The organism is Janthinobacterium sp. EB271-G4-7A, assembly GCF_020858075.1.
Classification (GTDB): Bacteria; Pseudomonadota; Gammaproteobacteria; order Burkholderiales; family Burkholderiaceae_D; genus Janthinobacterium; species Janthinobacterium lividum.
In genome coordinates, this window is sequence record NZ_JACYMI010000008.1 from 1 (window position 1) to 115,343 (window position 115,343).

The window sequence follows — 115,343 nt, forward strand, 5'->3', positions numbered from 1 at the left end:
TGCGCCGATGATAGTGCTGCAACCAGTGTGAAAGTAGGTTATCGTCAGGCTTGTTATTCGCAGTAGAGAAAAACCCGATCAGAAATGGTCGGGTTTTTTTTCGTCTGGCGGTTTGTGATGGCGAACCCCAAACGAAGGCTGGGGTCAGACCCCCTCCTGCGTTGGCGCCGAATCTGGCGTTGGCGGTGTGGAGGGGCTGACCCCGGGTGTTCGGTTCAGCAGGCGAAAAAAAAGGCAGCGCTGCGCGCTGCCTTCTTCTTGGTTTTATTGGCCGGCCACTACCGGCGTGGCGCCGCTCCTGGCGACCCATTCAATCAGCGCATCGACCGCTGCGCGGCCATTACCATTGCCCACCAGGTCGCTATTGATCATGGCGACCACCACGCACAGTTGGTTGTTGGCGTCGGGCACATAGCCGGCGATGGCGACGACATTCTTCAACGTTCCCGTCTTGATGCGGGCCCGCGCGGCGGCCGGGCTGTTCAACAGGCGCTTGCGCATGGTGCCGTCCAGCGCGACGATGGGCAGGCTGGACTGGAACTCGGGCGCCCACGGACTTTGCTGCATCGCCTGCAAGACGCCGGCCATTTGCGCTGGCGCAATGCGTCCCGTGCGCGACAAGCCGGAACCATTGTCGACCAGCATGCCTTGGGTATCGATATTGTGCCGCTGGAACCATTCCTGGATGACTTGCCGTGCCCGGCTGGCCGTGTCTTCCGGCACCGCCATGGCGACGGGGCGGCTGCCTAACCAGCCATCGCTCTGCAAACTGCCCAGGCTCAGGAACAAAGTACGGGCCAGGGTGTTGTCGGAGGTCTTGTTGATATCGCGCAAGACCTCGGGCAAGGCGCGCGCCACGTGGTCGGCCAGTATGCGCGTGCCGACGGGTTCGGCCGTTGGCGGCAAGCCTGTTGCCGGCGCTTCGCGCACCGTGCCCGTGATCGTGCCGCCCAGGCGTTTCCAGGTGGCACGGAACAAACGGTCCGCATAATCGTTGCGGTCGAGCACGTTGATGCTGGTGGCCTTGCTGCAATTTTGCGGGAAGGTGCCGTGCAGAATCACCTGCAGCTTGCCGTTCGCATCGCGCCGGTATTCGGGCGGGCGCCAGCCGTCTTCCCATCTGGCGCAACTGCCCTTGACCAGTTTCATGTCGCTCGTGATGCTGACATTTTCGAGCGGCGGCTGCATCAGGATGCTCAATTGCCGCTCCGTCGAGTTCATGTTGATATCGAGCAGATTGGTGTTCAGCAATAATGCATCGGGAATGACGTTGTAGCGGAATTCGGCGGATTCGTCGAAAGGTGCTGCGCCGATATCGGGCCGGGCCGGCTGGAACAGCTGGCGGTCGAGGATCAAATCACCCTTGATTTTGACGATGCCCTGGTTACGCAGGGTTTGCAGCATGTGTGCGAGTACGTCCGCATTGAAATCCGTGTCGGCGCCGCCGCGCAGGATCAAGTCGCCCTTCAGCACGCCATTGATGACATCGGCGCTGGTGCGCAACTCCGTGCGGCCGCGAAAGATGGGGCCCAGCTGCTCCAGGCCCACGGCCGTCGTCACCAGCTTCATGGTGGACGCGGGCTGCATGCTGCGCTCGGCCCCATGTGACAGCACGGTGGCGTTGCCGCGCAAGACGATGGCGCCCATGGCGTCTTCCGGAATATTTGCGCTGCGCAGCAGCAGGCTGACGGATTCGGGCAATTGCGCGTGGGCGGTCGACAGGCCCAGACCCGCCAACAGCGCAGCCATCAGAACAGGACGTAACATGGTGCTCCTTAGTGGAAAAAGACGTAGGCAACGAAGACGGCGGTAATCACGCCAGCCAGATCCGCGATCAGGCCGGCCGTGATGGCATAGCGCGTCTTGCGGATGCCGACGGAACCGAAATACAGGGCCACGATATAGAAGGTGGTGTCGGCCGAGCCCTGGAAGACGCAGGCCAGGCGGCCGACGAACGAGTCGACGCCGTAGGTATTCATGGCATCGATCATCATGGCCTTCGAGCCGGAGCCGCTGAGCGGCTTCATCATGGCGGTCGGCAAGGCGGGCACGAAGTCCGTATTGATACCCAGGTTGGCGAAGAACCAGTTCATGCCGCTCATCAGGAAATTGAACACGCCCGCATTGCGGATCACGCTGATGGCCACCAGCATGCCGACCAGGTAGGGAATCACGGTGATCGAGGTCTGGATGCCGCCTTTTGCTCCTTCGATGAAGGCGTCGTACACGTTCACCTTCTTGCGCAGCGCACCAATAATAAATATGGCAATCACGCTGATCAATACCAGGTTGCTGACCACTTTGGACACCAGCTCGATTTCCTGTTTCGTCAGGTATTGCGTAAAGTACCAGATCATGGCGACGATGGCGCTCGTCATGCCGCCCATCCAGCCCAGCACGACCCGGTTGAGCAAGTTGATGCGTTGCTTGATGGAGACCGTGATGATGCCGACCATGGTGGCCACATAGGTGGCGATCATGCAGGGGATAAAGATGTCGGACGGGTCTGCCGCGCCGAGGATGGAGCGCTGCGCCATGATGGCCAGCGGAATCAGGGTCAGGCCCGAGGTGTGCAGTACCAAAAACATGATTTGCGCATTCGTCGCCTCTTCCTTGTTCGGGTTCAAGGTTTGCAGGCTTTCCATGGCTTTCAAGCCGAACGGCGTGGCTGCATTGTCCAGGCCCAGCAGGTTGGCCGAGAAATTCATCACCATGTGGCCTGTGGCCGGGTGGTCTTTCGGAATTTCCGGGAAGATGCGCGAAAAGAAGGGGGCAATCACTTTCGCCAGCCAGCCGACGATGCCCGCCTTTTCGCCGATGTTCATGATGCCGAGCCATAAGGTCATCACGCCGGCCAGCGGCAGAGCGATATCCATCACGCCCATGCGTGCTGTCTCGAAGGTGCCATCGATGATGCGCTTGAAGATATCGGTATCGCCGAGAAACAGCCACTGCAGCACTGCGGCCAGGAAGCCAACGAGGAAAAAGCCGGACCAGATGTAATTAAGTGCCATATGCGATCAGTTCTGTGTGTCGGGAGTGAAAAATGTCTGCAAACAAAGTATAGGGGTAGCCCGATACGAGTTGATGAAAGAATGCAGCAATCGCATGCCAAAAAGTTATAAGCTGGCAGCCTGTTTTCATTGGCGCCCCGTCGCTTGCCCGCGTAGTGTGGGGGATGCCTGTCGCTTAGCGCTGTTCCTTACCTTTGTCTGCACTGGATCACTGATGATGTTTTTACGCAAAACCGCCTGCGCCGCCGGCCTGGCCCTGTTGACGCTTTTGACTGTGCCGGCCCATGCCACCGCCGATGCCACCCGCGCCGGCAAGACCCTGCACTTGTTTTTGAGCACCAGCGAGACGGGCCTGGACCCGGCCGTGGCATCGGACCTGGCCAGCCTGAACTTGATGGAAAACATTTTCGACCCGCTCTTGCGCTACGATTACCTGGCGCGCCCGGTGCAGCTGCAGGGCAACACGGCGCGCGGCTTGCCGAGCGTGGAAGATGGCGGACGCACGTATATCTTTCACTTGCAGCCCGGCATTTTCTTTACACCCGATCCCGCTTTCAAGGGCCAGCCGCGCGAAGTGACGGCGCAGGATTATGTGTACAGCTTGACGCGGCTGTATGACCCCAGCCTGAAGTCGCCGTGGTTGTTCTTGCTGGAAGACAAGCTGGTGGGCGATGCGGCCCTGAAAACAAAATTCAGCTATGACACGCCGATCGCCGGCTTGCAGGCGCTGGACAAATACACCCTGCGCATCCGCCTGAACGGCGTCGATCCGAACTTCCTGTTTTACCTGGCGATGCCGGCGACAGCGGTGGTGGCGCGCGAAGTGGCTGAAGCGTACCCGGCGGCAGGGCAGATCGGTAATCACCCCGTCGGCACGGGGCCGTTCCTGGTGAAGGAATGGAAACGCAGCGACAAGATTGTGCTGCAAGCCAACCCGACTTTCCGTGCCACCGTGTTCCATACGGAGGCCAAGGCGCTGGCCGCCTTGCCGGTCGACACGCGCGCCATCGCCACCGCGCTGGAAGGCAAGCAATTACCGCTGGTCGAGCGCATCGAGGTGCGCATCGTCGAGGAATATCAATCGCGCATGCTGGGTTTCCTGAAAGGCGAATTCGATTACCTGGAACAAGTGCCGGAATCGATGACGGACATGGTGCTGGAAAATGGCGCGCTGAAACCGGCATTGCTTGCCAAGGGGCTGCAGCTGACGCGCTTTCCCGTGCTGCAAACGTATTACATGTGGATGAATATGGACGATCCCGTGCTGGGCGGCACGAGCAAGGACAAGCTGGCCCTGCGGCGCGCCATCGCCCTCAGCTACAACAGCCGCGAAGATATCGCCTTGCTCAAAAAAGGCCTGGCCTTGCCAGCCCAGTCGCCGCTGCCGCCCAATGTGCTCGGTTACGACAAGCACTACCGCAGCCCCGTCGGCTACGATCCCGTGCTGGCGCGCGCCCTGCTGGACCGCTTCGGCTACAAGGCAGGTCCCGATGGTTTCCGCACCCGGCCGGACGGCACACCCTTGCTGCTTACCATGCACACGGAACCGAGCACGGTGGGACGCTTGCGCGATGAATTGTGGCGCCGCAACCTGAACGCCATCGGCGTGCGCGTGGAGTTCAAGAGCGACAAGAAGACGGAAATCATCAAGGCGTCGCGCCTGGGCAAGGTGCAGATGTTCGAAACCAACTGGATCGCCGACTTCCCCGATGGCGATAACTTTATGCAATTGTTGTATGGCGGCAACGTTGGCCGCGCCAACTATGCCCGCTTCAATTTGCCCGATTACAATAAACGCTATGAGGAGGCGCGCCTGCTATCCGATACGCCGCGCCGACGCAGTCTGTACTTCGACCTGTTTCAGCTGATCCACGCCTACACGCCGTGGGTATTGCTGACGCATCCCATCTCTGCCGACCTGCAACAACCGTGGCTAAAAAACTACAGGCGCCACCCCGTGGAATTCACGTCCTGGCGCTATCTGGACGTGGATAAAAGCAGGGCTAGCCCCGCAGGCAAGTGACCATGTCACTGAAAAGGGCATTCATTCCAAAAAGTTATGGTTAGGAAAGCATTTTTCATTGGCTGGGCCCGGATGCATCGCGCTACTCTGAAAATGAAAACAAATAAAGTCATGCGCAAATGTCATAAAAAAATGTACTGCGAGACAGACGTTGCGACATATCTAACAGCCTGACTTGAGAACTCAAGTTTCGATTGCCCAAATAAAGGAGAGACCCGTGAAATTGAAGAAGCTAGCGCAATTGGTGGCATTGATGGGGGTGGTGGGGCCGGTGATGGCACAGGAAGCGGCGGCGCCAGCAATGCAACGGGTCGAAGTCACGGGCAGCAGCATCAAACGCGTCGCCAAGGAAGGCGCGTTGCCGGTGCAAGTCATTTCGTTTGAACAGATCGAAAAGCAGGGCATCACGACGACCGAGCAACTGGTGCGTACCCTGTCGGCGAATGGCACGGGCGCCGATAACATGACTTCGGGCAATAACGTGTTTGGCGCGGATGCCGACAGGGTCAGCGGCGGCGCCTCGTTCGCCTCGCTGCGCGGCCTCGGTCCATCGAGCACCCTGGTGCTGTTGAACGGCCGCCGCATCGCCACGCATGGCGCCAGCGGCAAGTCGGTCGACCTGAACTCGATACCGCTGGGCGCGATTTCGCGCGTGGAAATTCTCAAGGATGGCGCCTCGGCCATCTACGGCACGGACGCCATCGGCGGCGTGATCAATTTCATTCTGAAAACCAATTACAGCGGCGTGGAAGCGTCCGTCTCCACCAACGACACGCAGGCAGGCGGCGGCGCCACGCGCCGCGCCTCGCTGCTGGCCGGCACGGGCTCGCTGGAAAGCGATCGCTATAACATCATGGCAAGCCTGACCGTCGACAAGGCGCAGCGCCTGAATGGCAGCGACCGCTCCTTCGTCAACGGCTACCAGCCGGGCCGCGGCTTGTCGCCCGACACCACGGGCACGCCGTTCGCCAACCAGATGGCGGGTGCCGGCACGGCGCTGGGCGCCTCGTTCCAGCTGCCCGGCGATGCGAATAAATACCTGCAAGCCAATCCGCTGAGCTTCCAGGGCAAGTGCGACAGCATCGCCGGCATGTCGCAGTACCAGACGGAGCTGTGGAAAGACGTGACCTCGCCGCTGCGCACCAAATATTCCTGCGCCTACGACTATGGCGCCGACTATGTGCTGCAATTCCCCGTCGAACGGGCCAATCTGTTGTCGCGCGGTACGTTCCAGCTGGCGCCCGACCACCGCATGTTCGTCGAGGTGCTCGGTTCGCGCACCAAGGCCACGGCCATCTTGACGCCGATGCAGGTGCAGGCGACTGTCGCCAACAAGAATCTGTATCCGGTCGGTGGCGCGTACTACCAGGACCTGTCGGCCTACATCCCCTCGTTCGACAAGACCAAGCCGATTTCCTACAAATGGCGCGCCAATGACGTGGGCAACCGCACGCAGGAAAACACCACCGACAATGCCCGCGTGCTGGTGGGCTTTGAGGGGAACTTTGGCAAGTGGGATTACAAGGCCGGCATTTCGCGCGCCGAAAGCAGTACCAAGACCAAGCTGACGGATGGCTATTCCTATACGGACAAGCTGTACGCGGCATTGGCCAGCGGCATCATCAATCCATGGGTGGGCGCCGGCCAGAGCCAGACGGAAGCGGCCAAGCAATTGATCGAATCGACCAAGTTCCGTGGCGACTTCCAACATGGCAAGACGACCCTGACGCAGATCGACGGTTCCGTTTCGGGCGAACTGTTCCAGCTGCCGGCCGGTGCGCTGGCCATGGCAGCCGGTTTTGACTTGCGCCGCGAAGGTTACAGCTTCGGGCAAGATGTCGACGCCATCCAGATCCTGCTGGCGCCAGGCAATGCCGCATTGAAAGATGCCAGCCGTACCGTCAAGGCCGTGTATGCCGAATTGCTGGTGCCGGTCACGAAGGACCTGGAAATGCAGCTGGCCATCCGCCGCGATGATTACAGCCTGGTGGGCGCGACGACAAATCCGAAAGTGGCTTTCCGTTACCAGCCAACCGATTTCCTGCTGTTCCGTGGTTCGGCCAGCAAGGGTTTCCTCGCGCCAAGCTTCCAGCAGCTGTACTCCGGTTCGCTGAGCCAGGAATTGCCGAACGGCGTGATCGACCAGGAAGGCTGCGCCAAGCATCCGGGCGTGCCCGAGTACTGCGCCATCGACCGCCTCGACTACAAGACGGGTGGCAACACGAACCTGAAGCCGGAAACGTCGAAGCAGGGCAGCGTCGGTTTTGTCATCGAGCCCTTCAAGGGATATTCGGCCTCGTTCGACTACTGGGCCATCAATACCAAGGATCGCATCCTGAACCGCACGCCGCAAATCGTGCTGACCAACTACCAGGCTCTGAACCAGTACATCCACCGCAATCCGGACGGCACCATCGAGTACGTGCAGGCGGGCTGGATCAATGCGGCAGGCAGCCGCGTGCGTGGCCTCGACGTGGGCTTGCGCGGCGAGGGCAAGATCCAGGACGCGAAATGGACGGCGACCCTGGACGGCACGTATATGGACAGCTTCAAGTTCGCGGAATATCAAGGCCAGGAATACCAGGAACTGGTCGGCAAGTTTTATACGCGCGACCTGTACCTGCGCTGGAAACACAACGCCAGCTTCGGCGTGTCGCGCGGCGACTGGAGCGGCTTGCTGATCCAGAGCTTTTCGTCGGGCTACAAGGACCAGGTACCGAATGGCGGCAAGGGTACGCCGCCGCCAGGCTTCAAGCCGGATGTGTCCAGCTACACCACGTATAACTTGTCGGGCACGTACACGGGCTTCAAAAATACGACGATTACCGTGGGTATCCAGAACCTGTTCGACCGCGATCCGCCGTTCACCGCGCACAACGTGGATGAAGTGGTGGGCGCCGGCTGGGACCCGCGCGTGGCCGACCCGCGTGGCCGTTCGCTGTCGTTCCAGCTGAAGTACAAGTTCATGTAAGGCGGCCATGCCGGCGGTGATCCCGCTGGCATGCTAATCTCGTGCGGCGGCGCCTGGCGTCGCCGTTTTTTATTCCAGGAAAGGGCCGCATGTCCAGTCAGACCAATCTCAGCCGGCGCCGCTTCGGCGGCTTGCTGGCCGCCACCTTGGGGGCGGCAGGCACACCGGCGTGGGCGGCGGCCGCGCAAGGGAAGGGCAAACGCATGCAACAGCAACACGCATTGATCAAACCGGCGCGCCTGCGCGACGGCGACCTGGTCGCCATCATCGCACCGGGCGGTTTTACGGATGAGGAGTCCATCGCCAAGGCCGTACGCAATATCGAATCGCTGGGGCTGCGCGCCAGCTTGGGCGCGAATATTCGCGCCGTGCACGGCAACTATGCGGGCACGGTGCAGCAGCGCCTGGACGACCTGCACGCGGCGTTTCGCGATCCGGAAGTCAAGGCCGTCTGGGCCATCCGCGGCGGCTCCGGCTGCATTTCGCTGCTGGCGCTGCTCGACTATGCCTTGATCCGCGCGAATCCGAAAGTGCTGATCGGCTATTCCGACATCACGGCCCTGCACCTGGCCATCGGCCGCCAGACGGGCCTGGTGACGTTCCACGGGCCCGTGGCCTCGTCCACGTTTTCCGATTACACGGTGACGCAGCTGCAAAACGTGCTGATGACGCCGCAAGACAGCTATACGATCCCGATGGCGCTGGACAATCACCGCCGCGCGCAGACGCACGCCAACTTCGCCATCCGTACCGTGCACGGCGGCCAGGCGACGGGGCGCTTGACGGGTGGCAACCTGTGCATGGTCAGCGCGCTGGCGGGCACGCCGTATGCGGCCGATTTCCGCAAGCATATTTTGTTCCTCGAAGAAATCAACGAAGTGCCCTACCGCATCGACCGCATGCTGTGCCAGCTCGACCTTTCCGTGGGGTTCAACAAGGCTGCGGCCTTGATGCTGGGCATCTTCGAGCATTGCGAGGCGGCCGAGGGCGACACCGCGCTGACTCTCGATGCTACCCTGGACCAGCATTTGCAGCCTTTACGCGTGCCGGCTGTCAGCGGCTATTCGTTTGGCCACATCCGCCACCAGTTCACGATACCGATGGGCATATTGGCGACCCTGGATGCGGATCGGCAAACCCTGACCTTGTTGGAGCCGGCCGTCTGCTAGCGTACGGTGCAGCGGGGCGATTGTCAGTATGCTAGTGTGATTGCAGGCGCGGCACGAGGCCGCGCCGCCTTCTTCACCGCACCCGACATGATCAACCGCCACGCCAGTACCTACATCCTCAGCCACCCGCTGGCCTTCACGCTGCAGGTGCTGAAGGGTTTCCGCGCCAACCAGGGCCTGCTGCTGGCGGGCGCCGTCGCGTATTACTCGCTGCTCTCCATCGTGCCCCTGCTGATGCTGGTGGTGGTGGCCCTGTCGCACGTGATCGCGCAGGACGAATTGCTGCAAACCATAGGCCATTACCTGGAATGGCTGGTGCCGGGGCAATCGAAAGCCATCGTGGGCGAGATCGCGCATTTTCTCGACAACCGGGGCGTGATCGGCTGGCTCTTGCTGCTGACCATGTTGTTTTTCAGCTCGCTGGCGTTCACCGTGCTGGAAAACGCCATGAGCGTGATTTTCATTCACCGCGTGGCCATCCGCCGCCGCCATTTCCTCATTTCCGCCGTGCTGCCGTACTGCTACATCCTGTGCCTGGGTGTCGGCATCTTGCTGATCACCCTGGTGGCGGGCGGCTTGCAGGTGATGGGCGAGGAAAGCGTGCGCTTTTTACGCCATGACTGGGGCCTGGAAGGGGTGTCCGGCGTGCTGCTGTATCTGCTGGGGCTGGCGGGTGAAATCCTGGTGCTCAGCTCGATTTACCTGGTCATGCCGGTGGGGCGCCTGTCGATCACGCATGCGCTGATCGGCGGCGTGACGGCGGCCCTCTTGTGGGAAATCGCGCGCCACGTGCTGGTCTGGTATTTTTCCACCTTGTCGCAGGTCAACATCGTGTATGGCTCGATGACGACGGCCATCGTCGTCATGTTCAGCCTGGAAATCGGCGCCACTTTGCTGCTGTTGGGCGCGCAAGTGATTTCCGAATACGAGAGGGTGGCGCGTGGCGGGCAAGAGGACAAGCCGCTGGCGCTAAGGACTTGATTTAAAAAGGTTGTTGCATCGCACAAAAGGCTGTGCTATACTCCGTTCAGTGATTGAGATTTGGCAGCAAATCATCTCACCATCCAGTTTCAGCGCGGCGACCGACAGGTGTAATGTCGATGGCGTGACAGTGCGAAGAAATGGATTTTGTAATTCCGGATACGATGGTCGATTTTACACTTGGAGTCACCATGCAGATAGCATGGGAGTCCGAAAATCAGGAGGCACTTTGCAGATAGCACTGGCGTCCATGACACGATTAAAGCATTGGTAATACATTGGAACGAAGCCTACCCTGAGTAGGCTTTTTTTTCGTCTATTGAAAACCCAAGGGCGTCACCCCGGGGTCGTACCCTGCAGGGTACGACCCCAGCATCTGCCTCGGGTTTACAAAGCCCTGGCAATCAAAATCTTCTGGATATCGCTGGTCCCCTCATAAATCTGGCACACGCGCACGTCGCGGTAGATGCGTTCGACGGGGAAGTCGGACACATAGCCGTAGCCGCCGTGCACCTGGATGGCGTCCGAGCACACTTTTTCCGCCATTTCCGACGCAAACAGCTTGGCCATGGCCGCTTCCTTCAGGCACGGCAGGCCCGCATCCTTCATGGCCGCCGCGTGGCGGATGAGCTGGCGCGCCGCTTCAATCTGCGTGGCCATGTCGGCCAGGCGGAATTGCACGGCCTGGTGCTCATAGATGGGCTTGCCGAAACTCTCGCGCTCGCGCGCATAGCTCAGGGCCGCTTCATACGCGGCGCGCGCCATGCCCACGGCTTGCGAAGCGATGCCGATGCGTCCGCCTTCCAGGCCGGACAGGGCGATCTTGTAGCCTTGTCCCTCTTCGCCTATTAAATTTTCCGCCGGGATGCGGCAATTCTCGAACAGGATCTGCGCCGTGTCCGACGAATGCTGGCCCATCTTTTGCTCCAGTCCCGCCACGATGTAGCCGGGCGTGTTCGTCGGCACCCAGAAGGCGCTGATGCCGCGCTTGCCGGCCGCCTTGTCGGTGACGGCCATGACGATGGCCACGTCCGCATATTTTCCGCTGGTAATGAATTGCTTGGTGCCGTTGATGACGTATTCATTGCCGTCAAGCGTGGCCGTGGTGCGCAGGGCCGAGGCGTCGCTGCCCGTGTGCGGTTCCGTCAGGCAAAATGCCCCCAGCATGGCGCCTTGCGCCAGTGGACGCAGCCATTGTTCCTTTTGCGCATCGTTGGCGTACATCATGGCGATGCTGCACACGGGGCAATTATTTACTGAAATGATGGTCGACGTGCCGCCATCGCCGGCGGCGATTTCTTCCAGCACCAGGGCCAGCGACACGTAGTCGAGGCCGGCGCCACCGAGCGCTTCCGGCACGGCCACGCCAAAGGCGCCCAGCGCGGCCAGTTCCTGCAATTCTTCTTTCGGGAAATGATGTTCCTTGTCCCAGCGGGCCGCGTTGGGCGCCAGGCGCTCGCGCGAAAAACTGCGCAGCGCTTCCTGGATCATGGTCTGTTCTTCATTGAGTATCATGGGACGTCGTCTCGTATTTTTTTATAGTGGATGCGGGAATTACCAGCCGATGGGCTTGCCATCGTAGTTGCGGAACACGGCCTTGTCCGTGGCCGGCAGGCTGGCCAGGGTGGCGCGGATGCCGGCAGCGCTTTGCTCGGGTGAAATATCGGCGCCGGCGCCGCCCATGTCCGTGCGTACCCAGCCCGGGTGGAAAGCCACGCAGCTGACGCCTTGCGGGCCATGCACGAGGGCTGTGTCGATCAGCACGGAATTCAGGGCCGCCTTGCTGGCGCGGTACAGCGAACCGCTGGGATTGCCCCGCTCGCTCAGGGAACCCATGTGCGAGGACAGCACGGCCAGCTTGCCTTTCGCGTTGGCCACCAGCGGCGCGAGGATCGGCAGCAGCCGCATGGCCGCCAGCACGTTCGTGTGCATGACGAGGTCGAAATCGGCTTGCGCGGGGAAACCGTCGTGGCGGGGGCCGTACACGCCTGCGTTGAGGATGGCCACGTCGAGCTTTTCATCGTCGAGCTTCCAGCCCAGGCCGGCACAGCCTTCCACGTCCGTCACGTCGAGCTGGTGCGCTTCCGCGCCCAGTTGCGCGAGGGCGTCGCAGGCGTCCGGTGTGCGGGCCGTGGCGATGACACGCCAGCCATCGTGGCGGTATTGACGGACGAGCTCGTGGCCGATGCCGCGCGAGGCGCCGATGATCAATGCGGTAGGCATATGTTTTCTCCCTGAAAATAAAATGAAAGGGCGCGCACCGTGAACTGCGGTGCGCGCCCGTGCTCAGGAAGAGCTTATACCAGTTCGATCGCCATCGCCGTCGCTTCGCCGCCGCCGATGCACAGGGCTGCCACGCCGCGTTTGCCGCCGGTTTTTTTCAAGGCGCCCAGCAGGGTGACGATGATGCGCGCGCCCGAGGCGCCGATCGGGTGGCCCAGCGCGCACGCGCCGCCGTGGATGTTGATCTTGCTGTGCGGAATGTCGAGGTCGTGCATGGCGGCCATCGGTACGGCCGCGAACGCTTCATTGATCTCGAACAAGTCGACATTGCTGCTGCTCCAGCCCGTTTTGGCGTACAGCTTTTTCACCGCGCCGATGGGGGCCGTGGTGAATTCGTTCGGCGCCTGCGCATGCGTGGCGTGGCCGTGGATTTTGGCGATGACGGTGCAGCCGAGTTTTTTCGCCGTCGATTCGCGCATCAGCACCAGGGCGGCCGCGCCATCGTTGATCGACGAAGACGAGGCGGCCGTGATGGTGCCATCTTTCTTGAAGGCCGCCTTCAAGGTCGGGATTTTTTCCAGGCGGGCTTTTTGCGGGCCTTCATCGATGCTGACGATGGTGTCGCCGCCACGGCCGGACACGGTCACGGGCACGATTTCCCACTCGAAACTGCCATCCTTGGTGGCCGCTTGCGCGCGTTTGACGGATTCGATGGCAAACGCATCCTGCGCTTCGCGCGTGAACTGGTACTGGCTGGCGCACTCTTCTGCAAACGTGCCCATCGAGCGCGCATTGCCCTTTTCATCGCGGCTGTAGGCGTCTTCCAGGCCATCCATCATCATGTGGTCATAGATCATGCCGTGGCCGATGCGGTAGCCGCCGCGCGCCTTCGGCACCAGGTAGGGGGCGTTGGTCATCGATTCCATGCCGCCCGCCACCACCACGTCGGCGCTGCCGGCGAGCAAGGTGTCGTGCGCGAACATGGTCGTCTGCATGGCCGAGCCGCACATTTTCGACAGGGTCACGGCGCCCGTGGAATCGGGCAAGCCGGCCTTGCGCAAGGCCTGGCGAGCGGGCGCCTGGCCCTGGCCAGCCATCAGGCAATTGCCGAAATACACGTGTTCAACGGCATCGGGGGCCACGCCGGCCCGTTCGACGGCGGCGCGGATGGCCACGGCGCCCAAGTCGCTGGCCGTGACGTTGGCAAAGTCGCCCTGGAAGGCGCCCATGGGGGTGCGCGCGGCACCGACGATTACGACTGGATCATTCATGTTGGATCTCCGGTTAAGGGTGGGGAAGGTGACTGCATACAAAAACGCAGGTGCTGCGGATACGGGAAGACGTCCTCGATATGGCCGTCTTCGATGCGCTGCTTGCGCGCCTGCCAGTATTGCGCCGTCAGCAGGTCGGCATGGTGCTGCATGAAATAGCTGCGGATGCGGGGATTGCCCAGCAGGAAGGTGCCGAATTGTTCGGGAAACACATCGTGCTTGCCGATGGGATACCACGGTTCGGCCGACATTTCTTCCTCCTCCGTGCGCGCTTCGGGGATGACGCGGAACTTGCAATCGGTGATGTACTCGATTTCATCGTAATCGTAAAAAACGACACGCTGATGACGGGTCACGCCAAAGTTTTTATACAGCATGTCGCCAGGGAAAATATTCGCCGCCACCAATTCCTTGATGGCGTTGCCGTACTCGACGATGGCGTGTTCGACCAAGTCATCGCGGCCTTCCTTTTCGGCATTGCTCAGCCACATGTTCAGCGGCACCATGCGCCGTTCGATGTACAGGTGGCGGATGATGATCTGCTCGTGGTCTTCCTCGATCAGCGAGGGGGCGAATTGTTTCAGCTCGGCCAGCAATTCCGCGGCAAAACGGGCACGGGGAAAGGCCACGTTGGAATACTCGAGCGTGTCGGCCATGCGGCCCACCCTGTCGTGGTGTTTCACCAGCAAGTACTTTTGCTGGACTTGCGCGCGCGTGGTTTCCTTGGGCGGCGGGAAGAAATCCTTGATGACCTTGAAGACATACGGAAACGACGGCAGGGCAAACACCAGCATCACCAGGCCGCGGATGCCGGGCGCGCTTTCAAAGTGGTCCGACGAGTGTTTCAAATGCTGCAGGTAGTCGCGGTAAAACAGCGTCTTGCCCTGTTTTTGCAGGCCCAGTATCGTATAGATTTCGCTGCGCGGCTTGCGCGGCAGCAAGCTGCGCAGGAATTGCACATAGGCCGATGGCACTTCCATATCGACCAGGAAATAGGCACGCGTAAACGAAAACAGCACGGCGATCTGCTGGTGCTCGAACAGCACCGTGTCAAGCACCAGCTTGCCGTGACGGTTGTGCAGGATCGGCACGACAAACGGGTATTCGCGGTTGCCATTGATGCCCTTGCCGACCAGGTAGGCGCCCTTGTTGCGGTAGAACAAACTGGTCAAGACCTGGATCTGGTGGTTCGGCTCCAGCCGGTCGCCGCCAAACAATTGCTGCAACCGCGCTTCCACCTGGGCCACGTCACGCTCCAGGTTGGCAAATGCGCAGCCCAACTGGAAGTCCGTCACCATGCATTGCAGGGTACAGCGCAAGCCATCCTGGCCGGGGTAATACACGCGGTAGGTGGGGGCCGGGTCTTGCGTTTCGATGTATTCCGTGGACACGACGGGCCGCACGAAAATATAGTCGTTATTGAAATACGTGCGGTGCAGGATGTTGCAGCAGACGGAATTGAAGAAGGTTTCCGCCAGTTCCGGCTGCTTGTGTTCCGTCAACATGCCGATGTAGTGCAGCTTGAGTTCGCGCCACACTTCATCGCTCAACTCCGACTCTTCGTACTCGTCTTCGAGCATCTGCACGCATTCCTGCACGCGCTTGTCATAAAAGTCGATGCGTTCTCGGGCCGCCGTCTGCGCCGCGGCCCAGGCGCCCTGCTCGAAATACTGCTTGGCGTGCTGGCTGGTTTCGCGGAACAAACGGTAATGCTTGTCGAAGCCGTCGCGGATGGTGCGCGCGATATCGAATGCAATCTGGGAAGAGAGCAATTTGGGGAAGGCAATGTGCGTCATATCTGTGCTCGCATGAATAGCTCATCACCCAGTCGATAATCGCGCGCCCGTACTTACTTGGTTTCCGCAAACAGTTCGCGGCCTATCAGCATGCGGCGGATTTCGCTGGTCCCGGCGCCGATTTCATACAGCTTGGCATCGCGCCACAAGCGGCCGGCCGGATACTCATTGATGTAGCCGTTGCCGCCCAGGGCCTGGATCGCTTCGCCTGCCATCCACGTTGCCTTCTCCGCACTATACAGAATGGCGCCGGCCGCATCCTTGCGCAACTGGCGCACGGCTTCCGGCGTGGTGGCGCGGTCGCAAGCCTGGCCCACGGCATACACATAGGCCTTGCACGCCATCATGGTCGAATACATATCGGCCAGTTTGCCCTGCATCAATTGGAATTCGCCGATGGGCTGGCCGAATTGCTTGCGGTCATGCACGTAAGGCACGACCAGGTCCATGCAAGCCTGCATGATGCCCAGCGGACCGCCGGACAGCACGGTGCGCTCAAAGTCGAGGCCCGACATCAGCACGTTGACGCCCTTGCCCAGGCCGCCCAGCACGTTTTCGGCCGGTACTTCGCAATCCTGGAATACCAGTTCGCCCGTGTGCGAGCCGCGCATGCCCAGCTTGTCGAGTTTTTGCGCGATGGAAAAGCCCTTGAAATTCTTTTCGATCAGGAACGCCGTCATGCCGCGCGGACCCGCTTCCAGGTCGTTTTTCGCGTACACCACCAGCACGTCCGCGTCGGGGCCGTTGGTGATCCACATCTTGGTGCCGTTCAAGACCCAGCGGTCGCCCTTGAAGTCGGCGCGCAGCTTCATGCTGACGACGTCCGAGCCCGCATTCGGTTCCGACATGGCCAGGGCGCCGATGTGCTCGCCCGTGATCAGTTTCGGCAGGTATTTGGCTTTTTGCTCGGCCGTGCCGTTGCGCTTGATCTGGTTGACGCACAGGTTCGAGTGGGCGCCATAGGACAGGCCGACGGAGGCCGAGGCGCGCGAGATCTCTTCCATGGCGATGATGTGCGCCAGGTAGCCCATGCCGGCGCCGCCGTATTCTTCGCTGACGGTGATGCCGAGCAAGCCCATGTCGCCCATCTTGCGCCACAGGTCCATGGGGAACTGGTCCGTGCGGTCGATTTCGGCCGCGCGCGGCGCGATTTCGGCGGCGGCAAATTGTTGGATCGCTTCGCGCAGGGAGGCGATGTCGTCGCCGTGGTCAAAGGTCAAGCCTGGGAGATGGAGCATGTCGTCCTCGTCGTCGTTATAAGTGTGGCGGTCATGGATGCCGGGTCAGTGAAGCTATGATACTCAGTTGTGACGTTTACGTAAACGTAAAGCGATACGCGTAAAGCGCTGCGCGGCAAGCGCCGCCGTATGGATACCTAGTTTGTTTGCGCCTTATCAAGGCTCAAGTCCGCCAGCATGCGTGCGCAAGCGTCTTCATGCGCGCTGATTTCCGCCAGCGCCATTTCGATATCGATGCGCTGCTGCTCCAGCGTCTGCCGGTGCTGCGCCAGCACGCCCAGGAAGCGGTCCATCTGCGCGCGCGTATCCTTCGGCGACTCGTACATGTCGACCAGGCTCTTGATTTCCGACAACGCCAGGCCCAGGCGCTTGCCGCGCAGGGTCAGTTTCAAGCGGGTGCGGTCGCGCGGCGTATAGACGCGGCTGCGGCCGCCGGCGCCTTCGCGTTTCGGGCTGAGCAAGCCCTGGTCTTCATAGAAACGGATGGCGCGCGCCGTGATGTCGAATTCCCGCGCCAGTTCGGTAATGGTATAGGTCGTCATTGCTGCGGGCGGTGTCGGTTGCATGGGTGGTCGGTCGCTGGATGGGTGCTGCAGGGTAATGGGTGGCAAAGTGCCGTTTACGTCAACGTCAATACTATTGTAGCGTGCCCTGCCCGTGCTGCAACAAAGAAAGGCGTGATTGGGGGGATTTGGCGAATAAGGCAACAATTACCGAAAATAAATTGATTCTTCTTGCGCAAACGCGCTTAAGATCGAGAGTTGGTGGCCAAGATGACACCAAAAAGAGCTTTCCTGGCATAACAGCGACATTCTTTTCGCTGCGATGGCAGTAAAATTTTCAGGCACAGATTCTTTCCAGCCGGCACGATCAAAAAACAACGTTTCACTATGAGTACGTCGTTCATATCGTTTCCATGTTGGAAACAAAATGGCCCTTCTGAAAACTTTGTCTACAAGAAATTGTATGACATGGGCATTGCGTGTATCGGTAGAGAAGGGCATTATCCGATACCGTACGTTGTAATGCCAAACCGAGGCTTTGAATCGTGCTGCAGTGCGAAAATCAAGGCTAGCCGCGAATTTGACCCGAAGCCACGCAGAATCGCAAGAGAAAATTTGGCCCACTTTTTCACCTGAAAAGCCCGGCTGGAGTGTTAATTGTTAATTTATACTCTTTTCAAATGTAACAATCTGTATGGTCATTCAAGAAACTGACTTTCATGTTACAACATGAAATAGTACACCTATGAATTCTTCTAACGAACGCGAAAGCTTCAGCCAGCGACTTCAGTTGGCTCTCAAAAACGCCCATTATTCTCCAGACAGCCCGACCAGACTGGCCCGGGAATTCAATATCCGTTTCGACGGGCGCCCGATTACCGTGCATGCAGCTAGGAAATGGTTAGTAGGTGAAGCAATTCCGACGCAAGAGAAATTGCGCATGATTGCCCAATGGTTGGGCGTTCCAGCGGAATGGTTGCGTTTTGGTGGTCCGGAAAGCGCCACGCCGAATGGCGAAGCGGGCAGCGCTTTGTCGCGTTTTGAGTCCGCCGATGTGAAATTAATTGCCGATTTGCAAAGATTAGATGAACATCATCGTCAAATCGCGCGAGAATTTATTCGCATGCTGGTCAGAGTCAACTACCAAAAGTAAGCATTCAGGCCATCCCCGGCCGGCGCCGTCCGCCTTTCGCTGACGGTGCTCTTCCTGTCCTTTTATTTGCGCAACGTCATACTGGAGACATGATTTTGCCGCACAATAAGACCTCGCATGTTGCGCTGCAGCGGAATTATTTGACAATAATCCCGCACGTAGCGGCGCAGCGGCCAATACCAGCGCATAATCACATCAGAAGCAGCCAGTTCATCCACTACGGAGCCGAGCATTTGAGCCGTCTTATGAAAAGTAACTACAGCAATACCGCGCAGCTGAAGGACTTGATGACCGTGCCCCCCATGACTGCCGCGCAACATGCGGAAGTGATGCGCAAACGGATCGCCCACCGCAGGATGGTTGAAGAAGCCAGGGATTTGAAGCAGGCAAGTGCCCATCAGTTCGAAAAACGCTGAGTGGTGGATGCCTGACCAAAGCTACTGCGCGTCGCGCTTTGCGGCCGGCGATGCTCACCGGCTCGGCGCCCCCGTACTAAAGTACGGGGGCGCTTCTCGGCCACAAATCACTGCCGCTCGCTACGCTTTTGTCAGGCATCGTGACTTGGTAGGGGTTTCCCCGCTTATAAGTTGATTGCGTTGGTGATGTCAGGTTTCTGACGCTTTAAGACCATTCCATCGCGGTGCCAGGCTGTGCTCGATGCCCAGCAGGTCGATGACGCGCGCCACCGTATGGTCGACCATGTCCGCAATGCTCTGCGGGTGGTGATAAAAGCTCGGCAAGGGCGGGAAGATGATGCCGCCCATTTCGGTCACGGCTGTCATATTGCGCAGGTGCGCCAGGTTGAACGGCGTTTCGCGCACCATCAGGATCAGGCGGCGGCGCTCCTTGAGCACCACATCGGCTGCCCGCGTGATCAAGTTATCCGACAAGCCATGCGCCACGGCCGCCAGGGTCTTCATCGAGCACGGCGCGACGACCATGCCATCCGATTGAAACGAACCGCTGGCGATGCTCGCGCCGATGTCGCGCAGCTTGTGCACGACGTGCGCCTGCGCTTCGATGTCCTTGCGCCCCACGCCCGTTTCCTGGTGCAGGGTCAATACGGCCGCATCGGACAGGACCAGATGCGTCTCGACGCCGGGGATGGCGCCGAGCAATTGCAGCAGCCGCAAGCCATACACGGCGCCCGTGGCGCCCGTGATGGCCACGACGATACGGCGCGGCCGCTGCTGTTGACTATCAGGCATCAAGCAGGGACTTCAGCTCGCCCGATTCAAACATTTCATTCATGATATCGGAACCACCGATGAACTCGCCTTTGACATACAGCTGCGGAATGGTTGGCCAGTTCGAGTAATCCTTGATGCCTTGGCGCACTTCCGGGTCATCCAGCACGTTGACGGTGGCGATGTTTTCCACGCCGCATGCTTTCAGGATCTGGATGGCGCGGCCGGAAAAGCCGCACTGTGGGAACTGGGCGGTGCCCTTCATGAACAGCACGACTGGCGTGTTCGTCACGGTTTCTTTGATCCAGGTTTGTACGTCGCTCATAGCTGCCTCTGATGGGTAAATAAATAGATGCCGTCATTTTATAAGAAAACGCCGGCACGGGTATGCGCTCAAGTCATAAATCGGGCAAGTCAGCCACGTTGAGGCTTATAAGGTCTTGCCCAGGCACACCGATTGTGCCGCGCCCACGTATTTGCCCCAGGCAAGGACCGGCACATAGCCGTGCCGGGCATAAAACGCCGCGGCGCGGGTATTCGCCACGCGCGTGGACAGGTGCAGCCGCGCATAGCCGAAGCAGCGCGCCTGCGCTTCCACATGGGCCAGCAGGGCCGCGCCCACGCCCAGGCCACCTTGGCCGGGGCGCGCATACATGCGCTTGAGTTCTGCCGTGGCGCTGTCCGGCCCGCCCAGCGGGCGCAGGGCCGCGCAGCCCAGCAGTGTGCCGGCGGCATCGCGGGCAATATAAAAGCCGCCGCGCGGCGTGGCTGCTTCGGCATCGAAGGAAGAACGGCCGCTGTCGCCATTGATGCGAAGCAATGCGTCCGACAATTCATCGAGCAGCAGCTGCGCCTCCATGCTGGCGGCGTCCACCGCCAGGATGACGAGGTCATGCCCGGCGGCCATGGACTTAACCGCGCAGCTTGGCGAACGCGGCGGCCATGCTGCCGGCCGGCTCGGGCGCGTTGCGCGACTGCGACTGGTGCTGCGCCATGCTGCGGCGGTCGTTGCGGTCGCCCTTTTGCTCGGGCTTGCTGCCCGCTTGCGGCGCGCTATCCGTCAGGCGCATGGTCAGCGCGATGCGCTTGCGCTTTTCATCGACTTCCAGCACCTTGACGCGGACGACTTGTCCCGCCTTGACCACCGTGTGCGGGTCCTTGACGAAGGTGTTCGACAGGGCCGAGATGTGCACCAGGCCATCCTGGTGCACGCCGATATCGACAAAGGCGCCAAAGGCGGCCACGTTGGTGACCACGCCCTCGAGGATCATGTCCGGGCGCAAGTCGCGGATTTCTTCCACGCCTTCCTTGAAGGTGGCGGTGGTGAACTCCGGACGCGGGTCGCGGCCCGGCTTTTCCAGTTCCTTCAGGATGTCGGAAATGGTCGGCACGCCGAAGGTTTCATCCGCGTACTTTGCCGGGCTCAAGGTTTTCAGCAGCGCCGTTTCGCCGATGACAGCCTTGATATCCTTCTTGATATCGGCCAGGATCTTTTCCACCAGCGGGTACGATTCCGGGTGGACGGCGGAGGCGTCCAGCGGATTGTCGCCGCCCATCACGCGCAGGAAGCCGGCGGCCTGTTCGAACGTTTTATCGCCCAGGCGCGGCACGGCTTTCAAGGCTGCGCGCGAGGTGAACGCGCCCTTCATGTCGCGGTAGGTGACGATGCTTTGCGCCACGCTGGCCGACAGGCCGGAGACGCGCGCCAGCAGCGGCGCCGACGCCGTGTTCACGTCCACGCCCACGGCATTCACGCAATCTTCCACCACGGCATCGAGCGAGCGGGCCAGCTGGCTTTGACTCACGTCATGCTGGTACTGGCCCACGCCGATCGATTTCGGGTCAATCTTGACCAGTTCGGCCAGCGGGTCTTGCAGGCGGCGCGCAATCGACACGGCGCCGCGCAGGGACACATCCATGTCCGGCAACTCTTTCGAGGCGAATTCGGACGCCGAATACACCGAAGCGCCCGCTTCCGAGACGACGATCTTCGTCATCTTCGCTTCCGGATGCTGCTTGATCAAATCCTGCGCCAGCTTGTCGGTCTCGCGCGAGGCCGTGCCGTTGCCGATGGAAATCAGCGACACATTGTGCTTGGCGGCCAGGCGGCCCAGCGTATGCAGCGAGCCATCCCAGTCGTTCTTCGGCTGGTGCGGATAGATCACGGCCGTTTCGACCACTTTACCGGTGGCATCGACGACCGCCACTTTCACGCCCGTGCGCAAGCCAGGATCGAGGCCCATGGTGGCGCGCTGACCGGCGGGCGCGGCCAGCAGCAGCGCTTTCAGATTGGTGGCGAACACATTGATCGCATCGAGTTCCGAGCGTTCGCGCAGAGCGCCCATCAGTTCCGTTTCCAGGTGCATGAAGCTTTTCACGCGCCAGGTCCAGCGCGCCGTGTCGGCCAGCCATTTGTCGGCCGGACGGCCTTGTTGCTTGATGCCGAAGCGGGCGGCGATGCGGCCTTCGCACGGATTGTGCGGCGCATCCCATTTCGGTTTTTCCGCTTCCGTATCCAGGCGCAGGGTGACGTCGAGGATGCCTTCGCGGCGGCCGCGCAACAGGGCCAGGGCGCGGTGCGAGGGGACCGTGGAAATGGTTTCCGAGTAATCGAAATAATCGGCGAATTTTTCGCCTTCGTCCTGCTTGCCTTCCACCACTTTCGATTCGACGATGCCATGTTCCTGCACGTACTCGCGCAAGGTTTGCAGCAACGTTGCGTCTTCGGCGAAGCGTTCCATCAGAATCTGGCGCGCGCCGTCGAGGGCCGCCTTGGTGTCCGCCACGCCCGGGTTGTTGCCGTCGGCACTCGTAAACGCGTCGCGCAGGAACTTGCCCGCTTCCATTTCCGGCGTCAGTTCGGGATTGTCCAGCAAGCCGTCGGCCAGCGGCATCAGGCCCGCTTCGATGGCGATCTGCGCCTTCGTGCGGCGCTTTTGCTTGTAGGGCAGATACAAATCTTCCAGGCGCGTCTTGTCTTCCGCGTGCATGACGGCGTCGAGCAATTCGGGCGTCATCTTGTTTTGTTCCGTGATCGACGCCACGATGGCGGCGCGCCGCTCTTCCAGCTCGCGCAGGTAGCGCAAGCGCTCTTCGAGCAGGCGCAGCTGGATATCGTCGAGGCCGCCGGTCGCTTCCTTGCGGTAACGGGCGATGAAGGGCACGGTGGCGCCTTCGTCGAGCAGTTCGATGGCGGCGGCAACCTGCACCGGTTTGGCGGCAAGTTCAAGGGCAAGGCGTTGTTCGATAGTGGGCAGCATGGTTGTTTCCAGAGCGATCAAGCCTGGAATGATACGCAATCGGCGCGATTGCGCAATCTTGACAGCGCAAATGGACTGTGCGTTGACAACGGCGTCAACGTGGCGGCAGCAGCGGGCTGGCGGGCGGTGGGGGACTTGGGCGCTGCGGCGTGACGGACTTGCCAAAGGCATTGCCCATGCGGTGTTCGAGGGCGGCGCGGTTGTACAGGCCCAGCTGGTTCGACGGGCGCTGCACGATCGCTTCCGCGCCGGACAGGGCGGGCGGCTGCCGGTTCAGTGTATTGCTACTGGGTAATAATTTTTCATTCAAGCATGACATCGATTGCGCGCGCTGGCCATTGACTTCCACTTCCACGCAACCCTTCTCGGGCGCGGCGGCCTTGACGACGACGGTGTGTTCGTCCGCCTGTGCGGACAGGGCGGCGCAGGCCAGCAGTAACAGCAAGAACAGGCGTGCCATGGCGGCTCCCGGAGCGGTGGATCAGGCGTTCAGCATAGCAAGGTCATATGTCGCGGCGATGACACAGGCCGGGATGCGGGCCGACGCCATGTCATGCAGTTGTCATTTTATGAAGCTACCATCTTGCCATTCTGCAGACAACATTGCAGTCAAGACACTTCATGAGCAGGCTTTCTCGTTGATTTCCCTGGAAAATGACACAAACCTACCGCCGCGCCGCAAAGGGCAATGCCCTGTCCGCCTGCTTGCTGATGACATTGATGACATTCATGACATTCGTGCGACCGGCTGCGGGTGCGGACGGTGCTGATGCCGCCGCGCACGCTACCCTGCACTTCGACCTGCCCGCCCAGCCGCTCGATGCGGCGCTGGTGGCGTTCGGCGAAGTGACCGGGTATTCCGTGCTCGTCAGCAGCCAGCTGGCGGCGGGGCGCACGGCGGCGCCCGTGCGCGGCGACTACACGCCGGCCGAGGCGCTGCAGCGCCTGCTGGCCGGTACCCAGCTGGGCGCGCGCTTCAGCGGCAGCAATGCGTTTACCTTGCTGGCGCTGGCCGACGCTCCCGTGGCGCCGGCGCCCGCGCCGGCCGAAGCTGCCCCCGCCACCGCACCATTGCAAGGCTATGCGGTCATCCTGCAGCGCTCGCTCACGCGCGCCCTGTGCCGTTTGCATCCGGACGCGTTTGGCCGCTACCGCCTGGCGTTCCAGCTGTGGCTCGACGAGCGGGGCAAGGTGCGCGCCGTACATGTGCTGGAACCGAGCGGCGTGGAACAGCGCGACCGCGCCGTGCTGCAGCGCCTGCGCAGCCTGCTGATCGATGACGCGCCACCGGCGGGCTTGCCGCAGCCGCTGACGATTTTACTGACGCCGCGGCCCGACCCAGGCGCCGATTGCGCGCCCTACCTCCTGTCTGGGGTGTCCTGACCATGCCGGACTTGCTGAAAGCCACCTTGCGCAAGCTGTTCCTGGAACGCTACGGACAGTTTCGCCGCCACTTGCAGCGCCGCCTGGGCTCGGAAGACCTGGCCAATGACGCGCTGCATGAAACGTATCTGCGGGTGGAACGGATGAATGCGCCCGAGGCGATCAGCTACCCGTCCGCCTACCTGATGCGCATCGCCATCAACATTGCGGAAGATCAACGCCGCGACAATGCGCGCCTGCTCAGCCTGCCGGATATCGACGATCTGTACGAGATGGCCGATGAATTGGCCGACCCGGCCCGCACCTTCAGTGCGCGCGCCGAGCTGGAAGAACTGGAACGGGCCTTGCAGGAGTTGCCGAAACGCCGGCGCGCCATCGTCATCGCCGCCCGCGTCGACCAGTTGCCGCACCGTGACATCGCCGAGCGCTTCGGCATTTCCGCCCGCACGGTGGAGAAGGAATTGCGCGCCGGACTCGAACATTGCTGCGAACGCATGGGACGCGATTTCATCCAGCGCTTCGGTCCCGGGGCGGGAAAAACGTCTAAACATCATGACTGAACAAGCGGAAGACGACATGGGTGTCATCGAACAGGAAGCGCAGGCGTGGGTGGTGCGCCTGGCCTCGGGCCAGGTCAGCGAGCGCGACGCGCAAGTGTTTCGCCACTGGTGTGCGCGTAGCCGCAAGCATGCCAACGCGTTTGCCGAGGCGCGCGCCGTGTGGGGTGCCATGGCGCCGGCCGCGCGCGCCGTCAAGCGGGCGCAGGCGCCCGTGAACGTGGCGCGGCGCGCCTGGCTCGGTGGCGCCGTCGCTGCCTCACTGGGCTTGCTGGTGCTGCGCCCACCCACGGACCTGTGGCCGGCCGTGGCGGGCCTCGCTGCCGACTACGCCACCGGCACGGGCGAGCAGCGCGAAGTGGTGCTCGATGGCGGTATGCTGGTGCAGATGAATACGCAGACGCGCCTCGATGCGGCGCCGCTGCAGGATGGCGCCGCGTCGCTGGTACTGCTGGCGGGCGAGGCGGAATTCCAGGCCGGCTTGCGCGGCGCGGCGAGGGTGCGCGTGCAGGCGGGCGACGGCACGGTGTCGGCCGGCAGCGCGCGCTTCAATATCCGCCTGTTCGGCCAGGAAGTGTGCGTGACCTGCCTGGCGGGCCGCCTGCGCGTGGCACAGGCCGGCAACGATGCGGAACTGGCGGCTGGCCAGCAGCTGCGTTATCGGCCCGAGCATTTCGGCATTGCGCGCGCGGTGGCGAAGGGCGATGTCAGCGCGTGGCGCCAGCGCCTGCTGGTATTTAAACAAAGCACGCTGGCCGAGGTGGTGGACGAGGTGAACCGCTACCGTCCCGGCAAGCTGATCCTCAACGGCGAGGCCTTGAAACTCACGCGCGTGCAAGCGAGCTTTTCGCTCGACCGCCTCGACGATGTGATCGCCCTGATCCAGGACGCGTATGGCGCGCGGGTGACGCGGCTGCCGGGCGGCATCGTGCTGTTTGGCTAGCGATGCAGGCCGATGGCATCTCGCCAATTATGACATTTTCATGACCTTTTGCAGTCCCGGACCTTGTTCCCTGTCAATGCTGCTGGAAGCCGCGAATCAGTGCCTGCCGCCCGCCCCGTGCGTGCCGCGCGCCGCCTCGCGATATCGGTCAGCAACGGAACATGAAAAGGGAATGTCGCCATGCAGCGAAGCAAGTCGGTCACGAAACACGCATCCTCCTCCGCCATGGCGGGCAACCGGACCGGTCGCCCGGTGCGATTGAAACCGCTGGCGCTGGCCATCGCAGTGCTGCTGCAGGCGGGCGGCGCGCAGGCGCAGCAGCCATTCAGCGGTGCCTGGTTTGCCGGCAAGGGTGCGCAGCAGGGCACGGCCGCCGCCACGGGACGCTTGCCGAATGGCCAGGCCATCATCGGGACGGACAATAAGCAGGCGCAGCAGCAAAAAGCCAATGCACAGCTGCAAAGTTCGCTGAACAATCTGCAACTGGCCGCACGCGCCATCGCCGTGCAGCAGGCGGCCCAGCAGGCGGCGCGCCAGGCGGCCATTGCCGCCGGCTCGAAGGTGCCGGAAGGCTTGGCCGAAGGCGGCTTGAAGGTCGACAGCAACAGCCTGACGGCGGGCTGGTTCAACGCGAATGGCCCCGTGCAGGCGCAGGCCGACGGCAAGACCGTGGTGACCGTCAAGCAGACGGCCGACAAGGCGATTCTGAACTGGGAAACGTTCAATATCGGCCAGAATACCACCCTGCAATTTGACCAGTTGGCGAACTGGTCCGTACTCAACCGCGTCAACGATCCGCTGGCCCGTCCCAGCCAGATCCGCGGCCAGATCAAGGCTGACGGCACGGTGATGCTGGTCAACCGCAATGGCATCGTGTTTACGGGCAGCAGCCAGGTCGACACGCGCAGCCTGGTGGCCGCCGCCGTGGGCATGAGCGACAGCCAATTCCGCAAGGGCATCTACAGCGAAACGCTGGGCTCGGGCTTCAAGCCCACGTTGGCCAACGACCTGGTGCTCAACGGCAGCGTGGCCACGCACGCCAACGCCACGGCCGACGTGGTGGTGCAGGCCGGCGCGCAGATCAGCACGCGCAAGCCGCAGACGGTGACGGAAGGCGGCGGCTATGTGCTGCTGGCCGGGCGCGAAGTGCATAACGGCGGCAGCCTGTCCGCGCCGAACGGCCAGGTCACGCTGGCCGCCGGCGACAGCTTCGTCATCCGCAAGGGGCTGGGGACGGATGCCAACCAGACTTCGAGCACGCGTGGCAACGAGGTCGACGTCAAGTTCAATGCGCAAAGCGGCGCCGGCAAGGTGACGAATAGCGGCCTGGTGCAGGCGCTTACCGGCGACGTCACCCTGACGGGCCGCGACGTGAAGCAGGCCGGCGTGCTGCTCAGCAGCACCAGCGTGACGACACGCGGCACCGTGCACCTGAAGGCCGACGGCAGCGAAGGTCTGGTCACCCTGGCGCCGGACAGCCTTACCACGGTGCTGCTCGACGACAGCGGCGCCACCGCGCTGGACGTGCAGCGCGACGCGCTCATCAAGGATTCGGCGCTGCCCAGCGACGGCGCCTACAACCGCCGCGACCTGTCGCTGATCCAGATTGCCTCCGGCGGCGATATCGCCTTCGATACCGGTTCGCTGACGCTGGCCACCGGCGGCCAGGTCAATGCGCTGGCCACGCGCCGCACGCAAGTGGCGCGCGGCGCCAGCATCGACGTCTCCGGTGCCGTGGGCGTCAACGTGGCGATGGCTTCGAACAACGTGCTGATCAATGCACAGGGCAACGAGCAGCGCGACGCGCCCGGCAACCGCGACAGCAAGGCCCTCAACAGCACCGACCTGTGGGTCGACCGGCGCGACCTGGTGCGGGTGGCGGCAGGCACGAATGGCTATCCGACCGACCGCTGGTACACGGGCGGCGGCTTGCTCGAAGTGAGCGGTTATCTGAACACCAGCGGCCATGGCATCGGCGAGTGGGCGGCACAGGGCGGCACGGTGGCTTTCCAGGGCGGTGAACTGGTGACCCAGGCCGGCTCTCTGCTCAACGTGTCCGGCGGCACTTTTGACGTCCAGACGGGCATGATTCGCCAGAGCTGGCTCAGCGGCAAGGATGGCCAGCTGTACAGGCTGTCGACCGCGCCCGGCGACGTGCTGTATACGGGCGTGTACCAAGGCTACGCCGCGCACCACCAGCGCTGGGGCGCGGAAACGACGGAAAATTTCGCCAATCCCCTGATCGGCGCCCAGCAACGGCTGGAAAACGGCTATACCGTGGGCCGTGACGCGGGCCGCGTGGTGGTGGGAACCACATCGGCCGTGCTGGAAGGCGCGATCGAATCGGGCGTATTCCAGGGCGAGCGCCAGCAGGACGCGCGCGATGCCAGCCTCGACAGTTATCGTCAGTCGCAACTGGCCGCCGCCCGTAACGGCCAGCTGGTGCTGGGCCAGCTGGCGCCGGTATATGACGCCGCCAGCGCGCAGCTGCGCGACAATCCCGCGGCGCTGCTGCAGGCCATCCATATCGGCACCGGCGGCGCCAGCGCCGGCAATCTCCTGCGCGAAGACGCGCTGCCCGAAAACCTGGTCGGCAAGACCTACCTGGACGCCGGCTGGCTCAACGCGCAACACCTGGGCGGCATCAAGGCCTACGCCGGCAGCGCCATTGAGGTTGACGCTGCGGTGCAAGTCACGCCTGGCGGCGACATCGCGCTGCATGCGCCCCAGGTCAAGGTCAATGCCGGCCTGACGGCGCGCGGCGGCAGCATTGCGCTGGGCGACATCGTCAGCAAGCTGTCCAATGGCACCAGCAACTGGGTCGATACAACGGTCGCCACGCCCGCGGCCGGAGCAAAGGTGGGCATCGATGTGACGGCCGGCGTGACGCTTGACACGCGCGGCCTGTGGAGCCAGCTCAAGCTGGATCCGGGCAACACGTCCGGCTTACCCTATGTCAACGGCGGGTCGGTGGCGCTGGTCAGCAGCGGTACCGTCAACCTGGCAGCCGGCAGCGCGATCGACACGTCCTCGGGCGCGGCCGTGCTGGCCGACGGCAAGCTGAAGGGCGGGCGCGGCGGCGACATCAGCTTGCGCGCGAATCAGAATGATCTCAACGGCGTCAAGTCAGAAGCGCTGGTGCTCGATGGCGAACTGCGCGGCTACGGCGTCAACGGCGGCGGCACGCTGACCATCGACAGCGGCACCGGCGTGGTGCTGGGCGGCGGCGCGCTGGCCGGCAATGGTGTGTTGCCTGCAGGCCAGTCCGTCCCCGTGCACCTGACCTTGGCAAAAGCCTTCACCATCAAGGCCGGTACCGTGCTCGATACCGACTTCAGCTATATCAGCACGCAGGTCCAGCCCGGCCAGCCGCTGCTGGACTTGCCGGACTTCAGCGCGGCGCGCCCGTACACCCTGCCGGCCGCCTGGGTGGTGCCGCCGGCCTCGATCAGCTATGAATACATCACCGTCACCGGCAGCAACGGCATCGGCTACACCAGCGGCATGACCGTGCCGGCCGGCGTCACGCTCACGGGCGTGCGCGGCAAGCTCGGTTCGGGCTACCTGGTGCCGGCCGACGCCTTCCCGAACGGCATGCCGGTGGCCGCTTTCAACGCCAGGGTGGCGGCCGGTACGGCGTTCACGTTTGATGTGACCTTGCAGGCGGGCGATCGCTTGCTGGCTGGTAACCGTGCGCCGACGGACCTGGCGGTCAAGCCGCTGCTGGTGCTGGACAATGACCTGTTCCAGCGCGGCTTTGCGCACTACAACATCAACGGCCAGCAGGGCCTGCAGGTGGCGCAGAACGCCGCCATCGACGTCAGCATGCCCGTGCTGCGCGCCGACCTGGCGCTGGCGGACCAGCTGCCTACCGGCGCCGATCCGGCCGCCGTCCTGCAACCGTGGCTGGCGCCGCTGTGGCAGGAAAATGCCGTGAAAGGCGTGCTCAAGCAACGGGCCGGCGCCGATATCGCGCTGTCGGCCGGCACCCGCAACGCCAAGGCGCCGCTGGTGGTGGGCGAGGGCGCCACGCTGCGCGTGGATGACGGCAAGAGCATCAGCCTGACCGGCAACGGCCAGATCACCGTGGAAGGCACGCTGAGCGCGGCAGGCGGCCGTATTTCCGTGTTGCCGGGCACGCTCGTCACCGGTAGCGAGATCAACCGTCCAGACGGCAGCGCCAATGCCCAGTCGATCTGGATCGGCGAGCGCGCGGTACTCGACGTGGCCGGACGCGCGGCCACCGCCACCGACGCCCAGGGCGGCGTGTATGGCCATGTGGGCGCCGGCGGCACCATCGAGATCGGTGCAAAGCACAATCTCGACGCCACCCAGGTCGAGGCGGCCGACGCCTTTGTCATCGTGCGCCCCGGCGCGCGCCTGGAAGCGTCCGGCGCTGCCGCACGGCTCGACCTGCCCGGCCAGGGCAGCGTGCAGGTGGCCGGTGACGGCGGCAGCATCGCGCTCAGTTCCTACCGCGGCTTGTTGCTCGACGGCAGCCTGCATGCGGCAGCCGGTGGTGCCGGCGCGGCCGGCGGCACGCTGGCGCTCAACCTGGAAGCCCCGAACTACGGCATCGTCGGCAAGCTCGACTTGAAGGGCCTGGGCGTGGAAGACGCGGTGCGCGTGCCGCGCGAGCTGGTGCTGTCGCGCCTGCAGGGCGACAGTGGCCTGGCTGCCGACCTGCAGGTGGGCGACAGCGATCCGGCGCTGCGCTACGGCGTGGCCCGGCTGGGTGCGGACCGCGTGGCCGCCGGCGGCTTCGACCATCTGGCCCTGCTGTCGAATGGCTTGATCAGTTTTGACGGCAACCTCGACCTGTCGCTGGGCCAGAGCCTGCGCCTGACCGCCAGCGCATTGGCCCTGGCCGAGCATGCCGACGCCGCCACCACCGCGCAAGTCAAGCTGGCGGCACCCTACATCCGTCTGGCCGGCACCAGCCGCAGCCAGAGCGACGACCACCTGATGCCGAACCCGGTGCGCGGCTCCGGCAACGGCGGCATCGGCAGCGGCAAACTGGGCGTGCCCAACGTGGACGACCACGCCAGCCTGACGCTGCATGCCGCGCTGATCGACCTCGCCAATGCCGTCAATATCGGCAGCAACGGTGTGATCGTGCAAAACGCCGCTGCCGACCTGGAAGTCAAGCGCGATGCCTTCGGCGAGCTGGCGCTGCGCTCAAGCGGCGATATCCGCATGCGCACGGCGGCCGCGCTGTACACGCCCGGCAATCTGACCCTGGCGGGCGCGCAAATCTATCCGGTGAGCGGCGCTACCGGCAAGGTGGAGGTGGGCAAACGCAACGTGATCAACGAGTTCGGGCAATTGGCGACCGAGTTCGATCCGGCGCGCAAGCTGACCATCGAGCGCAGCGGCGACCCTGGCGCGCCGTTGCCGGCCCTGCCCTACTCGGTGTTTGGCTCGCTGGAGCTGAGTGCCGGCACGGTGAACCAGGGGGGCGTGGTGCGCGCGCCGCTGGGCAAAATCACGCTGGGCCAGAATACGAATGGCGCAGTGACGGGCCACACCAATCTGCTGCCTGGCAGCGTGACGTCGGTCAGCGCCAACGGCCTGGTGATGCCGTACGGCGGCTCGCTCGATGGCCTGAGCTACATGATGGACGGCGTCGACGTCGCATACAAGGGCGTGGGCAATGACCCGGCCGTCGTGCTCACCGGCGAACACGTCGATGTGCGCGCGGGCGCCGTGCTCGACCTGTCAGGCGGTGGCACCCTGACTGGCGCGGCCTTCCTGGCCGGACGCGGCGGCTCGACCGACGCCCGCCTCAACCCGCTGGTGCAGACGTCCGGCAAAGGCGGTTTCGTGCTGCCGGGCCTGGCCACCAATCCAGTCTACGCCATCGTTCCGGGCGCGCAGGCGGGCTATGCGCCCATCGTGGCCGAGAATGGCGCCGGCGATCCGGCGCTGGGGCGCCAGATCACCATCGGCGCCGGCGTGCCCGGCCTGGCCGCCGGCACCTATACCTTGCTGCCGTCGAGCTTTGCGCTGCTGCCCGGCGCGTTCCGGGTGGAGCTGAACGGCCTGGCCGCCGGCGGCTTGCCCGTCGGGTCGGCCACGGCCATGCGCAACGGCTCGTTTGCTACCGCCGTGCAGCTGGGCACCAGCAATACCGACCGGCGCACGGTGCTGCCATCGCAGGCGGTGCTGACGCCGGCCGACGTGCTGCGCAGCTATTCGCAATACAATGAAACGAGCTACGGCGCATTCGCGCTGGCGCAGGCGGTGCGCGACGGCGTGCCGCGGCCGCTGCTCGAACGCGACGCCAAGGCGCTGCACATCGAACTGGTGCAGTCCAAGGCCAGCACCGACGATGCGCTGCGCTTTGCCGGCACGACCAACTACACGCCAGGCAAGGACGGTTTCGGCGGCAGCGCGCTGCTGCTGGGCGGCTCCGGCAAGAACTACGAAATCATCGGCGGCGCCGGCGCGCCCACCGTCGACTTCAAGGGCATGGCGGTGCGGGTCGACGCCCTGAACGCCATCGGCGCCCCGCGCCTGGGCATCGGCGGTTTGCCTACCGTCAACTACAGCAACACCAACGGCAACCAGCAAGCGAATATCGCCCAGTTCCAGGGCGGCGTCGATAACATCGTGGTGCGCGACGGCGCCGTGCTCAAGGCTGGCGAAGTGTTCCTGGTGACCAATAGCAAGGCAGGCGGCATCGTCATCGAGCAGGGTGGCGGCATCAATACCCTGGGCCGTGGCGCCGCCGCCTGGGATTCGGGCAATGGCTACGTGTATGCGCCGGGCACGTCCAGCGTGCTGGCCGTGTCGAATGGCCGGCTGGACATGCTGGCGCCCGGCGTGAGCACCGATCCGCGATCCGGACCGGGCCGCATCGACATCGGCGCCTGCGCGGCGGGCGCAGTGTGCAGCGGCAGCACGCCGCTGTATTCGGAAGGCAGCATTGTCGCCGCCACCGACCAGAGCTTCAACCTGCGCGACGCCACCACCTACGGCACGCGCAACCTGGTGCTGGCCGTGGGCGGCATCAATGTGGGCAGCGCAGCGTCGCTGGCCGCCATGGCCGCGCGCGACGCGCTGCCGGCCGGACTGACCCTGAACCAGGACATCCTCGACCGCCTGCTGCGCGGCGACGCCAGCGCGGGTGCGCCGGCGCTGGAAAACCTGGCGCTGACGGCGCGCGACGCCATCAATTTCTATGACAACGTCGAATTGTCGACCATCAACGCGAGTACGGGAAAATCGTCGCTGGAGCGGCTGGTGATCGGCACTCCGGCGATCTACGGCGCCGGCGGCAGCGATGCCGTGGCGCGCATCAAGACCGACGTACTGGTGTGGAACGGCGCCACGACCGCGCCGGGCCTGGTCGCCACTGGCGGCGCCGGCAGCGGCAGCGGGCGCCTGCAGGTCGACGCCCGCCAGGTCGAGTTTGGCTATGGCCCGAACAGCCGACCCGACACGATCCACAGCATGGATCGCTTGATCCTCGGCTTTGGCGACGTCGTGTTCAACGCCAGCGAGCGCATCACCGCCAACCATACGGGATCGTTATCGGTGTACCAGTCGCAAAGCGGCTGGGATACGGCCAGCAAGGGCTATCTGCGCAGCGGCGGCAACCTGGCGCTGAACACGGCGCTGCTCACCGGCGCGGCCGGCTCCGTCAACAAGATCAAGGCGGGCGGCGACATCCATGTCGCCAAGCCATCGGGAGCGGCCGCAACGGCCCCGGGCGCGGCCGCCCTGGCCGGCGCACTGGGCGCCGAAGTGGCACTGGACGGGCGCAGCGTGACGCTCGACACGGCCGTGCTGCTGCCAAGTGGCAAGCTCAGCGTGTCCGCCGAGCAAGACGTCGTGCTGGGCGATGGCGCCAGGCTCGACCTGGCGGGCCGCAAGATCGATTTCAACGGCGTGGCCAAGTACAGCTGGGGCGGCGAGGTGGTGCTCGACAGCCGCCACGGCGACGTGCGCCAGGCGGCCGCTTCCAGCATCGATTTCTCGGCCGTCTCCAACCGCGCAGGCAAGCTGACGGCCACCGCGCTCGATGCGCAGGCGGGCAGCGTGGCGCTGCTGGGCAGCATCGCCGGCGGCAGCAGCGGCCACTACGACGCGGGCGGTACCGACGTGCCGTTCGCGGCGGGCGGCCTCGACGTGCGCGGCCAGCATATCGCCGATTTCAAGGGCTTGAACCAGCGCCTGACCAAGGGCGGCGTGTTCGGCAGCCGCAGCTTCCAGCTCAAGCAGGGCGACCTGGTGCTGGACAGTGAATTGAAGGCGCGTGAAATCACGGTCTCCGTGGATGGCGGCCGTCTGGCCGTCAACGGCACGGTCGATGCCAGCGGCGAGCAGGTGGGCAGCATCCGCCTGGCAGCGCGCGACGGCGTCAGCGTGGCCGGCGGCGCGCTGCTCGACGCCCACGGCAGCGTGCTGCGGGTCGACAGCTACGGCAAGGTGATCGAGGCGCCCAACCGCGCCGTGATCGACATCGATGCCGGCAGCGGCCGCCTGGTGCTGGAGACCGGCGCGCACATGGACCTGCGCGCCGGTACCGCAGGCAAGGCTGATCAGATCGCATCGCTGGGCACGCTGGAGCTGAGCGCCCGGCGCCTCGGTGGCGCCACCGGCAACGACATCGCCATCGATGCCGCCGGTCCGCTGGCCATCGACGGCGCCCGCGCCATCACGGTCAACGGTTTCTGGTCGTATACGGATGCCCGTCCGGGCACGGAAACGACGGCGGACGGCCGCCCCTACCAGGTCATCAACCAGGCTTACCTGGACCGCAAGCACGACGACAGCGTGGCGTTCATGACGGGCGCCCTGGCCAACGACGGGTTGATGAATGGCCGCCTGTCCGGCCTGCGCAAGGACAAGGATGCCTTCCACCTGCGTCCGGGCGTGGCCATCCTCAGCGCCACGCCGGACGGCGACCTGCACGTCGACGGCGACATCGACCTGTCGGGCCACCGCTACGCCAGCGTCAATCCGCACACGCAGAAGACCGGCGTGGCCGGTTCCGGCGAAGCGGGTGCGCTGGTGCTGCGCGCCGGCGGCAATTTGAACGTCTTCGGCAGCATCAATGATGGCTTCGATGGCAAGGCCTTGCCGGTCACGCCGGACGACAAGGGCTGGATGCTGGCCAAGGGTCGCGTGCCGTTCGGCGCCGACGTCATCGTGCCACACGGCCAGCTGGTCACGCTGGCCGACGACACCTTCTTCCAGCCCGGCCGCACCTTGAACTACGACTTGCCGATGAAGGCCATGAGCTTGCGGGCCGGCACGGCGCTGCCGTCGCAAGCCACCCTGACGGCCGAGGTGGAATTGCCGGCCGGTACGGTGCTGGGCGGCGCCGTGCGCAATGCCGCTGGCGATATCGTGTATGCGGCCGGCACCGTGCTGGCGAAGGCCGTCACGCTGGGCAGCGGCACGCGGCTCGATGCCGGCACCCGCCTGCCCGTGGGGATGTCCGTGGCGGCCATGACCTGGCCCGGCGGCGTGCCGCTGCCGTTCCCGGTGGGCGCCGTCAGGGACACGCCGAGCCCCGACTACGACGGCGACGGCTTCCCCGATACGCCCGCCAATGGCGTGGTGCTGGCCGGCGAACTGCAGCTGCGCAAGGGCGCGCTGGTGCCGAGCGAAACCTGGGTGCGGCTGCCTGGCGGCGCCGACTCGGTGGCATTGCGTGCGGCCGATGCCGACGGCAACCAGGGCCGCAACTGGGCGCTGGCGCCGATGCTGGCCAGCGGTTCGCAGTCGTGGTCGATGCGCCTGGTGGCCGGTGCCGACATGCAGGCGGCCGATAGCCGCGCGCTGCGCCCCATGGGCGACAACCGCAGTCTGCTGCTGACCGACCACCACTACGGCGCGGTCCTGGGGCTCAGCCTGCCGAGCGTGGCGGCGCCGCCGATCGACGGCGTGGCAGGCAATTTCTACTGGATGGGCGACTCGGAACTGTATCTTGGCAATCCCGCCGGCACGCTGATCAATCTCGCCGACTTTTCCAGCGTGGAGGAGCTGCTGGCGTACAACCAGTGGGGCGTGGGCGACCTGGTGACGTGGCTGCCCGAAGGTGCCAGCTTCCCGATGGTGCCCAAGCCTGCGCGGCAACAGCTGTTCAGCGTGCTGCGTACCGGCACGGGCGACCTCGATCTCCTGGCCGGCGGCAACTTCAACCAGAGTTCGCCGTATGGCGTGTATACGGCCGGTACCCAGGCGGCCAACGTGGCGGCGGCTTACCGCCTGCCGCGCGCGGCGGATCGCAAGGGTTCCATTCTCGGCGCCGATGGCGACGCCTTCAAGCCTTATGTGGACGGTGGCGCGCAAAGCCTGTACCAGGCCTGGTATCCCGAGCATGGCGGCAACGTGCTGGTGCGCGCCCAGGGCGACGTCACCGGCGACCTGGTGGGTGGCGGCTACAGCACGGAGCGTCGCCCCGACGACGTGGGCTATTTGCGTCCGCAGCAGGACAGCAGCGCCGTCGGCACCTGGCTGTGGCGCCAGGGCACCGGCAGCGCGGTTGCCCAGGGCGAGGGCGTGCCCACCGCCTGGTGGATCAACTTTGGCAGTTATGTGGCCGGCGGTCTCGGCACGAACTACCTGTACGAGACCCAGCCCGTGATGACCGGCTTTACCGGCATCGGCACCCTGGGCGGCGGCAACCTCGTATTCGAGGCAGGCAAGGCCGCCGGCATGCTGTCGCCGCGTACCGACCAAGGCGGCAAATTCGCCATGCGCAGCCAGGGCTTGAATCTGGCGGTGGCCAGCACCGGCCGGGTATCGGCCGACGGTTCCGCGCTCACGCTGACCGGCGGTGGCGACCTTGAAGTGCGCATTGGCGGCGGCCTCAATCCGGTGGCCGAAGTGCGCTCGTTTGCCGACACGACAGGCGAGATCACGCCGGATACCCGTTTTTCCGGCACGCGTGGCGACCTTAACAGCACCTTCGTCAACCTGCGCGGCGCCTTGCGCATGGAGGCGGGATCGGTGGGCGGCATCGAGCTGCGCTTCGACAAGGGCGACAGCCAGGAATCGCGCGCCTACCAGGTCTACACCGCCACTTCGTCCATCGCGGGCGGCGGGCCGGTGGTGGTGCCGGGCGACTCCGGCGTGCGCATCGATGCGCGCGGCGACCTGGTGCTGGGCGGCGTGGGCGACGCCGGCCGCGTCACCCAGATCAACAACGGCACGCCGTTCACCGCGAAGGGCGTGGCGCAAGACGGCGAGGGCTACAGCTGGTTCTCGCTGTGGACGCCGTCGACCGCTATCGACCTGTTCAGCGCGGGCGGCAACCTGACGCCGTCCACGGCCTGGAGCGACGACCGCGCCAGCGGCAACCAGGCTTCCAGCGGCGGGCGTTTCGTGATGCCGTCGCAATTGCGCGCCGTGGCCGCCAGCGGCAGCCTGTATATGGGCAACTCCGCCCAAGGCGCGACGGACACCGGTACCAACACGCTGGCGCGGCCGGCCACCGGCCTGCTGCTGGCACCATCGCCGGTCGATGCGCATTTTACGCGCCGCACGCCGGGGCAGCTGGAATTGCTGGCCGCCGATTCGATCTACGCGGGTGCTTATTCGGTGACGGCGTCGGGCGCCGATCCGACCGCGCTGCCGAGCCCGTTCAATCCCGGTTTCGCGGGAGTGAGTGGCCTGACCGTGTATGGCGACACGTACACGCATAACGTCAACCAGGAAGCGCAGGCGCCCAGCGTGCTGTTCGCGTCGCGCGAAGCGGGCGCTTCACCGCAGCGTTATCCGCTGTTCACGCTGACGCCGCCCACCGCCTCGGGCTATGCGGTGCAGGATCAGTTGCCGGCGCGCTATTACGCGCTGGCGGGCGACATCATCGGCCTGCGCACCGGTTCCATCATCACGCGCGGCGGCGGCAATGCGGCCAGCCACAGTACCTGGTACGAGGGCGCCGGTCCGGTCGATATCCGGGCCGGACGCGATATCGTCAACTCCGGCACGACGCTGGGGCTGGTCGAAGCGACGCCACAGGGACTGCTGGGCTGGACTTCGGAGATAGCGTACGCCAACCCGTCGCTGCCGCTGCGGCCGACGGAAAACTTTGTTGGTTCGGCGCGCGGCAATCTGATACTGCACAACAATCCAGACGAGGTGTCGGTCGTGCGTGCCGGCCGCGACATTCGCTACGGCACGTTCTACGTGGGCGGTCCGGGCACGCTGGAAGTGACGGCCGGGCGCGATATCGACATGGCCGACAAGGCCGAGCTGAAGAGTATCGGCGCGGTGACGAATCGCGCATCCGGCGACCGCAGCAGCGGCGCCAGCATCGCGGTGGCGGCCGGGGTCGGGGCGCATGGCCCCAACTACGACGCCTTTGCCGCGCGCTATCTCGACGCTGCCAACCTGATCGATCCAGGAAAGTCGCTGGCCGACCAGCCGGGCAAGGCGGTGGCCGTGTATGGCGGCCGCCTGGGCCTGGCAGACTGGTTGCGCGCGGAATTCGGCTACAGCGGCGACGCGGCGGGCGCGCCCGCCTTCCTGGCAGCGCGCCAAAGCGAGCTCGACAAGACTCTCCAGGCCAGCACCGGCGGCAGCAGGCGCGACCTGCAGCGCGAATATGGCCTGTCGAGCCAACTGCACCTGGTCAACTGGCTGGAAACCCGCTACGGCGCCGGACAGCGCAATGGCGCCGGGCTGACCTTCGATGCCGGCAGCATGGACGCGCGCAAGTTTTTCGCGGCCTTGCCGGCCGAGCAGCAGCGTGTCTTCCTGCGCAACGTGTATTTCGCCGAACTCAAGGCAGGCGGGCGCGAGTACACGGCTGCCGGCGGCGTGCGCGAAGGCAGCTACCTGCGTGGCCGCGAAGCCATCGCCACGCTGTTCCCGACCAAGGATGCGCAGGGCAAGCCCGTGACCTATGCGGGCGACCTGACCATGTTCAGTGGCGCCACCTACTATCTGGACGGCGCCTCAGGCGGCAGCACCAGGCGGCCGCGCAAGGGCGTCAATTACCTGACGCGCCAGCAATATGTGCTGGGGGGCGATACCCACGCCCCCGTGTTCGACTTGCAGGATGCCGGCATCCACACTGATTTCGGCGGCAACATCGACATACTGACGCCGGGCGGGCGCACCCTGGTGGGCGTCGATGGCGGCTTCGTGCCGGGCGAAGGCTCGGGCGTGCTGACGCAGGGCGCCGGCGAAATCCAGATCTATGCCCGGGACAGCATCCTGCTGGGCCAGAGCCGCATCTTCACCACCTTCGGCGGCAATATCCTGGCCTGGTCGGCGCAGGGCGACATCAATGCCGGCCGCGGCTCCAAGTCCACCGTGGTGTTCACTCCGCAGCGCCGGGTCTACGACGACATCGGCATGGTGAGCCTGTCACCGACCACGCCGAACACGGGCGCCGGCATCGCCACCCTGAACCCGATCCCGGAGGTGCCGCCTGGCGACATCGACCTGATCGCCCCGCTGGGCACCATCGACGCGGGCGAGGCGGGCATCCGCGTCTCGGGCAACGTCAACCTGGCGGCCTTGCAGGTGGTGAATGCGGAAAACATCCAGGTGCAGGGCAAGTCGACGGGCATGCCGGCCATCGCCGCTGTGAACGTGGGCGCGCTGAGCAATGCCAGCGCGGCCGCCTCGCAAGCCGTGACGGCGGCGCAGGAGGTGTTGCAGCGCGAACGGGCCGCCACGCGCCAGGCGCAGCCATCGCTGTTCACGGTGAAGGTGCTGGGCTTTGGCAATGAGCAGGCGGACGAAGCCGGTGTTGGCAAGCTCAAGGGTGGAGAGCCGCAGGCATCGACCTACCAGCCGGCCGGCGTGGTGCAGGTGCTGGGGGCGGGGCCCTTGACGGCGCCGCAGCTGCAGGCGCTCACGCCGAGCGAGCGGCGCGGCCTGCAACCGTGAGTTTTATGAACATTTGATGACATTCGGCAGTCGCCGCGCGCGGCGGCTGTCTAGGCATCAGTAGATCAGCATTAGCAACAAAAATACGCCGGCCCAGCGCCGCAACACAGGGCAACCGTTTGATTTTAAGGTGAATGGAAGATGCGTGAAATGACAACCAAGGGCAGGGACGTGCCGCCAGCGGCGCCTGCGACCGCCTTGACGATGCTGTGCCTGGCCATGCTGGCGCTGCCCGGCATGGCGCGCGCGCAGGACGCGGTCCCGGTGGCCGCTCCTGTGGCCGCACCGGAACGGCAGGTGACGATCGAGGAATATCTGGTGCGCGGCAATACCGTGCTCGATGCGCGTGCCATCGAAGAGGCGGTGACGCCCTTTCTGGGGCCGGGCCGCACCCTGAAGGACGTGGAAGGGGCGCGCGACGCCCTCGTTGCTGCCTATCAAGCGCGCGGCTACCAGTCCGTCTACGTGGACTTGCCGGAGCAGCAGGTGGAGCAGGGCGTGGTGGTGCTGCAGGTGAGCGAAACGAAGGTGGGACGCTTGCGCGTCGTCGGTGCGCAATACAACTCGCCGCTCGACGTGCGCCAGCAAGTGCCGGCCTTGACGGAAGGCAAGGTGCCGGACTTTACCCAGGCGCAAGTGGAACTGACGGCCCTGAACCGCGGTCCCAAGCGCCAGGTGATGCCGCTGGTCAAGCAGGGCAGCCTGCCCGGCACCATGGACGTGGACTTGAAAGTGGACGACAGCAGCCCGTGGCGCGCCAGCATCGGCTTGAACAACGACTACAGCGCCGATACCAAGAAGCTGCGCAGCAGCATGTCGGTCGGCCACGACAACCTGTGGCAGCTCGGGCATAGCGCGACCATCAGCTTTTTCGGCACGCCGGGTGACCTGAACCAGACCAAGGTGTGGTCCGCCTCGTACGTGGCGCCGATCGGCACGCAGGGCTGGAGCGTGGAAGCGACCGGCTACCAGTCGAACAGCAACGTGGCCAGCACGGGCGGCACCAGCGTACTGGGCAAGGGCCACGCGCTGGGCATGAAAGTCAATTACACGGTGCCCAACAGCGGCATCTGGTGGCACAGTTTTTCTGCCGGCATCGATTTCAAGGATAACCAGGAAGCCTTGAAACTCAATGGCACGGGCAGCAATATTCCGCTCAAGTACGTGCCCCTGAGCGTGTCGTATAACGGCTTTGCGCAGACGGATGCGGCGACGTATGGCCTGGGCCTGTCGCTGGTGGCCGGCACGCGCGCCGCGTTCGGCTATGGCAGCAACAGCGCCGCCTACGACAACAAGCGCTACAAGGCTTCGCCCAGCTTCCTCGTCCTGAAGGGCGACGCCAACGCCACCTACACCCTGGGCAGCGGCGCGCAGCTGCATGGCCGCCTGTCGGGCCAGCTGGCCGATGCGGCGCTCGTGTCGGGCGAGCAGATGGCCGCCGGCGGCGCCAATTCCGTGCGCGGCTACCTGTCGGCCGAAGCGACGGGCGACTACGGCATTTCCGGCACCGTCGAATGGCGCACGCCCCAGCTGACGTATTTCAGCCGCCTGGAAAACTGGCGCCTGTTTGCCTTTGCCGATGGCGCGCGCCTGCGCCTGCGCGACCCGATGGTCGAGCAGAAAGACCTGTTCGGCCTGGCCTCGGTGGGCGTGGGCAGCAGCTTCCAGTTCCTGCGCTACCTGAATGGCCGCATCGATTTCGCTTACCCGCTGCGCGATGGCCCGCGCACGCACAAACACGTGCGCCGCATCAATTTCAACCTGTCGGCCAGCTACTGACGGGCCAGCTCACCAGCACTGCACTTTTTTAGACTTTTCTTCGGAGAATCACTGTCATGCAACGTTTTCTTTTTCTGCTCACGATCCTGGGCACGCTCGTTCCCGGCCTGGCGCATGCCTGGTGGCAGCCCGACTGGGCTTACCGCAAACCCGTCACCATCGACGCCGGCCCGAAGGCGGGCGCCGTGGGCGGCGATCCCGGCCGCATTCCCGTGCTGCTGCGCTTGCATTCCGGTAACTTCAACTTCGAAGGCGTCAGCGACAACGGCGCCGACCTGCGCTTCGTGGCAGGCGACGACAAGACGGTGCTGAACCACCAGATCGAACAGTTCAACCCGCTCCTGGGCATCGCCCTGATCTGGGTCGACGTGCCGGCCCTGACGGCGGGCACGCCGCAGCAGCTGTGGATGTACTACGGCAATCCGAAGGCGCCTGCTTCCGGCAATGGCCAGCGCACCTTCGACCCCGACTACAGCCTCGTGTACCACTTCACCGAGCCTGGCGTGCCTTCGCGCGACAGCACCGCCTACGGCAACCATGCCCAGACGGCCGTGCCGGCGCTGGACGGTTCCGTCATCGGCGCCGGCGCCCGCCTGGGTACGGCACCGCTGATGCTGCCTGCCTCGCCTTCGCTGGCGCTGGCCGCCGGCGCGCCATTCACCTTTTCCGCCTGGGTGCGTCCCGATAACCTGGGCCCGCAGCAAGTGCTGTATGCGCGCCGCGACGGCGCCAATGAATTGCTGATCGGCGTCGACCAGGGCGTGCCTTTCGTGCAGGTGAATGGCCAGCGCAGCAAGCCAGGCCAACCGATCCAGGCCGCGCAATGGTCGCACCTGGCCGTGAAAGCCGATAAAGCCAACGTGGCCCTGTACGTGGGCGGCCGTCCGGCCGTGTCGCTGGCCACCGCGCTGCCAGCCTTCACGACGGCCGCCTCGGTGGGCGCCGATGCGCCGCCGGTCGCCTCCGGTACCTCCACCCTGAACAACTTCACGGGCGCCATCGACGAGCTGCGCCTGTCGCGCACGGCCCGTCCCGATGCCCTGCTGCTGGCCGACGCCGTCTCGCAAGGTTCCGAATCGCGCCTGGCCGTGTTTGGCGCCGATGAACAGCAAGCGGGCAAAAGCCATTTCGGCTTCATCATCGCCGCCATGCCGCTCGACGCGTGGATCGTCGTCGGCGTGCTGGGCCTGATGATGGTCTTGTCGTGGATCATCATGATCGGCAAGGGCCGCAGCTATGGCGCCATCTCGCGCGCCAATGCGCAATTCATGCAGTCGTTCCACGAAGCAGCCGGCGCGCCGCTCGACCACCTGGCGCGCAACGGCAAGCTGAGCGCTTCCGTGAAGACGGATTCCTCGCTGTGGCGCCTGTATGACGTGGCCATCGACGAAATGCGCCGCCGCCATGACCGCGGCTACGACTTGAACGCGGTCTCGAACGCGACCATCGGCGCCATCCGCGCCGCCATGGATGGCGTGATGGTGCGCGAAAGCGAACGCATGTCGAAACGCATGATCTGGCTCTCGACCACCATCGAAGGCGCGCCATATGTCGGCCTGTTCGGCACCGTGATCGGCATCATGCTGGTGTTCGTCGTGGCGGCCATGGCCGGCGCCGTGGACATCAACTCGGTGGCGCCGGGCATGGCGGCAGCGCTGCTGTGTACGGCGGCCGGCCTGGGCGTGGCGATTCCCGCCCTGTTCGGCTACAACTGGCTGTCCTCGCGTTCGGACGCCATCGTTGCCGACATGGCCGTCTTCGTCGATGAGTTCGCCACGCGCCTGGCTGAAGAGCAGGGCGACGGACGCCAGATGCGTCCCGTGCTGCAACAGGCGTGAGGGGCGCATAACCATGGCCACCTCCGCCAAGTTTACCCCCCGCAAGCGTAGCGGCGGCATCAACATCACGCCCTTCGTCGACGTGCTGCTGGTGGTGCTGGTGATCTTCATCTTGACCAGCAACGCCAGCATTCCCGGCATCAAGGTCGACCTGCCCAAGGCCAGTTCGGCCGTGGCGCTGGAAAAACCGAAGACCAAGGCCATCACCATCGACAACGCGGGCCAGGTCTTCCTCGACGCCTATCCCGTCACCTTGCCCGAGCTGGAAGAGCGCCTGCGCACGGAAAAGGCCCTGACGCCCGACTTCCCCGTGATCGTGCGCGGCGATGCCGCCGTGCAATACGCGAAAGTGGTCGAAGTGCTGGACTTGTTGCGCCGCATCGACCTGAACCAGGTGGGCCTGGTGACCGGCAAGCCGGCATGAGGAGCGCAAGGTGAAGCGTGACGACATGATGAAGATGGCCGCCTCGGAATCGTCGGGCGCGGCGCAGTGGTGGCGCCGCTGGGGCGGCGTGGCCGGCGGCGTGCTGCTGGCTGGCGCGCTGGCCGCGCTGGTCTGGTATTTGCTGTCGGACACGGCAGCCACCAAGCGCGAAGTGGCGGCGCCGCCGATGCTGATGCTGCCTCCTCCGCCGCCACCGCCACCGGAACCGGAAAAACTGCCGGAACCGACGCCGGACAAGGTGGTGCCGGAAGTGTCGGAGCCGGAACCGACGCCGGCCGACAAGCCCATGGATGACGCGCCGGAAAGCCCGTCGCCGGACAAGGGCGACCCCGTCACCATCGACGGCGCGGCGCAGGCCGGCAGCGATGCCTTCGGCATCCAGGCCGGGCGCGGCGGCGGCATGACGGGCGGCGGCGGTGGCGGCGGTCTCGGCGCGGGATCGTATGGCCGCTATGTGGCCAACGCGCTGCAGCTGGCCTTTGCCCGCGACCCGCGCACGCGCCAGCTGGCGTTTGCCGACATCCGCGTCGACCTGTGGCTCGATACGGAAGGCAAGACGACGAAGGTGCAGCTGGTGCAAGGCACGGGCAATGCGCAGACGGATGAGCAAGTGCTGGCCATGGTGCGCGACTTCCGCGCCGATGAGCGGCCACCGGCATCCCTGCGTTTCCCGGCCCGCGTATCCATTAAAGGTCGGCGCCCGTAAGCGCATGAACTAATTCCTCATTTACCGAAAGAAGCGATGAATTCCTTATTTTCTCCCTCACAGCGCATGCGCCGCCTTCCGCTGGCGCTGGCTGCCCTGGCCCTGAGCGTGGCGGCGGGCGCAGCACAAGCCCAGTCCGCGGCACCGGCCGACAGCACCATGGTCAAACTGATCCGCGGCCTGATCCAGAGCGGCGCCCTGAACAAGGATGCCGGCGAAGCGCTGCTGGCGCAGGCGCAGAGCGAAGCGCTGGCCGCGGCGCAAGCCCGCCCTGCCGCCGCACCGGCGGCCCTGGCGCAGGTACAGCCGGGCGACGTGCGCGTGCCGTATATTTCGCAAACCGTGCGCGAGCAGATCCGCGACGAGATCAAGGGGCAAGTGCTGGCCGAGGCGAAGGCGGGCGGCTGGGCGGCGCCGAATGAAACGCCGGCCTGGACCAAGCGCATCCGCCTGGAAGGCGATGTGCGCGCGCGCTACGAATCGCGCTATTACGACATGGCCAACAGCAATATCGAGATCGACTGGCGTTCGCTCAACAGCGGCAGCGGCTACGACGTCAATTCGAATACCAACCTGGCCCTGCCGGCGCTGCTGAACACGCGCGAAGACCGCAAGCACTTGCTGCGCGCCCGCGCCCGCCTGGGCATCCTGGCCGACATTTCCGACAGCACGCAAGCAGGCATCCGCCTGGCCAGCGGCAATGACGACAGCCCCGTGTCCACCACGCAAACCCTCGGTGGCGGCCTGGGCAAGAAAAACATCTGGCTGGACCAGGCCTGGCTGTCCTACCAGCCCGCTTCCTGGCTGAAACTGACGGCGGGCCGCTTCGACAATCCGTTCGTTTCCGGCGATGAACTGTTTTCCAGCGAACTCAATTTCGACGGCATCGCCGCCAAGGTGCAGCAACCCCTCGGCGACAGCAAGGACGTCACCGTGTTCGGTACCCTGGGCCTGATTCCGCTCGAGTATTCATCCGACAATGCGCCTAGCCGCAGCCAGGCAAAAATGTCCAGCGAAAACAAGTGGCTGCTGGGCGCGCAAGTGGGCGCTTCGTGGAAGATCAATAGCGACCATCAGTTGCGCGGCGCACTGGCTTACTACAACTTCCGCAATATCAGCGGCGAGTATTCGCAGCCGTGCGCCCTGTACGCGGGCGCCGATGGCTGCAGCACGGACTGGTCGCGTCCATCGAGCATGCAAAAAGGCAATAGCTTGATGCTGCTGCGCAATATCGCTTTGAACCCGCTGGACCCGGCGAATACGCCGCAGCCGCAATTCGTGGGCCTGGCCTCGAAATTCCGCCTGGCCAACCTGAATGCGCGCTGGGATAGCAAGGTTGCCGGCGGCACGGACTTGCGCATCGAAGGCGATTATGTGCGCAACATGGCTTACGACAAGAACGCCATGTGGGCGCGCGCCAAGGGCGGCATCATGAACAACTTCGGCGGCACGGGCGGCGTCTCGCAAGCCGATTTCAGGAGCGGTGGCAATGCCTACATGCTGCAGGCGACCTTGGGCAAGGCCAGCCCTGCGGCGCGCGGCGACTGGAACGTTTTGCTCGGCTACAAGCGCATCGAACCGGATGCCTTGCCTGACGCCTACAACGATTCCACCTTCCACCTGGGCGGCACGAATGCGCGCGGCTACTACCTGGGCGGCGCGTATGCGCTCGACAAGAATACCTGGCTGAACGGCCGCTGGACGTCGAGCCGCGAAGTGTTCGGTTCGGCACTGTCGATCGACACCCTGCAAATCGAATTGAACGCGCGTTTTTAAGGAGCCATGATGTTGATATCCAACAAAATGCGCCTGCCTTTACTGCTGCTGAGTTTGCTGGCCGCCAGCACGGCCCAGGCGCAGAAGGGGCAGAGCATGGAAGAGCGCTTGCGGGCCGAGTTGCGCAATGTCACGGCGCAATTGCATCAGACGCGCGGCGAGCTGGAATTGCTCAAAGCCAAGGGCGTGCCTGCCGCCAAGGCGCCGGCTGCCGCCGCGCCCGCCAGCGATGGCTTGAAAAAGGAGCTGGCACGCAGCCAGTCGCAACTGGCGCAGGAGCGCGCGCAGCGGGAAAAACTGGGCGAGCAGCAACAGCGCAGCGCCGCCGCCGCGCAAGAGGCAAGCGCCAGCCTGGCGCAGTACCGCCAGGCCAGCGAACGGCTGGCCGCCACGGGCAAGCAGATCGAAGCGGAGCGTGCGCGTCTCGACGGCGAAGTGGCGTCGCAGCGGGGCGCCCTGGCACGCTGCGAAAGCAAGAATGCCCAGCTGTATGCGGCCGGACAGGAAATCCTGCAAGCGTATGAAGGACTCGACGTGCTGGACGTCATGAAGGCGCGCCAGCCGTTCGCCGCGCAAAGCAGAGTGAAACTCGAACAGATTGCCCAGCAGTACGGTGATCAGCTGTACCAGGGGCGCTTTGATGCGCGTCAAACCGAAGCGGCAGCAACGCCGGCCGCGCCCGCGCCGGCTCCCCAGTAATTTTACTTTTTGAAATGAATGGAATGACGATGGAAAACACGAATAGCTTGCTGACCACCCTGAATGCGGAACAAACGGCCGAGGCCATCAAGGCGGCCGGCTGCGCCGTCACCAGCATCGAACACGACGGTGTCGTGCGCCTGCACAGCGCCAGCCATGGCATCGGCTTTCAGGTGCTGTGGGGCAATGAAGCATCGCCTGGCCAGTATGCGGATCTGACCCTGAGCTGCCCGCTGCGCGTGCAGGGCGGCGACTTGCCGGCCGGCTTGCTGGCCGAATGGCACCGCAGCAAGCGTTTTGCCCGCGTAGCCCAGCATGGCGATTTCGTCGTGCTGGAAATGGATGTGCTGGTCGCCGGTGGCGTCAGCCGCGAGTACCTGAATATCAATCTGCAACTGTGGACGCAGATGATGGGCCAGTTCTTCTTGTTTTTGCGCAACTTTACGCCGGCCGATACGAGCACCGCTCCGCTCGTCGAGGCCGCCAACGTGGCAGAAGAAGAAACTGTGCCGGCCTGACAAGCGGGCCAACGGCAGCAAAAAAGGCCCGTGACGGGCCTTTTTTGCCGTCTGCGGGTCCCAAGTGTCGTATTAAATACTTATTTTTTAGGCATCGCGCATTAAAACTGCTCAAAGAGCGTGTGTGAATCAAGCCAGCAACGGCTGTATGGCGGATAATATTGCCTGTTGCCGATTTGGATACGACCTTTACACAAAAATGCGCCCCATGGATTTTACCCGCGACGAAACCAGTGAAACCCCAGTTGCCCCGGCCAGTGCGCCGGGAGCGCCTTTGCCGTATGCCGTCGCCACCTGGCTGCAGCGGGTGGAGGCTGCCGCCCATCCGAAGGCCGTGCTGACCATTGCCGAGCCTGATCCCAAACTCAACCAGCACCGGCTGATCTACGTGCTGGCGCCCACCAGCGGTGGCCGCCACGTGGCCCTGTGCCTGTACAAGGCGCGGCTGCGGCCGAATGGGGACGTGGCGGCGGCTTCTCCCATCAGCGAAATCTTTTCCCTGCTGTCGGCGCCGCCCACGTTCCTGACGCCAGCCGACGAAGACCTCGTGCGTTTCTTCGTGGCCATGCGCAGCGGGCAGAATTCGCAGACGGGCAGCGCCACGGAGCCGAAGGGCAAGGTGGGTGCGGCCCTGCTGAAAATGCTGGCCGAGCAGGATAAATTGTTGTGGGCCAATTCCTGGGCCGACGTCGGCAATGGTCTCGTGTATCCGTTGAAGGAAGGTCCCGTGCGTCCCGCGCGCCTGTTCTGGCGCGACGAAGGCAAGACCATGCGCCTGGGCTGGCAAGTGGACCCGCCGGAAGGCGCGAAACACCACGGCGCCGACCAGATCGACTACATGCTGCCCACCGATCCGCCGTGGTACATCGACAACCTGTCGTGCGGCGTGCTGGAATTGAACCAGGGCGGCTCCGACATTTCCTTGGCCGACTTGCAGGCGCTGGTGGCGCAGGCGCCGCCGTTGAACGCGAACGACAAGGTGCGCGTGTCGCAATTGCTGCTGGCGCAGGGCTTGCAGCATTTGATGCCGCTGCCGCAGCCGTTGCCGCAGCGCTTGCGCAAGGACGTGCCGGCGCAGCCGGTCTTGCTGCTCGACAGCGCCATGCTGGCCGATGGCAGCGCGCAGCGCTGGAGCGACTTCGCCGTGCTGTCCTACGACTACGATGGCGAGCGCGTCGCGTTCGACCCGTCGCAGCGCGTGGTGCGGCAAGTGGGCGAGGTGACGGAAATTATCCAGAGAAACACGGTCGATGAAGCGCGCGCGCTGGCCACCCTGGCCGAGCTGCAATTCAAGAAGCCGGGCTCCGCCCCCTTGAGCGGCTTGAAGGGCGCCTTGCAACTGCCTTCCCAGGCGGAATGGCTGCGTTTTGCCGAGGCCGGCATCGACGCCTTGCGCAAACAGGGCTGGATCGTGGAAAAAACGGCCAAGTACCGCTACGACGTGAGCGACGTGGGCGACTGGTACGCGGAAATCGACGACCAGGATCCGGACAGCGGCAACGCCTGGTTCGAGCTGGAACTGGGCATCGTCGTCAACCACGAGCGTGTGCCGCTGCTGCCCGTGCTGGTGCAGCTGATCCGCAACGCGCCCAACGATTTCAACCCGAAAGTCATCGAAGCGCATGCGGACGATGACCAGATGCTGGCGACCTTGCCGGACGGCACGCGCGTGGCCCTGCCGTGGGGCAGGGTGCGCCCCATCCTGAACACGCTGGGCGAACTGTATTTCAGCGACAAGATCAAGCATGCCGTGCGCATGTCGACGCTGGATGCGGCGCGCCTGGAAGAGCTGGCGCGCGGCCTGGACATGCAATGGACGGGCGGCGAGCAGCTGCGCGCCATGGGCCGCAAGCTGAGCCAGTTCGGTTCCGTGCAAAAAGTGGCGGCCCCAGCGGGCCTGCAGGCAACCTTGCGCGACTACCAGGCCGATGGCCTGGCGTGGATGCAATTCCTGCGCGACCATGACCTGGCGGGGATTCTGGCCGATGACATGGGCCTGGGTAAAACTGTGCAGACCCTGGCGCATATCCTGGTGGAAAAGGAAGCGGGCCGTCTCACGCATCCGGCCCTGGTGATTGCACCGACGAGTCTGATGGGCAACTGGCAGGACGAGGCAGCAAAATTTGCGCCCAGCCTGAAAGTGCTGCTGCTGCAAGGCAAGGACCGCGCCCAGCAATTCGACCAGATCGACCAATGCGACCTGGTGCTGACCACCTACGCCCTGTTGCCGCGCGACGAGGAAACCCTGCGCGAGCACGATTTCCATCTGGTCATCCTCGACGAATCGCACTACATCAAGAATACGCGCAGCAAGGCGGCGCAAAGCGCGGGCCTGTTGCGCGCGCGCCATCGCCTGTGCCTGTCCGGCACGCCGCTGGAAAATCACCTGGGCGAGCTGTGGTCGCAATTCCACTTCCTACTGCCGGGCTTGCTGGGCGACGAGAAGACCTTCAATACGCAATTCCGCCATCCGATCGAGCGCCAGGACGACCCGCTGCGCCGCATGCTCCTGAACCGCCGCATCAAGCCTTTCCTGCTGCGCCGCACGAAGGACAATGTGGCCAAAGAGCTCCCGCCGAAGACGGAAATGGTGCGCAAGGTGGAATTGACTGGGCCGCAACGCGACCTGTATGAAACCGTGCGTCTGGCGATGGATCAAAAGGTGCGCGAAGAAATCGACAAGAAGGGCGTGGCGCGCAGCCAGATCGTCATCCTCGAAGCGCTGCTGAAACTGCGCCAGGTCTGCTGCGATCCGCGCCTGGTGAAATCCTTGCCGGCGAAGAAGCAGTCGGCCGGCTCGGCCAAGCTGCTCGACCTGATGCAGATGGTGGAAGACTTGCTCGACGAAGGGCGCAAGATCCTTGTGTTCTCGCAATTTACCAGCATGCTGGAATTGATCGAGGAAGAACTGGAATCGCGCGACATTCCCTACGCCTTGCTGACAGGTGAAACGAAGGACCGGGGCGCGCAAGTGGCGGCTTTCCAGCAGGGCGCCGTGCCGATCTTCCTGATCAGCCTGAAAGCGGGCGGCGTCGGCCTGAACCTGACGGCGGCCGACACGGTCATCCACTACGATCCGTGGTGGAACCCGGCGGCGGAAAACCAGGCCACGGACCGCGCCTGGCGCATCGGCCAGGACAAGCCCGTGTTCGTCTACAAGCTGATCGCGAAGGGCACGCTGGAAGAAAAAATCCAGCTGCTGCAGCAAAAGAAATCGGAGCTGGCGCAGTCGATCCTGGCTGAAGGCGAGTCGCAGAAGATGGCCCTCACGCAGGAAGACTTGCAGCAGATTTTCGCCCCGCTGGAAGATTAACGTTGCCGCACGCTTATACTTGGCGATTCTTTCTTGCCAGGTATAACGCATGCTGCCCTTCCTGCCCTTTCTTGTATTGCTGCTGGCCGGCGCCATCCTCATGGCGCTGCGCTTCGTTCAGTTGCGCCGCGCCCTGCTGCGCGCGCGGGCAGGCGAAGCGCAGTTCCGCCTGCTGGCCGAGCACGGGCGCGACACGGCCTTCCTGCTCGATGCCACGACCCTGGAATTGCTCTACATCAGCCCCGCCGCGCAACGCCTGACGGGCCACGACTTGCCTGCCTTGCGCGCGCACGCGGCGCAGCTGGCGGCGGATGTGCCGGCCCGGCTGCAGCGCTGGCGCGATGGCGATACCAGCCGTTTGACCCTGTTGCGCGAAGTGGAATTGCCGCATGCCGACGGCCACCAGCTGGCCCTGGAAATCCATTCCACCATCGTGCCTGCGGCGGCAGGGCGGGGCGTGACCTTGGCGGGCACGGTGCGCGACGTCAGCGCCGTCCAGGCGCAGGAAGCCGAGCGGGAAAAGGAGCAGAAGCGCTTTGCCTCGATGCTGTCGCACGAATTCCGCACGCCGCTGGCCACAATTGAAGGCGCCATCCAGCGCCTCGTCTCGACATCGCCAGACGCCGACGACGCCACGCGCAAGCGCTACGTGAAAATCCAGACGGCCGTCGACCGTTTGTTGTCCATGATCGACGATTATTTGTCACCTGAACGCATGGCGGCCATCGGCCGCGAGCGGGCCGCCGACGGCATCGCGCCGCTGGCCCTGCTGCAGCAGGCGGCCGCCACCGTGCCGGCCAGCCACCGCGTGCAGCTGGAACTGGACGAGGACTTGCCGGCCAGGTTGCGCTGCGACGTGCCCGGCATGGCGCTGTGCCTGAAAATCCTGCTCGACAATGCCGTCAAGTTCAGCCCGCCTGGCAGCGCCATCACCGTGTCGGCCAAGCTGGTGCCCGAGGGCGGCGTGGCCCTGTGCGTGCGCGATGCGGGGCCCGGCTTGCGGGAAGACGAACTGGCGCAGTTATTCGAAAAAGGAAGCCGTGGAACCTATGCCACGCATCCGGGTGCGGGGCTGGGCCTGTACATGGCGCGCGCCGTGGTGGACGTGCATGGCGGGAGTTTGCAGGGGCATAATCTGCCCGAAGGCGGGGCACTTTTCCGCATTTGGCTGCCGCTTCCTGTCTAGACAAGGAAAAGCCTTGCTTCCGCTGAAGGCAACCGTGATAATTCCTTGACGTAAACCTATTGTGCCGTCCATCATGGTGTAGAAGTGAATGGCATGGTTTGCCCACGGTAGCTCACTAACGGAAGAATGGCGTTGCAATGACGAAAATACTGATCGTCGAAGACAATCTGGACTACGCCGAAGACATGGCGGAGTTTCTCGTTGAGCTCGAACACGAAGTTCATATCACCAGCTCCGCTGGCGGGATGTGGACGGCGTTGAGCCATGGTAATGTTGGCGTGGTGGTACTGGACCTGGGATTGCCCGATGAGGACGGCTTCAACGTCATTCCCCGCATGCGCCAGCTGTATCCGCAAATTGGCGTGCTGGTCCTGACGGGGCGTGTCGCTTTCGACAGCCGCATCCTGGGCTTGCGCCTGGGCGCCGACCACTATCTGACCAAGCCGATCAAATTCCCGGAACTGGCCGCCCACATCGAAGCGCTCGACCGCCGCGTCGGCCCGCAAGATCCCGTGCCCGAGCCGGGCAAGTGGACCTTGAAGGTAAGCGCGCGCCAACTTGAGCTGATGGGTTCAGTCATCGCCCTGACGGAAAAAGAATTCAACTTCCTGCACTTGCTCACCATCAATACCCGCCCCGTGCCGCGCGACGTCATCGTGGCCGGCATGGGCGGCGAAGATCCCGATGCGGGCCGCCGGGTCGACATGCTCGTGTACCGCCTGCGCAAGAAAGCCAAGACGGGCCTGGGCCAGGACTTGCCGCTGCGCAGCGCGTATGGCGAAGGCTACAGCTTGTCGGCCAGTTTCAATTTGTCCTGACCAGCAGAGTCGGTCCGGATGAAATGGCGTGTTCTGCTTGGGCTGCTGTTGATCGTTGGCTTGTCCTGTGCTGCTCTGTGGCTGCGTCAGGAATGGAAAATCGACAGCTGCCTCGACAAGGGCGGCCGCTGGAATTACCCACAGGCTGTTTGCGAAGGCGCATGAACGCCCTGTCGCGAAATTAAGGGACAGAGTCAACCGCTTTTTCCAGCATTTCAAATAAAACAGGGTCAGAGTCGTGCCTTGCGCGTACAAGTGTGTAAAATCAAGCTCTTAGCCTTCTTTTGCCGATTTTGCCATGGCCCGCTTGCCCCGCCTCATCATTCCAGCACTACCCCATTACGTGATCCAGCGCGGCAGCAACCGCCAGCCCGTGTTCCAGGATGCGGCCGACTACGCGCAATTTTTGTCCTGGCTGAAAACTGGCGCAAAAATGTTCAAGGTGGCCATCCATGCCTACGTTTTATTGCCTGATCAGCTACATTTGCTGGCCACGCCCAGCGATGCGACGGGTCTGGGGCAGCTGATGCAGTGGCTGGGACGCTATTACGTGCCGTATTTCAACCAGAAATACGGCCGCGAGGGGGCACTGTGGCAGGGACGCTACAAAACTTCCGTCATCGATCCCGACAATTTCTTCCTCACTTGCTGCCGCTACTTGGAATGCGTACCCGTGCAAACGGGTTTGGCGGGCCAGGCGCTGGACTATAGCTGGTCCAGCTATGCCCACCATGCGGGCGTGCGTCCCGATCCCGTTATCACCGACCATGCGCTGTACTGGGCGCTGGGCAATACGCCGTTCGACCGCGAGGCGGCCTATCTGCGCCTGTTCGAGCAAGGCCTGGGCCGCAGCCAGGTCAAGGTGGTGGAAGAGGCTGTATTGAAGGGCTGGCCGCTGGGTTCCGACGCTTTCAAGCAGGCGCTGGAGTACAAAATGCAGCGGCAAGTGCTGCCGGCCAAGCGGGGCCGTCCCCGCAAAATCGTGGCCGAAGTGGACGCCAATTGAAAAGCATTCGCATTTAAAACAAAAAATGGTTTCTTTCTGACGTTTTATTGAAATTGCTTTTACTATGTCCCTATTAAATTTTTAGAGCGACGGAATCGAATTTAATTCGACTCCGACCCTAATTTTTCTGGTTGAGTTTTTTGTTGCGTTGCACTACTCTAGTTTTTCGATAGTCATATGCAGCGGAGAAGCCCATGAAAGCGCAAGGCCTGTACGACCCAGCCAATGAACACGATGCCTGCGGCGTCGGTTTCGTCGCCCATATCAAGGGCAACAAGACCCATTCGATCGTCGAACAGGGTTTGCTGATTCTGAAAAACCTCGATCACCGGGGCGCCGTGGGCGCCGATGCGCTGATGGGCGATGGCGCCGGCATCCTGATCCAGATTCCTGACCAGTACTACCGCGAAGAAATGGCCAAGCAGGGCGTGGAATTGCCGCCGCCTGGTGAATACGGCGTGGGCATGGTCTTCTTGCCGAAGGAACATGCGTCGCGCATCGCGTGCGAACAGGAAATCGAACGCGCTGTGCGCATCGAGGGACAAGTCGTGCTGGGCTGGCGCAACGTGCCCATCGATACGGACATGCCGATGTCGCCCACCGTGCGCGCCAAGGAACCGGTCATCCGCCAGATTTTCATCGGCCGCGGCCCGGACATCATGGTCACCGACGCGCTCGAGCGCAAACTGTATGTGATCCGCAAATCGTCGGGCCACGCCATCCAGGCCTTGAAACTGCTGCACGGCAAGGAATTCTTCGTGCCGTCGATGTCGGCGCGCACCATTGTGTATAAGGGCTTGCTGCTGGCCGACCAGGTGGGCGTCTATTACAAGGACTTGCAGGATGCGCGCTGCATCTCGGCCCTGGCCCTCGTGCACCAGCGTTTCTCGACGAATACTTTCCCCGAATGGCCGCTGGCCCACCCGTACCGTCTGATCGCCCATAACGGCGAGATCAACACGGTGAAAGGCAACTTCAACTGGATGCGCGCGCGCGAAGGCGTGATGAAGTCGGCCGTGCTGGGCGACGACCTGCAAAAACTGTTCCCCCTGATCTATGAAGGCCAGTCCGACACGGCGTGCTTCGATAATGCGCTGGAACTGCTGTTGATGGCCGGCTACCCGATCGCCCAGGCGATGATGATGATGATTCCGGAAGCGTGGGAAAACCACACGACGATGGACGACAACCGCCGCGCCTTCTATGAATACCACGCGGCCATGATGGAACCGTGGGACGGCCCCGCCGCCATGGCGTTCACGGACGGCCGCCACATCGGTGGCACGCTGGACCGCAACGGCTTGCGTCCCGCGCGCTACATCGTCACGGACGACGACCTGGTGGTGATGGCGTCGGAATCGGGCGTGCTGCCGATTCCCGAGTCGAAGATCATCCAGAAATGGCGCTTGCAGCCTGGCAAAATGTTCCTGATCGACCTGGAAGCGGGCCGCATCATCGACGACCAGGAACTCAAAAACACCTACGCCAACGCCAAGCCATATAAAGCGTGGATCAACTCGGTGCGTATCAAGCTCGACGAGATCAAGCTGGCCGAAGGACAAGCCAAGCTGGACCGCGCGCAAGGCGAAAAAGAGCAGCCATCGTTGCTCGACCGCCAGCAGGCGTTCGGCTATACGCAGGAAGACTTGAAGTTCCTCATGGCGCCCATGGCCGTGGCCGGCGAAGAGGCGACGGGTTCGATGGGCAATGACTCGCCGCTGGCCGTCATGTCGAACAAGCTGAAACCGCTGTATAACTACTTCAAGCAGCTGTTCGCGCAAGTGACGAATCCGCCGATCGACCCGATCCGCGAAGCGATGGTGATGTCGCTCGTGTCCTTCATCGGCCCGAAACCGAACTTGCTCGATACGAACAATGTCAACCCGCCGATGCGCCTGGAAGTGGCGCAGCCCGTGCTGGGCTTTGACGACATGGCCCGTTTGCGCAACATCAGCGCCCACACGGGGGGCAAGTTCAAGTCGTACGAACTGGACATCTGCTACCCGCTGGCCTGGGGCAAGGAAGGCGTGGAAGCGTGCCTGGCCTCGCTGTGCGCGGAAGCCGTCGACGCCGTCAAGTCGGGCCACAACATCCTGATCGTCTCGGACCGCGCCATTTGCGCCGACCAGGTGGCGATCCCCGCGCTGCTGGCCACCTCCACCGTGCATCAGCACCTGGTGAGCAAGGGCTTGCGCGCCTCCACCGGCCTCGTCGTGGAAACGGGCTCGGCCCGCGAAACGCACCACTTCGCCTTGCTGGCCGGCTACGGCGCGGAAGCCGTCCACCCATATCTGGCCATGGAAACCCTGGTCGAGATGGCGCATGGCTTGCCAGGCGACTTGTCGGGTGACAAGGCCATCTACAACTACACCAAGGCTGTCGGCAAAGGCTTGATGAAGGTCATGTCGAAGATGGGCATTTCCACGTATATGTCGTACTGCGGCGCGCAAATCTTCGAAGCCATCGGCCTTAACAAATCGCTGGTCGACAAATACTTCAAGGGCACGGCGTCGAACGTGGAAGGCATCGGCGTGTTTGAAGTGGCGGAAGAAGCGCTGCGCCTGCACGCGCTGGCCTTCGGTAACGATCCCGTGCTGGCCGACAAGCTCGACGCGGGCGGCGAATACGCCTTCCGCGTGCGCGGCGAAGACCACATGTGGACGCCGGATGCGATTGCCAAGCTGCAGCACTCGACGCGCAGCAACAATTTCTCCAGCTATAAAGAGTACGCGCAAATCATCAACGACCAGAGCCGTCGCCACCTGACCCTGCGCGGCCTGTTCGAGTTCAAGCTCGACCCGACCAAGGCCATCCCGCTCGATGAAGTGGAACCGGCCAAGGAAATCGTCAAGCGCTTTGCCACGGGCGCCATGTCGCTCGGCTCGATCAGCACGGAAGCGCACGCGACGCTGGCCGTGGCCATGAACCGCATCGGCGGCAAGTCGAACACGGGCGAAGGCGGCGAAGATCCGAACCGCTACACGCAGGAATTGAAAGGCATCCCGATCCGCCAGGGCGACACCATGGCTTCCGTCGTGGGCGCCGAGCAGATCGTCGTCGACATTCCGCTGCAGGAAGGCGATTCCATGCGTTCGCGCATCAAGCAGGTGGCGTCGGGACGTTTCGGCGTCACGGCCGCCTACCTGAATTCGGCCGACCAGATCCAGATCAAGATGGCGCAGGGCGCAAAACCGGGCGAAGGCGGCCAGTTGCCGGGCCATAAAGTGTCGGAATACATCGCCAGCCTGCGCTTTTCCGTGCCGGGCGTGGGCCTGATTTCGCCGCCGCCGCACCACGATATCTATTCGATCGAAGATCTGGCGCAGCTGATCCATGACTTGAAGAACGCCAATCCGCGCGCTTCGATTTCCGTGAAGCTGGTGTCGGAAGTGGGCATCGGCACGGTGGCTGCCGGCGTGACCAAAGCGAAAGCCGACCACGTGGTCGTCGCCGGCCACGACGGCGGCACGGGCGCTTCGCCATTGTCGTCCGTGAAGCATGCGGGCACGCCGTGGGAGTTGGGTCTGGCAGAAACGCAACAAACACTGGTACTGAACGGCTTGCGCAGCCGCATCCGCGTGCAAGCCGACGGCCAGATGAAGACGGGCCGCGACGTGGTCATCGCCGCCCTGCTGGGCGCCGACGAGATCGGCTTCGCCACGGCGCCGCTGGTGGTCGAAGGCTGCATCATGATGCGCAAATGCCACTTGAATACCTGCCCGGTAGGCGTTGCCACGCAAGATCCCGTGCTGCGCGCCAAGTTCTCGGGCAAACCTGAGTATGTCGTCAATTACTTCTTCTTCGTGGCCGAAGAAGCCCGTCAATTGATGGCGCAGCTGGGCATCCGCACGTATGACGAACTGATCGGCCGCGTGGACTTGCTGGACAAGTCGAAGGCGATTTCGCACTGGAAGGCGCAGGGTCTGGACTTCTCGGCCATCTTCTACAAGCCGGAAACGCCGGATGGCCAGGCTTGCCGCCACGTGGAATTCCAGGACCATGCGCTGGAAAAGGCGCTGGACCACAAGCTGATCGCGCAAGCGCGCGCGGCGCTGGAAAAGGGCGAGCGCGTTTCCTTCATCTCGCCCGTGCGCAACCTGAACCGCACGGTGGGCACCATGCTGTCCGGCGAAGTGGCGAAGAAATACGGCCATGCCGGCTTGCCGGACGACACCATCCACATCCAGCTGCAAGGCACGGCGGGTCAGTCGGCCTGCGCCTTCTTGGCGCACGGCATCACGATCGACCTGGTGGGTGAAGGCAACGATTACGTGGGCAAGGGCTTGTCGGGCGGACGCATCATCGTGCGGCCGAATACGGAATTCCGTGGCTGGGCCGTGGATAACATCATCATCGGCAACACGGTGCTGTATGGCGCCATCGCCGGCGAAGCCTTCTTCAATGGCGTGGCGGGCGAACGCTTTGCCGTGCGCAACTCGGGCGCCACCACGGTGGTCGAGGGCCTGGGCGACCATGGCTGCGAATACATGACGGGCGGCACGGTGGTGGTCCTGGGCAACACGGGACGCAACTTCGCGGCCGGCATGTCGGGCGGCATCGCCTATGTGTATGACCCGGCCGGCGACTTTGCCAGCAAGTGCAACACGGCCATGGTCAGCCTGGACAAGGTCGTGTCCGCAGCGGAACAGCATCTCGACCGCGATGCCTGGCATACGCAGCACCGCGACGGCGTGCCGGAAGCCGACGAGGTCATCCTCAAGCGCCTGATCGAGCGTCACTTCAAGCACACGGGCAGCACCCGCGCCCGTGTCCTGCTGGACGACTGGGCCGCGGCGCGCGGCAAGTTCGTGAAGGTCTTCCCGAACGAATACAAGCGCGCGCTGATTGAGATGGCTGCCGATGCCGCCATGGAAGTCCAAGCCGTCGCCGCCTGAGCCAGCCAAGATCAATCGCATAGAGCAATGACTGGGAGCGGCCAAGCCGCTCCCAGCCAGCAAATACAAAGGAAACATCGTGGGTAAAATTACCGGCTTCATGGAATTCAAGCGCCAGGACGAACACTATCTGGAGCCTGCCGCGCGTCTGAAGAACTACAAGGAATTCGTGCTGCACCTGTCGGACGCGCAAGCGACCGTGCAAGGCGCGCGCTGCATGGATTGCGGCATTCCCTTCTGTACCACGGGTTGCCCCGTGAATAACATCATTCCTGACTGGAATGACCTGGTGTACCGCGGCGCCTACCGCGAAGCGCTGGACATCTTGCATTCGACGAATAACTTCCCGGAATTTACGGGCCGCATCTGCCCGGCGCCGTGCGAATCGGCATGCACCCTGGGCATCCACGAAGATCCGGTCGGCATCAAGTCGATCGAACATAAAATCATCGACATGGGCTGGGAACACGGCTGGGTCACGCCGCAGCCGGCGGGATTCAGCACCGGCAAGAAAGTGGCCATCGTCGGTTCCGGCCCCGCGGGCCTGGCGGCGGCGCAGCAGCTGGCGCGCGCCGGCCATGCCGTCACCGTGTTCGAGAAGAGCGACCGGGTCGGTGGCTTGCTGCGTTACGGCATCCCCGACTTCAAGATGGAAAAATCGCACATCGACCTGCGCGTGAAACAGATGGAAGCCGAAGGCGTGGTCTTCCGCACCAGCGTGCTGGTGGGCAAGGATTTCCCGGCCCATGTCAACAACTGGGCCAAGGAAACCATTTTCCCGGAAGACCTGGAAAAAGAATTCGACGCCGTCATCATGGCCGGCGGCGCCGAGCAGCCGCGCGACTTGCCCGTGCCGGGCCGCGAGCTGAAAGGCGTGCATTTCGCCATGGATTTCCTGCCGCTGCAAAACAAGGTCAACGCGGGCGACAAGCTCAAGGACCAGATCAAGGCGACGGGCAAGCACGTGGTGGTGATCGGCGGCGGCGACACGGGTTCCGACTGCGTCGGCACCTCGAACCGCCATGGCGCCGCCTCGGTGGCCCAGTTCGAACTGATGCCGCAGCCGCCGGAACAGGAAAACAAGCCGCTGGTCTGGCCTTACTGGCCGACCAAGCTGCGCACCTCGTCCTCGCACGAGGAAGGCTGCGAACGCGACTGGGCCGTGGCCACCAAGCGTTTCGAAGGCAAGGGCGGCAAGGTGGAAAAGCTGATCGCCTGCCGCGTCGAGTGGAAAGACGGCAAGATGAGCGAAGTGCCGAACTCGGAATTCGAGATGAAAGCGGACCTGGTGTTCCTGGCCATGGGCTTTGTTTCACCAGTGCAACAAGTGCTGGAAGCGTTCGGCGTCGATACGGATGCGCGCGGCAATGTCAAGGCGACAACGGATGGCGCCGGCTGCTACCAGACGTCGGTGGCCAAGGTGTTTGCGGCAGGCGACATGCGCCGTGGCCAGTCGCTGGTGGTCTGGGCCATCCGTGAAGGGCGCCAGTGTGCGCGTGCCGTCGATGAGTTCCTGATGGGCGCATCCCTGCTGCCGCGCTAAAAAACGAGCAATTGTTCGTTTTTTGCCAGGGCCACGGCGCGGATCGCGACGTGGCCTTTGTTCTTTTTACTTGTCAAGTCAACAGCCATGCATGCCATCGTGCAGGGACGCGATGTGGCGGCCGAATTTCCACTACAATATCTGACTTTCGATTCATTAGTGTTGTATTCTTCCCCTTTACGGGGCTGTCCCAAGGGGTGTCTCAGCAGAGGTTGGCGTTTCTGCACTACAATACGCCATTAAAATAGTGAGCTTCGTCGTGCCAAATCTTGTTGAGATCCGTGATTTACACTTTGCCTATGGAGAACGTTCGATTTTATCGGGCCTTCAAATGGATTTCCCACGTGGAAAAGTTGTGGCCGTCATGGGTGGCTCCGGCAGTGGCAAGACGACCGTATTGCGCCTGATCGGCGGGCAGCTGCGCCCCAGTTCCGGTTCCGTGAATGTCGACGGGCAGATCGTGCATACGCTGGGGACCGACGAGTTATACCAGCTGCGCCGCAAGATGGGCATGCTGTTCCAGCACGGCGCCCTGTTTACGGACTTGACGGCGTTCGAGAACGTGGCGTTTCCCCTGCGCGAACACACGGACTTGAATGAAGAGCTGATCCGCACCCTGGTGCTGATGAAACTGCACGCCGTGGGACTGCGCAATGCGGCGCAATTGAAGCCGGCCGAGATCTCGGGCGGCATGGGCCGCCGCGTCGCGCTGGCGCGCGCCATCGCGCTCGACCCCGAACTGATCATGTATGACGAGCCGTTCGCCGGCCTGGACCCGATTTCCATGGGCGTGACGGCGAATTTGATCCGCAATCTGAACGATGCGCTGGGCTCCACGTCTATCCTGGTATCGCACGATGTGAAGGAGTGTTTCGCCATCGCTGATTATGTCTATTTTCTGTCATCGGGCAAGATCGTGGCGCACGGCACGCCGGCCGAGATGGCCGTGTCGACGCATCCGTACGTCAAGCAGTTCGTCAATGCCGAGGCCGATGGCCCCGTACCGTTCCATTATCCGGGCAAGTCGCTGGCCGACGACCTGGGTCTGCAGACGGGGGGCGGCCGATGATCGCGCGTTTCCTGGCGGCGATCGGTGCATGGTTGCGCAATTCGGTACAAGACCTCGGCTTTGCCGTGCGTTCGTTTTTTATCATCATCGCCTCGTCGGGCGGGCTGTGGCGCCGTCCGCGTCTGGTGATTGAGCAACTGTTTTTTATCGGTAACCGCTCTCTGGTGATTACCGCCGTCTCCGGCCTGTTTGTCGGCATGGTGCTGGGCTTGCAAGGGTATTACACCTTGACCACGTACGGCGCCGAACAGTCGCTGGGCTTGCTGGTGGCGCTGTCCCTGACGCGCGAACTGGGCCCGGTCGTCACGGCGCTGCTGTTCGCGGGCCGCGCCGGCACGTCGCTGACGGCGGAAATCGGCCTGATGAAGGCGGGCGAGCAATTGTCGGCCATGGAAATGATGGCCGTAAACCCGATCCAGCGCGTGCTGGCGCCCCGTTTCTGGGCCGGCGTGATCGCCATGCCGATCCTGGGCGCCATCTTCACGGCCGTCGGCATCATCGGCAGCTATCTGGTCGGCGTGGTGCTGATCGGCGTCGATGAAGGCTCGTTCTGGTCGCAGATGCAAGGCGGCGTGGATGTCTGGAAGGAAGTGGGCAATGGCACCATCAAGAGCCTGGTGTTCGGTATTGCCGTGACCTTCATCGCGCTGTTCCAGGGTTACCAGGCACAGCCGACGCCGGAAGACGTGTCCGGCGCCACCACGCGCACGGTGGTCATTTCATCGTTGATGGTGTGGTGGCTCGATTTCATGATGACGGCGTTGATGTTTAGCAAGTAATTGCCGATCAGCTACAAACAGCGGGCCTGGGCAAGATGTTGCGCAGGCGGCAGCAAGTAAAAATTATTTAGGATTGTTTATGCAACGTAAATCTTTGGATGTCTGGGTCGGCTTGTTCGTCTTGCTGGGTGTGGCGGCATTGATGTTTCTGGCGCTCAAGGCCGGCAATATGAGCTCGCTGTCTTTCAGCAAGACGTATACCATTAGCGCCAAGTTCGACAATATTGGCGGCCTCAAGCCGCAGGCGCCCGTCAAGGGTGCCGGCGTGGTTGTGGGCCGGGTCTCGGAAATCGTCTTTGACGACAAGACCTACCAGGCGCTGGTGAAACTCGACATCGAAGATGGCTACAAATTTCCGAAAGACAGCTCGGCCAAGATTTTGACGGCCGGTTTGCTGGGTGAGCAATATATCGGCCTGGAAGCAGGCGGCGATTTGGCGAACCTGGCAGAGGGCGACAAGATCGCCCGTACTCAATCGGCCACAGTGCTGGAAGACCTGATCAATCAGTTCATCTACAGCAAGGCAGCGGAAGGAAAGGACAGCAAATGAGCGAGTCGACCAAGCAATCCCAAGGCAGCCTGGTACGTATCGGCCTGGCCATGGCCATCGCCGCCAGCGTGAGCGCTTGCGCCACCGGCACCAACCCGCGCGACCCGCTGGAAGGGTATAACCGCGCCATGTTCAAGTTCAACGACACCGTTGACCAGGTGGCCCTGAAACCGGTCGCCACGGCTTACAAGAAAGTCACGCCATCGTTCGTGCAAACGGGCGTGGGCAACTTCTTCGGCAACTTGTCCGACGTGTGGAGCGCCGTAAACAACTTATTGCAAGGCAAGGGTGAAGCGGGCTTGCAAGACGTCGTGCGCGTCAGCATGAACTCGACTTTCGGTATCCTTGGCCTGATCGATATCGCCTCGCAGGCGGGCATCCCTAAGCATAGCGAAGACTTTGGCCAGACCCTGGGCTGGTATGGCGTCCAGTCTGGTCCGTACGTGATGCTGCCGCTGCTGGGCCCATCGACCGTGCGCGACACGGCGGCCCTGCCGCTCGATATCGCGGGCGACCCATGGCGCTACAAGGATCCGGTCAATGTGCGCAATATCGGCACGGTGACGCGCGTGGTCGACAAGCGCGCCGCGCTGCTCGACGCGACCAATCTGATGGAAGCGGCCGCGCTGGACCGTTATGAATTCATCCGCGACGGCTTCCTGCAGGCGCGCGAAAGCAAGGTTTTCGATGGCGATACGGACCGCCGCGACCGCAAAGTGCCAAAAAACGACACCAGCGATTACGAGCCGGAGTACGATGCGAAACCCCAGGCGGCCCCGGTAGAAGCGCCGCCCGCCAAGGTGGCCGCCCAGCTGGCACCTGCGGACCTCGTAACATCTGGTAGCAATACCGTTGCCGCCGAGGCCAAGTCGCAGGAGTAAACTCCGGTACAGGAACACCACGGCTGCGATCAACGCCAGCCGGTGCATAGCAACACCATGAAAGGTAAACCATGAAATTGATGAAACAACTGCTGGCGATGGCCACCATCGCCTTTGCCACCGCCGCCCAGGCCGCCCCCGCCGTGGAAGCGCCGGACGTATTGGTCAAACGCATCAGCCAGGACGTGATCGACACGGCCAAGTCCGACAAGGCCATCCAGGCTGGCGATATCAAGCGCGTCACCGAATTGGTGGAAAGCAAGATCTTGCCGTACGTGGATTTCCAGCGCATGACGTCGCTGGCCGCCGGCCGCCACTGGCGCGACGCCACGCCGGACCAGCAAAAGCAGCTGGCCGCGGAATTCCGCACCCTGCTGATCTACACATACTCGGGCGCCCTGTCGCAGATCAAGAACGAAACCGTGGAATTCAAGCCGCTGCGCGCCGATCCTAGCGATACGGAAGTGGAAGTGCGCTCGCAGGTGAACGTGGCGCGCGGCGAACCCGTGCCCCTGAACTACCGCGTGGCGAAAACCCCGTCCGGCTGGAAGATCTATGACATCAACGTGCTTGGCGCGTGGCTGGTGGAAACGTACAAAAGCAGCTTCGCCAGCGAGATCAGCAAAGGCGGCATCGATGGCCTGATCAAGACCCTGGCCGCGAAAAACAAGGCCCTGGCCAGCCGTCCCGCTGCCAAAGCCAAATAATCGGCTATCATATAGCTCCTGACCCAGCTCCAGACCAGCGCAGCCCGACGCCATGCCAGACTCTCTCGACACCTTGCAGTCCCTGACTTCCCTGACCGTGCACAATGCCACTTCGGCATTGGAGCAGGGTCTGGACGCCATCCGCTCGGGGCAGACGAAGTTTGACTTGCGCAACGTCAAGGCCGTCGATTCGGCAGCCGTCTCCGTCATGCTGACGTGGCAACGCGCCGCGCAGGATGCCGGCGGCGTGCTGGAGCTGAAAAATCTGCCGAACAACCTGAAAAACCTCACCAAGCTGTATGGCGTCTGCTCGCTCGTCTCGAGCACCCTGAGCGCCGACGACTGCGCCAGCGCCGGCGGCCACGCCGAACGCAGCCCGTCCGACCTGCATCATCATTGATCCTGTCCCACTCCCCGCATCAGCAGTAGCTTTCAAGCCGGCAGGCCAGCAGCGCCGCCGGATTGATCTCCAAGTGTTCCACGAATTTTCCAACTATAATTGACTGTTGCGCCGTCCTCGCCTGAAGGCGGCGCCCTGCACCGGCCTGCCGGCCTGGATGTCTCCGGCAACTGGCGCATCACACCAGACGCATTACACTTGAAACAAGCACATGACCGCAATTCAAATAACGAATGTAGAAAAGAGCTATAAATCGCTCAAGGCGCTGGGCGGCGTGTCGCTGGCCATCGAGGAAGGCGAATTTTTCGGCCTGCTCGGCCCGAATGGCGCCGGCAAGACGACCCTCATTTCCATCATCGCCGGCCTGATACGCCCCGACGCGGGCACCGTCAAGATCCACGGCCACGATGTCGTCACGGACTTCCGCAATGCGCGCCGCAACCTGGGCGTGGTGCCGCAGGAACTGGTGTTCGATCCATTCTTCACCGTGCGCGAAACCCTGCGCCTGCAGTCCGGTTACTTCGGCCTGCCGAACAACGACAAGTGGATCGACGAGGTCATGGAAAATCTCGACCTCACCGGCAAGGCCGACACGAATATGCGCGCCCTGTCCGGCGGCATGAAGCGCCGCGTGCTGGTGGCCCAGGCGCTGGTGCACAAGCCGCCCGTGATCGTGCTCGATGAGCCGACTGCCGGCGTCGACGTGGAACTGCGCCAGACCCTGTGGAAGTTCATCTCGCGCCTGAACCGCGAAGGCGGCCACACGGTCGTCTTGACCACCCACTACCTGGAAGAGGCGCAAGCCATGTGCCAGCGCGTGGCCATGCTGAAGACGGGCAAGGTGGTGGCGCTCGACACCATGTCGGCCCTGATCCGCCGCATCGCCGGCTCGCAGCTGCAGGTGCACCTGAAACACGGCGCCTTGCCGGCCGACCTGCAGCACCTGGTGCTGCACCCGGAAGAACAGCAGGCGCCGAACAAGTTCAGCCTGCGCGTCAACGAATACAGCGAAGTCGAAAAAATCCTCGCCCGCCTGCGCGAAGCGGGCACCGAGATCGATGAAATGCAATTGCAACAAGCCGACCTGGAAGATATCTTCTTGCAGATCATGGATAAAGGTACCGTATGATTTCGACAGGATTTCGCACCCTCGTCTACAAAGAGACGCTGCGCTTCTGGAAAGTGGCGACGCAAACCGTGGCCGCGCCCGTGCTCACGTCGATGCTGTACCTGCTGGTATTCGGCCATGTGCTCGATGGCCGCGTGGAGCCGAGTCCCGGCGTCAGCTACACGGCCTTTTTGATCCCCGGCCTGGTGATGATGAGCGTGCTGCAAAACGCGTTTGCCAATTCCTCGTCCTCGCTGATCCAGTCGAAGATCACGGGCAACCTGGTGTTCGTGCTGCTGACGCCCCTGTCGCACTGGGAAATCTTCTCGGCGTATGTACTCGCTTCCGTTGCGCGCGGCCTGGCCGTGGGCTTTGGCGTGTTTGCCATCACTTGCTGGTTCGCCGACCTGTCGTATGTCGCGCCGCTGTGGATCGTCGTCTTCGCCTTCCTCGGAGCCGCGATGCTGGGCACCATGGGCCTGATCGCGGGCATCTGGGCCGAGAAATTCGACCAGCTGGCCGCCTTCCAGAACTTCCTGATCATGCCGGCCACCTTCTTGTCGGGCGTGTTCTATTCGATCCATTCGCTGCCGCCATTCTGGCAGACGGTGTCGCACCTGAACCCCTTCTTCTACATGATCGACGGCTTCCGTTACGGCTTCTTCGGCGTGTCCGACGTCAGCCCGTGGCTCAGCCTGTCCATCGTCGCCGGCTTCCTCGTGATCCTGGCGCTGGCGTCGATCCGCCTGCTGAAAAGCGGTTACCGATTACGCCACTAATTGCGGCACACCCCATCACTACATTATTCAATATCAAGGACTTATCGTGACCACCACTCCAGAACTGATCCACGGCTATCTGTCGGCCGGCCTCGAATGCACGCACCTCGAAGTGGAGGGCGATGGCCAGCACTTCCAGGCCGTGATCGTCTCGCCCGCGTTTGCCGGCAAGCGTTTGATCCAGCGCCACCAGATCGTCTACGCGGCGCTGGGCGACCGCATGCGCGAAGAAATCCACGCGCTGTCGATGAAAACCCTGACACCTGAAGAATTCCAAGGATAAGCACATGGACAAGCTCCTCATCAACGGCGGCAACCGCCTGAACGGCGACATCGCCATCTCCGGTGCGAAAAACGCCGCCCTGCCCATCCTGTGCGCCGGTCTGCTGACTGCGGGCGACCTGGACCTGACCAACGTGCCGCATTTGCACGACGTGGCCACCATGTTGAAACTGCTGGGCCAGACGGGCCTGAAAGTGCGGCAGGACGGCGACCGTGTGGTCCTCAACGGCAGCGCCATCGACACTCTGGAAGCGCCGTATGAACTGGTGAAAACCATGCGCGCCTCGATTCTCGTGCTGGGCCCCATGCTGGCGCGCTTCGGCGAAGCCAAGGTCTCGCTGCCGGGCGGCTGCGCCATCGGTTCGCGCCCCGTCGACCAGCACATCAAGGGCCTGGAAGCGCTGGGCGCCGAGATCCGCATCGAGGCGGGCTACATCTACGCCAAGTGCGCCAAGCTGAAAGGCGCGCGCATCGTCACCGACATGATCACCGTCACCGGCACCGAGAACCTGCTGATGGCCGCGACCCTGGCCGAAGGCGAGACCATCCTGGAAAACGCCGCCTGCGAACCGGAAGTGACCGACCTGGCGCACCTGCTCGTGGCCATGGGCGCGAAGATCGACGGCATCGGCACCAGCCGCCTGGTGATCCAGGGCGTGGACGCCTTGCACGGCGCTTCCCACGCGGTGATCGCCGACCGTATCGAAACGGGCACCTTCCTGTGCGCCGTGGCGGCCACCGGTGGCGACATCACCCTGCGCAACGTGCGCACCGATATCCTCGACGCGGCGCTCGACAAGCTGCGCGCCATGGGCCTGACGATGACCTTCGGCGCCGACTGGATCCGCGCCGAGATGTCGGCCCGTCCGAACCCCGTCAGCTTCCGCACGACGGAATACCCGGGCTTCCCGACCGACATGCAGGCGCAGTTCATGGCCGTGAACACGATCGCCAACGGCGCCAGCCGCGTCACCGAGACGATTTTCGAGAACCGCTTCATGCACGTGCAGGAAATGAACCGCCTGGGCGCCGATATCACCATCGAGGGCAACACGGCCATCATCGCCGGCGTCAAGCAGCTGCGCGGCGCGCCCGTGATGGCGACCGACCTGCGCGCCTCGGCGTCGCTGGTGATCGCGGCCCTGGCCGCCGACGGCGAAACGCTGATCGACCGCATCTATCACCTCGACCGCGGCTACGACCGCATGGAAGTGAAGCTCTCCGCCGTCGGCGCGAACATCGTACGCATCAAATAACAAGGAACGAGCATGAACGGATCGAACACGGGCGACAATTCACAGCTGATACTGGCGCTCTCGAAAGGCCGCATTTTTGAGGACACCATGCCGCTGCTGGAAGCGGCCGGCATCAAGGTGCTGGAAAACCCGGAGACCTCGCGCAAGCTGATTTTGGCCACCAACGATCCGAACGTGCGCGTCATCATCGTGCGCGCCAGCGACGTGCCGACCTACGTGCAGTACGGCGCGGCCGATTTCGGCGTGGCGGGCAAGGATGTCCTGCTCGAACACGGCGGCGAAGGCCTGTACCAGCCGATCGACCTGAATATCGCCGCCTGCCGCATGTCGGTGGCGGTGCAGGCCGGTTTTGATTACGAAAAGGCCGTGCACCAGGGCGCGCGCCTGCGCGTGGCCACCAAGTTCGTGCACACGGCGCGCGAGCACTTCGCCGCCAAGGGCGTGCACGTCGACCTGATCAAGCTGTATGGCTCGATGGAGCTGGCGCCTTTGGTCGGCCTGTCCGATGCCATCGTCGACCTGGTCAGCACGGGCAGCACCTTGCGCGCGAATAACCTCGTCGAGGTCGAGCACATCATGGAAATCTCGTCGCGCCTGGTGGTCAACCAGGCTGCGCTCAAGCTCAAGCGCGAGCGCTTGCAGCCGATTATCGAGGCGTTTGAACGCGCCTCGCAAGCCTAGACACATTCAGTAGCAGAAAGCCGATTATGCCGATACAGATACGCAAGCTCGATTCAAGCCAGGATGGTTTCCAACAATCGCTCGACACGCTGCTGGCGTTCGAGGCGGGCACCGATGCAGCGATTGAAATGTCGGTCGCGAAAATCCTGGCCGATGTGAAAACGCGCGGCGATGCCGCCGTACTGGAATACACCAACCGTTTCGACCGCATCCCGCATGGCGGCGCGGCGGAAATGGCGGCCTTTGATATTTCGCAAGCCGAATTGCAGGCGGCCCTGAACGGCTTGCCGTCGGCGCAGCGCGAGGCGCTGCAGATCGCCGCGCAGCGCATCCGCGCCTTCCACGAACGCCAGCGCGAGGAATTGCGCGGTTTTAGCTATACCGAGCCCGATGGCACGGTGCTGGGCCAGAAGATCACGCCGCTCGACCGGGTCGGCATCTACGTCCCGGGCGGCAAGGCCGCCTACCCGTCGTCCGTGCTGATGAACGCCATTCCCGCGCACGTGGCGGGCGTGGGCGAGATCATCATGGTGGTGCCGACGCCGGACGGCGTGAAAAACCAGATGGTGCTGGCCGCCGCGGCGATTGCCGGCGTGACGCGCGTGATCACCATCGGCGGCGCGCAGGCCGTTGGCGCGCTGGCCTACGGCACGCAGACGATTGCCGCCGTGGATAAAATCGTCGGCCCCGGCAATGCCTATGTGGCCGCCGCCAAGCGCCGCGTGTTCGGCATCGTCGGCATCGACATGATCGCCGGGCCATCGGAAATCCTGGTGCTGTGCGACGGCACGACGGACCCGGACTGGGTCGCGATGGATCTGTTTTCGCAGGCCGAGCACGACGAACTGGCGCAGGCGATTCTGCTGTGCCCCGACGCCGATTACATCGCCCAAGTCGAAGAGAGCATCGCCAAGCTGCTGCCGACGATGCCGCGCCAGGCCACCATCAGCACCTCGCTGCAGGACAGGGGGGCGCTGATCAAGGTGCGCAGCATGGAGGAAGCGTGCGAGATCGCCAACAGCATCGCCGCGGAACACCTGGAAATCTCGGCGGAAAACCCGCAGCAGTGGGCCGAACAGATCCGCCACGCGGGCGCCATGTTCCTGGGCCGCTTCTCGTCCGAATCGCTGGGCGACTATTGCTGCGGTCCCAATCACGTGCTGCCGACTTCGCGCACGGCGCGCTTTTCGTCGCCGCTGGGCGTGTACGATTTCCAGAAGCGCTCGTCCATCATTCACGTCAGCGAGGCTGGTGCGCAAACCCTGGGCCGTGTCGCCGCCACGCTGGCGTATGGCGAAGGCTTGCAAGCGCACGCACGCAGCGCCGAACTGCGTCTGAAGCCGCAGCCATGACGAATATGGCGGAGCAGCCGGACTGGGTCAACCGGGTCTATTGCGAAGATGCGCTGGCAGGGCTGGCGCGCATTCCCGATGGCTCGGTGGACCTGATCCTGACGGATCCGCCGTACAACCTGGGCAAGGATTACGGCAATGCCTCGGACCAGCAGTCGGTGGCCGACTACCTGCGCTGGACGGAAGAATGGATCGATGCGGCGCTGCCCAAGCTGAAAGCCAACGGCAGCCTGTATATCTTCCTCACCTGGCGCTATTCGCCGGAGATCTTCGTCATGCTGAAACAGCGCATGGCGATGATGAATGAAATCATCTGGGACCGCCGCGTGCCGTCCATGGGCGGCAGCGTGCGCAGCTTTTCATCGGTGCACGACACCATCGGCTTCTTCGTCAAGCGCAAGGATTACTACTTCGACCTTGACGCGGTGCGCATCGCCTACGACGCGGCCACCAAGAAAGCCCGTTCGCGCTCGATCTTCATCGGCGCCAAATGGCTGGAAGTGGGCTACAACCCGAAAGACTTGTGGAGCGTGTCGCGCCTGCACAAGGAACACCCGGAACGGGCCGACCACCCGACACAAAAGCCGCTCGAGATCATCGAGCGCATGCTCAAGGCGTCGTGCCCACCCGGCGGCGTGGTGCTCGACCTGTTCATGGGCAGCGGCACCACGGCCCTGGCGGCGAAGCGCTGCGGGCGCGATTTCGTCGGCTTTGAGTTGAACCCCGATTACTGCGCCATCATCGAACAGCGGCTGGCGGCGCTGGCGCAGGAGCTGGCCGCGCCGGCCGCGACCAAGCCCGCCAAGGCGGCAGCGAAGAAACCGGCAGCGGCCAAAAAACCGGCCGCCGTGAAAAAACCGCCCGCCGCGAAAAAAGCGCCGGCCCGCAAGGCGCGCAGCGCCGCCGTGCCGGAAGACGTCGTCATTTAGTCTCCATTTAATTCCATCAGGAGTGTTTGCAGCATGTCTTTCCTCGATCAGTTAATCAGCAACACCGTGCGCTCCGATGTACGGGCCGTCAAAAGCTACCAGGTAGCCGATGCCAGCGGTTACATCAAACTCGATGCGATGGAAAACCCGTATCCGCTGCCGCAGCATCTGCGCGAGGAGCTGGGCGCGCGCCTGGCCGGCGTGGCGCTGAACCGCTATCCACCGTCGTACGCCAGCCTGCAGGCGGCCATCTGCGCCAAGCTGGGCGTGCCCGCCGGCTTTGACGTCATGCTGGGCAACGGCTCCGATGAACTCATTTCCATCCTGGCCATGGCATGCGCCCGCCAGGAGCCGGGCAAGCGCGCCGTGCTGCTGGCGCCCGTGCCCGCCTTCGTCATGTATGCGCGCTCGGCGCAGTTTGCCGGCATGGATTTCGTCGGCGTACCCTTGCAGGCCGACTTCAGCCTGGACATGCCGGCCATGCTGGCGGCGATCGAAGAGCACCGCCCGGCGCTGGTCTTCCTCGCCTATCCGAACAACCCGACGGGCAACCTGTTTGCCGCTGCCGATATCGAACGCATCCTGGCGGCCCTGGGCGACACGGGCATCGCCGTCGTCGACGAAGCGTATGAGCCGTTCGCGCAGCACAGCTTCATGGGCCGTTTGCCCGAGTTCGAAAACTTGGTGGTGATGCGCACCGTGTCGAAACTGGGCCTGGCCGGCATCCGCCTCGGCTACATGTCGGCCGCGCCGGCCCTGCTGGCGCAATTTGAAAAAGTGCGCCCGCCGTATAACGTGAATGTGCTGACGCAGGCGGCGGCCGAATTCGCGCTCGATCATCTCGACGTGCTCAATGCCCAGGCGGCCCTGCTCAACAGCGCGCGCGACGACCTGGCGCTGCGCCTGGCGGAACTGCCCGGCGTGACCGTGTTTTCCTCGAAGGCAAATTTTCTTCTGATTCGTGTGGCTGATTCCGACGATGTTTGCGCAAAACTGCTTGCCCGCAGGGTTTTAATTAAAAATATGAGTAAAATGCATGTTGCGCTGGCCAATTGCCTGCGCATCAGCGTCAGCACCCCGGAAGAAAATTCCCTTTTTTACGATGCCTTCAAGGCATCCCTCGTTTAGCCTATCGCCAGAGCCTCCCATGAACCGCACCGCAGAAATCACGCGCAACACCAATGAGACGCAAGTTCGCGTCGCCCTCAACCTGGACGGCACGGGCCAGCAAAAGCTCAATACGGGCGTGCCCTTCCTCGACCATATGCTGGACCAGATCGCCCGCCACGGCTTGATCGACCTGGATATCGAAGCGACGGGCGACGTGCATATCGATAACCACCATACGGTGGAAGACGTGGGCATCACCCTGGGCATGGCCGTGGCCAAGGCCATCGGCGACAAGAAGGGCATCCGCCGCTACGGCCACGCGTATGTGCCGCTGGACGAGGCGCTGTCGCGCGTGGTGCTCGATTTCTCGGGCCGCCCGGGCATCGAATACCACATCCCGTTTACGCGCGCCATGATCGCCGGCTTCGACGTCGACCTGACCTTGGAATTTTTCCGCGGCTTCGTCAACCATGCGGGCGTGACATTGCATATCGACAACCTGCGCGGCACGAATGCCCACCATCAATGCGAAACCGTGTTCAAGGCCTTTGGCCGCGCGCTGCGCATGGCTGCCGAGCTCGACGAGCGCGCGGCCGGCATCATTCCATCGACCAAGGGCAGCCTGTAAGCGCCGCTCTCGCTATAGTGTAGATTCCGGGATCAAACATGAATAAAATTGTGGTGGTGGATTACGGCATGGGCAATTTGCGCTCGGTAGCGCAAGCGCTGCGCGCCGTGGCGCCGGAAGCCGACGTACGCATTTCCGGCGCGGTGGAAGATATCGACAGCGCCGACCGCATCGTCTTGCCGGGCCAGGGCGCCATGCCTGACTGCATGCGCAGCCTGCGCGAATCGGGCGTGCTCGAAGCGCTGCTGCGCGCCGCCGACAGCAAGCCCGTGCTGGGCGTATGCATCGGCGAGCAAATGTTGTTCGACGGCAGTGAAGAAGGCAATGCGGCCGGTCTGGGCTTGTTGCCAGGCAAAGTCGTGCGCTTTCAGCTCGACGGCCAGGTGCAGGAAGATGGCTCGCGCTTCAAGGTGCCGCAAATGGGCTGGAACCAAGTGCGGCAGACAGCGTCCCATGTCATGTGGGATGGCATTGCCGACAACGCGTATTTTTACTTCGTGCACAGCTATTTTGCTCAACCTCAAGAGGCGGCGCACACGGTGGGCGAGACTGTCTATGGTGCGCCGTTCGCTTGCGCCGTCGCCCGTGATAATATTTTCGCGACACAGTTTCACCCTGAAAAAAGTGCTGCCGCTGGCTTGCAGCTGTACAAGAACTTTGTTCACTGGCAACCTTAACGTTGGCTCTCCGGCTTTTTTTCCGCCTCTCACTCACTTTTAAACCACACTGACCATGCTGCTTATTCCCGCCATCGACCTGAAAGACGGTCACTGCGTACGCCTGAAACAAGGCGATATGGAACTCGCCACCGTATTTTCCGAAGACCCGGCCGACATGGCCCGCCATTGGCTGATGCAAGGCGCCCGCCGGCTGCACCTGGTCGACTTGAACGGCGCCTTTGCCGGCAAGCCGAAGAACGAAGGCGCCGTCAAGGCCATCCTGAAAGCCGTGCAGGATTTCGCCGTGGAAAACGACATCGAGGAAATCCCCGTGCAGCTGGGCGGCGGCATCCGTGACCTCGACACCATCGAGCGCTACCTCGACGCCGGCATCACCTACATCATCATCGGCACGGCGGCCGTGAAAAGCCCCGGTTTCCTGCACGACGCCTGCAGCGCCTTCCCGGGCCACATCATCGTCGGTCTCGATGCCAAGGATGGCAAAGTGGCAACGGATGGCTGGAGCAAGATGTCGGGCCACGAAGTGATCGACCTGGCGAAAAAATTCGAAGCCTACGGCGTCGAATCGATCATCTATACGGACATCGGCCGCGACGGCATGATGGGCGGCATCAATATCGAGGCCACCGTCAAGCTGGCGCAAGCCGTCAAGATCCCCGTCATCGCCTCGGGCGGCCTGCACAATATCGGCGACGTGGAAGCGCTGTGCGCGGTCCAGGCCGAAGGCATCGAAGGCGTGATCTGCGGCCGTTCCATCTATGAAGGCACGATCGACCTGGCGCAGGCGCAGGAACGCGCCGACGAACTGACCGACGCCGCCGTTTAAGCCTGCCTGGCCGGGGCGTGCGCGTGCATGCCCTGGCCTGGCGACAATCTGGATACCATCATGCTTGCAAAACGTATCATCCCCTGCCTCGACGTGACGAATGGTCGCGTTGTCAAAGGCGTCAATTTCACGGAATTGCGCGACGCTGGCGACCCGGTGGAAATTGCCCGCCGTTATGACGAGCAGGGCGCCGATGAAATCACTTTCCTCGACATTACCGCGTCCAGCGACAACCGCGGCCTGATCTTCGACATCATCGAAGCCGTGGCGTCGCAAGTGTTCATTCCGCTGACCGTGGGCGGCGGCGTGCGCGTGGTGGAAGACGTGCGCCGGCTGCTCAACGCGGGCGCCGACAAGGTCAGCATCAACACCTCGGCCGTGACGAATCCCCAACTGGTGTACGAAGCCTCGCAAAAGCACGGCTCGCAATGCATCGTCGTCGCCATCGACGCCAAGCAGGTGTCGCCCGGCAAGTGGGAAGTGTTTACCCATGGCGGGCGCACTGCCACGGGCCTGGACGCGTTTGAGTGGGCGCGTAAAATGGAAAGCCTGGGCGCCGGCGAAATCTTGCTCACCAGCATGGACCGCGATGGCACCAAGGTCGGCTTCGACCTGGGCCTGACGCGCGGCGTGTCCGATGCCGTCAGCATTCCCGTCATCGCCTCGGGCGGCGTGGGCGGCTTGCAGGATCTGGTCGATGGCATCAAGGTGGGCCGCGCGGACGCCGTGCTGGCCGCCAGCATCTTCCACTATGGCCAGCACACGGTACAGGAAGCCAAGCGTTTCATGGCGCAGCAGGGCATTCCCATGCGCCTGGCGTAAAGATCAGCAGTAAATACAGGCAGGATAGAAGAACATGCAAAACGGAACCATCGTAGCAAGCAATGCCAAGTGGCTGAAAAAGGTCAAATGGGACGAGCACGGCCTGGTGCCCGTGATCGCGCAGGAAGCGGGCAGCAATGACGTGCTGATGTTCGCCTGGATGAACCGCGACGCGCTGGCGCGCACGGTGGAACTGGGCGAGGCCGTGTACTGGAGCCGTTCGCGCAAGAAACTGTGGCACAAGGGCGAAGAATCGGGCCACACGCAAAAGGTGCTGGAAATCCGCCTCGATTGCGACGAAGACGTGGTCTTGCTGAAAATCGAGCAAGCGGGCGGCATCGCCTGCCATACGGGCCGCCATTCGTGCTTCTTCCAGAAGTTCGAAGGCGACGAAAAAACGGGCGAATGGCAAGTCACCGACCCCGTCCTGAAAGACCCTGAGACGATTTACGCGGAAAGCAAGAGCAAATGAGTGAAACGTTAAAACGCCTGGCCGCCGTGATCGAATCGCGCAAGCTGGCCAATGGCGGCGACCCCGCCACGTCGTATGTCGCACGTCTGTTTGCCAAGGGCGATGACGCCATCCTGAAAAAAATCGGCGAAGAGGCGACGGAAACCGTGATGGCCGCCAAGGATGCGCGCCGCGACAACGACTCGTCGAAGGTCTTGTACGAATGCGCCGACCTGTGGTTCCACTCGCTGGTGATGCTGGCGCAGTTCGACCTGACGCCGCAGCAGGTGCTCGACGAGCTGGCGCGCCGCGAAGGCCTGTCCGGCCTGGAAGAAAAGGCGGCGCGCAAGGATGAGCTGCGCGACGCCGGCGAAACAGACAAACACTGACCTGATTGGAGCGTGCGTGGATAACTGCATTTTTTGCAAAATTGCTGCAAAACAAATTCCCTCGACCATCGTGTATGAAGACGAGGACTTGCTGGCCTTCAAGGACATCAACCCGGCCGCCCCCGTGCATCTGCTGTTGATCCCGAAGCGCCACGTGGCCAGCCTGTCCGATTGTGACGATAGCCACACGGAAATGCTGGGCAAGCTGCTGCGCCTGGCGCCGAAACTCGCTGCCGAGTTCGGCTGCGCCGTCAGCTATGACGCCGATGGCACGCCTGCCGGCGGCTTCAAGACCATGATCAACAGCGGCCCGAACGGCGGGCAAGAGGTGTATCACCTGCACATGCACGTGTACGGTGGCCCCCGTCCCTGGCGCGGCCAGCACTGATTTCGCCGTGCGCCGGGTTCACGTGTATACTACCGGCATTGGTTGACGCTATTCGGGCACCGTCCCGCAAGGAGAATGTGATGGGTTCATTGAGTATTTGGCACTGGGTGATCGTTCTGGTCATTGTGATGCTGGTCTTCGGCACCAAGAAACTGGGCAATATCGGCGGTGATATCGGCAAGGCCGTCAAAGGCTTCAAGGATGGCGTCAAGGGCGAAGATGACGCTCCGGCAGCCAATACCCCTCCTGCTGCGCCATCGCAAGTGGCCGACAAAAGCACCATCGACGTCGAGACGAAAGAGAAAAGCAAGTTCTGATAGCGTGGCGGGGCGCTTGCCTCGTCCGGTAACAGCCCTTGTCCGCTTATGATCGATCTCGGTCTCTCTAAAATCGCCATCATCGGCGTGGTTGCGTTGATAGTCATCGGCCCTGAAAAGTTGCCGAGAGTGGCGCGCATGGCCGGCACCCTGTATGGCCGCGCGCAACGCTATCTGAACCAGGTGAAATCCGAAGTGTCGCGCGAAATTGAGATGGAAGAGCTGAAAAACCTGCAGAAGGAAGTGCAGGATGCAGCCCATTCCGTCAAGCAAAGCGTGGAGAAATCCATGCATGGCGTGGAAAACTCGATCTCCGGCAACCTGGCCGAGGTGGAAAACGCCTGGCGCGGCGATTCCAGCTCGTATGAGGGGCATCACGATGCCCATGAAGCCATGCTGCGCGCCACCAACGATGACCTGGCCCGCAAGGCGCGCGAATTCCGCCGCAAGAAGCTGGTGCGCAATTCCGCCATCCCTGGCTGGTACAAGCAGCGCCATGGCGGCAAGCTGCACGTGCAGTCGGCGGCCGCCCGCGTGGCGCGCTTCCGTCCGCGCGCCAGTTCCTCCTCCTTTTACTCATGAGTAGCAAATCTCCGGTGGAAGAAACTTTTATCTCGCATCTGGTCGAGCTGCGCAACCGCCTGGTCAAGGCCTCGATCGGTATCGCCGTCGTCTGCGCCGTGCTGTTCTACTGGCCCGGCCCCTCGCAAATCTACGATTTTATTGCGGAGCCGATGATCGCCTCGCTGCCGGCCGGCTCGAAAATGATTGCCACCGGCGTCATTTCGCCGTTCCTCGTGCCGATGAAAGTGACGCTGGTGATCGCCTTCATCGTCGCCTTGCCCTGGGTGCTGTACCAGATGTGGGCCTTCATCGCCCCCGGTCTGTACACGCATGAAAAGCGCCTGATCGCGCCGCTGGTCATCTCGTCGTCGCTGCTGTTCATCGCTGGCGTGGCCTTTTGCTATTTCTTCGTGTTTGGCCGCGTCTTTCACTTCATCAGCGACTTTTCGCCATCGTCGATCGCGGTGACTCCCGATATCGAAAACTATCTCGATTTCGTCATGTCGATGTGCCTGGCCTTTGGCGCCACCTTCGAAGTGCCCGTGGTGGTGGTGATCCTCGTGCGCATGGGGCTTGTGTCCATCGCGAAACTCAAGGAAGTGCGTCCCTACATCATCGTTGGCGCCTTCGTGATTGCCGCCATCGTCACGCCGCCGGACGTCGTCAGCCAGTTCTCGCTGGCCATCCCGATGTGCCTGCTGTTCGAGCTGGGCTTGCTGGTGGCGCCCATCTTCGTCAAGGCAACCCAGGCGCCGGAAGAAGCGTCCTAGACGGCCCGCAACGCGTGCCGATACGAGCCGCTGGCCTCCCTCGGGAGCTGCGGCTTTTTTATCGCCAAGAAAGTTGGTGGGTGCTTACTGCAGCATCAGTTTGCTGAGGATGCCCAGGTTAAGCAGGATCAGGGTGCTCATCATCCAGTACACGTGTTTCATGTCGGCGCCATGGCGCAAGTCCAGGCGTTCCAGGCGGGCGTCGAATTTTTGCTCCAGTGTATCTATTCTGGTATCGAATTTCAGTTCCAGCGCATCCACTCTGGTATCGACCTTTTGCGCCACCAGCTTGATTTCCCCCAGCAGATTGCGCTCCAGCGCCGCCAGCTCGCCATGCACGACCACGGCCGAACCCAGCACTTCGCCCAGCGCCGTCGCATGCGCTTCCGCCTGCTGCGTGGGCACGCCGGCCGAGGCGAGGCGTTTGGCGTAATCGAGGGTGTCGAACTGGATGGGCATATGCATGGACGCTCCTGTATCCAGCCTAGCAGGAAAATCGGCAATTGCCAGTGAGGAGTGCGGTGGCGCCTGCCTTCCCATGAGCTTAATGGACAGGCGCGCCAGTGGTTTGCGATAGCGCAAACCCATGCAAAAAGGGCGCCGCAGCGCCCTTTGGAAGGTCATGCTGCGTGCGCGTTAATTCATCAGTTCCTTGATGACTTTCACAGGCGCGCTGCCGTAGCTGAGGAATTGCTCATGGAAATCCTTCAGTACGAATTTGTTGCCCAGCGCTTGCTTGCGCTGTTCGCGCAAGTCCATGATTTCGCTGTAGCCGCTGAAATAGCTGGTCAGTTGTACCGAGCTCAGCTGCACGCGGCGCCATTTCTCTGTCGCTTCACGCTTGGTCTGGAAGGCCTGGCGCGTCAGCAGGTCGAGCGCTTGCGCTTCCGTCATGCCCAGCACGTGCACGCTGTAGTCGAGGATGGTATTGGTGACGCTGCGCAAGTTCCACTTCGAATACATCAGCCACATTTCCGGCGCGTTATTGCCATAGCCCGATTCGAGCATCATGCGTTCGCCATACACGGCCCAGCCTTCGATCATGGCGCCGTTGCCGAAGATGGACTTGACCAGAGACGGCGACTTGTTGGCGTACACGAGCTGCGTGTAGTGGCCGGGAATGGCTTCGTGGATATTCAGGATCTGCAAGATCCAGTGGTTGTATTCGCGTAAGCTGCTTTCCGCCTGCTCCGGCGTTTCGCCATCGAGCGGCGTCACGTTGTAATAGGTGCGGTCTTGCGGACGGTACGGGCCGGGCGCCTCGATGCTGGCGCCAGCCACGCCGCGCTGGTAGGCCGGGGTTTCACGCACGACCAGAGGCTTTTTCGGATCCATCGTCAGCAGGTTGTGGCTGGTTACCCATTCCTGCAATTGCGGGATCTGGCGGCGGATTTCCGGCACGAAATCGGCGGCCGCCACGTGGTTGCTGGACAGCTTGTCGATCACCATGCCGATCTTTGCCGTGCGGTCCGCCGGCTTGGCCGTATTGCCCATGGTTTTCACCCACAGCTCGTCGGACAGGCTATCCATGTGCTCGAGCAGCTTTTCGCGCGCGGCCAGGGCTTTCTGGTACATCTGCTCGGCGCTCACGCTGGCCTGGATATCGTAGGCGAATTTCTGTTCATATAGCTCCTTGCCGATGCGGAAGGAGCGCGCGTTGCCGTTCTGCGCCAGCGCGGCATCCTGTTCCGTCAGCCAGGCCGCGTAGCCTTGCACGGCCGTGCGGGCCGCGGCGATGCGCGCGTTGTACAGCTGTTTTTCCGCCGGCGTCAGGATGGAGCCCTGTGCCGTCTTGTTCAGGTCATCAAGTACGCTGAGCACGCCGGCGCTCTGGGCGATGGCCAGCTGCGTGTGTTCGCGCGTGGGATTGACGATGCTGGCGCGCGCGGCCGCATAGTATTGCGGCACGCTGGCGATGCGCTTGAGCAAGGTGCGCAGGCGCTGCGGCTGGGCCGCGTATTCCGTGTTCAGGATAAAGTCGATGGAGCCGGCCACGTTGTACTGGGCGGGATTCCATTCGAATTCGCGGAAGGTGGTCAGGTACCAGCGATCCGCTTGCAGTTTATTCGTCAGCAAGGCCAGGTCGGTACGTTGCTTGTCCGACATTTTGCCGGCATTCAGCTTGCCGAACTTGCCCAGCCATTCTTCGATGAAGGCCAGTTGCTTCTGGCGGCTGGCCGCGTCGGGAATGCTCAGGTTGGCGGCGCCATCGTACTTGCCGACGGAAATCGCGCTTTCCGGGTCCAGGCGCCACAGGGCCGTGAGGAACTGGCCGCTCAGGTTATTCATGGAACGGTCGCTGCTGTTCTCGCTGGCGACGGCCGCTACCGTGGCTGCCGTGGCGGCGCTGACGACGGCCGCTTTCTTGGCGACGGTTTTTTTCTTGCTGCTGCTGGTGCTGGCCTTGCCTTGCTTCTGCGGCTTCTTGGCGGCGCTGGCCGGTGCCAGGGTAAAGGCCATCATCAATGCGGCGAGCGCAACTTTATTTTTTATCAGCATAGTTTATCTCTTGAATATTTTGCCGTTTGTTCTCATCAGAAAATAATAAACTGATAATATAAGTAACAAACAACTATTGAAAGGTTGGCCTTGCTTGCCTGGGCGGCCCAAAGATTAGCATTAATTGCCGCCGCTGCGCAGTTTTTTGCGCCGGGCGCGCGCGGCGCTAGACGACGATAGCGCTGCCGCGCAGCATCTCCTGATGGCGCGCATTCAGGGCCGCCACGGCATCCTTGCCGCGCGCCATGCCGGTGGCGTGGATTTCCGTTTCCTGCGTGTAGCGCTGGCTGACTCTTACCGTATAGGACTGGAACAGCCAACTCCAGAAGTTCGTTTCATAGACGGCTTCATCCATGTCGCGCCATTTCACGCCCGCGAGTTTCTTTTTCCAAGGCAAGATGCCAGATGCCAGCCAGACGCCCGCCTCGTCGTAGTACAGCTGGTAGCTGCGGATGGTCAGCAGACGGTAGCCGACGATCAGGGCCGAGCCGATCAGCACCACGAAGGCGGCGCGCGCGTTGTACTTGAAGGCCAGCGGCAGGGCGGCAAAGAATAGCAGCACGGCAATCAGGAAGGTGCTGACGTAGGCGGTCCAGGATTTGCCGCATAAAAAGGTGGCGCGCTGGCCGGCGCTGGTGGCGATATAGTCGGTCATGGCATGGGAGGGCAACAGGGAAAAACGATCATCGCATGGAACGCGGTGGCGCCGCTCATTTTTTCAATCTCATTGCTTCAAGCCCTCCTGCAGCATGCCCAGCATGTCATTGGCCGACATGCGCGCGGCCGCATCGCTGCCTTCCAGCAAGCTGTCGGCCAGGTCGCGCTTGTGCTGGTGCAATTCGACGATGCCTTCCTCGATCGTGTGTTTCGCCACCAGGCGGTAAATGGTGACGGGGCGCAATTGCCCCATGCGGTGGGCGCGGTCCGAGGCCTGGTCTTCCACGGCCGGGTTCCACCACGGGTCCATGTGGATCACGTAATCGGCCGCCGTCAAATTGATGCCCATGCCGCCCGCCTTCAGGCTGATGAGGAAAACGTCGCCCTCGCCCGCCTGGAAGGCGTCCACGCGGCGCTTTCGCTCCTGCATGGGCGTGCTGCCATCGAGATACTGGTAGCGCACGCCATGCTGCTCCAGGTGCTGGCGGATCAGGGTCAAATGGTCGACGAACTGGCTGAAGACGAGCACCTTGTGGCGGTTTTCCAGCAAGCCCGACAGCAATTGGGCGAACGCCGCCAGCTTGCTGCTGGCCAGGCCCAGCTCGGGCGCCACCAGTTGCGGATTGCAGCAGGCGCGACGCAGCTTCATGATTTCCGCCAGGATCTGGATGGCTTTCTTCGATGCCGGCCCTTCCACCATGGCCAGCTTTTCCAGCGCTTCGCGGCGCAACGATTCGTACAGCGCCGTTTCCTGCGGCGACAATTCCACTTCCAGCACGATTTCCGTGCGCGATGGCAATTCCGACAGCACTTGCGTCTTCGTGCGGCGCAGGATGAATGGCGCGATCAAGCGGCGCAGCCGCAGCCGCGCGCCGGCCGCCGCCCGCTTGTCCTGATCTTTCTCAATGGGTCCGGCGAAGCGCAAATTAAACTGGTCGAGGGTGCCCAGCAAACCGGGGTTGATGAAGCGGAACAGGTTCCACAATTCACCCAGGTGGTTTTCCAGCGGCGTGCCGCTGGCCACCATGCGGAAATCCCCTTGCAAGGCCATCACGGCTTGCGAGCGCTTGGTGGCGCCATTCTTGATGGCTTGCGCTTCGTCCAGCACGATCGTATGCCAGCGCACGCCGGCAAACATAGTGGCTTCCTGCTGCAGCAAGCCATAGCTGGCCACCACCACGTCGAAGGGCTGCAAGGTATCGAGCATGTCGGCGCGGTCGCCGTTGCCGAACAGTTTGATGTTCAAGGTGGGCGCGAAGCGCTGCGCTTCGCTGATCCAGTTCATGCACACGGACGTGGGGGCGACGACGAGGGTGGGGCCGTTCGGCGCGCGCGCCAGGATCAGGGCCAGCGCCTGCAATGTCTTGCCGAGTCCCATATCGTCGGCCAGGCAGGCGCCCACGCCCCAGTGCGCCAGCCGCGCCAGCCAGTTAAAACCGGCCAGCTGGTAATCGCGCAAGTCCGCCTGCAAGGTGCTGGGCAACTGCGGTTGATAGTCGTCGAGGGCGCGCAGGCGCAGCAAATGTTCGCGCCACAGTTTGTCAGCCTTCACGCCGCCCGCATCGTTGGCCAGCTCTTCCAGCGCGAAGGCGGCCAGCGGGTGGATGTGCACGCCGTCGGCATGCGCTTCGCCATACGCGGCCAGCTCGGACAGGCGGCGGTGCAGTTCGTCGCTCAGAGCCAGGAACTGGTTGTCGCCCAGGGCCACGAAGCGGCTTTTGTTGTTCTGCATCAAGTCGAGCAGGGCGCGCAAATCCATTACCTTGTCTTCGTCGATCTGCACTTCGCCGCTGGCGGCAAACCAGTCTTTTTCGCTCTTGATATTCAGGCGCATCTGGCCGCTGTCGATGCGTTTCGACACGCGCATGGTTTCGCCTTCGGGCCAGGCCAGCACGATGCTGGCGGAGTCCAGCGCTTGCAGTTCGACCAGCAATTGCAGACCCAGGGCAGGCTGGCCCAGCAGCCACTCGCCATGCTCTTCTTCCGCGTCTTCCAGCACCAGACACTTGCCGATGAGCTGGCGCTGCGCCTCGCGTTCCGCATTCAGGTCGCGCCGCGCCTGCACTGCCCGGCCCGCCACGTCGGCAAACACGCTTTCGGCGCCGCTGCCGGGGGCGTAATAGGCGCCGTTGTCGAGCAGCGGACGCACTAAAATCTGCATCTTGAGGCCCTGCTGATAGGGCAGCAGGTGCACGTGCAGGCGGTGGTCGGCCGTGATGGCTTCCGCGTCGCCGGCGCCGCCGCCGATGTCCGATTGCACGGTGACCATGGACGAGATGGCGCCGATCGCCTGCATCACCTGTTTTTCCGCATGCAGGGGCACGGACAGGCCCAGGCCCACGATGGCGCCGATGCGCCGGTGCTCGTCGAGGATGTGCACCACGCGCAGGCGCGTCGGCGTTTCGCGCTGCACCACCACATTGCTGCCGTTGTCGGGCAGCGGCGGTTGCATGCCTAGCCATAGCTGCCCTTCGTGCGACTTGATCAGGAGCTCGGGCGCGCCGGCGATCAGTTCCACGCGCGTGTCGGGATGGTCGAGCCAGAACACGAGCGGATGGCCCACCAGCAAGACGGCGGCCTTGTCGAGCTCGATTTCATAGCGGGGCGCTGACGAATAGTATTGCTTGAACGGCGCGATGCTGCCGGCCGCGCGCGCGTCTTGCGGCGTGAGAAAATCGATGTCGCCGGCCTCTTCGGCCAGGCGTTTCAGACCCATGGCGCGGCCCTTGCTCCAGCCGCCGCGCGCGTCGCGCTTCTGCTCGCGCACTTCCACGGCAGTGAGGCCGAAGCGCGGGTCGAATGCCACCAGCCACACGAGGCGCGACACGCCACCCAGCGCTTCGGCGGGCGCATTTTGCTGCAGGTTGATCAGCGCGCTCAGCTGGCGCTGCCACGCTTCCTGGCGCTCAAACCACGGCGCCATGTCCGTCAAGCCGTGTTGCGCCCGCTTGGCCGTCGCATAGCGCTCCTGCTGCGCCTCGCCCATCAAGCCCAGCAAGCCGGCCGCCTGCGCCGCGATCAGATCGTAGCCGGCCGCGTCCGCCTGCTGCACCAGCGACCGCAGCTGGTCCTTGCGCTCGCTCAATTGCGGTAGCGCCAGCCAGTAGTACAGCAAGCCCTGGAACAGCTGCGCCTGCAGTCCCGTTTCCCAGCTGCGCGTGGGGATGCTTTCCGCCAGCTGCACGCCGCCGCGCACCAGGCGCAAGGTGTTCAGTTGCTGGTAGACGATGCTGTCGTGGTTCGGCTGCGCATGCAGGGCGATATCGAGGTAGGTTTCCGCGCTCTTCAGCAGCTTGGCGTCGTTACCGCGCAGCAAGGCCAGCACGTACAGGTGGCCGCCGATGCCCGTGAAGCACAGCTTGCGCTTGCCTGCCTCCTTGCGCAGTCCTTTCAAGGCTGTCTCGAAGCCCGCCACGGCGTGCGCGTGCTCGCCGCGCAACAGGGCGATGCTGCTGTCGACAAACAGCGCCTGCGGCCCCTGCTGGCCTGCCAGGTAGCGCGCGGCCGCGTCGAGTTCGCCGCACAGCAGGGCGTCTTCGGCCAGGGCCAATGGCAGGGCGGCGCCGATATGGTCGCCGGCGGCCGCCTGGCGCGCATGATGCGCGCGCGCGTAGGCGCGGATGGCGTGCGCCGTGGCCGGCTCGCGCGGGGCGTTGCCCAGCAGCACGGCGAGGATGTCATCCTGCAGTTGCGGCATGACGAAAGACAACATTTCCGGTTCGAACGGCCGGCCGAAAATTTCGATCAGCGGATGCAACTGCTGCGCTTCATAGCACGCCATGCAGGCGGCCAGGATGGCGGCCACGTGGCGCACCTCGTCATTGCGCAGCAGGGCGATGCGCAGGCGCGCCACGCCTTGCCGGTAGCTGCGCAATTCCACATAGCCATCCCAGTTGCGGCGCACGGGGTTGATCAGCTCGATGGCCTGGCACAGGTCGCGAAACACCAGGTGCTCGATGGCGGCGCGCATGGCGGGCCAGCGCAGCCTCGCTTCGCAGGCAAAGCCCCGCCCGACGATCTCGGACGCCAGCGCCAGGCGCGTCAGCCGCTGCAGCATGTTGGTTACCACCAGCAGGGAAAACGGCGTGCCGTCCGGCTCGACGACATTGGCGCGCTGCAAGTGTTCATACACGGCATGCTTGCCCACCGGTTCGCCCGTGATCGCCAGCAAGGCCAGGATCATCTGTTCATGCTGCTCCAGTGCGGCGAACTCGTCCAGCAGATGCTGGTCACCATTCTGCTCGGTCATGCGGGCAAGTTGGCGATCTGCACGGGCGGCTCGCCGGCCGCCACGGGCAGGCCGAACACGCGCTGGTAGAAATACAGTTCCGCCTCCAGGGTGCGCACGATGTTTTCCGCCTTGCGGAAGCCGTGTCCCTCGCCTTCCAGCGGCACGTACGCGACGGGCACGCCGCGCGCCTGCAAGGCGTCGACCATCAGCTGCGACTGCTGCGGCGGCACGACCTTGTCATCGAGGCCCTGGAAGAAGATCATCGGGCGCGACAATTTATCCGTGTGGTGGATGGGCGAGCGCTCGCGGTACAGCGCCTCGGCCTGCGGTTGCGAGGCGATCAGGTAGTCGGTGTAGCGCGATTCGAATTTGTGCGAATCGTCGTCCAGTCCCTTCAGGTCGGACACGCCATAGTAGCTGGCGCCCGCCTTGAAGACGTCGTGGAACGTCAAGGCGCACAGGGTGGTCAGGCCGCCCGCGCTGCCGCCGCGGATGATCAGGCGTTCCGGGTCGGCCAGGCCGTTGGCCGCCAGGTAGCGCGCGCCGGCGATGCAGTCTTCCACGTCGACGATGCCCCATTGCCCGCGCAGCGCGTCGCGGTATTCGCGGCCAAAGCCGCTGCTGCCGCCATAGTTGACGTCGAGCACGCCGATACCGCGGCTGGTCCAGTACTGCGTTGCCAGTTTCAAGGTATTGCTGGCCATGCTGGTGGGACCGCCGTGGCTGATGACGATGACGGGCGGCAATGTTCCTGCCGGCGCCTGTACATCGCCATTCGTGGGCGCATAAAAGAAGGCGTAGGCCGTGCGGCCATTGCTGCTAGGAAAACTCAAGCTGCGCGGCACGGAGAGATAGTCGAGCGCGGGCAGGGCCGTGATCGACTGCGCCAGCACTTCCAGCTCATGGTTAGCCAAATCGATGCGCGCCAGTTCCAGCGCAATGGTGGGGCTGCCGCCCAGCAGTGCGACAAAGCCGGGCCCCACGCGCAGTTCGCGGATTTCCTGGTACGGGTGGGAAATCGGCTCCAGCTTGGCCGCCGCCACGTTCAATTGCGCCAGGTAGCTGATGCCGGCCTGGATATACGTGCAGACGATCTCGTCGTCGGAAAGAAAGCCGTACATGCTGCCGCCGAAGGTCCAGTGCGGCGTGGCAAATTCCGCTTCCATCGGGCACAGTGCCTCGATGTCGGCGCCGTGCAGGCGGTACAGATTCCACCAGCCGCTGCTGTCGGAGACGAAGTGCAGCAAGCCGCTGGGCGACCATTCCGGCTGGCAGATCGATTCGCGCGCGCCGCCGGCGATCAGGCGCGGCGAACCGAGGCTGCCGTCCGCATGCACGTCGGCCAGCCACAGTTCCGTGCCTTGCCATGGCAGGCGCGGGTGATCCCAGCTGATCCAGGCCAGCTGGCTGCCGTCCGGCGACAAACGCGGCGCCGCATAAAAGTCGTGGCCGCGCGCCAGCATCGTTTCGCGCCCGTCGAAGCCGACGGCCACCAGGCAGTTTTCCGGATGCGCGTGGCTTTCCGCCGGATGCTGCTCGCGTACGGCGATCAGGCGGGAACGGTCCGCATCGACCACAAAATCCGCATGGCGCGTGCTGCCGCCCGTGGTGAATGCTTCCGGGGTGCCGTCGCCGTCCACGCGGTACAGGCAATTGTCGGCGAAATGCGAGAAATACACGCTATCGCCGGCAACGGCATACGCGCCGCCGCCGTATTCATGCACGCGGGTGCGCACATTGAAGGGCGCCGGCGTCAGTTCATCGACACGCGCGCCGCGCTGGCGCAGCAGGGTGTTGCGGCCCGCCTCGCTGGCGCGTCCGGCCAGCCAGAACACGTCGCTGCCATCCGCACCGCCCAGGGCCAGCTGCGTCAGCGGCGAGGCGCCGGCGGCGACGATGGCCGCGCTGATCGGCGATGGCCAGATGCCATAAGGGGTGCAAGATGCGGTCGAGGTCATGCGGGCTCCGTGTAGTGAGGGGATCAAGGGCCGCCAGGCAGGGTCAGGGCGCGCGGCGGCGTGCATCATCATAATGGAAGGGCAGGCACAACGAAAGTCATCGCTGTGCGTGGCAAATGCTGCAAAGCGGCACTGGAATCAATGAAATGGCGGCGATTGGATGCGATAATACCGCTTCTCCAAGCTATTGATTGCCTTCCATGCCACAATTTGCTCCGCTCCAGAATGATACTTTCCTGCGCGCCTTGCTGCGCCAGCCGACCGAGCATACCCCTGTCTGGCTGATGCGCCAGGCGGGCCGCTATTTGCCCGAATACCGCGCCACGCGCGAGCGGGCCGGCTCCTTCCTGGGCCTGGCAAAGAATCCCGATTACGCGACGGAAGTCACCTTGCAGCCCCTGGAGCGTTTCCCGCTAGACGCGGCGATTTTGTTTTCCGACATCCTGACGGTGCCCGACGCGATGGGTCTGGGCCTGTATTTCGCCGATGGCGAAGGCCCGAAGTTCGAGCGCCCGCTGCGCACGGAACAGGATGTGAAGGCCTTGCAAGTGCCGGACCTGGCATCGCTCGACTACGTCTTCAAGGCCGTCACGCAGATCCGCACGGAACTCAACGGCCGCGTGCCGCTGATCGGTTTTTCCGGCAGCCCGTGGACCCTGGCCTGCTACATGGTGGAAGGCGGCGGCTCGAAAGAGTTCCACACCATCAAGAAGATGCTGTACAACCGTCCGGACCTGATGCACCACATCCTGGCGATTAACGCCACCTCCGTGGCGCAGTACCTGAACGCGCAAATTGATGCCGGCGCGCAAGCCGTGATGATTTTCGACTCCTGGGGCGGTGCGCTGGCTGACGGCGCCTACCAGGAATTCTCGCTGGCCTACATGCAGCAAGTGGTAGCGCAGCTGAAACGCGACAAGGATGGCGTCAAGATTCCCGCCATCGTGTTTACCAAGGGCGGTGGCCAATGGATCGAGCAGATCGCCGATATCGGCGCCGATGCCGTGGGCCTGGACTGGACCGTCAACCTGACGCGCGCGCGCCAGCTGGTCGGCCATAAAGTGGGCTTGCAGGGCAATCTCGACCCGGCCATCCTGTTCGCCAGCCCCGAGCAGATCCGCGCCGAAGTGGCGAAAGTGCTCAACGCCTTCGGCGCCCCATCGGCCGGCACGGGCCATGTATTCAACCTGGGCCATGGCATTTCCCAGTTCACGCCACCGGAATCCGTGGAAGCGATGGTGGAAGCCGTGCACAGCATGAGCCGCGCCATGCGCAGCGGCCAGTAATTTCGGCGCCTCCCCTCGCGCAGGGACAGAAAAGGCAGGCTTTCCAGCGGAAGCCTGCCTTTTTCTTTGCTGCGCCCTAGCAAGAAATACCGACTTATGCACAATTTTTTTTGCTGCGGAAATAAGAGGCAGTGGAAAAGCCATGCCCGGGGATGCTTTGCAAGTGCTTGATTATTAAGAAATAAAAAATGCCTTGTTCGGCGGACTTTGTTGCTATTGATAAGGTTATTCTTTCGTTCGCAGGCCTTATTCCTTCATTGTCCACAAAGTTATCAACAGATTCTGTGGATAAAATTGAAAAGTAATTTGTTAACCGATACTTAGCGTCGATGTTCAGGTTTCACGTGAAGTGTATGTTGCAGCGCATGATAATTGAACAATGTTTCGCCGCCCGGCAGGCAAAAACGAACGCTTGCCCGGCAATTGTCAACTTTGCCGCAGGCCGCCCCTGTTTTTCCCGATCGGGTGCCTCAAAGTGGTGCTGATTTCTGTATAAATAAATTACAAATGGTTCAGTTATGCACAGCGGCGGAAATGTCCTGTGGATTTGTAGCCTCCCGGGCATCAATTTTTAAGCCATTGATTTTAAATGGTTAATTTTTCTTGCGTGCCGCTCTTGACGGCGATCGAAATTTTCTGTCCACATTTTTCTGAAAGTTAATTTTGCTTTGTCCACAAAGTTATCCACAGAATTTTCTTCAGGCATGATGACATGCTGTCCTGTCCGCCGTTAGGCGTTTGATAGGTGAAACAAGTATCATGACCCGCTGGCTTGATGCCGGACATCCCGCGCGCTATTTCCCCTGCGGCGCGCTTTTTTATTGAGATAGGCCCTACTTCCATGTCGCAGTGCATTTTGACGTCGTGCATCCTGAAAATCGCGCTCGACACGCCCTTGAACGCCCTGTTCGACTACCGCTGGAACGCGGCGGTGGATGCCGGTGCGGACGCTGTCGTTGTACTGCCGCAAGTGGGGCAGCTGGCGCTGGTACCGTTCGGCCGGCGCGAAGTGATGGGGCTGATCGTCGGCGTGTCCGACAGCACCGACGTGCCCGCCGCGAAACTGAAGGACGTGCTGGCCGTGCGCCACCAGCTGGCGCCCCTGTCGGAACAGTGGCTGGCGCTGGCCGCCTTTGCCGCCGATTACTACCAGCGTCCGCTCGGTGAAGTGGCGCTGCCGGGTTTACCGAAGAATTTGCGCGTGCTGACCACCGTGGCGCTCGACCGCGCCATCAAGAAGCTGGGCAAGCTGGCCGACGCGCATGACGGCACGCCGTTGAACATGCCGGCGCTCAACCCGGCGCAGCAGGAAGCGGCGGACGCCATCGGCGGCGCCCAGGGTTTCAAGCCAACCCTGCTGTACGGCGTGACGGGTAGCGGCAAGACGGAAGTGTATCTGCAAGCCTGTGCCCAGGTGCTGGCGCGCGAGGACGATGCGCAAATCCTGATTTTGGTGCCGGAAATTAACCTCACGCCCCAGCTGGAAGGCAATATCCGCGCGCGCTTTCCCGGCGTCATGCTGGCCACCCTGCACAGCAGCCTGTCCGAAGGCGAGCGCATGCTGCATTGGCTGGCCGCGCACCAGGGCCAGGCGCGCATCGTGCTCGGCACGCGATTGGCCATTCTGGCGTCCTTGCCGAAACTCAAACTGATCGTCATCGACGAGGAACACGACCCGTCGTACAAGCAACAGGAAGGCTTGCGCTATTCGGCGCGCGACCTGGCCGTGTGGCGCGCCTGGCAATTGCAGATCCCCATCGTGCTCGGTTCGGCCACGCCGTCGCTGGAAAGCTGGCACCATGCACAGACGGGGCGCTACCGCAAGCTGGAATTGCGCGAACGGGCCGTCAAGAATGCGGTGTTGCCGCGCGTCAAGATTTTGGACATGGAGCGCGACAAGCCGAAAGACGGCCTGACTTCGCATCTGGTAGCCGCCTTGAAACTGCGCATGGAGCGCGGGGAACAGTCGCTGCTGTTCTTGAACCGGCGCGGCTATTCGCCCGTGATCTGCTGCGAATCGTGCGGCTGGATCAGCAATTGCACGCGCTGCACCTCGTTCATGGTGCTGCACAAGCCCGAGCACCGCTTGCGCTGCCACCATTGCAGCCTGGAATTGCGCATTCCCCGCCATTGCCCCACCTGCGGCAACGTCGATCTGCAGCCGCTGGGACGCGGCACGCAGCGGGTGGAAGAGGGCTTGCAGCAATTGTTTCCCGAGGCACGGATCTTGCGCATCGACGCCGATTCCACGCGCAAGAAGGGCAGCGCGCAGGAAGCGTTCGACACCGTGCACCGGGGCGAAGTGGATATCCTGATCGGCACGCAGATGGTGGCCAAGGGCCACGATTTCAAAAAACTGACCCTGGTCGGTATCTTGAACCCGGACACGGCCCTGTTTTCGCAGGATTACCGGGCCAGCGAACGCCTGTTCGCCCAGCTGATGCAGGTGGCGGGCCGGGCCGGGCGCGCCGCGCAGACGGAAGGGGGCAGCGTGTCCGAGGTGCTGATCCAGACGCGCTATGCGCGCCATCCCCTGTACGACGCCGTCGTCAACCACGATTACGACCACTTCGCCACGACCTTGCTGGAAGAGCGGGCTCAGGCGGCGCTGCCGCCGTATCTGTTCCAGGCCCTGCTGCGCGCCGAGGCGCCCGAACTGGCTACGGCCATCGAGTTCCTGCAGGCGGCGAAAGAGTGCATGGAACACCCGCAGGTGACCATCAATGACCCGATTCCCATGAGCATGACGCGCGTCTACAACGTGGACCGTGCCCAGCTGCTGCTGGAATCCCCCTCGCGGCCCGCGCTGCAGGCGTTTTTAAAAGAATGGCTGGCGGAATTGCGCGCCATGAAGACGCGCGTGAAATGGTCGCTGGAAGTGGACCCGCTGGATATTTAATTAATTCACTGAGTTAGTTCAGATAGTCGCGCGCCGACTTGACGATCTGCTCGGACAGCAGCTTGGTAAACGGCGTGTCCAGGGTCCACGCATGCCAGCTCAGCGGCACGTCCAGGGTGCTGCCCGGCATCAGATCCACGAGACGGTCTGTTGCCAGCGCCTGCGCGGCCAGGCGCTGCGGCATCAAGCCGTAGGCGAGGCCATCCTGGACGCAGCCGCGGCGCGTCGCTTCCACGGGTAAGGTGTGGTGCGGAAACGGTTCACGCATGCTCAATTGTTCTGCAAGGAAACGCGCCAGCAAGCCGTGCTGGCCCACCACGGCGGGCGCCAGTTGCACCGCCTCGGCAATAAAACCATCGCCGAACCAGTGGCCTGCAAATACGGGTGTTGCCACACAGACATAGCGCAAGGTGCCCAGCGGCGTGACGCTGGTGGCCGCCGCCGCATCGATCGCTGTGCCGGACTCGGCTGCCACGCAGCCGAACACGGAGCCGTCGCGCACCATCTGCAAGGCGCTGTCGCTGTCGGCCAGGCGCACGTCGAGCTGGCAGCGCGGTGGCGCCAGCAGGGCGGACAAGGTGTCGGGAAACCACGTGGCCAGGCTGTCGGCATCGATGGCGATGGCGATTTCCGGCATGCTGACGCTGTTGCCCAGGTCGATGTCGAGCGACGCTTCCATCAGCTTGACGTTGCGGTGATGCACGATCAGGCGCTGGCCCAGTCCCGTCGGCACGGCTGGCTGGCCACGGATGATCAGCAGGCGCCCGCTGGCGTCTTCCAGCGCCTTGATGCGCTGCGAGACGGCCGACTGGGTGATGCCCAGCGCCAGGGCGGCCTTGTCGAAACTGCCATGGCTGGCAACGGCGTCCAGCACGGCCAGCGCGCGATAATCGAGTGATCCCATTAGCTCAGCTTATAAATTTTGAAAATGATTAGTTATACTAATGCATATATTGCTGCAAAGTAAAACCTTATTTTTGGCAAACGGGTAGTATCGAACGCTGTGAGCAACCTCAGTGGATGGATAGCACCATGAAGACGATACGAGTGGATGTGGCCGTGATCGGCAGCGGCACGGCCGGCATGACGGCGCACAAGGCGGCGCGCATGCAGGGCAAGCGCGTGCTGATGATCGAAAGCGGACCGTACGGCACGACTTGCGCGAGGGTGGGCTGCATGCCCAGCAAACTCCTGATCGCGGCGGCCGAGGCGGCCCATGCCGTTGCTGCCGCGCCGGCTTTTGGCGTGCACCCGGGCCCCGTGCGCATCGATGGCCGGCAAGTGATGGCCAGGGTGCGCAGCGAGCGCGACCGTTTTGTCGGCTTCGTGCTCGACGGCGTCAACGCCATCCCTGACGAAGAAAAACTGCGCGGCCATGCGCGTTTTATTTCCCCCGGCACATTGCAGGTGGATGAGCATACGCTTGTCGAGGCCACCAGCGTGGTGATCGCCACCGGTTCCACGCCCATCGTGCCGCCCGAGTGGCAGGCGGTGGGAGACAGGGTCATCACCAGCGACGCCGTGTTCGAGTGGACGGATTTGCCAGGCTCCGTGGCCGTGGTCGGCAGCGGCGTCATCGGCCTGGAATTGGGCCAGGCGCTGGCGCGGCTGGGCGTGCGCGTGACCTTGTTTGCGCGTGGCAATAAAGTCGCGCAGCTGACGGACCCGCTGGTGCTGCGGGAGGCGGATGCCGTGCTGGCGCGCGAACTCGATATCCGATTCATGACCAAGGTCGCGCACATGGCAAAAGCGCCGGACGGCAGCGGCATCCTGCTCACCAGCAGCGATGCCGCCGGCGTGGAAAAAACCGAGCAGTTCGAGTATGTGCTGGCCGCCATCGGCCGGGCGCCGAACGTGGACAAGATCGGCCTGGAAACGGCGCAAATCGAACTCGACCGCCACGGCATTCCCCTGCATGACCCGCATACCATGCAGTGTGGCAAGAGCGCCATCTTCATTGCCGGGGATGCCGACAACGCACTGCCGCTGCTGCCCGAAGCGGCCGACGAGGGCCGCATCGCGGGCGACAACGCGGCGCGCTTTCCTGACGTCAAACCAGGCTTGCGCCGCACGCCGTTGACGATTGCCTTCACGGAGCCGCAGATCGCCACCCTGGGCGCGACGTATCAGCAATTGTGCGTGAGCCATGCAGGCCGCTTCGCCGTCGGTGCCGTGTCGTTCGGCAACCAGGGCCGCAGTCGCGTGATGCTGCAAAACCAGGGCTTGCTGCGCGTGTATGCGGAATTTGGCAGCAAGCGCTTTCTTGGCGCCGAGCTGATCGGCCCAAGGGCGGAACACCTGGGCCATCTGCTGGCCTGGGCATGCCAGGCGCAGCTGACGGTGCCAGCCATGCTCGACATGCCGTTTTACCACCCCGTCATCGAGGAAGGCGTGCGCACGGCCTTGCGCGAGCTGGCGCTGCACCTGGAAAAAGACCCGGAACATGCGCCCGGCTGCGCCGATTGCACACCTGGGCCCTGAATGCAACTTTATGATTTATATAATTTTGTAGACAAGCTCACATGATTGCGCGATCATCGCTGCCACATTGAAATATTGATTAAAAGCAAAAAACATTTCAATTGGCACATGCCACCCATGCCGCAATGGTAAAAAGGGTAGCGGCTAGCGATGACACGGAGACGATGTGAAAATTCGGCGCATTTACGCGGGAGAACTCGCCCTGGGCGTGGCCCTGCCCTGGGACGTGCACGGCGAGACGGGCAGCCTGCTGGCCAGGCTGGGCCATGTCATCAGCAGCGAGAACCAGATCGCATTGCTGCTGGCGCATGGCGTCATCGCCGATACCAGTGCGGACGTGCCGCGCACGGCCACGGAAGCGCCGTCGGCCCTGCGCATGCTGAACCTTGTCACGGCAGGGCTGGCCCTCGTCCTGCCGGCCATTGCCGCCGGGCAGGCGGGCAGCCACCTATCCCTCGCGCCGCTGGCGCAGCTGGTGGAAGAGGCTGTTGCGCTGGATGCGGACGTGGCGCTGGCTTGCATCCTGCACAACCAAGGCGCGGGCGACTTTGCCGTGCGCCACAGCGTCGACACGGCCGTCATCACGGCCCTGCTGGCGCGCGCTCTGAAACTCGATGATGGCGTGCTCCGCAGCGTGGTGCTGGCCGCGCTGAGCATGAATGTGGGCATGCTGGAACGCCATGCGGATTTCCAGCACAAGGCGGGACCGCTGGACGCGCAGGAGCGGGCCTATTTGCGGGCTCATCCGCAAGCCGGTGTCGACCTGCTGCGCGCGGCGGGCGTCACGGACGCCGTCTGGCTGCAGGCCGTGCTGCAGCACCATGAAAACATCGATGGCAGCGGCTATCCGCTGGGCACGCAAGGCGAGGCGATCGGCATCGGCGCGCGCCTGATCATGCTGGCCGACCGCTATTGCGCGCGCGTTTCGAAGCGCAGCTACCGCCAGCCCTTGCTGCCGAACGTGGCCCTGCGCGAAATGCTGATGGCCGACAAGGCCACGCTGGATGCGCCGCTGGCGTCCCTGCTGGTGCGCGAGCTGGGCATCTACCCGGTCGGCACCTTCGTCAAATTGCTCAATGGGGAAATCGGCGTCGTCACGCGCAAGGGCTTGAATGCCGCCACGCCGCACGTGCAGTCGCTGATCGGCCCCCGCGGCGCGCGCCTGGACGTGCCGCTGCGGCGCGATACGCGCGTGGACTTGCACGCCATCCGCGAAGTGCTCAGTGCGGAGCAGGCGGGTTTGCAGTTTCGCCCTGATCAGCTGTGGGGCCGCAGCGCGCGAATGTAGCCCAGGCGCTTAGTTCAGCAAGCCCGCATCGAGCCGTCCTTCGACTGCCAGTTCGCGCATGATGCGCACGGTGTCGATGTCGGACTCCTTGTAGGCGGAACGGCGGAAGTCGTCGTACAGGGCGTTGGCCGCATCGGTGGCCGCGTCGTGGCCATCGTCGTACTGGAAGCGCACCCACATGCTCGCTTCGTCGGGCATTTCGATGGTCATCACCAGCGAGGACGCGCTGATATCCTTTTGCGCCGGCACTTCGTAGCGCACCTGCAATTGCGGCACCAGCACCACCCTGTCGTTGATGACCAGCTCGCCATAGCGCAGGCTGCGCGCGAAGCCGGCATCGCTGCGCTCGCTGATGTGGCATTCATCGAGGTGCGGCACGAACAGTTTCGGCGACTCGGCGCGCAAGACCAGGCCGCGCCAGACTTGCTCCAGGGTCAAGGTGTCGATCAGCGGGTTCAAAGGATCGTTGATTTCAATCAAGTGTTCAAATTTCATGGGACTGCCATTCGGTAAGTGGGCGCACACGGGCGATATAGGCGGAATGGTACTCCAGGCGTGGCCGTGCCGCACGCATTGCATGGGTCAAGATGGCGTCAGATGGCGATATATCAATGCCATTGCCTGTTTTTCAGGCATGGCCCGCCATGCAAATAGCCTGCGCGACGCTGTTACAATGGGCTGCTGTTCCCTGCGGAAATACCCTGATGTCCAAAGCACCACAGTTCGGTCTGAATGCGCCCCAAAGCGAAGCGGTTACCTACCTCGACGGCCCTTGCCTGGTGCTGGCGGGCGCCGGCTCGGGCAAGACGCGCGTGATCACGCAAAAGATCGCCCATCTGATCGAAGACCGGGGCTATGACCCGCGCACCATCGCCGCTTTGACCTTCACCAACAAGGCGGCGCTGGAAATGCAGGAGCGCATCGCCAAGCTGTTGAAACAGCCGCGCCAGGCCAAGCAACTGACGGTGTCGACCTTCCACTCGCTGGGCGTGAAAATCCTGCGCCAGGAAGCCAATGGCGTGGGGCTGAAGGACCGCTTTTCCATCATGGACAGCGACGACTGTTTTTCGCTGGTGCAAGACCTCGCCATTACCACCGATAAACAGGTCATTCGCGGCATCCAGAACGCCATGTCCTTGTGGAAAAATGGCCTGATCGACCCGGACATGGCGCTGGCACAAGCCAAGGATGAGGACGAGGCGAACGCGGCGCGCATCTACCGCAGCTATGTGGCAACGCTCTCCGCCTACCAGGCCGTCGATTTCGACGACCTGATCCGCTTGCCGGTGGAACTGTTCCGCAACAACGGTCCCGTGCGCGACAAGTGGCAGCGCCGTTTGCGCTATCTGCTCGTCGATGAATACCAGGATACGAACACGTGCCAGTACGAACTGGTGAAACTGATGGTGACGGGCATCGGCAAGAAGCCGATGTTTACGGCCGTGGGCGACGACGACCAGGCGATCTACGCGTGGCGCGGCGCCACCGTGGAAAACCTGAAGACCCTGGAGACGGATTTCCCCGATTTGCGGGTCATCAAGCTGGAGCAGAATTACCGCTCCACCATGCGCGTGCTCAATGCAGCCAATGCCGTCATCGGCAACAATCCTAAACTGTTTGAAAAGTCGCTGTGGTCCGAACACGGCCTGGGCGAGCCGATCAAGGTGCTGGGCATGCAGACGGACGAGCAGGAGGCGGAACAGGTCGCCATCATGATCTCGGCCGACCATTTCGAGCGCAAGAACAAATTTTCCGATTACGCCATTTTGTACCGGGGCAACCACCAGGCGCGCATCATCGAGCAGTGTTTGCGCAAGGAACGCATCCCGTACACGATCTCGGGCGGCCAGAGCTTCTTCGACAAGGCCGAGATCAAGGACATCATCAGCTATCTGCGCCTGCTGGCCAACGAGGACGACGATCCGGCTTTCATCCGCGCCGTGACGACGCCGCGCCGTGGCGTGGGGCAATCGACCCTGGAGGTGCTGGGCGCGTTCTCGGGGCAGTGGCAGTGCTCGCTGTTCCAGGCCGTCTTCAAGGGCGGCATCGAGGCCAAGCTGACGGACCGCCAGCTGGGTCCGCTGCGCGACTTCTGCAACTTCATCAACGACCTCGAATCGCGCGCCAGCCGTCCGGGTGCGGCCGGCAGCGGCGACAACGCGGCCGAAGTGCTGGATGACATGATGAAGGAAATCCACTACGAATCGTATCTGTACGATGCCTTCGAGGAACGCCAAGCGCAAAGCAAGTGGCAGAACGTGCTGGAATTCGTCAACTGGCTCAAGGAACGGGGCCGGGGCGGCAAGGACCGCGATGGCGAAGAAAAGAACGTGCTGGAATTGACGCAGATGGTGGCCTTGATGACCATGCTCGAGGGCAAGGACGAGGAGCAGGACGCCGTGCGCATGTCGACCCTGCACGCGTCGAAAGGTCTCGAGTTTCCGCACGTGTTTCTGGTCGGCGTGGAAGAGGGGATCTTGCCGCACAAGGGCGACCCTGACGCGCCGGCCGAAACCATCGCCGCGCGCATCCAGGAAGAGCGGCGTTTGATGTATGTGGGCATTACGCGGGCCCAGCGCACCTTGCACATTACGTGGTGCAAGAAGCGCAAGCGGGCTGGCGAGCAAGTCCATTGCGACCCGTCGCGCTTCATCAAGGAAATGGAACTCGACGTGGGCGACGCCGTGCCGACGGAAGCGGAAGTGATTTCGCCCAAGGAGCGTTTGGCGCGCATGAAGGCGCTGTTGGCCGCGCCGAAAGGGTAAGCGGCGCTCAGGCTTCCACTGCGCCGTCTGGCGTGGTTTTTGGCACGATGGCCAGCTGCATGCCCAGCGCATCGAGCATCTTTAAAATGGTTTCGAAGCGCGGCTTGCTGCCTTCGCGCAAGGCTTTATACGCGCCTTCGCGCGTGATGTCGGCCCTGGCCGCCACCTTGCCCATGCCGTAGGCACGCACCACGTCGTTCATGGCGGACTGGAACAGTTCGGCATTGCCGGTGGCGACGATTTCGCTCATGTAGGCGGCCACGGCGGCCTTGCTGGTCAGGTGTTGTGTCGGGTCAAATTTGCTCAGTCCCAATGCTTCCAGGTCGTCGAGGTCGAAGGTGTCGTGGTCGATGTCGTGGTTCATTTCTTTCGTGCTCCTGTGGAGGGGCTTGCCGCCGCTTTTTTGAGGGCCGCCTGCCGGGCTTTCAGCTCCCGGAGGATCGCTTGCGCCTGCTTTATGTCACGCTGCTGGCTGGATTTGTTGCCGCCCAACAGCAGCAAGATCAGGGTGCCCCGGTTCGTTTCATGAAAATACACGCGCCAGCCTGGCCCCGTCTGTAAAAAGCGCAGCTCGCACACGCCTTCACCCACTGGCCGCCAGTCGCCCTTTTTGCCGTGCTGCAAGTGCTTGATGCGCGCGTCGATGGCGGCGGCCGCAACATCGTGCAGCGAGTCTTCCCAGCGCCGGTATTCGGCCGTCTTGCGCGTGTCGATCAGCGGTGGTTCGGGTGGCGTGGATGCAGTCATTGTAATCGTTTGTTCTCATTCGTCAAGCGATTTGAGGGGGCCAAACGAAAGAATAGGCAGCAATGGCCGTCTGACCGATGGCGAATGGACGAGGTTTGTCCTGGCTCACGCTACTGCGGCGGTAGAATGCCGCTTTCAGTCAGAAATGAGTAGAAGCACCATGGACAATGCAGAACAGATGGAAGTACGTTTCGTCGATATTGAAATCAAGCTGGCGCAGCAGGAAGACCTGGTCGAGTCGCTGAACCAGATGGTGTACCAGCAGGGCAAGCGCATCGACCAGCTCGAGGCGATGCTGCACAAGCTGGGTGAACATGTGCGCGACGGGGCGCAGCAGGCAAATGGCGGGCTGGTCAACGAACGTCCGCCGCATTACTAAATCGGCATCGTGAAGCAGGACGCATGAAAACCATTCATTACCCGCCGACCCGTTAAGGTCAGTCGTTGCGGGTGACGCAAGTGTGTCAGGCTGTTATTATTTCAAGCTGGCCCGCGACACAATCGCGGCTCTCTTGTGCTCCTAGAAAGTAGACATGACCCGTCCAACAATGCTCGTCATCGCCGCCAGCCTGATGCTGGCGCCAGCCGCTGCCGCTTTTGCCGCCACCGCCACCACAGCACCTGCCACTGCCACTGCCGCTACCGCGGCGGCAACGCTGCCCGCTTCGAACCCGTTTGCGCAGGCCAGCAGCCTGCCATTCAACTATCCGCCGTTCGACAAGGTGCAGGACGCCGACTACGCGCCCGCCTTTACGGCAGGCATGGCCGCCAACCTGGCGGAAATCAACGCGATTGCGAATAACAAGAAGCCAGCTACCTTCGACAACACCATCGTGGCCATGGAACGCTCGGGCCAGTTGCTGAGCCGCGTGCGCACCGTGTTTTCCGTGATGTCCGGTTCGAATACGAATGAGACGATCCAGGGCCTGGAGCGCGAACTGGCGCCGAAAATGGCGGCCCATAGCGACGCGATCATGCTCAACGACAAATTGTTCAAGCGCATCGACACCCTGTACGCCAAGCGCGACAAGCTGGGCCTGGATGCGGAATCGAAACGCCTGCTGGAACGCTACCACACCGATTTTGTACGCGCCGGCGCCAAGCTGTCGGCGGCGGACAAGGAAAAGCTGCGCGCCTATAACGGCCAGCTGGCTGCCCTGTCGACCAAGTTCGCGCAGAACGTGCTGAAGGAATTGAACGCCTCGGCCGTCGTCGTCGATACGCGCGAAGAACTCGACGGCCTGTCGCCGGCCGCCATCGAGGTGGCTGCCGGCCTGGCCAAGAAGCGCGGCCTGGATGGCAAGTATGTGATCGCTCTCGTCAATACGACGGGCCAGGCGCCGCTGTCGCTGCTGACCAACCGCGCCTTGCGCGAACGCATCATGGCCGCTTCGCAAGCGCGCGGCAGCCGTGGCGGCGAGTTCGACAATACCCAGGAAGTGCTGGAACTGGCAAAACTGCGCGCCGAACGTGCCGCGCTGATGGGCTATCCGAACTACGCAGCGTATTCGCTGGAAGACCAGACGGCGCACGACACGACCGCCGTGAACGCGCTGCTGGGCGAGCTGGCAAAACCGGCCGTCGTCAATGCGCGCCGTGAAGCGGACGATATCCAGAAGGTCATCGATGCAGGCAAAGGCGGCTTCAAGGTGGGCGCCGCCGACTGGGCCTTCTACAGCGACAAGGTGCGTGCCGAACGCTACAACTTCGACGAGACTCAGTTGAAACCGTACTTTGAAATGCACAGTGTGCTGACCAAGGGCGTGTTCTTTGCTGCTGGCAAATTGTATGGCTTGACCTTTAAGCAGCGCACCGACTTGCCTGTCTACACGTCCGACATGCTGGTGTACGATGTCTTCAATGAAGACGGCACGCAGCTGGCCATCTTTACGCTCGACCCTTACGCGCGCAGCAACAAGCGCGGCGGCGCCTGGGCGAATGCCTACGTGGGCCAGTCGACCTTGCTGAACCGCAAGCCCGTCATCGCGAATAACCTCAACATTCCAAAGCCGGAAGCGGGCCAGCCGACCCTGATGACGTTTGACGAAGTCAACACCATGTTCCACGAATTCGGCCATGCGCTGCACGGCATGTTTTCGAACGTGAAATACCCGCGCTTTGCCGGCACCAGCGTGCCGCGCGACTTCGTCGAATACCCGTCGCAAGTCAATGAAATGTGGGCGCTGTGGCCGGAAGTGCTGCAAAACTATGCCAAGCACTATCAGACGGGCGCGGCTATCCCTGCCGAACTGCTGGCGAAAGTGACGGCGGCCGACAATTTCAACCAGGGCTATAAAACCACGGAATACCTGGCATCGGCCCTGCTGGACCAGCGCTGGCACCAGCTGACCCCGGCACAGATCCCGACCGACGTGCTGGCGTTTGAAAAAGCCGCCTTGACGGATGCCGGCGTCGATTTCGCCCCGGCGCCGCCGCGCTACCGCACCACGTATTTCTCGCACGCGTTCGCGGGCGGCTATTCGGCCGGCTACTACGCGTATCTGTGGTCGGAAAAGCTCGATGCCGACACGGTCGAGTGGTTCAAGGAGAACGGCGGCCTGACGCGCAAGAACGGCGACTGGTTCCGCAGCAAATTGCTTTCGCGCGGCGGCAGCGCCGATGCGCTCGACATCTACCGCAACTTCCGCGGCCGCGATGCGAAGATCGAGCCGCTGCTGGAACGCCGTGGCTTGAACGGCAAGTAAGTGGTGTAATGCCGGCGTCAACGCCGGGTCAATGAAAATGGCTGCCAAGGGATTGGCGGCCATTTTTATTTGGAGTTTTTGATTGTAAACCGTGGTAAACCGCGCATTTGGCGTGATACACCACAGGATCGCCCATGTTGGATGACGCCTGTGTGACAGGCTGCTATGATCTGCCACTGGCCCGCGACGCGATCGCGGTTCTTCCCCGCGCTTCCTGAAAGATGTCATGATCCGTCCACAACTGCTCGTCATCGCCGCCAGCGTCATGCTGGCCCACGCCGCTCCGTCCGCCATGGCTGCCACCACCGCAAAATCCGCGCCCGCCGCTGCCGTCAGCGCCCAGAACCCCCTGCTCAAAGCCAGCCCGCTGCCATTCCAGATGCCGCAGTTCGGCTTGATCAAGGATGCGCATTATGCGCCGGCGTTTGCCGAAGGCATGAAACGCCAGTTGGCCGAAGTCAACGCGATTGCCAGCAACCGCCAGGCGCCCACGTTTGAAAACACCATCGTGGCCCTCGAGCGCACGGGGCAGCTGCTGCACCGCGTGCAAAGCATCTTCAGCAACATGACTTCCACCAACACGAACAGCGTGCTGGAAGCGGTGGAAGTGGACGTGTCGCCGAAGCTGGCCGCGCACGCCGATGCGATCACCCTGAATCCGAAACTGTTTACCCGCATCGACACCCTGTACGCCAAGCGCGACAAGCTGGGCCTCGACGCCGAATCCCTGCGCTTGCTGGAACGCTACCACACGGATTTCGTGCGCGCCGGCGCCAAGCTGTCCGATGCGGACAAGGAAAAATTGAAAGCCTACAACGCCGAGCAGGCGGGCCTGGAAACTGCCTTCGCGCAAAACGTGCTGAAGGAAACGAATGCCAAGAGCATCGTCGTCGACACGCGTCTTGAGCTGGCCGGCATGACGGACAGCGATATCGATACGGCCGCCTCGGCAGCCAAGGAGCGCGGCTTGACGGGCAAGTTCGTCATCGCCCTCGTCAATACCAGCGGCCAGCCGCCGCTGGCCGTATTGACGGATCGCAAGACGCGCCAGCGCCTGATGGATGCGTCGCTGAACCGCGGCAGCCAGGGCGGCGAGTTCGACAACCGCGCCATCGTGCTGAAGCTGGCCAAATTGCGCGCCGAACGGGCCACCCTGCTCGGTTACGCCAATTACGCCGCCTACTCGCTGGAAGACCAGACGGCCAAGACGACCACGGCCGTCAACACCCTGCTGTCGGAATTGGCGAAACCGGCCGTTGCCAACGCGCGCCGCGAAGCGGCCGACCTGCAGCAAGTGGTCGATGCCGAGAAGGGCGGCTTCCAGGTGGCGGCCGCCGATTGGGCCATCTACACGGACAAGCTGCGCAAGCAACGTTTCAATTTCGATGAAAACGAGCTGAAACCGTACCTGGAATTGAACAGCGTGCTGAACAATGGCGTCTTCTTTGCCGCCAATAAACTCTACGGCATCAGCTTCAAGCAACGCACTGATCTACCGGTGTATAACCCGGACGTGCGCGTCTACGATGTGCTCGACGCCAACGGCAAGCCGCTGGCCCTGTTCATCGCCGACTTCTATGCACGCGGCAACAAGCATGGCGGCGCGTGGATGAATGAATACGTGTCGCAATCGTCGTTGATGGGCACGCATCCGGTGGTGGCCAACCAATTGAACATTCCGAAGCCGCCCGCCGGCCAGCCGACCTTGCTGACGTTCGATGAAGTGACGACCATGTTCCACGAATTCGGCCATGCGCTGCACGGCATGTTTTCGAACGTGAAATACCCGCGCTTTGCCGGCACCAGCGTGCCGAGCGACTTCGTCGAGTATCCATCGCAAGTCAATGAAATGTGGGCCGTCTGGCCGGAAGTGCTGCAAAACTATGCCAAGCACTACCAGAGCGGCGCGGCGATGCCGCAGGAATTGCTCGACAAGGTCACGGCGGCAAAGAAATTCAACCAGGGTTTCATGACGACGGAATACCTGTCGGCGGCCCTGCTGGACCAGCGCTGGCACCAGCTGGCGCCGAGCCAGATCCCGACCGATGTGTTGGCCTTTGAGGCGGCATCGCTGAAGGATGCAGGCGTCGATTACGCGCCCGTGCCGCCGCGCTACCGCACCAGCTACTTCTCGCACAGCTTCTCCGGCGGCTACTCGGCAGCGTATTACGCCTACCTGTGGTCGGAAAAGCTGGACGCGGAATCGGTCAACTGGTTCAAGGAAAACGGCGGCCTGACGCGCAAGAATGGCGACTGGTTCCGCAGCAAATTGCTGTCGCGCGGCGGCAGCGTCGATGCGCTGCAACTGTTCCGCGACTTCCGCGGCCGCGATGCCACCGTGGAACCATTGCTGGAACGCCGCGGCTTGAACGCGAAGTAAGGCGTCCCCATCAGAAGCTTGCGTTGCGTTGACATGGCGCACGCAAGCTTTCCGTGCCGGCGGCGTAGAATTGAGTAAGATGTAAATAAGAAGGCAGTCGAAAGAGTATATGAGTCAGCAAGATTTGAATGGCATTACCCTGGAAGGTATCGTGACGCGCCTGCAAGCCCATTACGGCTGGGACGGCTTGGCCAAGCACATCGATATCAATTGCTTCATCAGCGATCCCAGCATCAAGTCGAGCCTGAAATTTTTGCGCAAGACCCCGTGGGCCAGGAGCAAGGTGGAACAGCTGTACCTGGACACGCAATTTACTGACTGACAGGAAAAAACATGGATAGCAAACTCAAGGAATCGCTGCAACAACTGCATTCGACACTGGAAACCAGCGGCCCCGTCGATGAAGAACTGCATGGTTTGCTGCAAAAACTCGATGTCGACATCAAGTTGCTGATGGAAAAGCGCGCCGCGCAGGAACAGGAAGAAGAATCGACCACCTATGGACTGGCCGAGCGGAGCCAGGAATTGTCGGCCAAGTTTGCCGTCAAGCATCCGAAACTGGAGCCGGCCTTACGCGAATTGGGTGAAATTCTCGCGAATATGGGGATTTGATCGGAGTCGATCGCTGTGCGCTGATCGGGGTCCGTCGCTACGTGATCGCAATGCGCCCCACTGGGGCGCGTTGCCCCGACGGGTCTGACCCCAAGGGCCTCTTTCTCCCAAGTAATTGAAAAATAAACGTTTTTTGTACTGAAATCCAACAGTAAAAAGCAGGCCGTCAGGTTGGAAATGGCCAATTCCGGTACAATCCGTACCCTATGAGCTCCCCTACCAATTTATTTGCGACCGTTCCCAAGCGGTCTGCCCGCGCTGCCGTGGCGCCTTTCCTGCCGATGTCGCGTGCCGAGATGGACGCGCTGGGCTGGGACCAGTGCGACGTCATCCTCGTCACGGGCGACGCCTACATCGACCATCCGAGTTTCGGCATGGCCCTGGTTGGCCGTCTGCTCGAAGCGCAGGGTTACCGAGTCGGCATCATCAGCCAGCCGGACTGGCTGTCGGCCGAAGCGTTCCGCATCCTCGGCAAGCCGCGCCTGTACTACGGCATTACCGCCGGCAACATGGATTCCATGGTCAACCAGTACACGGCCGACCGCAAGATCCGCTCCGACGATGCCTACACGGCGAACGCCGAACCGAACAAGCGCCCGGACCGCGCCGTCACCGTGTACGCCCAGCGCGCGCGCGAAGCGTATCCCGACGTGCCTGTGGTCATCGGCAGCATCGAAGCGTCGCTGCGCCGCATCGCCCATTACGATTACTGGTCGGACAAGGTCCGCCGTTCCGTCTTGCCCGATTCCAAGGCTGATTTGTTGATCTTTGGTAATGCCGAGCGGGCGCTGGTCGACCTGACCCATCGCCTGGCCGCTGGCGAATCGATCAAGGATATCCGCGACTTGCGCGGCACGGCCTTCATGGTGCCGTCCGGCTGGCTGCCCGGCGACGACTGGGGCGTGCACAATTCCACCCGCGTCGACGTGCCCGGCAAGATCGATCCGCACTACAGCCCGTACGAGATGGTGCAGGAAGACAAGACTGCCTGCGCCACGGAAAATGCCTCGAAATCGGCCGAAGTCATCAAGCCGATCCGCATCATGAGCCGCGAAGAGCGCCTGGCCATGGCCAAGGAAAAGCATGACAAGACGGTCGTGCGCCTGCCTGCCTACGACGTCGTCAAGGATGATCCCGTCATGTATGCGCACGCGTCGCGCGTGTTCCACCTGGAATCGAATCCCGGCAATGCGCGCGCCATGGTGCAGGCGCACGGCGAACGCGACGTGTGGCTCAACCCGCCGCCGCTGCCGCTGGCCATGGACGAGATGGATGGCGTGTACGACATGAACTATGCGCGCGCGCCGCACCCGAGCTATGGCAAGGCGCATATCCCCGCCTGGGAAATGATCCGCTTTTCCGTCAATATCATGCGCGGCTGCTTCGGCGGCTGTACTTTCTGCTCGATCACGGAACATGAAGGCCGCATCATCCAGAGCCGTTCGGAACCGTCGATCCTGCGCGAAATCGAGCATATCCGCGATAAAACCAAAGGTTTTACGGGCACCATTTCCGATATGGGCGGTCCGACGGCGAATATGTATCGCCTGGCGTGCAAGGAAAAAGAGATCGAAGTCTCGTGCCGCCGCCTGTCCTGCGTGTATCCGTCCATCTGCGTGAACCTGGGCACGGACCACAGCAAGCTCATTTCCCTGTACCGCAAGGCGCGTGCCATTCCCGGCATTAAGAAAGTCTTGATCAGCTCGGGCTTGCGCTACGACCTGGCCGTGCGTTCCCCCGAGTACGTCAAGGAACTGGTGACGCACCACGTCGGCGGTTTGCTGAAGATTGCCCCTGAGCACACGGAAGAGGGCACCTTGTCGAAGATGATGAAGCCCGGCATCGGCGCGTATGACGAGTTCAAGGAAATGTTCGACCGTTTCTCCCTGGAAGCGGGCAAGAAGCAGTATTTGATCCCTTACTTTATCGCCGCCCATCCGGGCACGACGGACACGGACATGCTGAATTTGGCCCTGTGGCTGAAGAAAAACAATTTCAAGCTGGACCAGGTGCAAACCTTCATGCCCACGCCGATGGCCATGGCGACGACCATGTATCACACACGCAAGAATCCTTTGCGCAAGGTGACGGCAGACTCGGAAGTGGTGGAAACGGCCCGCAGCGGCAAGATCCGCCGCACGCATAAAGCCTTCCTGCGCTATCAGGACCCGGCCAACTGGCCGATCCTGCGCGAAGCACTGGTCAACATGGGCCGTGGCGACTTGATCGGCAATGGCGACAAGCATTTGATCCCGGCCTGGACGTCGTCGGAATCGGGCGGCCTGGCCGCAGGCGAACGCAGCCGCCAGACGCATGGCGCCGGCACGCCGGACAAGTTCAAGGTCACGCCAGGCAAGAACCGTATCGCCCTGGGCGGCACGGCCGCCGCACCGAAGGCGAGCGCCGTCGAATCGAAGGTGCGTCCATCGATCTTGTCGACCATCAAGACCAAGGCCAAGCCGGCCGCCGTGCCGATGGGCCGTGGTAGCAAGCCGCCAGCCAAGGGCGGCCATCCCGCGCCGGCACGGGGCGGACGCAAGTAAGCCAGCGTCACTGTTCTCGGCACCTGGGGCATCCTCTCGAAACCCGGCAACGCGTACTGCGTTGCCGGGTTTTTTGCTATCTGCGCCCCGGGATGGCGTGGCGGCAAGCCTTGGCAGCAGGATTTTTACCAATATTTAAAAAATGAATAGAGCAAAAGGCAATTTTCCCTTGTGGCAACTCAGTGTTTGAAAATATACTCGTTGGATATTTAGCCGTACGGCAACAAAGCTGCCATTCTGGCAAGCGCCAGCGTACGCGCCACCCAGTGTTTAGATGAAAAGAGATGCCAATTGAAATGCCTTTCCTGCCAGGCCGAGAATAAGCCGGGCGCAAAATTCTGCTCTTCCTGCGGCACGACGTTTGCCGCCGCTCCTGCCGCCGTCCCGCTGCCGGGCAAAGCCTGTGGCCAATGCGGCCATGACTGCAAGCCCGATGCCAAGTTCTGCCCCAAGTGCGCATTCAGCTTTGCCGTGGCGCCAGTGGCATCGCCGGCACCGGTTTTTGAGCCGATTATTGATCCCATTCCTGCGCCGATTCCTGAGCCGATTCCTGAACCAGTGCGTGTGTTCGTTCCTGAGCCCGTGCCTGTGGCAGAAGTGGTCGCGGAAGCTGTCCCGGAACCGATTCCCGTTTCCATCCCGGCGCCTGTCGCGCCGCCGCCACCGCCCGTGCTGGAAAAGCGCCGTGCCGATCCCGTGCCTGCACCGGAACCAGAAGCCACTCCCGCACCCGTGGCAGACAGCGTTCCCGACACGCCGCTTGACAGCCAACCGGGCGGCAACCGCATGAAACTGATCGCCGCAGCCGTCGCCGCGGTGGTGCTGCTGGGCGGTGCTGGCGCTTACTATTTCTTGTCAGGCAAGCCGGCTGCACCGGCATCCGAACTCGCTCCAGCCTTGCCCGCGCTGGAAGACCCTGCGCCTGCCGCCGAGCAGCCGCTGGCCATCAGCGACCCTGCGCTCGATGGCGCCACGACGGCCGATTTTGCCGCGACACCTGCTGCGGAGCCTGAGCCTGAGCCAGCGGCAGCTCCCGCACCTGCTCCGGCGCCAGCGCCGGCACCGGCACCCGTCGTGGAAAAACCAGCCAAGCCCGTCAAGGTGACCCCGCCACCGGCGCCTGTCAAACAGACGACCGGCCTGGAAAGCGTCATCACGGACAGCCTGTCGGAAGCGAGCCATTGCATGAGCCAGCGCAAATACGACTGTGCCATTGCCAACGCGAATGCCGTGTTGCGCATGGACACGGGCAACCGCTACGCGCTCGATATCAAGCGCAAGGCGAAAGAAGCGCAGGACAAGGCGCTGTCGCAAATCCAGATCGAGTAAGCCGCGCTGCTTGCCTTCCATTCCTATTTTGATCTTTCCGGAGAATAACGTGAAAAACTTGAAACAAATTGCCAAGCCCATGGTGGCGATGCTGGTCGTGTCCTCGATGCTGGCCGGCTGCGCCGCGCCGGGCGGCCCTGGCGCCACCGGCAATACCACCACCGCAGGCACGGAAGCGGCCAGCGGCGAATGCAATACGGCCATGCTGGCCGGCATCGGCGCTGTCGTGGGCGGCTTGCTGGGCGGCGGCAACAACACCGTGCGCGGCGCGGCACTGGGTGCCAGCCTGGGCGCGCTTGCCTGCGTGGCCTTGAATTATCAAAGCCAGCAAGTCAAGACGGCGCAGCAGGTGCAGACCGACTACAAGGTGGCCAACAAGGGCAAGCTGCCCGAGCAGTCGACCCTGGTGAAGTACGAGACGGGCTTTACGCCATCTTCCGTGCGTCCGGGCCAGAAGGCGCAGACCAATTCGTATATCGAAGTGGCGGCCGGCACGCGCGATCCGAACCCGCTGGTGGAAGAGGAATTGAGCCTGTACAAGCCAAATGGCGAGCTGATCAAGACCGTGCGCAAGGTCGTCAGCAGCAATAACGGCAGCGGCGCCTACAAGGGCGGCTTCTCGATTCCCATGCCGGAAGGCGTGCCGCAGGGCATTTACCCGGTGCGCACGGCGCTGTACCTGAATAGCAAGCGTGTCGGCGGCCAGGACGTCAAGCTGCAGATCGTCCAGCGCCAGGCGCCCGCGAGCGAACTGCAACTGGCGCTCGCCTACTAACACCTTGGTACCACGGGGCGGCCCGGCATGCCGCTCCATTCCCGATTCATTTCCACTAGGCTTTACATGACCACTTCCACCGAAGCACATAACCCTCTTCCCTTTTCCTCCGCCGTGGGCTCGCTGATCGAAGCGACCGATGCCATCAAGAACTTCCGCGCGATTGCCCTGCTGGCCCTGACCTTCATCGGCGCCGTGCTTGTCGGTGGCGTGCTGGCGACGCTTGCCGGCGGCATGAGCAGTCCGCTGCTGGCCTTTTTCGGCGGCTTGATGGCCTTCCTCGTGATGTTCTACGGTTCCAACGCCGTGGGCATCCTGCTGATGCGCGATGCGCAAGGCCAGCCGGGCATGAGCCTGGTGGATGCCGTGCTCGTTTCGCTGTACACGAGCCACCGCCTGATCGCGGTCGTCTTCCTTGAATTCCTGATCGTGCTGGCGGCCATGATCGCCATCGCCATCATCTTGTTCGTCTGCAAGATCCCCGTGCTCGGCCCCGTGCTGTACACGGTTGTCTTCCCGCTGTCGGCCATCGTGCTGGGCGTGCTGGTGTTTGCGCTGTTCTACGTGATGCTGCCGCTGGCCGGTCCTGCCGCCTGGTCGGGTGCCAGCGTGTTCCAGATCATTGCCCGTCTGAACCTGATCGTGCGCACCAAGCTGGTGTCCGTGATTTTGCTGGAAGTGCTGCTGTTCCTGATCACCTCGTTTGTGGCCCTGCTGATCTTTGGTGTGCTCGGTACCGGCGTGTCGCTGACCAGCGGCATGTCCGCAGGCATCCTGGGCCTGGGCGGCCAGATGAATATGTATTCCCTGGCTTCGGGTCTGAGCGGCGGTTCCGGCTACATCATCGCAGCCGGTCTGGGCGGTGGCTTGCTGCTGGCGGCTGCGGCCGTAGTGCCTGGCCTGATCTTTACCAAGGGCGTGTGCATCATTTACCTGAACGCCACGCGCAATGTCGATTTCAGCGCCTCCGAAGCAAGCCTGAACGACGGTCTGGCGACGGTCAAGAAAAAAGCCGAGGAAGCGCGTGAACGCGCGCGCGCCCTGGCCGAGCAGGCGACTGCCCCAGCCGCACCTGCCACGCCGGCTGCCGCACCTGTTGACAGCCTGCAATGCCCAAGCTGCAAGGCACCGGTCGCGTCCGATGACGTGTTCTGCGGCGAATGCGCGCATAAACTCAAGTAAGGCATACCATGGCTCACTTCTGCACCAAATGCGGCACCGCCCATGTCCCCGGCGCGCGCTTCTGCGATGAATGCGGCAAGGCCGTGAACGCCGCAGCAGCCGCGCCGGCGCCCGCCGCGCCCGCCAAGCCGGCTGGTGTGCAGCGGCGCCACCTCATCCTTGCCGGCGGTGCGCTGGCGGTGCTCATCGTGGCCGGTGGCGCCCTGGCGTGGCTGCTGGCGCCAGAGGCGGCCTCGGCCAGCAGCTTCAGCCGCGCCATCGATACCCACCTGGCGGCCGACGAGGCGGCGCGCGACAAGCTGCTGTGCCTTACCAACTTGCCGTACCAGAAGGAAGAGATCCGCGTGGCCTCGTACGACACTTCTACCCGGCAATGGCTCGATATTCTCGTGCGTAGCGGACTGTACAGCGCTCCCGTGGAGCAAAGCAGCGGTGGCTGGGTTGCGCAATCGCAATTTGTCTACGCGCTGGCAGCCCCGGGCAAGGCGGCCTTGCGCGGCGACAAGCTGTGCGTGGCCAAGGGCGTGAAAGTGGCCAAGGTCAGCGGCTACGATCAGGTGCGCGACCTGGGCGCACAGCAAGTGGCGATGGCCAAGGCCACCCTGGCATTGACCGATGAGGCGGCATGGTTCGCCAAGTCGGCGGACCGCGCGCTGATCCTGCAACGCTTGCCGGATGGCGACCTGGAAGTGCGGTTGCCGCTGGCGCTGGTCGACAAGCAATGGCAAGTCATCGACGAAGCGCAGATGAGCCAGGCGGCCATGACCGGTGTGATAGGCACAGCGCCGGCCGGGCAGGGCGCGGGCATGCTGGACAAGCTGAAGAGCGCGTTCCGCTTTGGCGGCCACCCGGCGGTGGGGAAATGGCAGGCGGCGATGGGCAATGTCCTGGAATTTACAAGTGACAGCGTGATCAATAACGGGACGTCGACCAAAGCCACCTTCACCACCAAGGGCAATACCGTGACGATCACGCCGGAAGGCGCGGGCGAGGCGGCCATGGACATTATCGTTAGCGACGATGGCAGCACGGCGCAGATCAGCATGGGCGGCATGCGGGTGACGACCCTGCGGCGCATGCGCGATTAAGCGGCGATCCAGGCGGTGCAGCTTGCCGCCTCGTATCCTTCACAGAGCCCGGCCATGCCGGGCTTTTTTACGCTTGTCAGCCGGCGGCGCAGCGAATGGTTTATCTTGACATCAAGATAGTTCGCGCCCACACTGGCTTTATCTTAATATCGAGATAGTTGTATGGCCTCTTCCTCCGTCCGTCCCGCCTGGGGCGACATTCTGCTCACGGCGCTGGCGCCCCTGATCTGGGGTTCCACGTATATCGTCACGTCCGAACTGCTGCCGCCGGACCGGCCCTTCACGGCGGCCCTGATCCGCGTGCTGCCGGCCGGCTTGCTGTTGCTGCTGCTCATGCGGCGCCTGCCCGCGCGGCGCGACTGGATCCGCGTACTGATACTCTCCGCGCTGAATATCGGCGTGTTCCAGGCCTTGCTGTTCGTTGCCGCCTACCGCTTGCCGGGCGGCCTGGCAGCCGTGGTGGGGGCCATCCAGCCGCTGCTGGTGATGGGTCTCGCCTGGGGCGTGGAAGGGCGCCGTCCGGCCCGCCTGGCCTTGCTTGCCAGCGTGCTGGGCGTGGCCGGCATGGGCGTTTTATTGTTGTCGCCGCGCACGGTATGGGAACCCGTCGGCATCGCCGCCGCGCTGGGCGGCACGGCCTGCATGGCGGCCGGCACCTACCTGACGCGGCGCTGGAAGCCGGACTTGCCCGTGCTGGCGCTGACGGGCTGGCAATTGCTGCTCGGTGGCCTGATGCTGGCGCCTGTCGCCTGGCTGGCCGACGCACCGCTGCCGGCCTTGTCGCTGCAGCAAGTATTGGCCTACGCCTATCTGTGCCTGGCCGGCGCCCTGCTGGCGTATGCGCTGTGGTTCCGCGGCATCGCCAGGCTGTCGCCCGTGGCCGTGTCCTCGTTGGGACTGCTCAGTCCCCTGATGGCCGTCGTGCTGGGCTGGGCCGTGCTGGGGCAGGCCATGACGGGCTGGTCGATGCTGGGCTTGCTGCTGGTACTGGCAAGCGTGCTGGCCGTGCAGTGGGCCAGCGCCCGTCCCGCAACAAAGTCCTGACATCCGCGCATTTCCCCTCGGCAGGCTGATCGCATCAGCCTGCCGCTTTCCCTCTGGGCGCTCCTTTTTTGCTGCACCGCACATACAGTTTTGCTTGCACTGGTATGGGGCATTGAGGCACTATTCGCTTCGCGCAAACGTTTGCGCGCAACGAATTTCCTAAAAAGCATGCAGTACACGTGCTTGACCAACAACTCTGGAGACGCCCATGACATCCCGTATTCGCCTGAAAATGATTGCCGCCGCTGTCCTCGTGTGTGCCTTGCCCGCCGTGCCGGCGATGGCGCAGACGCCAGCCAAACCAAAGGTGGCATTGGTGATGAAGTCGCTCGCCAATGAATTTTTCCTGACCATGGAAAATGGCGCCAAGGCGCATCAGAAGGCGAATGCCGCCAAGTACGACTTGCTGTCGAACGGCATCAAGGATGAAACGGATACGTCGAGCCAGATCAAGCTGGTCGAGCAAATGATCGTTTCGCGCGTCAACGCGCTGGTGATCGCCCCGGCCGACTCGAAAGCGCTGGTGCCGGTGCTGAAGAAAGCCATCGACGCGGGCATCATCGTCGTCAATATCGACAACAAGCTCGACGCGGGCGCCCTGAAAGAGAAGGGCATTTCCGTGCCATTCGTCGGCCCGGACAACCGCAAGGGCGCCAAGGTGGTCGGCGATTACCTGGCCCAGCAGATCAAGAAGGGCGACCCCGTCGGCATCATCGAAGGCGTGTCCACCACCTACAATGCGCAGCAGCGCACCCTGGGCTTCCAGGACGCCATGACGGCGGCCGGCGCAAAAGTTGTCAGCGTGCAGTCGGGCCAGTGGGAAATCGCCCCGGCCAATACGGTGGCGGCCGCCATGCTGAACGCCAATCCGAATATCAAGGCTTTGCTGTGCGGTAACGACAACATGGCCATCGGCGCCATTTCCGCCATCAAGGCGGCCGGCAAGACGGGCAAAGTGCTCGTCGTCGGCTACGACAACATCAACGCCATCAAGCCGATGCTGGCCGATGGCCGCGTGCTGGCTACCGCCGACCAGTTCGGTTCGCAGCAAGCCGTGTTCGGCATCGAGACCGTGCTGAAAGCCCTGGCGCAGAAGAAGAAACAGGCCGAGCTTGGTGGCGTCATCGAAACCAAGGTCGAACTGGTCGCCAAGGGCGCCAAGTCCTGATCGTTTGATCCCGCCGGGGCCAGCGCCATAGCAACATTGCTGGCGCCGGCCCCGCCGTCTTTTTCCGCGGAGTTTTATCATGCCCACCGACATTCCCCCGGCGCCAGCCACCATTCCCCTGTTAACGCTCGACAACATCGGCAAGTCCTATGTCGGCCCCGTCCTCGGTGGCGTGGGTCTGCGCTTCGCCCCTGGCCAGGTGCTGGCGCTGACGGGAGAGAACGGCGCGGGCAAGAGCACGCTGTCGAAGATCATCTGCGGCCTGGAGCAAGCCACCACGGGCACGATGCTGCTCGACGGCAAGCCTTACCAGCCCGCTTCGCGCGGCGCCGCCGAAGCGCTGGGCATCCGCATGGTGATGCAGGAACTCAATCTGATTCCCACCCTGTCGATCGCGGAAAACCTGTACCTGAAAAACCTGCCGCAGCGTTTCGGTTTCATCGACCGTACGCGCCTGGAGCGCGACGCGCGCGAACAGATGGACAAAGTGGGCCTGGGCGGCCTCGACCCGTGGACTTTGGTCGGCGAACTGGGCATCGGCCACCAGCAGATGATCGAGATCGCGCGCAATCTGATCGGCGCCTGCCGCCTGCTGGTGCTCGACGAGCCGACGGCCATGCTGACGCACCGCGAAGTGGAATTGCTGTTCCTGCAAATCGAACGCCTGAAAGCCGAAGGCGTGTGCATCATCTACATTTCCCACCGCCTGGAAGAACTCAAGCGCGTGGCCGACCGCATCGCCGTGCTGCGCGATGGCCAGCTCGTGTGCGACGACGATATCGCGGGCCACTCCGCCGCCGACCTGGTCAGCCTGATGGTGGGCCGCTCGGCCGACGACGCCGTCGACTTGAGCGGCCGCACCATCGGCGCGCCGCTGCTGCGCGTGCGCGGCCTGGCGCGCGGCAAGGTGGTCAACCCGACCTCGTTTGACTTGCGCGCCGGCGAAATCCTCGGCATCGCGGGCCTGATCGGCTCGGGCCGCACGGAATTGCTGCGCCTGATCTTTGGCGCCGACCGCGCCGACGCGGGCGAGGTGTTCCTCGGCGACAGCGCGACGCCCGCCGCCTTGCACTCGCCGCAGGCCGCAGTGAAAGCCGGCATCGCCATGATCACGGAAGACCGCAAGGGACAAGGCTTGTTGCTGCGCCAGTCGATTGCCGTCAACACGACCCTGGCCTCGCTCGATACCGTCAGCGGCGCCGGCTGGCTCAACGATACGGCCGAAGCATCGGTGGCCGACGACTATATCCAACGCCTGGGTATCCGCTCGCGCAACAGCGCGCAAACGGTGGCCGAGCTGTCCGGCGGCAACCAGCAAAAGGTGGTGATCGCCCGTTGGCTGTACCGCGACTGCCCCGTGATGCTGTTCGACGAGCCCACGCGCGGCATCGATATCGGCGCCAAGTTTGATATTTATCAGGTGCTGGCCGAACAGGCGCGCCAGGGCAAGGGCCTCGTCATCGTCTCGAGCGACTTGCGCGAACTGATGCTGATCTGCGACCGCATCGCCGTCATGAGCGCGGGCAGCATCGTCGACACCTTCGAGCGCGGCGCCTGGAGCCAGGACGCCCTGCTGTCGGCCGCCTTCTCCGGCTATTTGACCCCCACTTCCACTCCAGCTGCGGCCTGATCGCCGGAAAGATTCCCATGACCACCAATTCCTCTCCTTCGTATCTGCAGCGCAGCCTGGCCGACCTGAAAAACTATGCGGGCCTGATCGGCGCCCTGGTCGCCATGTGCGTGCTGTTCTCGTTTGCCAGCGAAAACTTCTTTACCCTGGCGACCTTGAGCACCCTGTCGAACAACATCCCCACCCTGGTGGTGATGGCCGTCGGCATGACGTTCGTGCTGATCATCGGCGGCATCGATTTATCGGTCGGTTCCGTGATGGCGCTGGCCGCTTCCGTGCTGTCGCTGGCCGTCGTGCATTGGGG

General features: G+C 63.0%; 89 protein-coding genes and 1 pseudogene (1 of these 90 running past the window's edge). 67 read left to right on the forward strand and 23 right to left on the reverse strand.

The genetic code is table 11. The features are described from left to right. Positions 1–264 precede the first annotated feature (264 nt). Complete coding sequence (gene dacB / locus IGS58_RS28130; RefSeq protein WP_230523243.1) at positions 265–1,767, reverse strand: D-alanyl-D-alanine carboxypeptidase/D-alanyl-D-alanine endopeptidase; 1,503 nt, start codon at positions 1,765–1,767, stop codon at positions 265–267. Between the two features lie 8 nt (positions 1,768–1,775). Further along, complete coding sequence (locus IGS58_RS28135; protein WP_034753725.1) at positions 1,776–3,014, reverse strand: nucleoside recognition domain-containing protein; 1,239 nt, start codon at positions 3,012–3,014, stop codon at positions 1,776–1,778. A gap of 217 nt (positions 3,015–3,231) precedes the next feature. Here IGS58_RS28135 and IGS58_RS28140 point away from each other — a divergent pair, with 217 nt between their 5' ends. The 4 genes from IGS58_RS28140 to IGS58_RS28155 all read left to right on the forward strand — a co-directional run bounded on the left by IGS58_RS28140 (position 3,232) and on the right by IGS58_RS28155 (position 10,158). Continuing rightward, positions 3,232–5,037 (forward strand): ABC transporter substrate-binding protein, encoded by a 1,806-nt coding sequence (locus IGS58_RS28140; protein ID WP_230523283.1) that lies wholly within the window; start codon positions 3,232–3,234, stop codon positions 5,035–5,037. Between the two features lie 217 nt (positions 5,038–5,254). Continuing rightward, positions 5,255–8,008: a TonB-dependent receptor gene (locus IGS58_RS28145; RefSeq protein ID WP_070260724.1), complete on the forward strand. Its 2,754-nt coding sequence runs from the start codon at positions 5,255–5,257 to the stop codon at positions 8,006–8,008. An 89-nt stretch (positions 8,009–8,097) separates the two neighbouring features. Further along, positions 8,098–9,177 (forward strand): S66 peptidase family protein, encoded by a 1,080-nt coding sequence (locus IGS58_RS28150; protein WP_230523244.1) that lies wholly within the window; start codon positions 8,098–8,100, stop codon positions 9,175–9,177. Between the two features lie 87 nt (positions 9,178–9,264). Continuing rightward, positions 9,265–10,158: a YihY/virulence factor BrkB family protein gene (locus IGS58_RS28155; RefSeq protein WP_099395801.1), complete on the forward strand. Its 894-nt coding sequence runs from the start codon at positions 9,265–9,267 to the stop codon at positions 10,156–10,158. Positions 10,159–10,545: 387 nt separating this feature from the next. On the opposite strand, the gene IGS58_RS28160 is transcribed toward IGS58_RS28155, so the two are convergent. From IGS58_RS28160 to IGS58_RS28185, 6 genes are all read right to left on the reverse strand, one after another. After that, the gene (locus IGS58_RS28160) at positions 10,546–11,673 is read right to left on the reverse strand and encodes an acyl-CoA dehydrogenase family protein (protein ID WP_092613125.1); all 1,128 of its coding nucleotides are present in this window, start codon (positions 11,671–11,673) and stop codon (positions 10,546–10,548) included. A 39-nt stretch (positions 11,674–11,712) separates the two neighbouring features. Continuing rightward, positions 11,713–12,381, reverse strand: a complete 669-nt coding sequence (locus IGS58_RS28165) for an SDR family oxidoreductase (protein ID WP_070260718.1) — start codon at positions 12,379–12,381, stop codon at positions 11,713–11,715. Positions 12,382–12,455: 74 nt separating this feature from the next. Further along, positions 12,456–13,652 carry an acetyl-CoA C-acyltransferase gene (locus IGS58_RS28170; RefSeq protein ID WP_070260716.1) on the reverse strand — a complete coding sequence of 399 codons (1,197 nt, stop codon included), beginning with the start codon at positions 13,650–13,652 and terminating at the stop codon, positions 12,456–12,458. Continuing rightward, positions 13,649–15,448 (reverse strand): bifunctional isocitrate dehydrogenase kinase/phosphatase, encoded by a 1,800-nt coding sequence (gene aceK / locus IGS58_RS28175; RefSeq protein ID WP_230523245.1) that lies wholly within the window; start codon positions 15,446–15,448, stop codon positions 13,649–13,651. Before aceK ends, IGS58_RS28170 begins: the two co-directional genes overlap by 4 nt. A 53-nt stretch (positions 15,449–15,501) precedes the next feature. Beyond that, positions 15,502–16,686: an isovaleryl-CoA dehydrogenase gene (locus IGS58_RS28180; RefSeq protein ID WP_070260712.1), complete on the reverse strand. Its 1,185-nt coding sequence runs from the start codon at positions 16,684–16,686 to the stop codon at positions 15,502–15,504. A gap of 137 nt (positions 16,687–16,823) precedes the next feature. Next, on the reverse strand, positions 16,824–17,228 hold the full coding sequence (locus IGS58_RS28185) for a MerR family transcriptional regulator (protein ID WP_034780980.1): 405 nt from the start codon (positions 17,226–17,228) through the stop codon (positions 16,824–16,826). 706 nt (positions 17,229–17,934) lie between these two features. Here IGS58_RS28185 and IGS58_RS28190 point away from each other — a divergent pair. Both IGS58_RS28190 and IGS58_RS28195 read left to right on the forward strand, forming a co-directional pair. After that, complete coding sequence (locus IGS58_RS28190) at positions 17,935–18,342, forward strand: hypothetical protein (protein WP_034753756.1); 408 nt, start codon at positions 17,935–17,937, stop codon at positions 18,340–18,342. Positions 18,343–18,431: 89 nt separating this feature from the next. Further along, the gene (locus IGS58_RS28195; RefSeq protein WP_230523286.1) at positions 18,432–18,758 is read left to right on the forward strand and encodes a hypothetical protein; all 327 of its coding nucleotides are present in this window, start codon (positions 18,432–18,434) and stop codon (positions 18,756–18,758) included. Positions 18,759–18,947: 189 nt separating this feature from the next. Here IGS58_RS28195 and IGS58_RS28200 read toward each other — a convergent pair whose 3' ends face one another. From IGS58_RS28200 to IGS58_RS28220, 5 genes are all read right to left on the reverse strand, one after another. Continuing rightward, a complete protein-coding gene (locus tag IGS58_RS28200) occupies positions 18,948–19,550 on the reverse strand; it encodes a UbiX family flavin prenyltransferase (protein WP_230523246.1) in 603 nt (200 codons plus the stop codon). Continuing rightward, positions 19,543–19,854 (reverse strand): Grx4 family monothiol glutaredoxin, encoded by a 312-nt coding sequence (gene grxD / locus IGS58_RS28205; protein WP_034753766.1) that lies wholly within the window; start codon positions 19,852–19,854, stop codon positions 19,543–19,545. Before grxD ends, IGS58_RS28200 begins: the two co-directional genes overlap by 8 nt. 105 nt (positions 19,855–19,959) lie before the next feature. Next, on the reverse strand, positions 19,960–20,436 hold the full coding sequence (locus IGS58_RS28210; RefSeq protein WP_230523247.1) for a GNAT family N-acetyltransferase: 477 nt from the start codon (positions 20,434–20,436) through the stop codon (positions 19,960–19,962). A gap of 4 nt (positions 20,437–20,440) precedes the next feature. Beyond that, positions 20,441–22,789 carry a Tex family protein gene (locus tag IGS58_RS28215; RefSeq protein ID WP_230523248.1) on the reverse strand — a complete coding sequence of 783 codons (2,349 nt, stop codon included), beginning with the start codon at positions 22,787–22,789 and terminating at the stop codon, positions 20,441–20,443. 94 nt (positions 22,790–22,883) lie between these two features. Then, positions 22,884–23,249 carry a hypothetical protein gene (locus IGS58_RS28220; protein ID WP_070260706.1) on the reverse strand — a complete coding sequence of 122 codons (366 nt, stop codon included), beginning with the start codon at positions 23,247–23,249 and terminating at the stop codon, positions 22,884–22,886. Between the two features lie 269 nt (positions 23,250–23,518). Between IGS58_RS28220 and IGS58_RS28225 the strand changes: the two genes are divergently transcribed. The 41 genes from IGS58_RS28225 to tatC all read left to right on the forward strand — a co-directional run bounded on the left by IGS58_RS28225 (position 23,519) and on the right by tatC (position 77,772). After that, positions 23,519–24,172, forward strand: coding sequence for a secretin and TonB N-terminal domain-containing protein (locus IGS58_RS28225; RefSeq protein ID WP_230523249.1), 654 nt, complete (start codon positions 23,519–23,521; stop codon positions 24,170–24,172). After that, the gene (locus tag IGS58_RS28230; RefSeq protein ID WP_230523250.1) at positions 24,139–24,732 is read left to right on the forward strand and encodes an RNA polymerase sigma factor; all 594 of its coding nucleotides are present in this window, start codon (positions 24,139–24,141) and stop codon (positions 24,730–24,732) included. Before IGS58_RS28225 ends, IGS58_RS28230 begins: the two co-directional genes overlap by 34 nt. Next, positions 24,725–25,672, forward strand: coding sequence for a FecR family protein (locus IGS58_RS28235; protein WP_230523251.1), 948 nt, complete (start codon positions 24,725–24,727; stop codon positions 25,670–25,672). The genes IGS58_RS28230 and IGS58_RS28235 overlap by 8 nt, the downstream gene beginning before the upstream one ends. 180 nt (positions 25,673–25,852) lie before the next feature. Then, positions 25,853–39,532 carry a filamentous haemagglutinin family protein gene (locus IGS58_RS28240; RefSeq protein WP_230523252.1) on the forward strand — a complete coding sequence of 4,560 codons (13,680 nt, stop codon included), beginning with the start codon at positions 25,853–25,855 and terminating at the stop codon, positions 39,530–39,532. A 141-nt stretch (positions 39,533–39,673) separates the two neighbouring features. Further along, a complete protein-coding gene (locus IGS58_RS28245) occupies positions 39,674–41,311 on the forward strand; it encodes a ShlB/FhaC/HecB family hemolysin secretion/activation protein (protein WP_230523253.1) in 1,638 nt (545 codons plus the stop codon). A 56-nt stretch (positions 41,312–41,367) separates the two neighbouring features. Further along, positions 41,368–43,149 carry a DUF2341 domain-containing protein gene (locus tag IGS58_RS28250; RefSeq protein ID WP_230523254.1) on the forward strand — a complete coding sequence of 594 codons (1,782 nt, stop codon included), beginning with the start codon at positions 41,368–41,370 and terminating at the stop codon, positions 43,147–43,149. A 13-nt stretch (positions 43,150–43,162) separates the two neighbouring features. After that, complete coding sequence (locus tag IGS58_RS28255) at positions 43,163–43,573, forward strand: ExbD/TolR family protein (RefSeq protein ID WP_070260505.1); 411 nt, start codon at positions 43,163–43,165, stop codon at positions 43,571–43,573. 10 nt (positions 43,574–43,583) lie between these two features. After that, positions 43,584–44,300 carry an energy transducer TonB family protein gene (locus tag IGS58_RS28260; protein ID WP_225317135.1) on the forward strand — a complete coding sequence of 239 codons (717 nt, stop codon included), beginning with the start codon at positions 43,584–43,586 and terminating at the stop codon, positions 44,298–44,300. Positions 44,301–44,366: 66 nt separating this feature from the next. Then, positions 44,367–46,076 carry a putative porin gene (locus IGS58_RS28265; protein ID WP_230523255.1) on the forward strand — a complete coding sequence of 570 codons (1,710 nt, stop codon included), beginning with the start codon at positions 44,367–44,369 and terminating at the stop codon, positions 46,074–46,076. 9 nt (positions 46,077–46,085) lie between these two features. Then, positions 46,086–46,775 carry a hypothetical protein gene (locus tag IGS58_RS28270; RefSeq protein WP_230523256.1) on the forward strand — a complete coding sequence of 230 codons (690 nt, stop codon included), beginning with the start codon at positions 46,086–46,088 and terminating at the stop codon, positions 46,773–46,775. 29 nt (positions 46,776–46,804) lie between these two features. After that, a complete protein-coding gene (locus IGS58_RS28275) occupies positions 46,805–47,293 on the forward strand; it encodes a YbjN domain-containing protein (protein ID WP_230523257.1) in 489 nt (162 codons plus the stop codon). Positions 47,294–47,501: 208 nt separating this feature from the next. Further along, positions 47,502–50,606 carry a DEAD/DEAH box helicase gene (locus tag IGS58_RS28280; RefSeq protein ID WP_230523258.1) on the forward strand — a complete coding sequence of 1,035 codons (3,105 nt, stop codon included), beginning with the start codon at positions 47,502–47,504 and terminating at the stop codon, positions 50,604–50,606. Between the two features lie 49 nt (positions 50,607–50,655). Further along, on the forward strand, positions 50,656–51,792 hold the full coding sequence (locus IGS58_RS28285; RefSeq protein WP_230523259.1) for a PAS domain-containing sensor histidine kinase: 1,137 nt from the start codon (positions 50,656–50,658) through the stop codon (positions 51,790–51,792). Between the two features lie 137 nt (positions 51,793–51,929). Then, complete coding sequence (locus IGS58_RS28290; protein WP_034780956.1) at positions 51,930–52,610, forward strand: response regulator transcription factor; 681 nt, start codon at positions 51,930–51,932, stop codon at positions 52,608–52,610. 298 nt (positions 52,611–52,908) lie between these two features. After that, positions 52,909–53,616, forward strand: a complete 708-nt coding sequence (locus IGS58_RS28295) for a transposase (protein WP_230523260.1) — start codon at positions 52,909–52,911, stop codon at positions 53,614–53,616. Between the two features lie 194 nt (positions 53,617–53,810). Continuing rightward, on the forward strand, positions 53,811–58,511 hold the full coding sequence (locus IGS58_RS28300; protein ID WP_230523261.1) for a glutamate synthase-related protein: 4,701 nt from the start codon (positions 53,811–53,813) through the stop codon (positions 58,509–58,511). A 79-nt stretch (positions 58,512–58,590) separates the two neighbouring features. Beyond that, a complete protein-coding gene (locus IGS58_RS28305) occupies positions 58,591–60,054 on the forward strand; it encodes a glutamate synthase subunit beta (protein WP_070257787.1) in 1,464 nt (487 codons plus the stop codon). A 259-nt stretch (positions 60,055–60,313) separates the two neighbouring features. Continuing rightward, on the forward strand, positions 60,314–61,123 hold the full coding sequence (locus tag IGS58_RS28310; RefSeq protein WP_034781028.1) for an ABC transporter ATP-binding protein: 810 nt from the start codon (positions 60,314–60,316) through the stop codon (positions 61,121–61,123). Then, on the forward strand, positions 61,120–61,902 hold the full coding sequence (gene mlaE, locus IGS58_RS28315; RefSeq protein WP_034780952.1) for a lipid asymmetry maintenance ABC transporter permease subunit MlaE: 783 nt from the start codon (positions 61,120–61,122) through the stop codon (positions 61,900–61,902). The genes IGS58_RS28310 and mlaE overlap by 4 nt, the downstream gene beginning before the upstream one ends. A gap of 79 nt (positions 61,903–61,981) precedes the next feature. Further along, the gene (mlaD, locus tag IGS58_RS28320) at positions 61,982–62,452 is read left to right on the forward strand and encodes an outer membrane lipid asymmetry maintenance protein MlaD (protein ID WP_034753810.1); all 471 of its coding nucleotides are present in this window, start codon (positions 61,982–61,984) and stop codon (positions 62,450–62,452) included. Next, positions 62,449–63,333 (forward strand): MlaA family lipoprotein, encoded by an 885-nt coding sequence (locus IGS58_RS28325; protein WP_230523262.1) that lies wholly within the window; start codon positions 62,449–62,451, stop codon positions 63,331–63,333. Before mlaD ends, IGS58_RS28325 begins: the two co-directional genes overlap by 4 nt. Before the next feature lie 71 nt (positions 63,334–63,404). Then, positions 63,405–64,040 (forward strand): MlaC/ttg2D family ABC transporter substrate-binding protein, encoded by a 636-nt coding sequence (locus tag IGS58_RS28330; RefSeq protein WP_230523263.1) that lies wholly within the window; start codon positions 63,405–63,407, stop codon positions 64,038–64,040. A 52-nt stretch (positions 64,041–64,092) separates the two neighbouring features. After that, entirely contained in the window at positions 64,093–64,440 is a 348-nt protein-coding gene (locus IGS58_RS28335) for an STAS domain-containing protein (RefSeq protein WP_034780949.1), read from the forward strand. Positions 64,441–64,651: 211 nt separating this feature from the next. Then, positions 64,652–65,569 carry an ABC transporter ATP-binding protein gene (locus tag IGS58_RS28340; RefSeq protein ID WP_034780948.1) on the forward strand — a complete coding sequence of 306 codons (918 nt, stop codon included), beginning with the start codon at positions 64,652–64,654 and terminating at the stop codon, positions 65,567–65,569. Beyond that, the gene (locus IGS58_RS28345) at positions 65,566–66,327 is read left to right on the forward strand and encodes an ABC transporter permease (RefSeq protein ID WP_034780947.1); all 762 of its coding nucleotides are present in this window, start codon (positions 65,566–65,568) and stop codon (positions 66,325–66,327) included. The genes IGS58_RS28340 and IGS58_RS28345 overlap by 4 nt, the downstream gene beginning before the upstream one ends. A 46-nt stretch (positions 66,328–66,373) precedes the next feature. Next, positions 66,374–66,610, forward strand: coding sequence for a BolA family protein (locus IGS58_RS28350; RefSeq protein ID WP_034753824.1), 237 nt, complete (start codon positions 66,374–66,376; stop codon positions 66,608–66,610). Positions 66,611–66,614: 4 nt separating this feature from the next. Further along, positions 66,615–67,865, forward strand: a complete 1,251-nt coding sequence (gene murA, locus IGS58_RS28355) for a UDP-N-acetylglucosamine 1-carboxyvinyltransferase (RefSeq protein WP_034780946.1) — start codon at positions 66,615–66,617, stop codon at positions 67,863–67,865. Positions 67,866–67,877: 12 nt separating this feature from the next. Next, a complete protein-coding gene (hisG, locus tag IGS58_RS28360; protein WP_230523264.1) occupies positions 67,878–68,546 on the forward strand; it encodes an ATP phosphoribosyltransferase in 669 nt (222 codons plus the stop codon). A gap of 26 nt (positions 68,547–68,572) precedes the next feature. Beyond that, the gene (hisD, locus tag IGS58_RS28365; protein WP_070257790.1) at positions 68,573–69,898 is read left to right on the forward strand and encodes a histidinol dehydrogenase; all 1,326 of its coding nucleotides are present in this window, start codon (positions 68,573–68,575) and stop codon (positions 69,896–69,898) included. Then, on the forward strand, positions 69,895–70,827 hold the full coding sequence (locus IGS58_RS28370; RefSeq protein ID WP_373630591.1) for a DNA-methyltransferase: 933 nt from the start codon (positions 69,895–69,897) through the stop codon (positions 70,825–70,827). Before hisD ends, IGS58_RS28370 begins: the two co-directional genes overlap by 4 nt. A 33-nt stretch (positions 70,828–70,860) precedes the next feature. Next, entirely contained in the window at positions 70,861–71,955 is a 1,095-nt protein-coding gene (gene hisC, locus IGS58_RS28375; protein ID WP_230523265.1) for a histidinol-phosphate transaminase, read from the forward strand. 19 nt (positions 71,956–71,974) lie between these two features. Next, positions 71,975–72,565, forward strand: coding sequence for an imidazoleglycerol-phosphate dehydratase HisB (gene hisB, locus IGS58_RS28380; protein ID WP_010402123.1), 591 nt, complete (start codon positions 71,975–71,977; stop codon positions 72,563–72,565). 38 nt (positions 72,566–72,603) lie between these two features. Further along, on the forward strand, positions 72,604–73,242 hold the full coding sequence (gene hisH, locus IGS58_RS28385; protein WP_071653704.1) for an imidazole glycerol phosphate synthase subunit HisH: 639 nt from the start codon (positions 72,604–72,606) through the stop codon (positions 73,240–73,242). Between the two features lie 55 nt (positions 73,243–73,297). Beyond that, positions 73,298–74,071, forward strand: a complete 774-nt coding sequence (gene hisA, locus IGS58_RS28390; protein WP_034780937.1) for a 1-(5-phosphoribosyl)-5-[(5-phosphoribosylamino)methylideneamino]imidazole-4-carboxamide isomerase — start codon at positions 73,298–73,300, stop codon at positions 74,069–74,071. Between the two features lie 60 nt (positions 74,072–74,131). Then, positions 74,132–74,893, forward strand: a complete 762-nt coding sequence (gene hisF, locus IGS58_RS28395) for an imidazole glycerol phosphate synthase subunit HisF (RefSeq protein ID WP_034753845.1) — start codon at positions 74,132–74,134, stop codon at positions 74,891–74,893. A 34-nt stretch (positions 74,894–74,927) separates the two neighbouring features. Continuing rightward, positions 74,928–75,365 (forward strand): phosphoribosyl-AMP cyclohydrolase, encoded by a 438-nt coding sequence (gene hisI / locus IGS58_RS28400; protein WP_034753847.1) that lies wholly within the window; start codon positions 74,928–74,930, stop codon positions 75,363–75,365. After that, positions 75,362–75,733 (forward strand): phosphoribosyl-ATP diphosphatase, encoded by a 372-nt coding sequence (locus tag IGS58_RS28405; protein ID WP_070257793.1) that lies wholly within the window; start codon positions 75,362–75,364, stop codon positions 75,731–75,733. The genes hisI and IGS58_RS28405 overlap by 4 nt, the downstream gene beginning before the upstream one ends. Before the next feature lie 16 nt (positions 75,734–75,749). Beyond that, positions 75,750–76,121 (forward strand): histidine triad nucleotide-binding protein, encoded by a 372-nt coding sequence (locus IGS58_RS28410; RefSeq protein WP_070257794.1) that lies wholly within the window; start codon positions 75,750–75,752, stop codon positions 76,119–76,121. Between the two features lie 80 nt (positions 76,122–76,201). Then, complete coding sequence (gene tatA, locus IGS58_RS28415) at positions 76,202–76,438, forward strand: Sec-independent protein translocase subunit TatA (protein ID WP_034780931.1); 237 nt, start codon at positions 76,202–76,204, stop codon at positions 76,436–76,438. 48 nt (positions 76,439–76,486) lie between these two features. Beyond that, positions 76,487–77,020, forward strand: a complete 534-nt coding sequence (gene tatB / locus IGS58_RS28420; protein ID WP_034780928.1) for a Sec-independent protein translocase protein TatB — start codon at positions 76,487–76,489, stop codon at positions 77,018–77,020. Beyond that, positions 77,017–77,772: a twin-arginine translocase subunit TatC gene (gene tatC, locus IGS58_RS28425; protein ID WP_034780926.1), complete on the forward strand. Its 756-nt coding sequence runs from the start codon at positions 77,017–77,019 to the stop codon at positions 77,770–77,772. Before tatB ends, tatC begins: the two co-directional genes overlap by 4 nt. An 84-nt stretch (positions 77,773–77,856) precedes the next feature. Here tatC and IGS58_RS28430 read toward each other — a convergent pair whose 3' ends face one another. From IGS58_RS28430 to IGS58_RS28450, 5 genes are all read right to left on the reverse strand, one after another. Further along, the gene (locus IGS58_RS28430; RefSeq protein ID WP_230523266.1) at positions 77,857–78,237 is read right to left on the reverse strand and encodes a hypothetical protein; all 381 of its coding nucleotides are present in this window, start codon (positions 78,235–78,237) and stop codon (positions 77,857–77,859) included. 171 nt (positions 78,238–78,408) lie between these two features. Then, positions 78,409–80,268, reverse strand: coding sequence for a DUF885 domain-containing protein (locus IGS58_RS28435; protein WP_070257819.1), 1,860 nt, complete (start codon positions 80,266–80,268; stop codon positions 78,409–78,411). Between the two features lie 169 nt (positions 80,269–80,437). Then, complete coding sequence (locus IGS58_RS28440) at positions 80,438–80,926, reverse strand: hypothetical protein (RefSeq protein ID WP_099395782.1); 489 nt, start codon at positions 80,924–80,926, stop codon at positions 80,438–80,440. Positions 80,927–80,995: 69 nt separating this feature from the next. Then, on the reverse strand, positions 80,996–85,177 hold the full coding sequence (locus IGS58_RS28445; protein ID WP_230523267.1) for a DEAD/DEAH box helicase: 4,182 nt from the start codon (positions 85,175–85,177) through the stop codon (positions 80,996–80,998). Further along, positions 85,174–87,117, reverse strand: coding sequence for a dipeptidyl-peptidase 5 (locus IGS58_RS28450; protein ID WP_230523268.1), 1,944 nt, complete (start codon positions 87,115–87,117; stop codon positions 85,174–85,176). Before IGS58_RS28450 ends, IGS58_RS28445 begins: the two co-directional genes overlap by 4 nt. A gap of 200 nt (positions 87,118–87,317) precedes the next feature. Between IGS58_RS28450 and hemE the strand changes: the two genes are divergently transcribed. Beyond that, on the forward strand, positions 87,318–88,403 hold the full coding sequence (gene hemE / locus IGS58_RS28455; protein ID WP_034780918.1) for a uroporphyrinogen decarboxylase: 1,086 nt from the start codon (positions 87,318–87,320) through the stop codon (positions 88,401–88,403). A 571-nt stretch (positions 88,404–88,974) separates the two neighbouring features. On the opposite strand, the gene IGS58_RS29115 is transcribed toward hemE, so the two are convergent. Further along, positions 88,975–89,109 (reverse strand): hypothetical protein, encoded by a 135-nt coding sequence (locus IGS58_RS29115; RefSeq protein WP_256607843.1) that lies wholly within the window; start codon positions 89,107–89,109, stop codon positions 88,975–88,977. Between the two features lie 135 nt (positions 89,110–89,244). Here IGS58_RS29115 and IGS58_RS28460 point away from each other — a divergent pair, with 135 nt between their 5' ends. Further along, on the forward strand, positions 89,245–91,302 hold the full coding sequence (locus tag IGS58_RS28460; protein ID WP_230523269.1) for a primosomal protein N': 2,058 nt from the start codon (positions 89,245–89,247) through the stop codon (positions 91,300–91,302). Positions 91,303–91,315: 13 nt separating this feature from the next. On the opposite strand, the gene IGS58_RS28465 is transcribed toward IGS58_RS28460, so the two are convergent. Beyond that, positions 91,316–92,206, reverse strand: a complete 891-nt coding sequence (locus tag IGS58_RS28465) for an ArgP/LysG family DNA-binding transcriptional regulator (protein ID WP_034780913.1) — start codon at positions 92,204–92,206, stop codon at positions 91,316–91,318. A gap of 128 nt (positions 92,207–92,334) precedes the next feature. On the opposite strand from IGS58_RS28465, the gene IGS58_RS28470 reads away from it, so the two are divergent. Both IGS58_RS28470 and IGS58_RS28475 read left to right on the forward strand, forming a co-directional pair. After that, positions 92,335–93,783, forward strand: a complete 1,449-nt coding sequence (locus tag IGS58_RS28470) for a dihydrolipoyl dehydrogenase (protein WP_230523270.1) — start codon at positions 92,335–92,337, stop codon at positions 93,781–93,783. Positions 93,784–93,949: 166 nt separating this feature from the next. Beyond that, entirely contained in the window at positions 93,950–95,071 is a 1,122-nt protein-coding gene (locus tag IGS58_RS28475) for an HD-GYP domain-containing protein (RefSeq protein WP_230523271.1), read from the forward strand. Between the two features lie 9 nt (positions 95,072–95,080). On the opposite strand, the gene IGS58_RS28480 is transcribed toward IGS58_RS28475, so the two are convergent. Continuing rightward, positions 95,081–95,566, reverse strand: coding sequence for an SRPBCC family protein (locus IGS58_RS28480; protein WP_230523272.1), 486 nt, complete (start codon positions 95,564–95,566; stop codon positions 95,081–95,083). A gap of 209 nt (positions 95,567–95,775) precedes the next feature. Between IGS58_RS28480 and IGS58_RS28485 the strand changes: the two genes are divergently transcribed. Then, positions 95,776–97,836, forward strand: a complete 2,061-nt coding sequence (locus IGS58_RS28485; RefSeq protein ID WP_051991465.1) for a UvrD-helicase domain-containing protein — start codon at positions 95,776–95,778, stop codon at positions 97,834–97,836. Positions 97,837–97,843: 7 nt separating this feature from the next. Here the strand turns inward: IGS58_RS28485 and IGS58_RS28490 are convergent, their stop codons facing one another. Both IGS58_RS28490 and IGS58_RS28495 read right to left on the reverse strand, forming a co-directional pair. Then, the gene (locus tag IGS58_RS28490; RefSeq protein ID WP_052140027.1) at positions 97,844–98,200 is read right to left on the reverse strand and encodes an addiction module antidote protein; all 357 of its coding nucleotides are present in this window, start codon (positions 98,198–98,200) and stop codon (positions 97,844–97,846) included. Then, positions 98,197–98,583, reverse strand: coding sequence for a type II toxin-antitoxin system RelE/ParE family toxin (locus tag IGS58_RS28495; protein ID WP_230523273.1), 387 nt, complete (start codon positions 98,581–98,583; stop codon positions 98,197–98,199). The genes IGS58_RS28490 and IGS58_RS28495 overlap by 4 nt, the downstream gene beginning before the upstream one ends. 160 nt (positions 98,584–98,743) lie before the next feature. On the opposite strand from IGS58_RS28495, the gene IGS58_RS28500 reads away from it, so the two are divergent. The 15 genes and pseudogenes from IGS58_RS28500 to IGS58_RS28570 form a co-directional block, all read left to right on the forward strand. Further along, on the forward strand, positions 98,744–98,962 hold the full coding sequence (locus IGS58_RS28500) for a SlyX family protein (RefSeq protein WP_034753936.1): 219 nt from the start codon (positions 98,744–98,746) through the stop codon (positions 98,960–98,962). 154 nt (positions 98,963–99,116) lie between these two features. Further along, a complete protein-coding gene (locus IGS58_RS28505; protein ID WP_230523274.1) occupies positions 99,117–101,288 on the forward strand; it encodes a M3 family metallopeptidase in 2,172 nt (723 codons plus the stop codon). A 226-nt stretch (positions 101,289–101,514) separates the two neighbouring features. Beyond that, positions 101,515–103,668: a M3 family metallopeptidase gene (locus IGS58_RS28510; RefSeq protein WP_070257803.1), complete on the forward strand. Its 2,154-nt coding sequence runs from the start codon at positions 101,515–101,517 to the stop codon at positions 103,666–103,668. 109 nt (positions 103,669–103,777) lie between these two features. Further along, positions 103,778–103,990: a VF530 family DNA-binding protein gene (locus IGS58_RS28515; RefSeq protein ID WP_034780902.1), complete on the forward strand. Its 213-nt coding sequence runs from the start codon at positions 103,778–103,780 to the stop codon at positions 103,988–103,990. A gap of 11 nt (positions 103,991–104,001) precedes the next feature. Further along, positions 104,002–104,280: a DUF4404 family protein gene (locus IGS58_RS28520; protein ID WP_034753883.1), complete on the forward strand. Its 279-nt coding sequence runs from the start codon at positions 104,002–104,004 to the stop codon at positions 104,278–104,280. 281 nt (positions 104,281–104,561) lie between these two features. Further along, the gene (locus IGS58_RS28525) at positions 104,562–106,823 is read left to right on the forward strand and encodes a YgiQ family radical SAM protein (RefSeq protein WP_230523284.1); all 2,262 of its coding nucleotides are present in this window, start codon (positions 104,562–104,564) and stop codon (positions 106,821–106,823) included. Positions 106,824–107,114: 291 nt separating this feature from the next. Continuing rightward, positions 107,115–107,219 (forward strand): annotated as a pseudogene (locus IGS58_RS29245) (zinc-ribbon domain-containing protein); the annotation flags it as partial. A 168-nt stretch (positions 107,220–107,387) separates the two neighbouring features. Beyond that, positions 107,388–108,152, forward strand: coding sequence for a hypothetical protein (locus IGS58_RS28535; protein ID WP_139144207.1), 765 nt, complete (start codon positions 107,388–107,390; stop codon positions 108,150–108,152). A 49-nt stretch (positions 108,153–108,201) separates the two neighbouring features. Further along, on the forward strand, positions 108,202–108,927 hold the full coding sequence (locus IGS58_RS28540) for a hypothetical protein (protein WP_139144208.1): 726 nt from the start codon (positions 108,202–108,204) through the stop codon (positions 108,925–108,927). 66 nt (positions 108,928–108,993) lie between these two features. Beyond that, positions 108,994–110,109, forward strand: coding sequence for a zinc ribbon domain-containing protein (locus IGS58_RS28545; protein WP_139144209.1), 1,116 nt, complete (start codon positions 108,994–108,996; stop codon positions 110,107–110,109). An 8-nt stretch (positions 110,110–110,117) separates the two neighbouring features. Then, positions 110,118–111,197: a zinc ribbon domain-containing protein gene (locus IGS58_RS28550; protein ID WP_230523276.1), complete on the forward strand. Its 1,080-nt coding sequence runs from the start codon at positions 110,118–110,120 to the stop codon at positions 111,195–111,197. 162 nt (positions 111,198–111,359) lie between these two features. Then, positions 111,360–112,241, forward strand: coding sequence for an EamA family transporter (locus tag IGS58_RS28555; RefSeq protein ID WP_230523277.1), 882 nt, complete (start codon positions 111,360–111,362; stop codon positions 112,239–112,241). A gap of 208 nt (positions 112,242–112,449) precedes the next feature. Then, on the forward strand, positions 112,450–113,409 hold the full coding sequence (locus tag IGS58_RS28560; protein WP_070257809.1) for a sugar ABC transporter substrate-binding protein: 960 nt from the start codon (positions 112,450–112,452) through the stop codon (positions 113,407–113,409). Between the two features lie 79 nt (positions 113,410–113,488). After that, entirely contained in the window at positions 113,489–115,039 is a 1,551-nt protein-coding gene (locus IGS58_RS28565; protein ID WP_230523278.1) for a sugar ABC transporter ATP-binding protein, read from the forward strand. 17 nt (positions 115,040–115,056) lie between these two features. After that, positions 115,057–115,343 carry the 5' end (the start) of an ABC transporter permease gene (locus IGS58_RS28570; protein WP_034780885.1) on the forward strand. 685 nt of this gene lie beyond the right edge of the window, so 287 of the gene's 972 nt are visible here — the first part of the coding sequence; it begins with the start codon at positions 115,057–115,059; its stop codon lies beyond the right edge, outside the window.

Excerpts from the sequence above, each read along its gene's own strand:
- IGS58_RS28405 (WP_070257793.1), top strand. The coding sequence starts at position 75,362 with ATGAGTGAAACGTTAAAACGCCTGGCCGCCGTGATCGAATCGCGCAAG.
- IGS58_RS28465 (WP_034780913.1), bottom strand. The coding sequence starts at position 92,206 with ATGGGATCACTCGATTATCGCGCGCTGGCCGTGCTGGACGCCGTTGCC.
- IGS58_RS28210 (WP_230523247.1), bottom strand. The coding sequence starts at position 20,436 with ATGGCCGCCGGGCATGACCTCGTCATCCTGGCGGTGGACGCCGCCAGC.
- hisG (WP_230523264.1), top strand. The coding sequence starts at position 67,878 with ATGAACGGATCGAACACGGGCGACAATTCACAGCTGATACTGGCGCTC.
- IGS58_RS28245 (WP_230523253.1), top strand. The coding sequence starts at position 39,674 with ATGCGTGAAATGACAACCAAGGGCAGGGACGTGCCGCCAGCGGCGCCT.
- IGS58_RS28565 (WP_230523278.1), top strand. The coding sequence starts at position 113,489 with ATGCCCACCGACATTCCCCCGGCGCCAGCCACCATTCCCCTGTTAACG.
- IGS58_RS28140 (WP_230523283.1), top strand. The coding sequence starts at position 3,232 with ATGTTTTTACGCAAAACCGCCTGCGCCGCCGGCCTGGCCCTGTTGACG.
- IGS58_RS28450 (WP_230523268.1), bottom strand. The coding sequence starts at position 87,117 with ATGACCTCGACCGCATCTTGCACCCCTTATGGCATCTGGCCATCGCCG.
- IGS58_RS28265 (WP_230523255.1), top strand. The coding sequence starts at position 44,367 with ATGCGCCGCCTTCCGCTGGCGCTGGCTGCCCTGGCCCTGAGCGTGGCG.
- IGS58_RS28200 (WP_230523246.1), bottom strand. The coding sequence starts at position 19,550 with ATGCCTGATAGTCAACAGCAGCGGCCGCGCCGTATCGTCGTGGCCATC.
- IGS58_RS28460 (WP_230523269.1), top strand. The coding sequence starts at position 89,245 with ATGTCGCAGTGCATTTTGACGTCGTGCATCCTGAAAATCGCGCTCGAC.
- mlaE (WP_034780952.1), top strand. The coding sequence starts at position 61,120 with ATGATCGCGCGTTTCCTGGCGGCGATCGGTGCATGGTTGCGCAATTCG.
- dacB (WP_230523243.1), bottom strand. The coding sequence starts at position 1,767 with ATGTTACGTCCTGTTCTGATGGCTGCGCTGTTGGCGGGTCTGGGCCTG.
- IGS58_RS28155 (WP_099395801.1), top strand. The coding sequence starts at position 9,265 with ATGATCAACCGCCACGCCAGTACCTACATCCTCAGCCACCCGCTGGCC.
- IGS58_RS28160 (WP_092613125.1), bottom strand. The coding sequence starts at position 11,673 with ATGATACTCAATGAAGAACAGACCATGATCCAGGAAGCGCTGCGCAGT.
- hisI (WP_034753847.1), top strand. The coding sequence starts at position 74,928 with ATGCAAAACGGAACCATCGTAGCAAGCAATGCCAAGTGGCTGAAAAAG.
- IGS58_RS28285 (WP_230523259.1), top strand. The coding sequence starts at position 50,656 with ATGCTGCCCTTCCTGCCCTTTCTTGTATTGCTGCTGGCCGGCGCCATC.
- IGS58_RS28195 (WP_230523286.1), top strand. The coding sequence starts at position 18,432 with ATGATTTTGCCGCACAATAAGACCTCGCATGTTGCGCTGCAGCGGAAT.
- IGS58_RS28250 (WP_230523254.1), top strand. The coding sequence starts at position 41,368 with ATGCAACGTTTTCTTTTTCTGCTCACGATCCTGGGCACGCTCGTTCCC.
- IGS58_RS28290 (WP_034780956.1), top strand. The coding sequence starts at position 51,930 with ATGACGAAAATACTGATCGTCGAAGACAATCTGGACTACGCCGAAGAC.
- IGS58_RS28510 (WP_070257803.1), top strand. The coding sequence starts at position 101,515 with ATGATCCGTCCACAACTGCTCGTCATCGCCGCCAGCGTCATGCTGGCC.
- IGS58_RS28190 (WP_034753756.1), top strand. The coding sequence starts at position 17,935 with ATGAATTCTTCTAACGAACGCGAAAGCTTCAGCCAGCGACTTCAGTTG.
- IGS58_RS28560 (WP_070257809.1), top strand. The coding sequence starts at position 112,450 with ATGACATCCCGTATTCGCCTGAAAATGATTGCCGCCGCTGTCCTCGTG.
- IGS58_RS28270 (WP_230523256.1), top strand. The coding sequence starts at position 46,086 with ATGTTGATATCCAACAAAATGCGCCTGCCTTTACTGCTGCTGAGTTTG.
- IGS58_RS28325 (WP_230523262.1), top strand. The coding sequence starts at position 62,449 with ATGAGCGAGTCGACCAAGCAATCCCAAGGCAGCCTGGTACGTATCGGC.
- IGS58_RS28150 (WP_230523244.1), top strand. The coding sequence starts at position 8,098 with ATGTCCAGTCAGACCAATCTCAGCCGGCGCCGCTTCGGCGGCTTGCTG.
- IGS58_RS28515 (WP_034780902.1), top strand. The coding sequence starts at position 103,778 with ATGAGTCAGCAAGATTTGAATGGCATTACCCTGGAAGGTATCGTGACG.
- IGS58_RS28490 (WP_052140027.1), bottom strand. The coding sequence starts at position 98,200 with ATGAACCACGACATCGACCACGACACCTTCGACCTCGACGACCTGGAA.
- tatA (WP_034780931.1), top strand. The coding sequence starts at position 76,202 with ATGGGTTCATTGAGTATTTGGCACTGGGTGATCGTTCTGGTCATTGTG.
- IGS58_RS28240 (WP_230523252.1), top strand. The coding sequence starts at position 25,853 with ATGCAGCGAAGCAAGTCGGTCACGAAACACGCATCCTCCTCCGCCATG.
- hisB (WP_010402123.1), top strand. The coding sequence starts at position 71,975 with ATGAACCGCACCGCAGAAATCACGCGCAACACCAATGAGACGCAAGTT.
- hemE (WP_034780918.1), top strand. The coding sequence starts at position 87,318 with ATGCCACAATTTGCTCCGCTCCAGAATGATACTTTCCTGCGCGCCTTG.
- IGS58_RS28335 (WP_034780949.1), top strand. The coding sequence starts at position 64,093 with ATGCCAGACTCTCTCGACACCTTGCAGTCCCTGACTTCCCTGACCGTG.
- IGS58_RS28485 (WP_051991465.1), top strand. The coding sequence starts at position 95,776 with ATGTCCAAAGCACCACAGTTCGGTCTGAATGCGCCCCAAAGCGAAGCG.
- grxD (WP_034753766.1), bottom strand. The coding sequence starts at position 19,854 with ATGAGCGACGTACAAACCTGGATCAAAGAAACCGTGACGAACACGCCA.
- IGS58_RS28520 (WP_034753883.1), top strand. The coding sequence starts at position 104,002 with ATGGATAGCAAACTCAAGGAATCGCTGCAACAACTGCATTCGACACTG.
- hisH (WP_071653704.1), top strand. The coding sequence starts at position 72,604 with ATGAATAAAATTGTGGTGGTGGATTACGGCATGGGCAATTTGCGCTCG.
- IGS58_RS28470 (WP_230523270.1), top strand. The coding sequence starts at position 92,335 with ATGAAGACGATACGAGTGGATGTGGCCGTGATCGGCAGCGGCACGGCC.
- hisC (WP_230523265.1), top strand. The coding sequence starts at position 70,861 with ATGTCTTTCCTCGATCAGTTAATCAGCAACACCGTGCGCTCCGATGTA.
- IGS58_RS28215 (WP_230523248.1), bottom strand. The coding sequence starts at position 22,789 with ATGCTGCCCACTATCGAACAACGCCTTGCCCTTGAACTTGCCGCCAAA.
- IGS58_RS28235 (WP_230523251.1), top strand. The coding sequence starts at position 24,725 with ATGACTGAACAAGCGGAAGACGACATGGGTGTCATCGAACAGGAAGCG.
- tatB (WP_034780928.1), top strand. The coding sequence starts at position 76,487 with ATGATCGATCTCGGTCTCTCTAAAATCGCCATCATCGGCGTGGTTGCG.
- IGS58_RS28300 (WP_230523261.1), top strand. The coding sequence starts at position 53,811 with ATGAAAGCGCAAGGCCTGTACGACCCAGCCAATGAACACGATGCCTGC.
- IGS58_RS28480 (WP_230523272.1), bottom strand. The coding sequence starts at position 95,566 with ATGAAATTTGAACACTTGATTGAAATCAACGATCCTTTGAACCCGCTG.
- IGS58_RS28180 (WP_070260712.1), bottom strand. The coding sequence starts at position 16,686 with ATGCTCCATCTCCCAGGCTTGACCTTTGACCACGGCGACGACATCGCC.
- IGS58_RS28165 (WP_070260718.1), bottom strand. The coding sequence starts at position 12,381 with ATGCCTACCGCATTGATCATCGGCGCCTCGCGCGGCATCGGCCACGAG.
- IGS58_RS28295 (WP_230523260.1), top strand. The coding sequence starts at position 52,909 with ATGGCCCGCTTGCCCCGCCTCATCATTCCAGCACTACCCCATTACGTG.
- IGS58_RS28555 (WP_230523277.1), top strand. The coding sequence starts at position 111,360 with ATGGCCTCTTCCTCCGTCCGTCCCGCCTGGGGCGACATTCTGCTCACG.
- IGS58_RS28500 (WP_034753936.1), top strand. The coding sequence starts at position 98,744 with ATGGACAATGCAGAACAGATGGAAGTACGTTTCGTCGATATTGAAATC.
- IGS58_RS28330 (WP_230523263.1), top strand. The coding sequence starts at position 63,405 with ATGAAATTGATGAAACAACTGCTGGCGATGGCCACCATCGCCTTTGCC.
- hisF (WP_034753845.1), top strand. The coding sequence starts at position 74,132 with ATGCTTGCAAAACGTATCATCCCCTGCCTCGACGTGACGAATGGTCGC.
- IGS58_RS28275 (WP_230523257.1), top strand. The coding sequence starts at position 46,805 with ATGGAAAACACGAATAGCTTGCTGACCACCCTGAATGCGGAACAAACG.
- IGS58_RS28440 (WP_099395782.1), bottom strand. The coding sequence starts at position 80,926 with ATGACCGACTATATCGCCACCAGCGCCGGCCAGCGCGCCACCTTTTTA.
- aceK (WP_230523245.1), bottom strand. The coding sequence starts at position 15,448 with ATGACGCACATTGCCTTCCCCAAATTGCTCTCTTCCCAGATTGCATTC.
- IGS58_RS28550 (WP_230523276.1), top strand. The coding sequence starts at position 110,118 with ATGGCTCACTTCTGCACCAAATGCGGCACCGCCCATGTCCCCGGCGCG.
- IGS58_RS28345 (WP_034780947.1), top strand. The coding sequence starts at position 65,566 with ATGATTTCGACAGGATTTCGCACCCTCGTCTACAAAGAGACGCTGCGC.
- IGS58_RS28430 (WP_230523266.1), bottom strand. The coding sequence starts at position 78,237 with ATGCATATGCCCATCCAGTTCGACACCCTCGATTACGCCAAACGCCTC.
- IGS58_RS28220 (WP_070260706.1), bottom strand. The coding sequence starts at position 23,249 with ATGGCACGCCTGTTCTTGCTGTTACTGCTGGCCTGCGCCGCCCTGTCC.
- IGS58_RS28545 (WP_139144209.1), top strand. The coding sequence starts at position 108,994 with ATGACCACTTCCACCGAAGCACATAACCCTCTTCCCTTTTCCTCCGCC.
- IGS58_RS28495 (WP_230523273.1), bottom strand. The coding sequence starts at position 98,583 with ATGACTGCATCCACGCCACCCGAACCACCGCTGATCGACACGCGCAAG.
- hisD (WP_070257790.1), top strand. The coding sequence starts at position 68,573 with ATGCCGATACAGATACGCAAGCTCGATTCAAGCCAGGATGGTTTCCAA.
- IGS58_RS28135 (WP_034753725.1), bottom strand. The coding sequence starts at position 3,014 with ATGGCACTTAATTACATCTGGTCCGGCTTTTTCCTCGTTGGCTTCCTG.
- IGS58_RS28255 (WP_070260505.1), top strand. The coding sequence starts at position 43,163 with ATGGCCACCTCCGCCAAGTTTACCCCCCGCAAGCGTAGCGGCGGCATC.
- IGS58_RS28505 (WP_230523274.1), top strand. The coding sequence starts at position 99,117 with ATGACCCGTCCAACAATGCTCGTCATCGCCGCCAGCCTGATGCTGGCG.
- hisA (WP_034780937.1), top strand. The coding sequence starts at position 73,298 with ATGCTGCTTATTCCCGCCATCGACCTGAAAGACGGTCACTGCGTACGC.
- IGS58_RS28445 (WP_230523267.1), bottom strand. The coding sequence starts at position 85,177 with ATGACCGAGCAGAATGGTGACCAGCATCTGCTGGACGAGTTCGCCGCA.
- IGS58_RS28525 (WP_230523284.1), top strand. The coding sequence starts at position 104,562 with ATGTCGCGTGCCGAGATGGACGCGCTGGGCTGGGACCAGTGCGACGTC.
- IGS58_RS29115 (WP_256607843.1), bottom strand. The coding sequence starts at position 89,109 with ATGCCTGAAGAAAATTCTGTGGATAACTTTGTGGACAAAGCAAAATTA.
- IGS58_RS28170 (WP_070260716.1), bottom strand. The coding sequence starts at position 13,652 with ATGAATGATCCAGTCGTAATCGTCGGTGCCGCGCGCACCCCCATGGGC.
- IGS58_RS28185 (WP_034780980.1), bottom strand. The coding sequence starts at position 17,228 with ATGACGACCTATACCATTACCGAACTGGCGCGGGAATTCGACATCACG.
- mlaD (WP_034753810.1), top strand. The coding sequence starts at position 61,982 with ATGCAACGTAAATCTTTGGATGTCTGGGTCGGCTTGTTCGTCTTGCTG.
- IGS58_RS28280 (WP_230523258.1), top strand. The coding sequence starts at position 47,502 with ATGGATTTTACCCGCGACGAAACCAGTGAAACCCCAGTTGCCCCGGCC.
- murA (WP_034780946.1), top strand. The coding sequence starts at position 66,615 with ATGGACAAGCTCCTCATCAACGGCGGCAACCGCCTGAACGGCGACATC.
- IGS58_RS28370 (WP_373630591.1), top strand. The coding sequence starts at position 69,895 with ATGACGAATATGGCGGAGCAGCCGGACTGGGTCAACCGGGTCTATTGC.
- IGS58_RS28340 (WP_034780948.1), top strand. The coding sequence starts at position 64,652 with ATGACCGCAATTCAAATAACGAATGTAGAAAAGAGCTATAAATCGCTC.
- IGS58_RS28225 (WP_230523249.1), top strand. The coding sequence starts at position 23,519 with ATGACATTCGTGCGACCGGCTGCGGGTGCGGACGGTGCTGATGCCGCC.
- tatC (WP_034780926.1), top strand. The coding sequence starts at position 77,017 with ATGAGTAGCAAATCTCCGGTGGAAGAAACTTTTATCTCGCATCTGGTC.